General features: G+C 56.2%; 86 protein-coding genes (2 of these 86 cut by a window edge). 54 read left to right on the top strand and 32 right to left on the bottom strand.

Annotated features, from left to right (window positions below; all coding sequences use genetic code 11):
* Window positions 1-670, bottom strand: the 5' portion of a protein-coding gene (locus tag K227x_RS26645; RefSeq protein ID WP_145175187.1) for a LamG domain-containing protein. 92 nt of this gene lie to the left of the window's left edge; the window shows 670 of its 762 coding nt (coding positions 1-670); it begins with the start codon at window positions 668-670; its stop codon lies beyond the left edge, outside the window.
* A gap of 157 nt (window positions 671-827) precedes the next feature.
* Here K227x_RS26645 and K227x_RS26650 point away from each other — a divergent pair, with 157 nt between their 5' ends.
* Window positions 828-1,103, top strand: a complete 276-nt coding sequence (locus K227x_RS26650; RefSeq protein ID WP_145175190.1) for a hypothetical protein — start codon at window positions 828-830, stop codon at window positions 1,101-1,103.
* Window positions 1,104-1,310: 207 nt separating this feature from the next.
* Here K227x_RS26650 and K227x_RS26655 read toward each other — a convergent pair whose 3' ends face one another.
* The 3 genes from K227x_RS26655 to K227x_RS26665 all read right to left on the bottom strand — a co-directional run bounded on the left by K227x_RS26655 (window position 1,311) and on the right by K227x_RS26665 (window position 3,386).
* Window positions 1,311-2,099, bottom strand: coding sequence for an SDR family NAD(P)-dependent oxidoreductase (locus tag K227x_RS26655; RefSeq protein WP_145175193.1), 789 nt, complete (start codon window positions 2,097-2,099; stop codon window positions 1,311-1,313).
* A 377-nt stretch (window positions 2,100-2,476) separates the two neighbouring features.
* On the bottom strand, window positions 2,477-2,656 hold the full coding sequence (locus K227x_RS26660) for a hypothetical protein (RefSeq protein WP_145175196.1): 180 nt from the start codon (window positions 2,654-2,656) through the stop codon (window positions 2,477-2,479).
* Window positions 2,657-2,915: 259 nt separating this feature from the next.
* A complete protein-coding gene (locus tag K227x_RS26665) occupies window positions 2,916-3,386 on the bottom strand; it encodes a PA2169 family four-helix-bundle protein (RefSeq protein WP_145175199.1) in 471 nt (156 codons plus the stop codon).
* A gap of 677 nt (window positions 3,387-4,063) precedes the next feature.
* Between K227x_RS26665 and K227x_RS26670 the strand changes: the two genes are divergently transcribed.
* From K227x_RS26670 to K227x_RS26680, 3 genes are all read left to right on the top strand, one after another.
* Window positions 4,064-6,388, top strand: a complete 2,325-nt coding sequence (locus tag K227x_RS26670) for a hybrid sensor histidine kinase/response regulator (protein ID WP_315854329.1) — start codon at window positions 4,064-4,066, stop codon at window positions 6,386-6,388.
* A gap of 198 nt (window positions 6,389-6,586) precedes the next feature.
* On the top strand, window positions 6,587-8,137 hold the full coding sequence (locus K227x_RS26675; RefSeq protein WP_246146316.1) for a hypothetical protein: 1,551 nt from the start codon (window positions 6,587-6,589) through the stop codon (window positions 8,135-8,137).
* Between the two features lie 134 nt (window positions 8,138-8,271).
* On the top strand, window positions 8,272-9,774 hold the full coding sequence (locus K227x_RS26680; RefSeq protein ID WP_218933562.1) for a sulfatase: 1,503 nt from the start codon (window positions 8,272-8,274) through the stop codon (window positions 9,772-9,774).
* 635 nt (window positions 9,775-10,409) lie between these two features.
* Here K227x_RS26680 and K227x_RS26685 read toward each other — a convergent pair.
* The 9 genes from K227x_RS26685 to K227x_RS26725 all read right to left on the bottom strand — a co-directional run bounded on the left by K227x_RS26685 (window position 10,410) and on the right by K227x_RS26725 (window position 22,863).
* On the bottom strand, window positions 10,410-11,777 hold the full coding sequence (locus K227x_RS26685; protein ID WP_246146317.1) for a sulfatase family protein: 1,368 nt from the start codon (window positions 11,775-11,777) through the stop codon (window positions 10,410-10,412).
* A 97-nt stretch (window positions 11,778-11,874) separates the two neighbouring features.
* Window positions 11,875-12,894: a magnesium/cobalt transporter CorA gene (gene corA, locus K227x_RS26690; protein ID WP_145175201.1), complete on the bottom strand. Its 1,020-nt coding sequence runs from the start codon at window positions 12,892-12,894 to the stop codon at window positions 11,875-11,877.
* 25 nt (window positions 12,895-12,919) lie between these two features.
* Window positions 12,920-13,891 (bottom strand): ThuA domain-containing protein, encoded by a 972-nt coding sequence (locus K227x_RS26695; protein WP_246146318.1) that lies wholly within the window; start codon window positions 13,889-13,891, stop codon window positions 12,920-12,922.
* A gap of 339 nt (window positions 13,892-14,230) precedes the next feature.
* Entirely contained in the window at window positions 14,231-16,114 is a 1,884-nt protein-coding gene (locus K227x_RS26700) for a CRTAC1 family protein (RefSeq protein ID WP_145175204.1), read from the bottom strand.
* Window positions 16,111-18,975, bottom strand: coding sequence for a multiheme c-type cytochrome (locus K227x_RS26705; RefSeq protein ID WP_145175207.1), 2,865 nt, complete (start codon window positions 18,973-18,975; stop codon window positions 16,111-16,113). The genes K227x_RS26700 and K227x_RS26705 overlap by 4 nt, the downstream gene beginning before the upstream one ends.
* Window positions 18,976-19,212: 237 nt before the next feature.
* On the bottom strand, window positions 19,213-19,596 hold the full coding sequence (locus K227x_RS26710) for a hypothetical protein (protein WP_145175210.1): 384 nt from the start codon (window positions 19,594-19,596) through the stop codon (window positions 19,213-19,215).
* 173 nt (window positions 19,597-19,769) lie between these two features.
* Window positions 19,770-21,155 carry a sigma-54-dependent transcriptional regulator gene (locus tag K227x_RS26715; protein ID WP_145175212.1) on the bottom strand — a complete coding sequence of 462 codons (1,386 nt, stop codon included), beginning with the start codon at window positions 21,153-21,155 and terminating at the stop codon, window positions 19,770-19,772.
* A gap of 46 nt (window positions 21,156-21,201) precedes the next feature.
* The gene (locus K227x_RS26720; protein ID WP_145175215.1) at window positions 21,202-22,413 is read right to left on the bottom strand and encodes a two-component system sensor histidine kinase NtrB; all 1,212 of its coding nucleotides are present in this window, start codon (window positions 22,411-22,413) and stop codon (window positions 21,202-21,204) included.
* Window positions 22,414-22,656: 243 nt separating this feature from the next.
* Window positions 22,657-22,863, bottom strand: coding sequence for a hypothetical protein (locus tag K227x_RS26725; RefSeq protein ID WP_145175218.1), 207 nt, complete (start codon window positions 22,861-22,863; stop codon window positions 22,657-22,659).
* Window positions 22,864-23,308: 445 nt separating this feature from the next.
* Here K227x_RS26725 and hxpB point away from each other — a divergent pair, with 445 nt between their 5' ends.
* Window positions 23,309-23,962 carry a hexitol phosphatase HxpB gene (gene hxpB / locus K227x_RS26730; protein ID WP_145175221.1) on the top strand — a complete coding sequence of 218 codons (654 nt, stop codon included), beginning with the start codon at window positions 23,309-23,311 and terminating at the stop codon, window positions 23,960-23,962.
* Window positions 23,963-24,096: 134 nt separating this feature from the next.
* Here the strand turns inward: hxpB and K227x_RS26735 are convergent, their stop codons facing one another.
* On the bottom strand, window positions 24,097-24,438 hold the full coding sequence (locus K227x_RS26735; protein ID WP_145175224.1) for a 2Fe-2S iron-sulfur cluster-binding protein: 342 nt from the start codon (window positions 24,436-24,438) through the stop codon (window positions 24,097-24,099).
* 250 nt (window positions 24,439-24,688) lie between these two features.
* Complete coding sequence (gene gdhA / locus K227x_RS26740; RefSeq protein WP_145175227.1) at window positions 24,689-26,026, bottom strand: NADP-specific glutamate dehydrogenase; 1,338 nt, start codon at window positions 26,024-26,026, stop codon at window positions 24,689-24,691.
* Window positions 26,027-26,353: 327 nt separating this feature from the next.
* On the opposite strand from gdhA, the gene K227x_RS26745 reads away from it, so the two are divergent.
* Window positions 26,354-27,586 (top strand): CynX/NimT family MFS transporter, encoded by a 1,233-nt coding sequence (locus tag K227x_RS26745; protein ID WP_145175229.1) that lies wholly within the window; start codon window positions 26,354-26,356, stop codon window positions 27,584-27,586.
* A gap of 52 nt (window positions 27,587-27,638) precedes the next feature.
* Here K227x_RS26745 and K227x_RS26750 read toward each other — a convergent pair whose 3' ends face one another.
* The gene (locus tag K227x_RS26750; protein WP_145175232.1) at window positions 27,639-28,250 is read right to left on the bottom strand and encodes a DUF3124 domain-containing protein; all 612 of its coding nucleotides are present in this window, start codon (window positions 28,248-28,250) and stop codon (window positions 27,639-27,641) included.
* Between the two features lie 509 nt (window positions 28,251-28,759).
* A complete protein-coding gene (locus K227x_RS26755) occupies window positions 28,760-29,131 on the bottom strand; it encodes a hypothetical protein (RefSeq protein ID WP_145175234.1) in 372 nt (123 codons plus the stop codon).
* Window positions 29,132-29,654: 523 nt separating this feature from the next.
* Between K227x_RS26755 and K227x_RS26760 the strand changes: the two genes are divergently transcribed.
* Window positions 29,655-30,983: an IS1182 family transposase gene (locus K227x_RS26760; protein WP_145169287.1), complete on the top strand. Its 1,329-nt coding sequence runs from the start codon at window positions 29,655-29,657 to the stop codon at window positions 30,981-30,983.
* Between the two features lie 676 nt (window positions 30,984-31,659).
* On the opposite strand, the gene K227x_RS26765 is transcribed toward K227x_RS26760, so the two are convergent.
* Complete coding sequence (locus K227x_RS26765) at window positions 31,660-31,914, bottom strand: helix-turn-helix transcriptional regulator (RefSeq protein WP_145175244.1); 255 nt, start codon at window positions 31,912-31,914, stop codon at window positions 31,660-31,662.
* Between the two features lie 384 nt (window positions 31,915-32,298).
* Between K227x_RS26765 and K227x_RS26770 the strand changes: the two genes are divergently transcribed.
* The 7 genes from K227x_RS26770 to K227x_RS26800 all read left to right on the top strand — a co-directional run bounded on the left by K227x_RS26770 (window position 32,299) and on the right by K227x_RS26800 (window position 43,717).
* Complete coding sequence (locus tag K227x_RS26770) at window positions 32,299-33,885, top strand: proton-conducting transporter transmembrane domain-containing protein (protein ID WP_246146319.1); 1,587 nt, start codon at window positions 32,299-32,301, stop codon at window positions 33,883-33,885.
* 64 nt (window positions 33,886-33,949) lie between these two features.
* Entirely contained in the window at window positions 33,950-36,607 is a 2,658-nt protein-coding gene (locus K227x_RS26775; protein ID WP_145175247.1) for a YbcC family protein, read from the top strand.
* A 146-nt stretch (window positions 36,608-36,753) separates the two neighbouring features.
* The gene (locus tag K227x_RS26780; protein ID WP_145175250.1) at window positions 36,754-37,002 is read left to right on the top strand and encodes a hypothetical protein; all 249 of its coding nucleotides are present in this window, start codon (window positions 36,754-36,756) and stop codon (window positions 37,000-37,002) included.
* Between the two features lie 83 nt (window positions 37,003-37,085).
* A complete protein-coding gene (locus K227x_RS26785) occupies window positions 37,086-39,245 on the top strand; it encodes a peptidase domain-containing ABC transporter (RefSeq protein WP_145175253.1) in 2,160 nt (719 codons plus the stop codon).
* The gene (locus K227x_RS26790) at window positions 39,242-40,591 is read left to right on the top strand and encodes an HlyD family secretion protein (protein ID WP_145175256.1); all 1,350 of its coding nucleotides are present in this window, start codon (window positions 39,242-39,244) and stop codon (window positions 40,589-40,591) included. The genes K227x_RS26785 and K227x_RS26790 overlap by 4 nt, the downstream gene beginning before the upstream one ends.
* Entirely contained in the window at window positions 40,588-42,438 is a 1,851-nt protein-coding gene (locus K227x_RS26795; RefSeq protein ID WP_145175259.1) for a TolC family protein, read from the top strand. The genes K227x_RS26790 and K227x_RS26795 overlap by 4 nt, the downstream gene beginning before the upstream one ends.
* Window positions 42,439-43,033: 595 nt before the next feature.
* Window positions 43,034-43,717 (top strand): PEP-CTERM sorting domain-containing protein, encoded by a 684-nt coding sequence (locus K227x_RS26800; RefSeq protein ID WP_145175262.1) that lies wholly within the window; start codon window positions 43,034-43,036, stop codon window positions 43,715-43,717.
* Between the two features lie 214 nt (window positions 43,718-43,931).
* On the opposite strand, the gene K227x_RS26805 is transcribed toward K227x_RS26800, so the two are convergent.
* On the bottom strand, window positions 43,932-45,875 hold the full coding sequence (locus tag K227x_RS26805) for a serine/threonine-protein kinase (protein ID WP_145175265.1): 1,944 nt from the start codon (window positions 45,873-45,875) through the stop codon (window positions 43,932-43,934).
* Window positions 45,868-46,509: an ECF-type sigma factor gene (locus tag K227x_RS26810; RefSeq protein ID WP_218933564.1), complete on the bottom strand. Its 642-nt coding sequence runs from the start codon at window positions 46,507-46,509 to the stop codon at window positions 45,868-45,870. The genes K227x_RS26805 and K227x_RS26810 overlap by 8 nt, the downstream gene beginning before the upstream one ends.
* 341 nt (window positions 46,510-46,850) lie before the next feature.
* Between K227x_RS26810 and K227x_RS26815 the strand changes: the two genes are divergently transcribed.
* Window positions 46,851-47,630 carry a PEP-CTERM sorting domain-containing protein gene (locus tag K227x_RS26815; protein WP_145175271.1) on the top strand — a complete coding sequence of 260 codons (780 nt, stop codon included), beginning with the start codon at window positions 46,851-46,853 and terminating at the stop codon, window positions 47,628-47,630.
* A 67-nt stretch (window positions 47,631-47,697) separates the two neighbouring features.
* Here the strand turns inward: K227x_RS26815 and K227x_RS26820 are convergent, their stop codons facing one another.
* Together K227x_RS26820 and K227x_RS26825 are read right to left on the bottom strand one after the other, a co-directional pair.
* Window positions 47,698-49,071: a Gfo/Idh/MocA family oxidoreductase gene (locus K227x_RS26820; RefSeq protein ID WP_145175274.1), complete on the bottom strand. Its 1,374-nt coding sequence runs from the start codon at window positions 49,069-49,071 to the stop codon at window positions 47,698-47,700.
* 89 nt (window positions 49,072-49,160) lie between these two features.
* Complete coding sequence (locus tag K227x_RS26825; protein WP_145175277.1) at window positions 49,161-50,306, bottom strand: sialidase family protein; 1,146 nt, start codon at window positions 50,304-50,306, stop codon at window positions 49,161-49,163.
* 666 nt (window positions 50,307-50,972) lie between these two features.
* On the opposite strand from K227x_RS26825, the gene K227x_RS26830 reads away from it, so the two are divergent.
* From K227x_RS26830 to K227x_RS26860, 7 genes are all read left to right on the top strand, one after another.
* A complete protein-coding gene (locus K227x_RS26830; protein WP_145175281.1) occupies window positions 50,973-51,155 on the top strand; it encodes a hypothetical protein in 183 nt (60 codons plus the stop codon).
* Window positions 51,156-51,772: 617 nt separating this feature from the next.
* Complete coding sequence (locus K227x_RS26835; RefSeq protein WP_145175285.1) at window positions 51,773-52,309, top strand: sigma-70 family RNA polymerase sigma factor; 537 nt, start codon at window positions 51,773-51,775, stop codon at window positions 52,307-52,309.
* Window positions 52,302-53,711: a FecR family protein gene (locus K227x_RS26840; protein ID WP_145175289.1), complete on the top strand. Its 1,410-nt coding sequence runs from the start codon at window positions 52,302-52,304 to the stop codon at window positions 53,709-53,711. Before K227x_RS26835 ends, K227x_RS26840 begins: the two co-directional genes overlap by 8 nt.
* Window positions 53,712-53,914: 203 nt before the next feature.
* Window positions 53,915-57,031, top strand: a complete 3,117-nt coding sequence (locus K227x_RS26845) for a DUF6797 domain-containing protein (RefSeq protein ID WP_145175292.1) — start codon at window positions 53,915-53,917, stop codon at window positions 57,029-57,031.
* A gap of 83 nt (window positions 57,032-57,114) precedes the next feature.
* Window positions 57,115-58,935: a sulfatase family protein gene (locus tag K227x_RS26850; protein ID WP_246146320.1), complete on the top strand. Its 1,821-nt coding sequence runs from the start codon at window positions 57,115-57,117 to the stop codon at window positions 58,933-58,935.
* A 93-nt stretch (window positions 58,936-59,028) separates the two neighbouring features.
* Complete coding sequence (locus tag K227x_RS26855) at window positions 59,029-62,871, top strand: sulfatase-like hydrolase/transferase (protein WP_145175295.1); 3,843 nt, start codon at window positions 59,029-59,031, stop codon at window positions 62,869-62,871.
* The gene (locus tag K227x_RS26860; protein WP_145175298.1) at window positions 62,868-64,334 is read left to right on the top strand and encodes a sulfatase; all 1,467 of its coding nucleotides are present in this window, start codon (window positions 62,868-62,870) and stop codon (window positions 64,332-64,334) included. Before K227x_RS26855 ends, K227x_RS26860 begins: the two co-directional genes overlap by 4 nt.
* Window positions 64,335-64,377: 43 nt before the next feature.
* Here K227x_RS26860 and K227x_RS30910 read toward each other — a convergent pair whose 3' ends face one another.
* Window positions 64,378-64,716, bottom strand: coding sequence for a hypothetical protein (locus K227x_RS30910; RefSeq protein WP_218933565.1), 339 nt, complete (start codon window positions 64,714-64,716; stop codon window positions 64,378-64,380).
* A 291-nt stretch (window positions 64,717-65,007) separates the two neighbouring features.
* Here K227x_RS30910 and K227x_RS30915 point away from each other — a divergent pair, with 291 nt between their 5' ends.
* Window positions 65,008-65,310 carry a hypothetical protein gene (locus tag K227x_RS30915; protein WP_218933566.1) on the top strand — a complete coding sequence of 101 codons (303 nt, stop codon included), beginning with the start codon at window positions 65,008-65,010 and terminating at the stop codon, window positions 65,308-65,310.
* Here the strand turns inward: K227x_RS30915 and arsB are convergent, their stop codons facing one another.
* Window positions 65,311-66,537, bottom strand: a complete 1,227-nt coding sequence (gene arsB, locus K227x_RS26870) for an ACR3 family arsenite efflux transporter (RefSeq protein ID WP_145175304.1) — start codon at window positions 66,535-66,537, stop codon at window positions 65,311-65,313.
* A gap of 119 nt (window positions 66,538-66,656) precedes the next feature.
* On the opposite strand from arsB, the gene K227x_RS26875 reads away from it, so the two are divergent.
* From K227x_RS26875 to K227x_RS31295, 9 genes are all read left to right on the top strand, one after another.
* Window positions 66,657-67,259 (top strand): hypothetical protein, encoded by a 603-nt coding sequence (locus K227x_RS26875; protein WP_145175306.1) that lies wholly within the window; start codon window positions 66,657-66,659, stop codon window positions 67,257-67,259.
* A gap of 137 nt (window positions 67,260-67,396) precedes the next feature.
* A complete protein-coding gene (locus K227x_RS26880; protein ID WP_218933567.1) occupies window positions 67,397-68,173 on the top strand; it encodes a PEP-CTERM sorting domain-containing protein in 777 nt (258 codons plus the stop codon).
* A 31-nt stretch (window positions 68,174-68,204) separates the two neighbouring features.
* The gene (locus K227x_RS26885; RefSeq protein WP_145175312.1) at window positions 68,205-68,435 is read left to right on the top strand and encodes an HNH endonuclease; all 231 of its coding nucleotides are present in this window, start codon (window positions 68,205-68,207) and stop codon (window positions 68,433-68,435) included.
* Window positions 68,436-68,585: 150 nt separating this feature from the next.
* Window positions 68,586-68,837: an addiction module protein gene (locus K227x_RS26890; RefSeq protein ID WP_145175315.1), complete on the top strand. Its 252-nt coding sequence runs from the start codon at window positions 68,586-68,588 to the stop codon at window positions 68,835-68,837.
* Window positions 68,812-69,123 carry a type II toxin-antitoxin system RelE/ParE family toxin gene (locus K227x_RS26895; protein ID WP_145175318.1) on the top strand — a complete coding sequence of 104 codons (312 nt, stop codon included), beginning with the start codon at window positions 68,812-68,814 and terminating at the stop codon, window positions 69,121-69,123. The genes K227x_RS26890 and K227x_RS26895 overlap by 26 nt, the downstream gene beginning before the upstream one ends.
* A gap of 1,017 nt (window positions 69,124-70,140) precedes the next feature.
* Window positions 70,141-71,946 carry a DUF2075 domain-containing protein gene (locus tag K227x_RS26905; RefSeq protein WP_246146321.1) on the top strand — a complete coding sequence of 602 codons (1,806 nt, stop codon included), beginning with the start codon at window positions 70,141-70,143 and terminating at the stop codon, window positions 71,944-71,946.
* Between the two features lie 27 nt (window positions 71,947-71,973).
* Window positions 71,974-72,288: a transposase gene (locus K227x_RS26910; RefSeq protein ID WP_145172788.1), complete on the top strand. Its 315-nt coding sequence runs from the start codon at window positions 71,974-71,976 to the stop codon at window positions 72,286-72,288.
* Between the two features lie 35 nt (window positions 72,289-72,323).
* Window positions 72,324-73,265: an IS3 family transposase gene (locus K227x_RS26915; protein WP_261343464.1), complete on the top strand. Its 942-nt coding sequence runs from the start codon at window positions 72,324-72,326 to the stop codon at window positions 73,263-73,265.
* Between the two features lie 107 nt (window positions 73,266-73,372).
* Entirely contained in the window at window positions 73,373-73,744 is a 372-nt protein-coding gene (locus K227x_RS31295; protein WP_145175324.1) for a DNA/RNA helicase domain-containing protein, read from the top strand.
* 11 nt (window positions 73,745-73,755) lie between these two features.
* On the opposite strand, the gene K227x_RS26925 is transcribed toward K227x_RS31295, so the two are convergent.
* Genes K227x_RS26925 through K227x_RS26935 form a run of 3 tightly spaced genes read right to left on the bottom strand, consistent with a single transcriptional unit; the run spans window position 73,756 to window position 74,712 of the window.
* Window positions 73,756-74,043, bottom strand: coding sequence for a hypothetical protein (locus K227x_RS26925; protein ID WP_145175327.1), 288 nt, complete (start codon window positions 74,041-74,043; stop codon window positions 73,756-73,758).
* Between the two features lie 21 nt (window positions 74,044-74,064).
* Window positions 74,065-74,436 (bottom strand): helix-turn-helix domain-containing protein, encoded by a 372-nt coding sequence (locus tag K227x_RS26930; protein WP_145175330.1) that lies wholly within the window; start codon window positions 74,434-74,436, stop codon window positions 74,065-74,067.
* 18 nt (window positions 74,437-74,454) lie between these two features.
* Window positions 74,455-74,712 (bottom strand): type II toxin-antitoxin system RelE/ParE family toxin, encoded by a 258-nt coding sequence (locus tag K227x_RS26935; protein WP_145175333.1) that lies wholly within the window; start codon window positions 74,710-74,712, stop codon window positions 74,455-74,457.
* Window positions 74,713-75,144: 432 nt separating this feature from the next.
* On the opposite strand from K227x_RS26935, the gene K227x_RS26940 reads away from it, so the two are divergent.
* Both K227x_RS26940 and K227x_RS26945 read left to right on the top strand, forming a co-directional pair.
* Window positions 75,145-76,089: a DNA adenine methylase gene (locus K227x_RS26940; RefSeq protein ID WP_246146322.1), complete on the top strand. Its 945-nt coding sequence runs from the start codon at window positions 75,145-75,147 to the stop codon at window positions 76,087-76,089.
* 8 nt (window positions 76,090-76,097) lie between these two features.
* Window positions 76,098-76,880: a GIY-YIG nuclease family protein gene (locus K227x_RS26945; RefSeq protein WP_145175336.1), complete on the top strand. Its 783-nt coding sequence runs from the start codon at window positions 76,098-76,100 to the stop codon at window positions 76,878-76,880.
* Window positions 76,881-77,628: 748 nt separating this feature from the next.
* Here the strand turns inward: K227x_RS26945 and gspG are convergent.
* The 3 genes from gspG to K227x_RS26960 all read right to left on the bottom strand — a co-directional run bounded on the left by gspG (window position 77,629) and on the right by K227x_RS26960 (window position 80,887).
* Window positions 77,629-78,111, bottom strand: coding sequence for a type II secretion system major pseudopilin GspG (gene gspG / locus K227x_RS26950; protein WP_145175339.1), 483 nt, complete (start codon window positions 78,109-78,111; stop codon window positions 77,629-77,631).
* Window positions 78,095-79,102 carry a type II secretion system F family protein gene (locus K227x_RS26955; RefSeq protein ID WP_145175342.1) on the bottom strand — a complete coding sequence of 336 codons (1,008 nt, stop codon included), beginning with the start codon at window positions 79,100-79,102 and terminating at the stop codon, window positions 78,095-78,097. Before K227x_RS26955 ends, gspG begins: the two co-directional genes overlap by 17 nt.
* A 252-nt stretch (window positions 79,103-79,354) precedes the next feature.
* Window positions 79,355-80,887, bottom strand: a complete 1,533-nt coding sequence (locus K227x_RS26960; RefSeq protein WP_145175345.1) for a GspE/PulE family protein — start codon at window positions 80,885-80,887, stop codon at window positions 79,355-79,357.
* Between the two features lie 269 nt (window positions 80,888-81,156).
* Between K227x_RS26960 and K227x_RS26965 the strand changes: the two genes are divergently transcribed.
* The 12 genes from K227x_RS26965 (at window position 81,157) to K227x_RS27020 (ending at window position 100,202) form a co-directional block, all read left to right on the top strand.
* Window positions 81,157-83,127 carry an ArnT family glycosyltransferase gene (locus K227x_RS26965; RefSeq protein ID WP_145175347.1) on the top strand — a complete coding sequence of 657 codons (1,971 nt, stop codon included), beginning with the start codon at window positions 81,157-81,159 and terminating at the stop codon, window positions 83,125-83,127.
* Window positions 83,128-83,480: 353 nt separating this feature from the next.
* A complete protein-coding gene (locus tag K227x_RS26970; RefSeq protein ID WP_145175350.1) occupies window positions 83,481-83,876 on the top strand; it encodes a hypothetical protein in 396 nt (131 codons plus the stop codon).
* A gap of 382 nt (window positions 83,877-84,258) precedes the next feature.
* Window positions 84,259-90,069: an RHS repeat-associated core domain-containing protein gene (locus K227x_RS26975; RefSeq protein WP_218933568.1), complete on the top strand. Its 5,811-nt coding sequence runs from the start codon at window positions 84,259-84,261 to the stop codon at window positions 90,067-90,069.
* A 1,106-nt stretch (window positions 90,070-91,175) separates the two neighbouring features.
* Window positions 91,176-91,943, top strand: a complete 768-nt coding sequence (locus K227x_RS26980; protein ID WP_145175356.1) for a glycosyltransferase — start codon at window positions 91,176-91,178, stop codon at window positions 91,941-91,943.
* Window positions 91,944-91,988: 45 nt separating this feature from the next.
* On the top strand, window positions 91,989-93,524 hold the full coding sequence (locus tag K227x_RS26985; RefSeq protein WP_145175359.1) for a glycosyltransferase family 39 protein: 1,536 nt from the start codon (window positions 91,989-91,991) through the stop codon (window positions 93,522-93,524).
* Window positions 93,488-95,320, top strand: a complete 1,833-nt coding sequence (locus K227x_RS26990; RefSeq protein WP_145175362.1) for an ArnT family glycosyltransferase — start codon at window positions 93,488-93,490, stop codon at window positions 95,318-95,320. The genes K227x_RS26985 and K227x_RS26990 overlap by 37 nt, the downstream gene beginning before the upstream one ends.
* An 86-nt stretch (window positions 95,321-95,406) precedes the next feature.
* Window positions 95,407-95,922 carry a type II secretion system protein gene (locus tag K227x_RS26995; RefSeq protein ID WP_145175365.1) on the top strand — a complete coding sequence of 172 codons (516 nt, stop codon included), beginning with the start codon at window positions 95,407-95,409 and terminating at the stop codon, window positions 95,920-95,922.
* Window positions 95,885-96,316 carry a type II secretion system protein gene (locus K227x_RS27000; RefSeq protein ID WP_145175368.1) on the top strand — a complete coding sequence of 144 codons (432 nt, stop codon included), beginning with the start codon at window positions 95,885-95,887 and terminating at the stop codon, window positions 96,314-96,316. The genes K227x_RS26995 and K227x_RS27000 overlap by 38 nt, the downstream gene beginning before the upstream one ends.
* Window positions 96,317-96,363: 47 nt before the next feature.
* On the top strand, window positions 96,364-96,876 hold the full coding sequence (locus K227x_RS27005; RefSeq protein WP_218933569.1) for a hypothetical protein: 513 nt from the start codon (window positions 96,364-96,366) through the stop codon (window positions 96,874-96,876).
* The gene (locus K227x_RS27010) at window positions 96,873-97,751 is read left to right on the top strand and encodes a hypothetical protein (RefSeq protein WP_145175374.1); all 879 of its coding nucleotides are present in this window, start codon (window positions 96,873-96,875) and stop codon (window positions 97,749-97,751) included. Before K227x_RS27005 ends, K227x_RS27010 begins: the two co-directional genes overlap by 4 nt.
* 523 nt (window positions 97,752-98,274) lie before the next feature.
* Window positions 98,275-99,645, top strand: a complete 1,371-nt coding sequence (locus K227x_RS27015; RefSeq protein ID WP_145175377.1) for a hypothetical protein — start codon at window positions 98,275-98,277, stop codon at window positions 99,643-99,645.
* A gap of 83 nt (window positions 99,646-99,728) precedes the next feature.
* Window positions 99,729-100,202 carry a hypothetical protein gene (locus K227x_RS27020; protein WP_218933570.1) on the top strand — a complete coding sequence of 158 codons (474 nt, stop codon included), beginning with the start codon at window positions 99,729-99,731 and terminating at the stop codon, window positions 100,200-100,202.
* 201 nt (window positions 100,203-100,403) lie between these two features.
* Here the strand turns inward: K227x_RS27020 and K227x_RS30925 are convergent, their stop codons facing one another.
* Entirely contained in the window at window positions 100,404-100,574 is a 171-nt protein-coding gene (locus K227x_RS30925; protein WP_218933571.1) for a hypothetical protein, read from the bottom strand.
* Window positions 100,575-100,619: 45 nt separating this feature from the next.
* Between K227x_RS30925 and K227x_RS27025 the strand changes: the two genes are divergently transcribed.
* The 7 genes from K227x_RS27025 (at window position 100,620) to K227x_RS27055 (ending at window position 112,628) form a co-directional block, all read left to right on the top strand.
* Window positions 100,620-101,228: a tetratricopeptide repeat protein gene (locus K227x_RS27025; RefSeq protein ID WP_218933572.1), complete on the top strand. Its 609-nt coding sequence runs from the start codon at window positions 100,620-100,622 to the stop codon at window positions 101,226-101,228.
* Window positions 101,225-103,612 carry a secretin N-terminal domain-containing protein gene (locus tag K227x_RS27030; RefSeq protein ID WP_145175385.1) on the top strand — a complete coding sequence of 796 codons (2,388 nt, stop codon included), beginning with the start codon at window positions 101,225-101,227 and terminating at the stop codon, window positions 103,610-103,612. Before K227x_RS27025 ends, K227x_RS27030 begins: the two co-directional genes overlap by 4 nt.
* Before the next feature lie 1,003 nt (window positions 103,613-104,615).
* Window positions 104,616-104,891 carry a hypothetical protein gene (locus K227x_RS31300; protein ID WP_246146324.1) on the top strand — a complete coding sequence of 92 codons (276 nt, stop codon included), beginning with the start codon at window positions 104,616-104,618 and terminating at the stop codon, window positions 104,889-104,891.
* Between the two features lie 172 nt (window positions 104,892-105,063).
* Window positions 105,064-105,342: a hypothetical protein gene (locus K227x_RS27040; RefSeq protein ID WP_218933573.1), complete on the top strand. Its 279-nt coding sequence runs from the start codon at window positions 105,064-105,066 to the stop codon at window positions 105,340-105,342.
* Window positions 105,343-105,545: 203 nt separating this feature from the next.
* A complete protein-coding gene (locus K227x_RS27045) occupies window positions 105,546-111,218 on the top strand; it encodes an RHS repeat-associated core domain-containing protein (protein ID WP_218933574.1) in 5,673 nt (1,890 codons plus the stop codon).
* A gap of 41 nt (window positions 111,219-111,259) precedes the next feature.
* Window positions 111,260-111,988 carry a hypothetical protein gene (locus K227x_RS27050; RefSeq protein ID WP_145175393.1) on the top strand — a complete coding sequence of 243 codons (729 nt, stop codon included), beginning with the start codon at window positions 111,260-111,262 and terminating at the stop codon, window positions 111,986-111,988.
* 175 nt (window positions 111,989-112,163) lie between these two features.
* Complete coding sequence (locus K227x_RS27055) at window positions 112,164-112,628, top strand: hypothetical protein (protein WP_145175396.1); 465 nt, start codon at window positions 112,164-112,166, stop codon at window positions 112,626-112,628.
* A gap of 786 nt (window positions 112,629-113,414) precedes the next feature.
* Here the strand turns inward: K227x_RS27055 and K227x_RS27060 are convergent.
* Entirely contained in the window at window positions 113,415-113,819 is a 405-nt protein-coding gene (locus K227x_RS27060; RefSeq protein WP_145175399.1) for a helix-turn-helix domain-containing protein, read from the bottom strand.
* 126 nt (window positions 113,820-113,945) lie between these two features.
* Here K227x_RS27060 and K227x_RS27065 point away from each other — a divergent pair, with 126 nt between their 5' ends.
* A protein-coding gene (locus K227x_RS27065) for a DNA primase (RefSeq protein WP_145175402.1) crosses the window boundary here: on the top strand, window positions 113,946-115,343 show its beginning. Its footprint extends 1,695 nt past the window's final position; 1,398 of the gene's 3,093 nt are visible here — the first part of the coding sequence; the start codon lies at window positions 113,946-113,948; its stop codon lies off the right edge, out of view.

The following is a 115,343-nucleotide window of genomic DNA, read 5'->3' on the forward strand; positions in this document are numbered from 1 at the left end:
TTCCAGGGCTGCGCAGTTCCCCCATTTCTTTGCCGTCGACAAACAGCGTTAGCAAATCGCCTTGCGTGCGGATCGCCACGTCGTACCATTGGCCGAGCCTGGATTCGAAAGGGATCGAAACCTGCGTCGCAGCCATCAGACGTTTTTTTCCAGGGCTCTGGGGCGTGTCCTTGAACTTTTCACGAACCTCCAGGTTCATCGTGCCAGTCTTCGAATCCTGGATCTGGATCGCCTTTCGGGACAGCTTGACGATCACCAGGTGACCGGAGTGGACCGTTTTGCACTTGGGGTCGTTGAAGTCGAACGACAACGTATCCGCCGGTTCGTTCATGCGGTATCGAAAGCTCGCGACGCAATCCTGGAACGCGGGTTCGATGTCATGGAAGATCGTGACCGCATGCCCAGCCCCCGGCGCGGTCACGATTCGGATGGATCCATCGTCCAGAAACGCCTGCTTTTGACCATCCGCCCGCCAAGGACTGTTCGATGTCCAGCCGTTTCCCATGGCGTCTTCATCGGATGAACCATCGTCGCGATTGAAATCGTCCGCAAACAAGAGTTTGCCCTTCGATTTCAGATCACCAACCTGGTCGGCCATCACCGGATTCGCCGCGGACAGGGCAACGCAAGCCAATAGAAACGCCAATCGATAGCAAAGATTTTGACTCACGATGATCCTCGAACTTGTTCCAACGGATACAGAAAGTTGCGTCCCGACGTTTCGGGGCGCACGAATTGCTGCTTCGACTGATTCGTGTCAGTTTGATCGGTGACCCAGTCGTCAAACGACTTTAGTTGCCAGAGCCTTCCAGAGGTAGGAGCAGAAAATGCGGATATTGATTGTGATCGCTGTGTTGTTACTGATTTTCGCTGCGGTCGGGTGGATCCAGTTCAGTTCACCGGACGGGGATCCAACGATCCGCGTCGACGCTGACAAGGTTCGGCAAGATACGTCCACGATCGTCGAAAAATCGAAACAGGCCGCCGACAGCGCTGCGAAAAACATCGACCGAGCGTCCGAGCAAATTGACGCCAGGATCGACCGTGGCCCCAGCGAAGCAGACCAACCCGCCCCCGAAGTCAAAGTGACCGTCCCCGAGTAGCTGACAGGCTTCGCCGCGGGCGACCCACGCAGATCGCACACGCAGGGTGTGCCAAAGGACACATGCGGCTGAAACGGAAACGGCAAGCCGGACCGGCGAAAGACCGATCCATCGCAAATCGCTCGGCAAGGTTTTGATCGGCCTGTTGCCGAACCGGTGCGAACCCGGTGGCCTATCGAGCGGTTGGGAACAGGTGAGCCGGCTAGCTTAAAAGCATGTGTCGACGATTCCACCGTCACAACGCAGAGCAGCCCCCGTGGTAGCCGCCGCTTGCTCGCTGCACACATACGCGACTAACGCAGCGACTTCATCTGTCGTGGCGAACCGCTGGATCAACGATGCTGGCCGCGCTTCTTGAAAGAATGCTTTCTTGGTTTCATCGATCGACTTATCCCCGGCAATATCCTCCACAAACTGCTCGACTCCTTCGCTCCAAGTTGGCCCTGGCAGCACGCTATTGACGGTCACCCCCGTCGCCTTCATCGCTTTGGCCAAGCCGCGTGAGATCGAAAGCTGTGCGGATTTGGTCATTCCATATTGAATCATTTCGACAGGGATGCTGACGCCCGATTCGCTGCTGATGAACACGATCCGTCCCCAGCCTCGCTGTTTCATCGAATTGCAGACGCCCCGTGACAGACGAACGCCGCTCAGCACGTTGATTTCATAGAAACGCATCCAATCCGAATCCGTGATCTGTTCGAACGGTTTGGGTTCGAAGATGCCAGCGTTGTTGATCAGAATTTCAATCTCACCCTGCCGCTTGGCCTCGGCCAACAGATGGTTGCAACCATCGGCGGTTCCCACGTCGGCAGGGATGCCGATCGCACGATCGCCTGCGTCTAAGTGGCTGAGTGCCTTGTCGACCGATTGCTGGCTGCGGCCATTGACGATCACCCGAGCACCTTCGCGAAGGAGTGTTTCTGCAATCGAACGACCGATACCGGACGTGGATCCGGTCACGAGAGCCAGCTTGTTGTCCAGTTTCAAATCCATCGCACAGTGCTCACACAAAAAAGTAGGAACTAGTCATCGGTTGTCGGCGTTACTGCCATGGTACGTCAGTCAGAAACCCGACGCGATTCCCCCAACAGAACACGATCGTGCGATAGCAAATTGGGGCTCCCGAGCGTGCCCCCGGTGAACCTTGCATCAGCAAGAAGTCCGGATCTCTACAGCCGGTCGTTTCACGCATCTTCGCGTGACGGCGTCCCGGCATTCAAGAACAGACAGCGTGGCCGAGTGCCAGATCCTAGGGAGATGGGCGGCGGACATCGCAGTCCGGCTTCGCAGCGAATGGATCGAATGCTATGACAACCACATCGCAGAGATCAACGCCGCGAGGGACTTCCGCGGAAGTGAGATCGCGGTGATTATTCGTCGACGTCGACGGTGATGCTACCGTCGTCAACATCCCGGTCGACCTGCACGCCGCCACCAGGGGTGTCCACATCCAAAATGGTTTCTTTGCGGTCGCAACCGAGCAAGACAAACCCGACGGCCATTGCCATCGTCAGCAAAAACAAATGAGCAACTTCTTGAATCGATTTCATCGTATCGCCTTCCGAATGACTGTTTGTTCCGCCATCGATTTGACCTGACAACAACAGACCCAACCTGGCGACGACGAGTAACAAGTGACCATAATCCGCCCGCTAGCTGCGTCGTCCAATGATCGGGACGCCGCAATCAAGCGGGAAAAAAGAATCGCAAATGCACACAACCGGGCGATCCATCAGAGTCGGGCGGTTAAATGCTGCGTCGAAGTGAACCGAACCGGCCCACTCGCATACGCTTGCCTTCGCTAGAACGTTATTTGTTCTTGTACATGTCACGAAGATCGCGGACCTTGTCGTGTCCAGCCTTCACCTTGACGTACTGGGCAGTCAAAACGTCGTTCATCGCGCTGCCAGCGGTTTCTTTGAGCGCGTCCTCGTAGGCAGCCTTCATGTGATCTTCGCCGCGTTCCGCTTCGATCAGAATCACGTATGGATCGCCACCGTTGAGCTTTCCACGGATGTTGATCCAGATTCGGTGCGTCTTGGCCGCGACGCTGCCGTCGTCTTCCGCTTCTTCGCCATTGAATGAAACGTACTGCTGCAGTTCGCTTGCCATCGCGCTGCGATCGTCGCCCATTGCACGGAACAGGCTAGCGACCTTTGGATCGCTCAGTTCTTCGGCCGATTCGTGGAAACCATTGTAGGAATCAATGTTGGCTCGAATCAGTTTCTGAAGGTTGCTGATCGTCGAGTCGCTCAGACTGGTTTTAGTTTCAAGTGTCATGGGTCTATCCTGAGTTGAAGGAGTGTCGCTGGAATGGCAGCCGCGCCGAATCGAATATGGCGGCTTGCCGGCGATTGGAACTTCTATCGGACAAACGCAAATGGCGGGCCGTAAATAAATCCCAACACCAAATCACGTGAATCGGTTGCTTCCAACGGCTTGAACCCAACAGTGCGACGATTGTGATGAACGCAAAACGTCCGGAGCGCACGCTGATCAGTCATTCGCCCGTGAATCGGGGAACCTTTGCCCCCGCCGATTGATCTGACAATCGCCGCGACAACCACGCGTCGACGGGATCAGCGGACCGATCTAAAACCCTTTCGCGACTCTCTCGGATTGACCGGACACCGCTCACCGAAGTTAAATTGATCAAATAAGCATTGGCAGGGTTCAGGGGATCCACGTGACGATCCATGCCGACTGACGAACCTCGGCGTTTCCTGTCCTTTCCACACCCGTCAACCATAGGATTTCAGCACGACCCGGCAATGAGCTCCTACCCGAGAGCGGCGAGACGCTAGCGGCCCGCCAATGCAATCACCCAGTGGACAAGTTGTCAGACGGTTCGATCGACTAAAGTTGGGGGCAGCTGCAAGCTTGGGACGCCCCCCCGATGCGACAGTGAACTCAGACACAGTGCACTCAGACACAGTGTTCTCCGAACGAGAAATCGAGTGAACGAAACTCCAATGACGGATCAGACGAAGATTCGACGCGGCTTGGTCGAACCGCTCTCGATTGCGCTGGTGATCATCGCATTGGTCATCAGCGGTGTGATCGCGCTGCGGAATTTCAGAGAGTTGCAGGAAAACCGCTTGCTGGTACGACACACCAACCAAGTGTTGGCATCTTTGCGTGAAACGGTTGCTGCGGTGATGGACGCCGAAAGCAGGCAGCGAGGGTTTCTGATCACGGGCGACACCACCTATCTGACACCTTTTGACGAAGCGGTGCGTCAGGCCAACGAATCACTCGACAAGCTAAGGTCGCTGACATCGGACAACCCACGCCAGGCCGTTGAGGTGCCTTTGTTGCGAGCATTGGTTCAAGAACGGATCAATGAACTTCGACACGTATTGAGAGTCCGCGCCGAAGAAGGAAGCCAGGCGGCCGAGGGTGCCATCGCAGCCGACGCAGGAAACAAAACGATGGACCGCATTCGGGCCAAGGCCGATTGGATGCGGGAAATCGAAAGCGAGGTGCTGTTCATTCGCGAGGACTTCGCAGCAAGATCCTATCTCAGCGGTCGCACCAATATCATCACATCGACCGCGATCGGATTGATTCTTGTCGGCAGCGTGCTGTACTTGCTAGAACGCAATCGACGCAAAGCAGAACGGTCCGCTAGCCAGCTTCGCATAATCCGCGAACGACTGGAACTGGCTTTGGATGCCGGTGGGATGGGGTCATGGAATATCGATCCAGAGACCGAGACCCTGATCAGTGACCAGCGATTCCAATCCATTTTCACCGGTCAGATCGGCGAGATCACGTACGAGGAAGCGTTCGACCACATTCATCCCGACGATCGTGCAGCGGTCCAGGCCGCGGTTGCCGCGTCAACCAACGCCGTTCACCCTGCGCCCTATTCGACGGAGTATCGCATCGTGCAGTCCGACGGGACCGTGCGATGGGTGCGAGCCGAGGGGGCAGCTAGTTTTTCCGGCACCGGCAAGCACCGTAAACTCAGCAGCTTTGACGGGACAGTCACCGACATCACCGACCGCAAACGTCAAGAACAACGCTTGCTAGAGAGCGAACAGGCGGCGAATGCTGCGAACCAGTCCAAGAGCGAGTTCTTGGCCAACATGTCGCACGAAATCCGCACGCCGATGGCGGCGATCCTCGGCTATGCCGACGTGCTGCTGGGGCATCTGAAGAACCCCGACAACCGCAACTGCGTGCTGGTCATGAAACGCAATGGCCAACACCTGCTGGAACTGATCAACGACATCTTAGATCTATCGCGGATCGAAGCAGGAAAACTGGACATCGATCTCGAATCGGTCAGCCTGCCACAACTGATCGCCGACGTGCAATCACTGATGCATGTTCGCGCAGAAGAAAAGAAACTCGAATTCCGTGCCGAATTCAATACCAAGGTTCCCGAACAGATTCACACCGACCCGACTCGTTTACGCCAGGTGCTGATCAATCTAATCGGGAACGCGATCAAGTTTACCGACGAGGGCAGCGTGGTGCTGTCGGTCGGGTCGCGTGGCGACCGTGCTTTACAGATTTCGGTACGCGACACGGGCATCGGGATGAGCGATGAACAGCAAGAAAGATTGTTCAAGCCGTTTTCCCAAGGTGATACCTCGGTTACCCGATCCTATGGCGGCAGCGGGCTTGGACTGGCCATCAGCAAACGCTTGGTCGGGATGCTCGGTGGCGCCATCGAAATGGAAAGCAAGATCGATGTCGGTTCCACGTTCACTGTTACTTTGCCGATCGAAGTCGACGCCCAAGTTCAATGGGTTCAACCCGACCTGATCTCGCGTCGCAGCGAAATCGACGACGCCCCCACGAGAAAACGAAAGCTGACCTGTCGCGTACTGGTCGTGGACGATCGCCGTGACGTACGACACATCAGCCAGCATTTCCTAGAAAAAGCCGGTGCAACGGTCAGTACTGCCGAAGACGGACAACAAGGGATGGACAAGGCCATCGAAGCTCGCGGCGCCGAGCAACCGTTTGATCTGATCGTGATGGACATGCAGATGCCAAACGTGGATGGCCTACAAGCGACGGCCCAACTGCGGTCCGAAGGCATCGAATGGCCCATCATCGCGTTGACGGCGGATGCAATGAAAGGAGACCGGGATCGATGCCTTGATGGTGGCTGTGACGACTATCTGTCGAAACCCATCGATCACGAAAAGCTTGTTGACATGGTCGGCCGTTACACCCAAGACATCAGCCCCGAACAATTGCGGGACCAACGCAAACGACGAATGTCCACTTTGCGATCCAACCTGGGTGACACCACGGTCGAATAGCAAAACGGTTCCACGCACGCCGAGTCGGCCCGGGGTACCGGTGGATGGATGATTGAGTGTTTACGCCGGCCAGGATCGGCGATCACGTTCTAGACTTTGCCAGTCGAAAAAGGGATCCGACCGGGTGAACTTGCCATACAATGAATCGACATTGAAGTATCGCGAGCCCACCCACCGACGCCCTCAGGCAACCATCCGATGAATCATCCCCAATCAAACCATCGACGACGATCGTTCCTGAAATCCGCTAGTGCAGCTAGCATCACCCTGTCGCTGGCCGAATTCAGTTTCCTGGGCCGTCTGCCCAGCGTGTCGGCGGCCGAATCTCAGTTGCCCACCACCGCGGTGCAGTTTTCGGAAGACATCGAACCGCTGGTGCGATTGCTGGAAGACACACCGCGTCAGAAGGTGATCGAAACGTTTGCTGAAAAGATTCTTTCGGGCACCAGTTACCGCCAAGTGTTGGCAGCACTCCTATTGGCAGGCGTCCGCAACGTCCAACCTCGCCCCAGCGTTGGATTCAAGTTCCACGCGGTTTTGGTGGTCAATTCGGCACACTTGGCCAGCCAAAGTGCCCCGCCGTCGGACCGCTGGTTGCCAATTTTCTGGGCACTGGATTACTTCAAGTCATCGCAAGCCCGCGATCAACAAGAGGGTGACTGGACGATGTCGGCGGTCGACCAATCCAAACTACCGCCGCCTCATCAAGCCAAACAAGCATTCCGTGAAGCGATGGAGTCTTGGGACGTCGAGGCGGCCGACGTTGCGATCGTTTCGCTGTGCCAATCAGCATCGGCGACCGAAGTCTTTGACTTGCTAGCCCACTACGGCTGTCGCGACTACCGCAGCATCGGACACAAATCGATCTACGTCGCCAACGCCTATCGGACGTTGCAGTGCATCGGGTGGCGTTACGCGGAACCCGTGCTCCGTTCGCTCGCGTACGCAATCTTAAATCACCATGGCGAGCCGAATCCATCGACCAGCGACCTAGGCCCTGACGCGGCTTGGCGGATGACTCAGCAAACACTGCCGCAACTCGACAAGGGCTGGAAGTTTGGCCGAGTTGATTCGGGCGCGACGCTGTCTTTGCTGGACACACTGCGCAGTGCGACACCTAGCGATGCCGTCGAAGCCACCGCCGAAATGCTTTCCAGCGGAATCGCACCGCAGTCGATCATCGATGCGCTATATCTGTCGTCCGGCGAAATGCTAGGCCAGCAACCTGGCATCGTCACGTTGCACTCAGCCACGACCACCAATGCGATGCAGTACGCCTTCCGCACCGCGTACCGAGACAGAACGCGGCAAGAACTGCTGCTGCAAAACGCCGCTTTCATCCCGTACTTTCGGCAGTCCATGCAGGGACGCGAGAAGGTTGCAGCCCAAACCATCAACCTAGGCAGCAGCGAATCATCCGATCAGGCCAGCGGTGACGCGACGGATACGAGCGTCGACAAATTGTTTCAAACGGTATCCGAAAACCGCGGAAAAGCGTCGGCGGCGATGCTCGGCTATCTCGATTCGGGTGCACCACCCGAAGCCTTGATCGATGCCGCACGACGATTAGTGTTTCTGAAGGGCAATGATTCGCACGACTACAAATTCAGCTCTGCAGTGCTGGAAGACTACTACGCGGTTTCCCCTGATTTCCGCAACGCGTTTCTTGCCAGCAGCGCGTACCTGCTGCCTGGCAGTCAAGACAAGAACAACGGACTTGTCGATCGTGTTCGCGAAGCCATCTTGTAGTCGACACCGATGACGCAAAACGGTTCACTGCAAGACCCGAAACCGGATAGCGAGCCATGCTTAGCCATCATCGGCGACGAAGATTTCCCCCTTCGGCGCAAGTCTGCCCCCTCTCTCGCCCCCAAGGCGCACAGATGCAAAAGTCGAATCTTTCCTTGACCATCCTGATCGGCTTGCTTTGCATGACCTCAGGTGGCCGCTTGCCGGGGCAGGAATCGACGGACGCTGATCCGCAGCAAGCCGACAAGATCAGGAATGTGCTGCTGATCGTATCGGATGACCTGCGGGCCAGCACACTGGGTTGTTATGGCGACCAGATCACACGCACGCCCAACCTAGATCGGCTGGCCGCAAACGGAATGGTGTTCGACCGCGTCTATTGCCAAGGAACCTGGTGCGCTCCGTCACGACGATCCTTCATGCGTTCCCGGTATGTCGACGTTAACTGCCCCACGCTTGGCGAAACCCTGATCGACGCCGGCATCCCCAGCGTCCGCGTCGGCAAGATTTTTCACATGCGTGTCCCGGGTGACATCGTCGATGGAACCGATGGCGAGGACATTGCCCAGTGCTGGACCCAGCGATTCAATTCACAAGGCGACGAAGCACACACCGTCGGCGACTATGCCTGTTTGAACCAAAACATCTTCACGACGGCGATGGAAGGCAGGCAGGGCGCCCGCACCGCTCACCGCGCCTTCGTGACCGTCCAGGTCGACGGCGACGCTTCGGACCAACCCGATTCCAAATCCGCGTCCAAGGCAACCCAACTGCTGAATCAGTACAAAGACCAGCCGTTCTTTTTGGCGGTCGGATTGATCCGGCCGCATTACCCGATGGTCGCTCCCCAAGCCATGTTCGGGCACTACCCGCCCGAAGCAATGGAATTGCCCAGCACTTGGAACCAAGACATCGGCGACAGCGGTATTCCACCGGCGGGACTCGCCAGCGGCCGTTCCGCCCAGAATGGCATTGGTCGCTTCCCGATCAACCAAAAACGCATGTGGTCCGGGTATCGAGCCAGCGTTGAATTCATGGATGCCCAAGTCGGCCGCATCCTGGATTCGCTGGACGAACTGGGGCTCAGTGAATCGACGGCGGTGATCTTCACCAGCGACCACGGCTATCACCTAGGCGATCACACGTTTTGGCAGAAAAGCAACTTGCACGAACACGTCGCCAGGGTGCCGCTGATCATTCGACCAGGAACCCCGCCATCCACGTCACAAGCCCAAGCGAGTCGCTCTCCCGAAGCTGCCGGGGGCCGAAGATCGGAATCGCTGGTCGAACTGGTGGACCTGTACCCGACGATTTGCGATTGGCTGTCAGTCGACACACCCGATGATTGCCAAGGCACCAGCCTGTTGCCAATCTTGGCCGATCCATCCAGCAAGATCCGCGAGGCAGCGATCACCGTGGGCGGAAAAAACAAAACACGCAACTTTCTGTACCGAACAAAACGCTGGGCGCTGATGTCGTACCACGATGGAACATCCGAACTTTACGACATGCCACAGGATCCCGAACAGCGGAACAATCTATCCGGTGATCCTCATCACGCGGCTACAAAGAACTCGCTGCAGCAAAGACTCGACGCAGTGATTGCCGAGCGTGGCTTAAGCCTGCCGTCGCGATAGCCAGTCAACGCGAACGCTGCGAGAAACGGAGAAAAGATACACGACGGAGAAAAGGTACACGGACTCTTTTCCCTGTTTCGATTGACGTAGGTGGGCGCACGCGAGGAGCGAGAAAGACGTTTCTAACCACGAATCACACAAATGACACGAATAGGAAACCACGGCCGATCTTGATTATTCGTGTCATTCGTGTGATTCGTGGTTCCCTGTTTACTGCTCTCGACAAAGACCAACCGGCGGAACGTCAATCAACGAACGCAAAATGGTACGGAACGCAAAAAGGTACGCGGACTCTTTTCCCTGTTTCGATTGGCGTAGGTGGGCGCACGCGAGGAGCGAGGAAGACGTTTCTAACCACGAATCACACAAATGACACGAATAGGAAACCGCGACGGGCCTTGCTTATTCGTGTGATTCGTGGTTCCCTGTTTATTGCTCTCGGCAAAGACCGACCGGCGGAACGTCAATCAACGGAAGTTTGCCGCGCATCGCTGCTATCGAAAACCAGCATGCAACAGGCGGTGGATGTGTGCCGGAACTGCAGTAGTGAAACAAACCGCGAGTCCCTGCACTCACGTTGACAGGATGGTCCCGTTGTGTCGTTCGTTGCGATAGCGATTCCCCCGAGCGACCGCTTATCGATCGTTCCAGTCTACGCCGTCGGCCATCACGCTGGCGTTGATCTCCAGCAGCTTCTTTTTCAATCGCTGCAGCCTCTCGGGCATTTGAGTCGCCAGATCATGCTGTTGCCCGGGATCGTTCCGCAGATCGAACAATTGAAAATCACGATAGCCACCTGATCGGATCGTCGGGATCCACGATTCCTGGAACATGTTGTCGGTCGACAATTCGTAGTCCGGTTGTGCGACCAATGAAAAATCGCCATCACGCATCGCCACGACCGGACGCGATTTCTGCAAATGCCAAAACAGTGGTTGGTGCCGAACGAAATCATCGGGCCTTCCCATCAGCAGCGCTGAGATGTCCGATCCATCCAGATGACGATCCTTTGGCGGATCGATGTTCAACAAGCCACAGATCGTGGGCAGAACATCGACCAGGCCAGCAGGTGCATCAGACACTCCCCCTTCGACCACTTTGCCTGGCCAGGAAAAGATCCCAGGAACGCGAATTCCACCTTCCCAATTCAATCCTTTTCGGCCACGCAAATCACCGGTGCGTTCGTCAAGATAGCTTCCATTGTCGGAAGCGTAGATGAACAGAGTGTTGTCGTAATCGCCACTTTCTTTCAACGCTGCCAACAAGCGACCAACGGCTCGATCGGTATTGTCGACCGTGCCCGAGTAGATCGCTTGCTTTTCGCCGACCTTGCCATACTGCGTCACGAGGTCGTCGGGTGCAGCGATCTTTTGGTGCGGTTCATGGAACCAGACATTCATGAAAAATGGCTTGTCAGAAACACGATGTTCCTGCAACCAACCGATCGCTTCGTCGGCAACAATCTGACACGAATAGCCTTCGATTTTCCCCACGGACTGACCATTGCGAATGAAATTGGTCGGGTTGTGATGACTTGGAATCGCGTTGTTGTCAGTGGCGAACCAGTATTCGAACCCATGCTGGTCCGGTGCGGGCTTGTCGTGCAAATCGGTCGGCAACCCAAGATGCCACTTGCCGAAGTGAGCGGTCGAATAGCCTGCCTGACCTAGGCATTCAGCGATCGTGACTTCACGCCGCAGCAGGTGCGACTTCTGAGTGTCATTGTGAATCCAGCTGTAGACGCCCGCACGAATATGGTGCCGACCGGTCAACAACGTTGCTCGCGACGGAGAACAAACCGCGCAGCCGGAATAGAAATTCGTGAAACGCATCCCCTTCGCCGCCAAACCGTCTAGGTTGGGTGTTTGAACGGGTCCGTCATAGCATCCAATGTCCTTGTATCCCAAGTCGTCGGACAACAGCATGACGACGTTCGGCCGATCCGCCGCAGCGACGGCGCATGCCATCAGGAGGACAAACAAAAGGCAAGTGGCATGTCGCATAGGAGATCGATCCGAAGGAGAAAGGTTGCAGACACGAAAACGCGGCATCCCCCAGACGCAGCATCCAGACGCAGCATCCACACGCTGAGGTCCGGAGCTAGAGCCAGCCAAGCTTTCGAAACCACTGATACAGTATCAGGCACGACACCAACATGATGCCTAGCGAGACCGGGTAACCCCACACCCACTGAGTCTCTGGCATGTACTTGAAGTTCATGCCATACAGTCCCGCAATCATCGTCGGCACAGCCAACATCGCCGCCCAAGCCGCCAAACGTTTGGTGTCATCGTTTTGCCCCACGGAGATCAGCGCCAAGTTGCTTTCCAGAGCCGTCTGCGACAACTGCTGCAGACTATCAATCAGGTCCGCAATTCGGACCACGTGGTCATGAACATCTTGGAAATAGGGCCGCGCATCGTCCGAGATCAGTTGCGAATTGGATCGCGCTAAACGCGAAGACACTTCGATCAACGGTGAAATCGCTTGCTTGATGGCTAGCAGGTCACGACGCAGGTGGTAGATCCTAGCCGTGACGCTGCGCATGAGCTTGCCGCTGAAGATCTGGACCTCCAACTCGTCCAACTCTGCTTCCAAGGCGTCGATCACGGGGAAGTACTGGTCCACAATGAAATCCATCACTGCGTGCAGTACAAAGCCTTCGCCTTTGGCCAATAGGTTCGGCGTTGATTCGCACCGCGCCCTGACTCCGACATGGGAATGAGGAGATCCGTGGCGTACGGTGACCACGTAACGAGGCCCAAGAAAGACATGCGTCTCGCCAAATTCGATCCGCTGGTTTTCACGATCCGACAGCTTCACTGTGCGAATGATCACAAAGACACAATCGTCGTAGACTTCCAACTTGGGACGTTGGTGAGCATTGTGGGCATCTTCGACGGCCAAATCATGCAGACCGAAAGCCTGCTGGATATGCAGCAGGACTTTCTCTGTTGGTTCATGAAGGCCGACCCACAGAAAACGATCGGAGTGTTTCCAAGCATCGCCCAAGTCTGCGATCGGTATGTCCGCAACGCGCACGCCATTGCTGTAGGCGGCCGAGTTGATCACCGAACGATGCGGACGATTGCCGGATCCGTCATTGGGCTCGGATGTCATATTGCACTACTGCTGTCGAGGGCATTCACTGGGCAGATTTCTTTTTGTTTTTGGGCTTTGCCTTGGGGCTTCCCTTGGGATCCAAATTCAGGTCTAGCATCGTTGGGTTGACTTGGGAAACAACACCGTCGGCAGGCACGTCCACCTTGGCAACCCACAACAACGCATTCAGGACAACCTTGCGGAAGTCGTCGCCGGCCCAATTGTCGTGGAAGTGACCACCGGTGAACCCAAATCCGCGACCGCCGTCCGCCCGCTCGACAGCCCACATCATGGCTTCGGCACGACCGGCGGACGCTTGGATGTGTGCATAAGGTCCTTGGGGATAAACATAGGGCCCATCACGGACATCGTCCGACGGTGTCGCCAGCAGGATCGGCTGGAACTTGATGCCATCGGTCTGCTTGGGTTCATTGCCGACGATGTCCGAAACAAAACGCATGTTGAAATACCATTCGTCCAGCGCCTTGAACGGCTTGACCCCATTGGTGATCGGGTGGTCGGGGAACACCGCAAAGGTCGGCTCCCAAATTGGATTGCACGAGAAAGCGTTTTCGTAGTGCCCACCGACCCAACGCTGCATTTCGGCGCCAGCTTGGTCAGCGATCACTTCCACGCCATAGTGCATGAACCCCACACCAACACCGTTTGCAGTCCACTGGTCGATCAACTTCAAGCGGCGACCATCTTCCTGCACGATCTCGTGCCTTCCGCCGCCATCCATGTAGAAAACAACTGCGTCGACGTCGTCAAAGATCGACTCATCCTTGGGCCATCCGTTCAAAACCGGTTCGACTTGCAAATCGTCGACCGATTCCAAGCACTTGACCAGCAACTGAACGCCCGCATTGAACTCATGCATCCGTGGCGGGTGCGACGGCTTGCCAGCGACGATGACAAGCTTCTTTGTCTCGGCGCCGCAAGCACCGACGCTCGTGAAAAAGCAGCTCAACAGGAATGCAACGGCGGACGCCGACAATAGAAATGTTTTGTTCAAAGCTTGGTCTCGTGGTGGTAAGGCGGGCCGGATGCGGGGAACCGTCGCGGATGATCCGTGACGTGTCAATCAACGGGTTTCAGCGAGGATGTCCGGGGATGGATTCCGGAAATCCCAAAGTCGCTGCTGCGTGCCCGCCATGGTTCGGGGGCAAGTGAAATACCGGGCCCGGATTATAGCCCGAATTCGTGACAGGAGTCGTCCGGCATCGGATTGCCGAATCACTGGCCCCCAGGGGGGATCCCCCATCGCGGCGGCGACGTAGCACTGCGGCACTCGTCACTGCTGCACTCGTCACTGCGGCTCTCGTCACTGCGGCTCTCGTCACTGCGGCCTTTATCACTGCGGCGATGCTGGCGACCGACGGACCGCGTGCAATTGGTCGACGGCAAGTTCGCCCAATTCTTGCGTTTCGCCATCTGGCCACCGCACGGTGACGCCCTTGACCGATTCGCGTTTGCCCAGCCCGAATGTCAACGGCAGTTCGACCTGCGACAAGTAGCTTCGCGTCGGCATCACTTGCTGCGACACAGCGGCGTCGCCCAGATCAACATCAACCCAGGCTCCGATCGCGTCGCGTGAGCATTTCACACCGTCGCCAACCAATTTGATCCGCAGCCAATGGTGATCGAGTGATTGATCGTTGCGTAGCAGTCGAGGCTTCTGTCCCGCCGTCGTGATCAGAACATCCAGATCGCCGTCGTTGTCGATGTCTGCATAAGATGCCCCGCGCCCCACCATCGGCCGAAACAGGTCCGCACCGACCTGCGACTCATTCGCCTGCACAAACTCGGTTGCACTTTGCGGTCCCGCGTTCCAAAACAGTTGCGGCGGCTGTTCGTAATGCTGACTTGGTTGCACACGGTTGATGTCATCCTCCAAGTGACCGTTGGCACAAAACAAGTCGCTACGACCGTCCAGGTCATAGTCAAAATAGAACAAACCGAACGTCAACACCGATCGCGTGCTTGGCCCCAGCCCCGTCGTGACCGCCTCGTCGTAGAACTGCATCTGCCCCGCCTTGGAAACGTACAGTGCCGTCATCTCGTTGGAAAAGTTCCCGATAGCCACTGCGATCGATCTGCGATCACGGAACGAAGCGACGTCGATGCCCATCGCACCTCTGGCATTTCCGGTGGCGTCAAAGGCGATGCCCGTCAACGTGCCAACGTCATGGAAGTGATTCTTGCCGTCGTTGCTGAGCAAAACATTTTGGACGGTATCGTTCGACACGACGACATCAAGGGCGCCGTTGTTGTCGAAATCACAAAACGTAAGCCCCAACGATTTGGACCGCGGTACGCTGGTGGCATCGTTGCGAATCTGGATCCCGGACTGCTCGGACACGTCGGTGAACGCCCCGTCGCCATCATTGCGATACAGATTGGAAAACGTGCCTTCAAAGTTCTGAGGCCTCCCGTAGGCTCGTCCACCACCGACCAACTGAAAACCTTGCCCCTGGTCATACTCGCGACTCCAACCGACATAGTTGCAGACAAACAAATCAATGTCGCCATCGTTGTCGTAGTCAAACCATCCCGCACTGGTGCTCCAGCTATCGTCCGATCCAGCGACCCCCGACACATCCGTGACATCGACAAATTTCCCGTCACCCGCATTTCGGAACAGACGGTTTTGGCCAACAGCCGACATGAACACATCGACCAGCCCGTCGTTGTCGAAGTCGCCGACCGCCGCACCCATGCCGTACAATTCGACATCCAGCCCGGATCCCTCGGTGACGTCGATGAACTTGCCGTCATCGTTCCGATACAGCGAGGAAGTTTGCCGGCGATCGCTGGCGTTGTCCCACGGCCAGTCGGCCGAACTGACAAGCAGCAAATCTTGATCGCCGTCGTCATCAAAGTCAAAAAACGCGCAGCCACCGCCCATCGTCTCGGGAAGCAGCTTGTCACCGTTTGCACCGTTGTTGTGGACAAATGAAATTCCGGCATCGTCCGTGATGTCGGTGAACCGAACGGTGGGCGGATTGATCTTGGGGGCCTCGCGAATTTCCACCGTGGCTAGCTCGGATTTCCGAACCGGCGGCGTGGACCGGGGCCGTGACATCCAATAGGCCACGCCGCAACCGATCGCGACGATCACGGCGATCCCCAGCAACGACCCGCGCAGAGCACGGCTGATCGCTGCGTCGTCGCGTTCGACTTCTTCGTTGTCGACGGCCGCGGAATCCGCCTCTGTTTTCTTACGCTTATTACTCATCGCTGATTCACCGTTTTCTGTTGAAGTTGTTCTTCACGCTGTAGCGAGTACTTCACGACCGCCTCGGCGGCGTGATCGGCGGCGGGATACTTTTCACGAGCCAGCCGAATCGCTCGACCCTTGGCGTTGTCGTCGGGCTTGTAACGCATGTGCAACGACTGATGCTTGGACGCCAATTCTTGCTCGCCGACCGTTTCGTACAGACGGTGCAGGTTGAAGTGCGCCGTCACATTCTCTGGATCGATCGTCAACGTCTTTTGAAACTGCTGTATCGCCGCGTCAAAATACTCGCGTCCCTGGTCCGCTTGATCTTGCCGAATACGAACCGCCCCCAAGTCGAACAAGTTGCGTCCGCGGGCATTGATGACTTCGATGTCGATGCTGAAGTCGAACCCACGACTGCGAGTTTCTTCGGTACTGTCTTCCAAGACGCTGCGGAAGTTCTGTTCCGCTTCCTCCAGCCGACCTTGTTGCGAATTGATCACACCCGAGAGCCAAGCCCACGTCCAGCGCGGGAATCCCTCGGTTTCACGATACTGGTCGGCTCGGTTGAGCGCTGCGACGGCTTCGTCCACACGGCCCTCGGCGTTTAGCACGCGAGTCAGGTTCAGCGGTCCGTCATAGCGATCCAGCTTCTCCACTTCCTTGAACGCTTCCTCCGCCTGACGCAGTTCCGCCTTCCCTTTCAACAACAACCCGATTCCGTAGTCGTTCCATCGCTGCCAAGTCGGGATGTCCGGAGTCGGGTTCTCTACCGAAACGCTGGATCCCGCGACCGGAAAGATGACGGTGTCCGTCGCCATCGTCGTGATCGGCAGCTCGTTGATGTAGTCCTGGCCGAATTCATGCCCCCGAATCAACTGACCGAGTTTCTCGTTCTGTTTGGCGACGAAATCCATGAATTGCGTGTCGAACTTTCGATACTGCAGCTTCACTTCGACCTTCACCGGATCGGTGACGTCCTCGGGGATCTCCATTTCGTAGTGAACCGTCTGGGCTGCCCCCGGCGGGATCTGATGGTCATACAGCGGCGTAAAGATGTCTTCGGGATTGCGTCGATCAATCCGATTGCCATCCTTGTCCAGCATGAACACGTTGATGAAGTGAGACCAAGGATCCACTTCGTTCCGTTTGCTGGCGTCTCTCGCACCGCTGCGACCGATGACTCGATCGCCACTGGTCACGGTGACTTCCAGCCAAATCTCGTTGGAATCGACAGTTCCCTGCGAGAACAGGTGCCCCAGTTTCAACGTCCGTACGACTGTTTCCAGAAGCACTTTTTGGCCCGGTTTCAGCGCTGGCACGATCGGTCGAAGGGGTGCGGTCAGCGCTCCGTCGATCTCGCCACCGTCGCGGATACCGAACAGATCCACTCGCATGATGTCTTTCAGATATTCCTGATGCGCTTCGATGATGACATCACGATCACGCAGCCACGCCATGCCGGTGTTTGCGGATGGAAACAGGTGGTCGTGGACACTTAGCTGTGGATCGTCGCCAATGATCTTGGCCCCGAAATCATTCGATGCAACCGCCGGCATGTGACACTGGTTGCAATTATCCACCGCCTTGGGTGGATAATAGAAACTGCGTGCACCGTGGCCCGAAACACCGCTGAACAGATACGAGTCGTAGTGGTTCTGGCCTCGCAAGAATTCCTTGTAGTGGTTCAACGTCTTGGGCAGGTGAACCTTGTGGCAGGACGAACAGAACTCGGCTTCTTTGTGAAACGGTTTCAGAAATGTCTTTTTGTGAAAAGAGGGCTTGGCTTTGACAAGCTGGTTATTGACCCACTGCAGCGCCGCGTTTTCGCTGTTCGCGAACGGGTAGTGCAAGGGTTCTTCGATCGTGTAGTCGGCGTTGCCGCGAACGCTGTTGATATTCGTGATCGCGTGACAGACCGTGCAAGTGATCCCCGCGTTGGCCGTTTTGTGACTAAGCATGTCAAAGTTGGGGTCATCAAACGCACCGGAGAAAAACGGGACAGGGTCGTGGCAACCGGCGCACCACCTGGATGCTTGCACCGAACCGTCTCGTTGCAAGGAAAGTTCGCGAGTCTTGCTGACGCTGGCCAAATAGGGTGGGTTATTGAACGAACTGAACCGGTGAACGCTATCGCTCCACTGTGCATGCACGTCGGCATGACACTTGATGCAGTAGTCATCGTTCATCATCGCATCGGCGGGGATGAAGTTGCCCGACGCGGTGCGTGCAAACGATGGCTCGAAATACTTCACGCCTGAATCGGGACCGACGGCGTTCCATTGACGGGGATCTTGAAGCTGCACGATGACCATCGCTGCGATCGACAATCCGGCCAGCCCCGCAAAGCTGCCGCCGATCCGCCACTTGATCCGTGGTCCAACCAACCGGTGCAGCCAATACAGCCAAATGACGACCAATGGACAAGCAACGTGCAGCCAATAGACCGTGCTTCGCGCCAGCGGTTGCCGCAGATCGAAACCGCCCACCCGAACCAGCAAAATGCCGGACACCAGGATCAGCAGACTGGCCACAAACAACGCGTACCCGACACGAACCGCTCGGCGGTTGCGGCGATCCTTGGTGTTCCACATGTGGACGAAACCGAAGACAACCACCGGCAAAATCAACAGCAAACCCATCACCAGGTGCGCCAGAAACATGTACTGGTAGAAGTAGTCTTGATAGGTGGCGCCGTTAAACCATTCTGCGAACGTGATCACAGACAGGTAGCCAGAATTGGCGAACAACAAGGCAACGAGAACAAATATCAGATAAAGAAGCTTGCGAAGACGTGGCCCAACGGCGCGAACGTATTTCTTCTTTGGCTTCGCTGCGGCCGCAACCGGCGCAGCGTCACCCAGTGGAATGGAAGACATGGGGAGGGATTACCTAGCGAATGAATGAAATCGTCTTGAACCGCGTCGCGCAACGGCGATGTGGTTCACTTCAGCCTCGCTGCGGACCTGCGCAGCGTGGGCCGAATTTCAGACATGCGAATGCTCGACGAACCGTTGGTTTACGAGCAGACGCAGCGAGGGTACGGAAAGATAAAATCCATGGTCGCTCGATCCAACCAAGGGACGGCGCACGGAATTTCAACGATACCCAGTTCGCTAGATGCTCGGAGGGCGAAAGATTTCGTCGATGCATGCCTGCGGGGCGGGCCGCGGTTCGTCGCTAGCGACAAACCCCAGCGGAATCAACGATTCGAACTGACCATTTCGCAGCCACGCGGCCTCGATGTGTTGCCGTTCAACACTGGGCAGGGGTGTGGCCGGGATCGGACCAGCCGGTGACTTTCCACAATTGGGTCCGCTGCATGGAACGGCGGGATTGGCCGGCAGCGACGCCAAATCGCTTTCTGCGGAAGCGGAGGGAGAGGGCACCGCAGAGTCACCGGAATGCTGTAACCAATCACCGCAGCTTCCCCATGACGACGGCGCTAAAACGCCGCCCATCAGCGAGAAAAACAGGACGATTGACAAGATTCGAGACATCAGCGAACCACGCGCAGCGGTTGAGGAACTGCCAATACAATAGCCAGAGGGGGGCACCATCGTCAATCATTTGGTCATCGGGAGCCGTGACGCCCGGGCGACGTCACCATGAACGCCAGCCCGCCCCCCCGGATGTGCCGATTGGGGGGGGTGACTGGCGAATGACTGCTCCGCTAGCGAAAGTCAGCCGCGTCGATGTTGTGCCGTTTCAACAACTTGTTCATGCCTTGGCGTGACAGACCGGCTTGGCGGGCGGCGCTGGCGATCACACCTTCGTGCTTTTCCAGCAACCTGGTCAGGTAAGCCCGATCGGCGCTGTCCAAGGCTTCGTCCCGCGATACTTCGGCCATATCGGATACGTCTCCGTTTGCACCGACCGTCGGCTCTCTTAACAACTGTGGTAAGTCATCCGGCCGGATCATGTCGCCTCGCGCCAATGCAATCGCACGCTCGATCACATTTCGCATCTCGCGGATATTGCCGGGCCACGTGTAGCGGCGGAAACAGTCGAGGGTTTCTTCGCTGAATCCGCTGATCGTTGAATCGGAAGGCCGCAAGTTTCGCAGAAACGATTCGGCCAACAGAATCACATCCTCGCCACGCTCGCGAAGCGGTGGCAGGTCGATGTGGATGACGGCCAGACGATAAAACAGATCCTGGCGGAAGGTGCCCTTGTCGACTTCGGCTTGTAGATCGCGATTGGTCGCGCAGACAAAGCGTGTGTCAATCTTGACGGGCTTGTTGTCACCGACCGGCGTGAACGTTTGCTCCTGGATCACACGCAGCAGTTTGGCTTGGGATGCCGCCGGCAGTTCGCCCATTTCGTCGAAGAACGCAGTCCCCCCGTCACAGGCCCTCAACAATCCGGCCTGATCGTTCACCGCGCCGGTGAACGATCCCTTGATATGCCCGAACAGCACGGATTCGAACAGCGACTCGGGAATCGCCGTGCAGTCGATGACTTGGATCGCATGATCGCGACGTGGACTTCGTTGATGGATCGCATTGGCGATCACTTCTTTGCCGGTACCACTTTCCCCGGTGATCAGCACGTTGGTATTGCTAGACGCCACCCGGTCCACGACATCCAACACTTCCAACATGGCCGGACTGTTGCAGATGATTTCCGGAAATTTGGTGTTCGCGGCGATGCTTGGCACGGCTGCCGCATCCCCCGTGGGTGGGCTAGCAGAGTGACGCAGGGCCCGCTGCACGGCGGCCAACAGTTCTTCGAACTTGACGGGCTTTAGCAGATAGTCGGCGATGCCCAATCGAACGCTATCGATCGCTGATGATATGGATGGGACGCCTGTGACCACGATCATGGGGACGTGCGAGTATTTCGTTCGCCCCTCTTTCAACAGTTCGCGTTTCAGGTTGCCGGGCATGTTCAGGTCCGACAAAATCAAATCGAACGAATGTTCGCTCAGCAGGCTAATCGCATCGTCAGCATCCTCCACACACATGCACTCATAACCTTCGTCTCGCAACAGTTCGGCGGTTGTGTTGCGGTACAGCGGTTCATCGTCGGCGATCAAGATGCGTTGTGGTTTGTTCATGAACGCAATCATATCGAAATCGCAACTTGGGGTAAGCTTCCATCGACTAATCGAGTTGCCGCGGAAGCCGGACGACGAACGTGGTGCCGATGTTCGGATCGCTTGTCACATCGATCGTTCCCTTCATCGCTTCGATGATCCCGCTTGAAACCGGCAACCCCAGCCCCATCCCTTGCCCGATCTCTTCGGACTTGGTGCTAAAGAAAGGATCGAAAATTTTGCCGATCACCGATTCGGGAATGCCGCTTCCGTGATCAGTCACTGTGATGCTGAGGGCAGCGGAATTCGTGTGGATGGCGACGGAGACTGTCTGGCCAGGCAACGACGCCTGAATGGCATTTCGAACCAGGTTCAGCAGGACCTGTTTCAGTTCCCCGGATCGCAAGGATACTTCGTCACCGCCAAGGGCTCCCGACGGCTGCAACGAACTGGAATCTGCCTCCAAGTCGACTCTCTTTTTCCGTGCCATCGGACGCGAAAGAGTGATGACCTCGGCAACCAACTTTTTGATTGAAAACCGAGTCACCGTCTGCTGGCTCGGACGATACAGTTGGTACATCTGATGAGTGATGCCGCTGATCCGCTGGATCTCGCAATCAATCAATTCCAGTTTGTCGTAGTGTTTGACGTTGTGGGGAAGGTGACGCTTCAGCAACGTAAAGGCGTTCCGTATGCCAGCCAGGGGATTGTTGATTTCGTGAGCGACGCCGGCCGCCAGTTCACCGAGTGCGGCCAGCTTCTCGACCTTCAGTCGGTGTTTTTCAAGTTTGGCAATTTGCCCGGTGCGTTCCTGGACCAACTGTTCCAGGTGATCGTTCTGCAAACGCAACTGCTCTCTCAATTGTCGCGTTTCCGAAATGTCGCGGACGCTGGCTCGAAACCCAAGCGGATGGCCCGCAGCATCGATCATCGGTTGCCAAGATACGGCACACCAGCAATGGCATCCATCACGATCCATTGCGCGAAATTCGACATTGTTTGCGGTGCTGCCCGCGCGCCCTTCCTTGACACACCGAGCAATTTTGCCCCGATCCTCTGGTGCCACCAAGGGCAACGGATAGTCGCTCATCGCCCGGCATTCCTGGGGCGTGTAACCCGTGAATCGTTCGACCGCGGCGTTGACCCAAAGAACCTGCCCATCGGCGGACAACCAGCTTTCCCAGTCGTAGGTACAGTCAGCGATCAGGCGAAAGAAATGCTCTGGAATCCGCTGGCCACGCTTGGGCGTCGTTTCGCACGCAGGTTTGTTGTTGCTCATTCGATCGGACCAACACCGTGGGATCAGAATCGGATCAACCCTGCCGTCGACCTGCTGCCGGTTCGCAGCTAGCCAACGGCCGCTGATTTGCCGATCCGTACGCTCGCAACGACCAAGCCCGAGGCGAACAGCGGTGGGGGCTGTCGCCCCGAACCGCAAGCTGCCCGATTGCTCGGCTCCAAGCTTGCGCATCCAAAGGTTGACGCGAATCGGTTGATCGCAAATTCGCTGCGTTCCGCCCCGCTAACTGCTAACGTTTGCTGTCCGTCCGTCCTGGCTATGTCGGTTCATCGTTTCCGAATGATCCGACGACTTCGCGGAACCGGTTGCTGCGGATGCGGGCACAGCAGGTGAATTGCTGCGCACCGGAAATTTCGGAACAACGACGGTGTAGTTGAGACCATGGTTGGTTTCGATCTTTACCGCGACGGTCGACATCTCAGCTGCCACGACAATCTCCAAATCAGTGCAAGGAAGTTACGGAAGGCTTCAGTCATGATGCTTATGCAAACGCTGTACCGACCTTGCTGCAGGAGCGTCCCAAGGACTCGCACAAGACCTGCCAATCGGGTCGCCTGAGTCCTGCGTGGATGTGGGGCGACTGCGCAGACCGGCAAATCATGGCGATTTGGGTGGCAGGTGATCGGCAACACCGCCGGTGCTGCCCCCATGCCGATCGTGAGTTTCGCGGCCGGCGTGATGAAAGTTTCGATCCCTGTTTCCGCGACCGACAAGCCAGGTTGTCGCCAGCGTCAGCCCGAGTCGACACTGCGGTGGTGTAAATCGGACGACACCCCTGTGCTCATTCGGTGGGTCAATGGCGATCATTCGCCACTGGACCTACACTCCCAGCACAGAATCGATAAACAACTGGAACGACCGACGGGATTTCGTGATGCTGGAAGCCGCTGTTTTTGACATGGATGGGTTGATGATCGACTCACAGCCGTACTGGCAAACCGCACAGTTGGAAGTGCTTCCAACGCTTGGGGTTGCGATGACGCGGCAGGACACGATCGAGACAACTGGATCGCGAATCGACGAGATTGTGCAGGCGTGCTACGAACGATCCCCGTGGGAATCAGTGACCCAAAAAGAAGTCTGTGACCGGATCGTCAATCGAGTGATTCAGTTGGTTCAGCAGCACAAACCGGCGATGCCGGGATTGCGACATGCGATCGATGTTTGCCAACAACAGGGCCTGAAATTGGCCCTCGCTTCGTCTTCTCCGCTGAGCCTGATTTCGGCAACCATCGATGCGCTGCAACTGCAAGGCGTATTCAGCGCAAAGATGTCAGCAGCCGATCTGCGGTACGCCAAACCGCACCCCGAGGTCTACCTGAATGCTTGCGACGCATTGGGGGTTCGGCCAACAAACGCGATCGCGTTCGAAGATTCGCTGATCGGGCTGCTAGCCGCGAAAGCCGCACAGATGAAAACGATAGTGGTTCCAGAACCGTCGGCGGCCAAAGATCCACGATTCGTCATCGCGGATCGGCAACTCGCGTCCCTGGAAGAATTAACGCAGCCGATGCTAACGTCCATCTGATTGGAATCACTGCGTCATCCGGCCAAGCGTTAGGCCCGCTAGCCGCCGATTGATTTTGACGCACTGGCGACGGCAACCGGCAGTCACCGGTCGTTCGCCCTGCATCGGTACAAAACAATGGATGCGTGATTGGGTCATGCATCACCGAGGACGCGGAACACCATGCCGTCGATCTGCTGGTCCGTCATGATCTGGCATGCCAACCGACTCGATGCCAGTTGGTTGGACAGGTTGCCCAACGTGGTCGCTTCGTCTCGGCCCTTCGGTTCGTCCAGATTGCCAGAGACGATTTCAAGATGGCAGGTCCCGCACCACGCTCGCCCCTTGCAATCGCCAATGTTCTCGTACAGTTCGTTGACGATCAATTCCATCAGATTGTTGTAGGCATGTCGCCGGAACGAAACCACGTGCTTCTCGCCATTGATCAGAATGACCGTGATCGAATAGTCCCCATCGGTCAGCGGTGATTCTGGCATGGACGACGCTTCGTTGATCAGGGGAATCGAAGAGTGGGTGTCGGCATCATGATCGAGCCGGTTAGGCACGTGCACGGGGTCAGTTCGGCACGTGCACGGTCAGTTTGGCGAGTGCACGGGGTCAGTTCGGCGCGTGCACCTGCACGGGGGTCGATCGGCGTCATCGAGAACTTCGTGGGGTCCGATCGTTTGCCCCCGATCGCGTGGACGGGAACACGCATGTGCACGCACCTGACCGACGGCCTACGGATCAGATCAACCCCAACGACTGCATTGCATCCGCGACCCGGATGAACGCTTCGATGTTCGCACCTTGCGCGTAGTTACCGGGAACTCCGAATTCATCGGCGGTTTCCAAGCAACGATCGTGAATGTCTTTCATGATATTGGCAAGTTTCTTCTCGGTATAGTCAAACGACCAAGCATCACGCGATGCGTTTTGCTGCATCTCCAGCGCGCTGGTCGCGACCCCACCCGCGTTGGCTGCTTTGCCCGGGGCGTAGGCGATCTTGGCTTTGACGAATTTCTCGACGCCCTCGGGCGTTGTCGGCATATTGGCTCCCTCGGCAACCGCCATGCATCCGTTTTTCAACAGCGCCTCTGCATCTTTGCCCGTCAGCTCGTTTTGCGTGGCACAGGGCAGGGCCACATCGCATTTGATTTCCCAGAGTTTTCCACCGCCCTGGTAGCGGGCTTGTTTTCGATATCGAACATACGTTTCGATCGGCAAGCGATCGACTTCCTTGACTCGTTTCAGCGTCGGCAGATCGATGCCCTCCTCGTCATAAACCACTCCTTTGGAATCGGAACACGCGACGACCTTGCCGCCCAATTGTGTCACCTTCTCGATCGCGTAGATCGCGACGTTCCCGGATCCCGACACCAGACAGGTCTTGCCCTCTAGCGATTCACCACGTGCTGCCAGCATTTCTTGAACGAAGTAACCCAATCCGTATCCGGTGGCCTCGGCGCGAACCAAGGCGCCGCCATAGCTGAGCCCCTTGCCGGTCAAGACACCCGATTCGTAGCGGTTGCTGATGCGTTTGTATTGCCCGAACAGATATCCAATCTCGCGGCGACCGACGCCCACGTCACCGGCCGGCACATCCGTGTATTCACCCAGGTGCCGCGAAAGTTCGGTCATGAAACTTTGACAGAACCGCATCACTTCATCGTCGCTGCGGCCCTTCGGATCAAAGTCACTGCCGCCTTTGCCGCCGCCGATCGGCATCCCGGTCAACGCATTCTTGAATATCTGTTCAAACCCCAAGAACTTGACAATCGACAAGTTGACCGAAGGATGGAATCGAAGCCCACCCTTGAAGGGGCCCAACGCGCTGTTGAACTGGACGCGGAAACCACGATTGATGTGGACCTCGCCGCGATCATCCTGCCATGGCACGCGAAAGATCACCTGCCGTTCGGGTTCACAAATTCGTTCGATGATTTTCTGCTCAGTGAACTTCGGATACTTGGCCAACACCGTTCCGATGGAACCTAAAACCTCTTTGACCGCCTGGATGAATTCTGGTTCACCGAGGTTACGTTGCTGAATGTTCCATAGTGTCGACGCTAGTTTGTCTTCCATCGTTTGCTTCAGTGCGGGGGCATGGGATTTGGGGGAAACCGAGGACGCTGAGAAGCGGTCCGTTCGTTGCAGGGGGGCCAAACGCATCTGTTGTGCCGCCGTTGATCGACGCCGTTTTCATCGTCAAATCACGAATAACCTGGTCGATTTCCCCAATCCCAAGAGGGGTGGCGCGTCAACTGCAGTTGGCGCATCCGCAACCCCAGTTGCCACCCAAGACGGGGCTGCATGGACAAGCGATGACGTGTCGGTAGGATACGTGACGCAAAAACCGCAATCTCTCATCGACATTGTCCATCTCGTGTGGACGGTTCGGCATCGAAAATCATGGTCACACCGAGTCCCCCCATCACGGCGACCGAATCCTCCTCTGTTCGATCCGTCGATGGCCAGTCGCGCGCAGCGAACCTGCTGCTGATCACAGGCATCCTGCTGGTCGCCGTCAATCTGCGTCCCGCGCTAGCCAGTGTCGGACCGCTGGTGGAAGACATCCGGCAAACGACGGGGTTGTCCAATGCTTGGCTGGGCCTGTTGACGACGTTGCCACTGATCGCATTCGGTGTCATCTCGACCTTGACGCCGCTATTTACGCGGCGTTTCGGGATCGGCGGAACGTTGCTGGGGGCGATGGCACTGTTGGCTTTCGGGACCGCGATGCGTTCGATCCCATGGCTGCCGGCGCTGTACTTCGGGACGCTTCTGTTGGGGATCGCGATCGCGTTTGGGAACGTGTTGCTGCCAAGTCTGACGAAACGAAACTTCGCATCCCGATCGGGTTTCATCACCAGCCTCTATTCGGCTGGGATGGCACTGGGGGCTTCGCTGGCCGCAGGCGTCAGCATCCCGTTGGCCAACGACCTGAATCTCGGTTGGCGAGGAACCCTTGGCGTGTGGGCGATCCCAGCCATGATTGCCTTCGTCGTTTGGCTGCCACAAGCCAGCCGGCTGAAAAAGTCAGAACCGGGGCGCAGCTTTCAGGCGGCGATGAAACACCTTGGCAGATCGAAATTGGCCTGGCAGGTGGCGCTGTTCATGGGACTGCAATCGCTGACGTTCTATGTCGTGTTGGCGTGGTTGCCCGCCATTCTGATCAGCCGAGGATGTGACGCTTCCTATGCCGGTTGGATGCTGTCCCTGTCACAAGCGATGGGCATTGTCGGATCGTTGATTGTCCCAACGCTTGCGGGAAGGACGGCCGATCAACGAGTCTTTGTCTTGCTGATGGCGTTGATCGAATCGATTGGGCTTGCCGGGCTATGGCTGGATCCGCAGGGATGGATCGTGTTGTGGGTTTCGATGATCGGATTCATCTTGGGTGGATCCTTCGGGTTGGCCCTGTTATTCATCGTCCTGCGATCCAAAGACACTCAATCCGCTACCGAACTTTCAGGGATGGCTCAGTCGATTGGCTATCTGGTCGCCGCGACGGGCCCCATGATCTTTGGCGGCCTGTTCGACTTCAGCGGTACCTGGTTCTATTCTTTCGTGCTACTGTTCGTCGTCGGAGTGCTGAAGTTGGCGATGGGGTTGGGGGCTGGTGCGGCCAGGACGCTGGATTGATACGCGCCGACGCAACCGGCACCCCAAGGCGGATGGTTCGGCGGTCGCAGGGTCACTGACCTTTCGGTCCAGCTTGCGAGTTTTCATCCAGTACGGTTGCGGGACGCACAAACGAAATGCCTTGGTCGTTGCTGGTGTCAATCATCACGGTTTCCACCACCGGATGAGTCACCGGCCGTCCGCTTTGCCAGTGGACGATAAAACTTGCGCCGCTGCCGCCGGACTTGTCGCTTTGTTCGATCACGAACTCTGTCGACGCCAACGGCCCTAGCTTCAAAGGGCTTTTCAGCATCGATCGCTTCTCGTTACCGCTTGTGTCGTAATACTTGACCGACGATACGACAATTTCGTTTTCACGATCCGTGTTGCGAATGCTCAACGTTACCGTCAGCAACCGCGGCTTGTTGTCTTGATGGTAAATGTGCGAATAGGCGGGGACGTACAACGTTTGCCCCATCACCGGATGCCACGGCAAAGTATCGATATCCATCCTCGCTTCGTCACGCATACTCGGCTCGTAAAGATTCAGATCCTCTTCCAACGACTTGAACCGAAACTCCATCAAGATCCCCAACACGAGTGCCGGCGCGACCACAAGCAGCAGCACGATCAGCTTCAATTGCCGAGCGAGCTTCTGGGCGCGTTCTTCAGTCATTTCGGTCATGGGTCGCTTTCAAGCTGGGACGTGATTCAAAAACGATCATTCCGCGCACACCGATCCGCGCTGGTTTGACACGGTTTGTCCGACGGGAACCGTCCAGCCTATTGGCAACCGCAACTGCAAGCGATAGGCCTTGCACGGCAAACGTCATTTATCGCCGCCGCATTTCGATTCCGCGTCCGGCACCGCAGGCCACGCAGCATTCCCACGCCCATCGTATTCGGGGGAGAGGAGGGCGGGAAAGCGATCGAGTGAGCCGCGACGCGTGAGCGGCCGGGAATTGCCCAATCGCCTATTGCCCCATCCCAATCGCCCGCGGCCGTCACCGCCAGCGGGTCACGGGTTCCAGAGAACGCCGGCCAGCGAGTGGTCGGATACGACTGCTGGCCGACGTGGAACCGTTTCTCTTGCTGACATCATCGGTCAGTCACGGATCACTGCCTGGCAATCTGCGGACGTCGCGTCCGGTGCCGCGTTTGCAGACGCGGCGAAGTGATTGCCAGATCCGCCAGCTATTCGGTGGCGATCTCTACCGCCGCATCACCGATCTGCCGGAAACCTGCTCGTCCTCGTCGCCGCTGCGAACCACGACGCTTCAATTTGGTTAGCACCATTCGTCGTGCGCGTCGCGCAGCCGAGGCAACCGCTGCCATCACCTTCTGATGCTTCGCGGTCACGTTGATCGGACCAACACCCGGCATCGTCAAGTTCACTCGACACACCTTGTCGACACCGCCTCGCGGACCATTCTCGTCCGTCACCAGCACCGACACCTGCGTGATGTTGGGCGAGAACCTGGCCAAAGTATTTTGCAGGACGCGGCTGATCGAGCCACGAGCGTCCGAACCGAGACGGTCAATCGATGAAGTAACAGAAACCTGCATAGAAGACTCTCCGGAGAAAAAGTAAACTGAGGGGAGAACTCGTTGAGACGGAGCGTTCGCAAGACGAACAATTCATCGGTGAAGATCAATGGAAACCTCACCCATGACTTGCATGAAATGGATGCTGCAAGGGCCATGCCGTCTGTGGCAGCCAACCGCGGAAGGAAAGCCGGTTGCCACGCCGATTTACCTTGTTTTCATGCTTCTTGATCTCTCTGTGCATCATAGAATCACCGTCAACTAGGGACCGCGTCCGTCAACCACCGTTGACGCAATAGCGGACAGTCGAACCCGCCACAAAATCGTTTCACCGCGTGGGCAACGCCCCGTGCGTCCACATCCCAAAACGCGTGGCCCGATGGGCACACGGTTAAACGACAGCGGATAGTCGAACCCGCCACAAATTCGTTTCACCGCGTGGGCAACGCCCCGTGCGTCCACATCCCGAAACGCGTGGCCCGATGAGGCTGTGAATAATTGAGTTTTGGCTTGTTGGATTTCTGCATGGGGCTAAATTATTTGCATGAAAATTCCAACCGATGCTCAGCAGCGTGGTTCCGCTCGCACCCACCGCCCCGAACGCAGCCAAGTTGAGATGCGGTTCTATTCGCTTGACCAGATGGTGGCCCGCGAGCACCGCGTTCGTTTGGTATGGCAGTACTGCGAATCGCTCGACCTCGGACCGCTTTACGAGAAGATTAAATCGAAAGTAGATGGTCGTGGTCGCACCCCGATCGATCCGCGAATCCTCTTCGCCCTGTGGTTCTACGCAACGCTCGAAGGGATCAGTAGCGCCCGCCGTTTGAGCGATTTGACCACCCGCGACTTCCACTACCTGTGGATCTGCGGCGATGTCACGGTTAATCATCACACCCTGAGCGACTTTCGCAGCGGCAACGCCGAGTATCTCGAGAAGTTGCTTAGCGACTCGATCGCCGTGCTGCTGAGCGAAAAACTGATCACGTTGGATACCATCGGGCAGGATGGCATGCGGGTGCGTGCCTCGGCCGGCAGCAGTTCGTTTCGGTCCGAATCGACGCTCCAACAGATGCAAGAGGTTGCCGAAGACTATGTAAAGGAACTCGCCGAGCGATCCGACGAGGAAGCTGCCGCGGCAACTCGGGCCGAACAGGCCGCCCGCAAGCGTGCTGCCGACGAACGACTCGAGCGTATCAAGGCGGCTCAAGAGAACCTCAAAGAACTTGAGCGACGTCGTAAAGAGAAACGATCACGCAAAAGCAAGTCGACCCCACGAGCCTCCACAACGGACCCCGAAGCGGCGCGGATGAAGATGGGAGACGGCGGTTTTCGCCCCGCCTATAACGTCCAATTCGCCAGCGACGGCGACTCTCGAATTGTCGTCGGCGTGAGCGTTGACAATCAGGGCAGCGATCAAGGTGAGATGCTTCCGATGTACGAGTCGATCTGCCGCACCTATGGGGTGACGCCGGCACACTACTTGGTCGACGGCGGGTTCACCAAAGCGAGCGATATCGAAGCGATGGACGCTGCGGGGACGGAGGTTTACGGTCCACTGAAGGACATCAAAAGACAAGTCGCTAACGGCAAGGATCCCCATGCGAGCAAGCCGGGCGATAGCGACGCGATGGCGAGGTATCGAAAGAGGATGGGGACACCCGAGGCGCAGGAGATGTTGAGACGACGTCCATCGATAGCTGAATTTCCCAACGCGGAATGTCGTAATCGCGGTCTTCATCAGTTCCGGGTTCGTGGCCAGAAGAAAGCAATGGCCCAAACGCTTTGGCACGTGCTGGTGAACAACTTCAATCGATTGAACAACCTAGGATTTTTACAAACACTGATGAGGCAATCCTGTACTGCGACGCCTTGAGGTTGGCCTCCGGTCTCCAATCGTTGGACGCATCGCGTCCAACGAAGCTTCAAAGCGATCCACCAAGACAAAAGAACCACCGAAGCTTCAACCTGAAACTTTGACGACGACCGGCAATCCAAAATTTTTGAAAAACCACTTCAAAAACACGGCGTCAAGCCACAACCGGCCAATTATTCACAGTCTCGATGGGCACACGGTTAAACGACAGTGGACAGTCGAACCCACTACAAAATCGTTTAACCGCGTGGGCAACGCCCCGTGCGTCCACAACCCGAAACGCGTGGCCCGATGGGCACACGGTTAAACGACAGCGGATAGTCGAACCCGCCACAAATTCGTTTCACCGCGTGGGCAACGCCCCGTGCGTCCACATCCCCAAACGCGTGGCCCGACGGGCACACGGTTAAACGACAGCGGATAGTCGAACCCGCCACAAATTCGTTTCACCGCGTGGGCAACGCCCCGTGCGTCCACATCCCCAAACGCGTGGCCCGACGGGCACACGGTTAAACGACAGCGGATAGTCGAACCCGCCCCAGAATCGTTTCACCGCGTGGGCAACGCCCCGTGCGTCCACAACCCAAAACGCGGGGCCTGATGGACACACGGTTAATCGACAGCGGACGACAGCGGTCGATGGGGTTCGGACGCTGTTGTTGCGGCTGCCACTTGTTCAGCCGGTGATCAGCTTCAACAGGTCGCCGATATTGCGATGCGCTTCGATGGGGTGCCGCAGCGGTTGGTCTGTCAGGACTTCGTAGTGGTTCTTTCGCCCCACCTTCTCGCGGCGAATGAAGCCTTCCTCCTCTAGATCCTGCACAATCCGCTGCACCGCCCGCTCGGTGATCCCGACCTGGACGGCGACTTCCCGTAGCACCAGATCCGGCTGAGCGTTCAAGACGATCAGGACATGTGCGTGATTGGTCAAGAAAGTCCATCGAGCCGGTGGGCGGCCCTCGGCGGGCGCCGGCGGAGTCGTGCGGGGGAGGGAATCCTGGTTTCGCATTGCCCTTTTTGCTGCCACTGCTGATCTCCCGTCCGAGCCCCGGACCCCTTGAACCAAATGCCGGCCGAAGCGATTTCGATGTCGTCCGGCGAAGCGAACGATTGTAGCACTGAAAAACACGAATTTATTTTCGCGACTCGAATTTCCATAAAAAAAGCCGCAAATGACGGCTTCCTTCACGATTCGGAGCCCTCACGGCGCCCAAATCGTCTCATCCAGAGCCTGCAAAAGGACGAAACTCAATTGACGACACATATGTCGTGCTTTAGATTTCGCGTCTCCTACTTCTCACCTGCGGAGGTTTCGATGATGCTTACTTGGTTGGATTTCCTGCCCGCTGTGATCCCGATGCTGCTTGTTGCAGCGGTCTTGGTGCCCGATTCGGTCGCCAGGCGTGCGGTCGCCCGATTCCGCCACGTCATCACCGTGGCAGTTGCCTGCCAGTTCGCGATCGCGATGTCTCTGCTGGTGCTGAGTGTTCTGGACCGTCCGCTGCCGGGCGGGTCAGACGTCCCATGGATTAAATCGTTCCAACCGTCACCCACGATCCTGATGGACGGGCTTTCGGCAATGATGCTGGCGTTGATCAGCTTCGTTGGCTGGGTCACTTGCCAATACTCGATTCGATACCTCGACGGCGAATCGAACCAAAGTCGTTACTTCCGCTGGGCAGCCTTCACCATTGGATCGGTCAGCCTAATGGTTCTCTCGGGCCATCTGATCATTCTGGTGATGGGATGGATCGCGACCAACTTAGGACTGCATCAACTGTTGGTATTGAATCAGGATCGCGAAGGGGCACGCCGCGCTGCCTGGACAAAGTTTGCATTGAATCGGGTTGGCGACGCCGCCCTGATCACTGCGGTGGTTTTGTTGTACCAACAGTTTGGAACGTTCGGGCTGGTCGAAATTTTCGAATCGGCACGATCGATGGCCAGCGGTTCGATTCCAATCCCGACGGCAATGCATGCGGTGTGCGGATTGTTGGTTGTGACGGCGGTGACCCAATCGGTTCAGTTCCCGTTCCACACCTGGCTACCTGAAACGATGGAATCCCCCACGCCTGTATCGGCTTTGATGCACGCGGGGATCGTGAACGCGGGCGGATACCTAATCATACGATTCGGGCATGTCTTCGCACTATCGCCGGCGGCCCTTTACTCGTTGGTGGCGATTGGGACGATGACAGCATGTTTGGGCGTCGTGGTGATGATGACTCAAACCAGTGTCAAAAAGTCACTGGCGTATTCGACCATCGCTCAGATGGGATTCATGATGCTGCAAATCGGCTTGGGTGCCTACGTCGCGGCAACGCTCCATCTGGTCGCCCACTCGCTTTATAAAGCCAATGCGTTCCTGCGATCCGGCAGCGTGTTGCGAGATCAACAGGCAACACTGGGTTCGCATGATGTTCCACAACCGGTCGCTTGGCCCCAGGTTGCTTTGGCCGCAACGTTGTGTTGCACGATGTTAGCGATCACATGGACGTTGTTCGGAATCTCGGTCTTGGAAAAGCCGGGCGGCTTGGTCCTGGGCGGCATTCTTTGCTTGGCATTGTCACAGTGGGTCAGCGAAGCAATGGGAACCGGGGAACGCAAACTGGTGCTTCTATCCATCGTGATGGCTGGCGTGATGTGCGTGCTATACGCGGCCGGTTTTGCTGCGGTCGGTCACTTGATCGCCGGAGCGGTCCCCACCGTACCGCTTCATCTTGGAAACGCGATCGCGATGGCAGCGGTCGCGATTCCCTTCCTGGGGATCTTTGCCTTGCAGCGTTCAGTGACCTCGGCGAATCCACCTGCATGGCTGAAGCCCGCCTACGTGCACGCATCCAACGGCTTCTACGTCGAACAAATCGTCCGCCGCCTGTCTCGCTCCTTCGCATCCACCTAACCCACGGCGTCCAGTATTCTCCGCGTCCAGTGCCTTCCCCAACCATCCAAGTCCGAGACACACCATGAAATCCATCACCCCAAAGCAAGCTGGTCACCCCCCCTTGTCGGTCTTCATGCCAGCCTCTTATGACGAACCTCATGTCCATCGACAGTTCGAACAATTGTTGGCACAGGTGACCGAAGTGGTCGCCCCGGTATGGCCGCTAAAAGATCTGATCGCCGTCAATCCCTACGCCGGTCTGACCGAACGTCCGTTTTCCGAAGCAGGCGATTACCTGCGAACCTTCTCGCAGTGCGAACTACTGCCATCGATGGCTCACTTCGCAAGCGAGTATCATCGGGGGGCGATCGATCAACGTCACATCGAATCCGCCTTGGGCGAACGAGCCGGTGTCACGGCACAGTCGGTGACCGTCGCCCAAGTGATGGACCTTCTGCAGAGCGATCATCCATCAACTTCCGCCGAAATCGATGCTTTGAATCCACCGGCGAAGCTTCCACGTGTCAGCACGTTGACGGCACACCTCAGCGCGTCCGGCGATATCGATTGGAGCGCCACGGTTTGTGAAGAGATCGGAAAGTTCTGTGCGTCCTATTACCAAGAGGATCATTCCGCCTGGGGCAATCCATGGAAGGATCAACCGCTGTACCAAGCTTGGCGAAGTGCCGCACAAATTGACCGTGGCATCGAACTGCTAGGGTTGGACGGATTCCGCAAATTCGTAAGCGACCTGCCGCATACGGTCGACGCAACCATTCTTCATCTGCTGCAGCGTCTCGATCTTCCCGAATCACTTTGGGAAACCTACTTGCTCGCTCATGCGTTCTCGATTCCCGGATGGAGCGGCTGGACAAAATTCCAAGACATGCAAGACGAATCGATCGAATCGCATGACTTCCGAGGCCTGTTGGCGATCGCACTTGCCTACGATGTGGCGATCAGCGAAACCTTTGACTTTCATATCGATTGGCATTCACTGCTGCGTCACCCAAGCCCGTCACAGACCACTGCAGATCCCGAATCCAGGGCGATTCGAAGCGTGCTACTACTTGCATCGGAGATCGCATTCCGAGATCAGTTGCTAAGCCGACTGAAGCCGTCGACACACACCAGCACCGGTAGGCTTTCCAGCGATTTGGCCGTGGATGGTTTGCCAGCGGGCGAATTGCCGCAGCCAACGCTGCACGCTCACGGGGCAACGAAACTAGCCCAGATCGCTTTCTGTATCGACGTGCGATCGGAACGAGTTCGACGCCACATCGAAGTCGAATCTAATCAGGTCGAAACGCTTGGCTTTGCCGGGTTCTTTGGACTGCCATTCGAATACGTTCCCTTGGGACAAGAATCCGGCAACGTGCATGCCCCCGTCCTGCTGAAGCCAAAGTTTCAGTTAAAGGAAAAACTAGCGGGCTGTGTCGACGAATCGGGACACGATCATTCGCAGGCGGTGGGGAGACGCCAAAGCGTGCGAACATGGCGAAAGCTATGGAAACGTTTCCAATCCTCGGCGGTCGGTTGCTTCTCGTTTGTTGAAACGATGGGACTATTGGATGCGTTGGAACTCGCAGCCCGACTTGGCGGGCGCAGTCTGAAGACGTCGACCCCCGAAACCGATGGCATCGGCGGACACGGACTGCAGTTCAGCTTGTCTCATCTTCAGGACCAGAACGTTACCACGGATCAACAGGCCGATTTCGCCGCAGGCCTGCTGACGGGGATGGGGCTGACCGACAACTTTGCTTCGCTGGTGGCCTTTTGCGGGCACGGCAGCCAAACGGACAACAACCCGTTGGCGGCTGGCTTGGATTGTGGTGCATGCGGCGGACATTCGGGCGCACCGAATGCTCGATTGGCAGCCATGCTGTTGAACGACCGAAGTGTCCGAGCGCGATTGAGCGAACGCGGAATCGAGATCCCGGCCGACACCCATTTCATGGCTGGGTGGCACAACACGACCACGGACCAGATCGAGTGGCTGGACCTGGAATCGGTCCCCGCGTCGCACCAGTCGCGTGTCGCGGACCTGCAATCGATCACAGACGTCGCCGGCGAATTCACTCGACAAGAACGCCAGAGCAGCGTTGGCGAAGCGTCGTCGGACGCTGTCATCGCACGAGCGTCGGATTGGTCGCAAACGCGTCCCGAGTGGGGTTTGGCGGGGAACGCAGCGATGATCATCGGCCCACGCTGCCTGACGAAGAATGCAGATTTGGACGGACGAGTTTTTCTGCACAGCTATGACTGCGATTCGGACCTGAACGGGGATGTTCTGGAAGCGATCATGACCGCACCGATGGTCGTCGCCCATTGGATCAACATGCAGTACTACGCATCGTCGGTCGACAATCGTCACTTCGGCAGTGGAAACAAGACCATCCACAACGTGGTGGGACGATTCGGCGTGTTTTCAGGAAACGGTGGCGACCTGCAATCGGGATTGCCCGAACAGTCGCTCCGCTGTGGGGACCAAGTCCAACACATCCCGCTGCGATTGCAAGCCGTGATCGTCGCGCCGCGTGCGGCGATTGACAAGGTCATCGACAAACATGCCCAGGTCCGGGATCGATTGCAAAACGCGTGGGTGCACCTGATCGCAATCGAGGGCGACCATCGCTATCGATACCAAGAAAACGGAGATTGGGTTCAGTTGCATCAGGACTTGCCAAAATCGATGGATTGGCTTGATCCGCAACCAGAAGTCTGCGGGTCACTGGTTTAACCGGCCCCGACGCGGGCAATGCAGTGAAGCACCTGGCATGCGGAAGTCGCCAAGACGTTTGGTGATCCCACAACCCTAGGAGGAAACGGTTGACGGTTAATCGATTGAGTGAGCCGTAATCGCGTGAGCGGCCGGGAATCCCCCCAATGCCCGCGGCCTCACGGCCAGCGGCTCACCATTGCCGTTGGAAGTTCGACTTAATCAACGAAACTCTTGACGAGTTCCGCTACGAGAAACCGCCCCAAATGTGGGGAATGAACGCTTCACAGCTTTGCGCTGCGGGGCCAGGCTGGCACTTCACCGGCAAGATCCAAGCCATTGTCGCGACGGGATGCACTGCCAAACGGCATTGGCATGACAGGATGCAGTACCGCATGATGCGGCAAAAATCATAGACCCTTCTTTGCGGTTATATGCGAAGATTACTGACCTATTCCATTTTCAACATTCGTTCTTCGATAACTTTAGTCTGACGCGTATGGACCCAACTCATCACACCGACTCGGTCGCCCCTGACGATCAATCGGTTCTTCGGGCACTGACACGGGTCGGGCAAAGCCTGAATGTTCCGATCGATTTGGCGGATGTTCTTTCGAATGATTCGATGCCGACCGGCGAAGATTCATTGTGGGTGCTGCAGACGAGCGCCACCCAGGCGGGCATCGTGCTGGACGAAACGCACCTGGAATCGGGAAAGGAGGCTTTTGGTTTTCTTAGCGAAGGGCACCCGGTCGTGCTTGCCTATGACGACGGTACGCTGCGTGTCTTAGAAAAAGCGAATTGGCGTTCGGTCGAGATGTTCACGACCAGCGAGCAAGTCAATTCGAAAGTGATCAGCCGCCGACAACTTACCAAGCTATTTTCGTCTTCAGACCAACCGCGGATGCTGATCGCCCGCAAACAGTTCGAGTGCGAATCGATCTCTGCCAGTTCGCCGGGGCACTCTGGCGATCACGCACATCCCACCCCGCTGCGACGATTCATCGGATTGTTATCGCTAGACCGGGGCGATGTCGGGATGGTCGTGTTGTTCGCATTGGTCGCAGGCGTGCTGACACTGGCGACACCTTTGGCGGTCGAATCTTTGGTCAATGTGGTTAGCTGGGGGACTCAGTTTCAACCGTTGATCATTTTGGGATTGATGTTGTTGACCTGTCTTAGCATCGCCGGCGTGCTCCGCGTGCTGCAGACCGTGGTGGTGGAAATCATCCAACGTCGCCAGTTCGTGCGGATCGCAAGCGACCTGGCCCACCGGTTCCCGCGTGCCAACCAGGCCCATCTCGAAAGCGAATATCCGCGTGAGCTTGCCAATCGTTTTTTCGACATCATGACGATCCAGAAAGCAACCGCGGTGTTGTTGCTAGACGGGGTTTCGATTGTTCTGACGACCGTCTTGGGGATGATCGTACTGGCGTTCTATCACCCGTTCCTGTTGGGTTTCGACGTCGTCCTGGTGATTTCGATGGTGTCGATCATTTGGGTGTTGGGTCGAGGTGGCATTCGCACATCGATCGAAGAATCGGTGGCCAAGTACCGGGTCGCACACTGGTTGCAAGACGTGATCGCGCAACCATCGATATTCAAGACCAGCGGTGGCGAGGTCTTGGCGATCCAACGAACCGACCGTTTGACCGCGGATTACATCGCCGCCCGCCAGCGGCAATTCCGCGTCGTCATCCGTCAGGTTGGTTTTGCAATGGTGGTCCAAGTGGTGGCTTCGACTGCTTTGTTGGCCCTTGGCGGATGGTTGGTCATTGGTGGTGCATTGACCCTTGGCCAATTGGTCGCCAGCGAATTGATCGTGACGGTTGTCGTGGGCGCATTTGCCAAAGCGGGGAAGTCGCTGGAAAAGTTCTATGACTTGATGGCGGGCATCGACAAAGTTGGGCACCTGATCGATATCCCGGCCGACCAGAAGATCGAGATCGGAGCGGTCGACGAAGGGCCGGCAGCGGTTTCGTGGTCCAACCTGTCCTTTCGCGGAACCGGATGGAGTTCCAAGATTCCCTCGGCCACGATCCGACCTGGCGATCGTGTCGCCATCACCGGCGATGACGTCAGCGGCCGGTCCTATCTGGCCCGCGCCGTCGCTGGTTTGACAGATCCGCGAGAGGGATTGATCCAGATCTGTGGAATCGAAGCCGCTCAGGCAGCCACCTCTGGAATGGGAAAATTGGTGGCCTATGCCGGGATGCGAGACATCTTTCATGGGACCGTTCGTGAAAACATTGACTTGGGACGTCGCGGGATCGGCCAACACCGGGTTCGCCAAGTGGTCGCCCAAGTTGGCTTGACCGCCACGATCGAGCAGTTGGAAAACGGCTTGCAAACGACATTGCAAACCGGTGGCCACCCGCTTTGCGACGAGCAGATTGTCCGCTTGCTGGTGGCACGTGCGTTGGCCGTTCGCCCCAAGTTGCTAGTCATCGACGGTTTGCTGGACGACCTAGATCCATCGACGCGCGATTCGCTGTGGCAACACATTGCGGCGGTGCCCGACGAGTGGACTCTGCTGGTGTTTACCAATCGAAGCGATGTTGCCGATCTCTGCGACCAGACCTTGTTCCTGCGCCAGCAGTCATCGGCCGATACGAATTCATCTGACAATCCAACATCCGACCCGAAAGCCAACTCATGATTTCCGTCTTTCCATCGTCCGATGATTTTGCGTCGATGCAACTGGTCCGCACCGGCAACTGGATCCGCTTTGTCGGTCGGCTAACCCTGCTGGGATTATTCCTATCGATCATTGCGATGTTGTTCTTGCCGTGGCAACAAACCGCCAGCGGTGTGGGAACGGTGGTGGCCGTGGATCCGCAGAACCGCCCGCAACCTGTCCGCAGTCCATCGAAGGGGGTGGTGGAGTACGTCAAACCGGGACTGCGTGAGGGGAGCTACGTCGAAAAGGACGAACTGTTGCTGCGTCTATCACCGTTTTCGGTGGACGGAGTGTCACAGATCGATACGCAAATCATTGCGATTGAATCCAAGGAAGCGGCAGCCTGGTCCGGGCTGGAGGTGGCCAAGCAAGCCGTCATGCTTCAAGAAAGCGGTGGCAAAAGTCTGACCGAATCGCTGAAACAGGATCTGGAGGCTGCCAAACAAAAATGGGAACAATCCAGGAACGAAGTCTCTTCGCTGGAAGCTGAACTGCAGGACAAACGCAACCAATTGCGAATCGCCGAAGACGTTGCCGACAAAGGCTTGGTGTCCCGCGAGGAACTGTTCAGCAAACGACAGTCGGTCGAATCCCAAATCGCAAAAGTCCAGAAAGCACAGAACGCGGTCCACGAGTTATCGGCGGCGCTGATATCCAAAGAAGAAGAGATCGAATCGAAACTTCAAGACATCGCTATCAAGAACCGAAGTGCCGAACAAAAGGTGCTCGAATCGATGCAGAAGATCAACACGATCGAAAAAGAGGTTTTGGACCTACGCAATAAACGCGGCGAACTCGATCGGCTAGAGGTGCGTGCGCCGCGATCCGGCCGAATCCAGGAATGGTATGGCGTCGAAGGCAGCGACACGATCAAGGAAGGCGACCAGTTGTTTGTGATCGTGCCGGACACAGAAGTCCTGGCAGTGGAGATGAAGGTGAGTGGCAATGACATGCCGCTGATCCGAGAAGGGGCCCAGGTGCGGCTGCAGTTCGAAGGCTGGCCGGCCGTCCAATTTGTCGGATGGCCATCGGTCGCCGTCGGCACTTTTGGCGGAAAAGTCAACCGAGTTTTCCCGACCGACGACGGGAGAGGCAACTTTCGGGTGCTGGTGACCCCGGAAAATCATTTTGATCGGGAGAATGGTTGGCCGGATGACCGATACCTACGGCAGGGCGTCCGCGCAAACGGGTGGGTGCTGCTGAATCGTGTTCCTCTGGGCCAAGAGATATGGCGTCAATTGAACGGCTTCCCGCCGGTTGTCTCCCGGCAAGAGCCTTATCAACCCAAGGAAAAGTCCACCAAAGTCAAGTTGCCCAAGGCATGACCTTTCCATCCGACGCGAAACGAAGCCCACGGTTGATACCACCGCGGGGACTGTCGTCCATCGGCCTGCGGTCCCCGACTCTGCTGTTCGCTATTCTGCTGGTCCACATTCTGCTGGTCCACGTTGTCCTGTTTTCCGGTCGCACCCAGGCCGATGATCCATCGTCGGTTTCCGAGGGTGCGGTCGACACGATGACGTTTGCGCAGTTTTTGGCGATCACACAAGATGACCTGATCGATTCGTCGTCGGGCGCAACATCGGACGATCCTAGCGATCCCGATTCGTTGCCGGATCCGACGGGCTCCGCCCCAACCGGGTCGGCCGATCCAAACGCCGATCGTCCGCAAGCAGATTCCGATCGATACTCGGACGATGCGCTGATGCTTGCCGATGTCATCGCCAGTGTTTACAGGTCCTATCCAGAGATTCTACGCGCTCGCCAACAGGCTGGACTGACAAGCGGCGAGATGTTGTCGGCACGCGGCGCCTATGACACCAAGTTCTTGACGTACTCGCTTTCCGAGCCAACCGGGTTCTACGAAAACTACCGCAACGGCCTGAAACTGGCGCGCCAAAATTGGTGGGGTGGATATGTCGAAGCAGGCTATCGCATCGGACGCGGCTACTATCAACCCTGGTACAAAGAACGCCAAACCGATGACGCGGGCGAATTCAAACTGTCGATCGCACAACCGTTGTTGCAAGGCCGCGCCATCGACCCACAACGCGTGGCTGTTTTCCAAGCTGCATTGGCACAGCAATCCGTTGGCCCCGCCATTCAGCAAGCCCTGCTAGGTGTATCTCTAGAAGCGACGACGACCTATTGGCAGTGGGTCGCCTCGGGAGCGGCATTGCAAGCGCAGCGTGAACTGCTGCAACTAGCAGAAGAGCGCGGCCAGCAATACGAGGTCGGGGTGGAAGCAGGCAAGTTCGCCGAAATCGACCTGATTCTGAACCAGCAGTTGATCGCAGAACGATCGACCAAGGTGTTGGAAACCGAGCGTAAGTATCGCGAAACCAACTTCAAAATGGGCTTGTACCTGCGAGACGATTTGGGACGCCCGATCGTGCCTGACGATCAGTGGGTCCCACGACGCTTCCCCGACATTCAAGCTCCGCCGCCCAGCGACTTCCAAACGGACCTGGCCGCCGCATTGACGCGACGACCAGAACCACAAATCTTGCAGTATGAAATCCGTGGCATCCAACTCGATCGGCAACTCGCCAACAACCAAATGTTGCCGCGGTTCGAATTCATCGCCGAAGCATCGCAGGACATGGGCGAACCGGCGACGAAGTCGGATGATAAAGGTGAGTTCGAATTGGTGATCGGATTCACCAGCGAGGTCCCGATCCAACGACGCAAAGCACGCGGCAAAATCCAGTCGACGACGGCAAAGATCGCACAGACCAACGAAAAACTTCGCTTGGTTCGCGACAAGATCGGCGTCGAGCTGCGCACGGCTTACAACTCGCTGATGCTGTCCGGACAGATCGTCGATCAAGCCGAGGTTTCGTTGCGAACGGTCATCGAAACGCTGGATCGTTATCGGTTTGCCTTCGACCGAGGCAAGATCGACCTGATCTACCTGAACCTGCTGGAAACGAAAGCCAACGAGACCGAGATCAAGTTGATCGAAGCTCAACAGAATTGGTTCGCGGCGCTGGCACAGATGCAAATCGCACTGGGGTTGGATCCACTGGAACAGGCCATGACGGTGTCCTCCCTTCCGCCCAGCCAACTGCCCACCTCGCTGAATCTGCAGGACCCCAAAGATCAACCCGCCGAGGCGTTGCTGAAAGACTGGGGACTCCACGACCAAAAAGCACGCCAGCAAGCCGACTGATCCGCCGCCCACCGCGAAGGCATGCCCGGCTGCAGTATCGCTGCGTTCTGCACCGCAGTCCTGCGTGAACGCCCTCTTCGATCAGAGCTACCTTCATGTGATTTTGGTCACTGGACGTCTGCGGCCAAACCGATGGGGCAGCAAGCTTATAGCGTTCGGCGATCGCATCGCTGTCTAGAGATGCCGCGGTTGGCGAAATTCTTTGGCCAAATCCTCGCAAAACCAGCGATCGACTGATCGACGCAGGTCCCGGATTCCTGGTTGTTGGCCAAGCCCATCGGGGCATCCTTCTCAGCGATTTGTGGGCTATGGGTGAATAATTCCCGGTGGCCACTATCAAGCCGAGATCCTGTTCAACTTTGACTACAGCAACAACGTCGGTAACGTTGGATTCCTTGATCCGACCGAAGGCATCGCACGGCAGGCGGCCTTAGACACCGCGGGTCAATTGTTCTCGAACCTGTTTGGAAGCCATTTTTCCAACAGCGGAACGATTTCGTTTGCGGTCACCAGCACGAATGACACGGAATTAACGACGCTTGCGTCTGCGGGTTCGAACTTTGAAAAATCGCCAGGCACTTTTGGAGCCGGTGAAGTGATCCGAAACAAGCTGGTCTCTGGCTCTGACGTCAACGGAGCGAGTTTGGATGGGTATGTGGACGTGAATTGGGGCTACGCCTGGGAACTTGACCCGAATACACCAGCAGTTGCCCCGGGTGCAGGCCAAACGTTCGACTTCTACGCCGCGATGTTCCACGAATTTACACACGCACTGGGCTTCGGCAGCGAGATTTCAGGTACTCCCGCGGCAGACCGGTTTGATGAAGGCAGTACGGAATCGGGAACGCCAGGTAGCTGGTCGAAATGGGATGAGTTCTTAACGGACAAAAGCGGTGCTAAGCTGATCGATCCAAACACCCAGATAGTCGACGCGACCGCATTCGCGAATGCACAGACCGACGGCGGCCTGTTCGCAGGCCCCAACGCCTTTCTGGCTTTCGGATCCCAACCGAACCTGTTTGACGACCCAGACCAAAGCCATCTGGATGAAGCGACATTTTCGATGCCCACGAAGGACATGAACTTCATGATGAAACCCAATCGTGACTACGGCCCGCAAGAAGCCCGAACATGGAGCAGCCTTGAAATCGGCATCCTGACGGATCTTGGCTATTCGCGAGTGAGTGCGGTCCCCGAGCCGAGCACGTTCGCGGTGATCTTGGTCGGCATCCTGGCTGTCGAAACACGTCGTCGACGACGCGTACAAGTGGCAAGCTAGTTCGTAGCCGGTTGCAGCGTGATGCAAGGTGTTCTGTTGACCGCGGTACGTCGGATTGCTCGGCCATCGCGGTGCACACCTGCCCTAACCACGACTTGCAGCTGAAACACAACCATGCTGGTCGGTAGCCGCCGACGGCACGGCAAGACGCTGGATCGCAAAGACTGCTGCACCTCCCCTCAGCACTCCTTTCAACACTAGCGGGGCCGCTTGGCTATTTGGCCCAAGCGGCTTCGATCAAACTCGCTCTCCAGCGAAACGGCGTGCGATCCGTAGTTGCCCGCCCCGCACCCTCGTGAAAGTCGAACAGCGCGACCGTCGATTCCAAACTCGTTAGGTCTTCGATCGTCTGCGCCGGCCGGGGCAACGGTGACTTGGAAAGGCGAATGCGGCGCAGGTCCCCTGCGAAAAACCGCCCATTGCTTTCCCCCGGAAACAGATCCCTGGGAACACCACCAAAACACAGAACCGGATCGCTGGATTGAATCCGATACTCTAGCGGCCGGGTGCTGATCGGTTCCCCGTCTAACCAAAGTTTCAAATCCGTCCCTCGCCGCTGCGCCGCAACAACGCTGGTCTTGCCGAACACGATTTGCTGATTAGAAACCACCAGAGTCGATTCACCGTCACGCAGCGATGCAACGCCCCATTTTTGTCCGTTTGCGGTGAACAAGATCAAGCTTTCGGAACCTGTCCAGGTAACGATATTCGCAGGCACTGCCCCCATGCGTGGTGTCACCACGACTTCGATCATCGCGTCATCGCCGACGGGAACATCAAATTCGGGAACGATTGCGTAACTGCCGCGGCCATTGAAACGGACTGCCGATTCATCCCGATGGCCGGCCGTCCAGGCAGACGGCGACTGCGGTGCAACCCACCACCCCCCCAACCCGATCACCCCACAGGCTGCGACAGCCACGGACAGACGACGTGCAAGTCGTCCGCGGCGACCTGCACTGCGTGATCGATCTGGATCCGATCCGGCAGCGTGGTAACCCGACAGTTCGCTGACGACGTCGGCCATCGAAGCCGGTCGGTTGGCCGGATCTTTGTCCATCATGCGATGAACAAGTCGACTGATTCGGTCGGAGACGCGGGCCGCAGACGAGAGGTCCGATAGAGCAGGCGTTGGCGAATCGGCGTGCTTCAAGATCACATCGATCGGTGAATCGCCCGTGTAGGGAAGACGCCCACTGATCAGAAAGAAAAGCGTACATCCAAGGCTATAGATGTCGCTGGAGACGCCTGCTTGTTGCGGTGACCGAGCCTGTTCCGGCGCAAGAAACTCTGCGGTGCCCATCATGTGATGCGACTGCGTCAGCGGATCGGTTGACGAATCGCGATCCCGTTCCCAATCCAGTCGAGCGATTCCCAGGTCAAGGATTTTGACTTGCCCATCCGATCCGATCACAAGATTGCTAGGCTTTACATCTCGGTGAATCACGCCCGCATCGTGTGCGTATCCCAAACCCTGCGCCGCTTGAATTCCAATCTCGATGACTTCGGATTCAGGCAACGGCCCGCGTGCACGAACCGCGGCCGAAAGGGTTGCCCCTTCGACCCATTCGGTTACCAGGCACCATTCACCGTCGACGTCTCGCGCATCAAAAGCGGTGACGATATTTGGATGCGACAACGATGCCAGCGACTGAACCTCGCGTTTGAATCGTTTTCGTGCCACCGGATCTTGATAGACATGCCGCTGCATCAACTTGATCGCAACCTGACGCCCCATCAGGCTGTGCCGGGCCCGATAGACTTGCCCCATACCGCCGCTGCCGGCCAACTTCTCGATCACATAGTCGCCAATGCGGTGGCCGGGTTCAAACCGGTTCCCGGCAACCTGATCCGCAACGGTCCCATCGATAAGAGTGTCCACCAAAGATTTCGCCAGGGACGGAAATTCATCTTCATAGCCGCCCCGCTGAACCGGCAACCCAAACCTACGTCGGTACTGGATATCAAGTGCGACCAGTTCTTCGACCAACGTCCTAGCCACGTCCGGATCGCTGCGATCGACGGTATTCCAAAACTGCGACAGCGAAGCCGCGCGTGTCTGTTGCCACAGTTGTTCAAACTGGTCGCAGTAACGATTGACGACCATCATCTGTTCAGGCAACAAAGAATCGAATGCCGAAGGTGTTGGGTCAGTCACGATGGAACCGTGCCTCCCAGATCGCTTGGATGGTTTTCAACTTGCGTTGGACCGTGCGCGGCGAACAGCCCAACAATTCTGCAATCTCGCCCGCCGAGTTCCCTTCGATGCTTCGGATGGCAATGATCTGCAAATCATCGTCTTGCGTTTGCCGCAAGCAATCCAGCAGGCTATCGAACGTCTCCGATGCGGCCGCTAGGTTTGCCGGCGACGGTTCGCAGCTGCGCAGTTGCTCGATCGCCGGTTGGGTTCCACCACCGGCCGGGCTGCCGGGTGGATTCCGCTTGATCCGATTCTCGTATCGAATTTGGTCGACGGCTTTGTTCAGAGTGATCGTGACCAGCAGCGGCCATAGATTGACATCGTCTGGATCAATCGAAATGCGACCGGAGCGTACGCCGAGACAAAAACTTTTGAACGCGCTAAGGGCAACGTCTTCTTCGTCTCGACCTGCGGTGGAAGCGCCGACCAAGCGTTGCCGAGCCAATCGCACCATCCGTTGAAAGTACAGATCCCAAAGTTGGGACGTGAACTCGGGATCACCTTTTCGCAGCTTGGCATGCCAATCCGAAAATGCGAGATCGTCGAGGTTCGGATCGTTCGCGAAGGCATCCGCCACGGTCGTATCCGTCAATCCGGGATTCGAAAAAGGTTGCCAACGATCACGCCCAAACAACGCCAATAAGCCACAACAACTCGGTGCCAGGACCGTGGCAGCCCAAAGTGCCCGATCAGTGTTCCCTCGTCCTGCAGCATCACCCAAGTGTAGTTTGATGCGTCCGGCCGATGTAGCAAACGGTTGCCATAGACCGCTATTTGCCGGTGGAAACTGCGATCCAGCGGACCCCAATTGCATTCACACCCGAGGCGAACGACAAAATTCGACATTTTTGTCGCGATCGCGATCCTTTGGCGAGAGACCTTTTGCGACGGCAATTTTGGTCCCTTCTAGCCTAACAACACTGCGTCCCCCACATGAAGCGTCTATTCCAACTCTTGTTGACCGTGCCCGCAATCATGGCCTCGTTGGCGTCCCCCAGCGATGCCGATCTGGTCACCGTCATCAACCCCAGCTTCGAAGACATTCGTGGCGAGAACTTCACCAATGGATTCACCTTTGGTCCGCTCGGCGGTTGGGACCTTTACGATCCCAATGGAATCACCAACGGCGGCGCTGGCAACACCTATTTCGTCGGCACGCTGACACCGGCCGCCAATTCCCCCTTCTTCCCATCCGGCGCGGCCGATGGGCAAAGGGTCGGCATTGCGTTCAACTTCGCCGGCAGCGGTGGGCAGGGCGAATACGGCATGCAGCAAACCTTGGCCGCCACGCTTCAGCCGAACACGGCCTATTCGCTGGACGTTGAAATCGGGAACATCGCTTCGGGCACCTCCTTCGACCTGAGCGGTTTTCCCGGCTACCGCGTCGATCTGTTGGCAGGCGGCGTTGTGGTTGCCCAGGACAACAATTCACTGAACGGCTTGATCGCCGAGGGCGACTTTGAAACAAGCAACATTTCGTTTGCGACAACGGCCTCCCATGCCCAGCTAGGCCAGGCACTTCAAATCAGGCTCGTGAACCTAAACCAGATCGACGCCGCGTTCCCAACCGCAGACCTTGAAGTGGATTTCGACTTCATCCGACTCCGTGCAACCGCAGTGCCCGAACCATCTAGCCTAGCCGCACTGCTGATCGGAATCGGGATGGTCGCAAGGCGTCGATGGCGTCGCGGGGACCGTTGTTCGGCCCCATAGTTCGGCCCCATCGTTCGGACGACTGCTTGAACCGCCGTTGGGAAAACCGCGTGGACGAATCGGCCGGTTAGCCGAGTCCGGGAACGTTCCATCCATCGCGATAGGTTCGCGAGACCAACGCCGTGGCTTCTGGGCTGTTGGTGAATGTTTGGCGATCGCGGTCCCAGTGAAGCCAATCGTTGCCAACTCGGTCCGCCATCGCGCCGACCAAGACTGACTCGGTCAGCGGCCCTCCGTGGCTAAAGTCGCCACATGCCTTGCGACCTTCGACGACGGCATTCACCCAATCATGGTAGTGATCTTGCTTGGCCAATTGGCTTTGGTTCTTGTCGGCGGGAAACTTCGATTCGGGCAACACCACCGGCATCCCGCGGCGATAGTTCTTGAAAATTGTTCCTGTTTCGCCAATCCAACAGGTCCCCGATTCCGGCAACACATCGACTCCCGACGGCAGAGGGATTCGGCTGACGTCCGGTCGCATCTCGCCGTCATGCCACGTCAACTTAACGGTATCGGCAGCGGTGATATCGCTTCCGGGGAACACGAGTTCCACCTTCCTCTGTTTCCCCCACAACGGTCCGGTCGTGGTCGGTGACAACTGACGCACGCGCAGCGGCGCGGTCAATTTCAACGCGTCAAAGCTGATGTCAAAATGGTGGCATCCCATGTCGCCCATCTCGCCGACACCAAACCCATACCAGGCACGCCATGTCTGCGGATGATAGGTGTTGGCGAAATAGGGCCGAGGCGTTTGCACACCCAACCAGAGGTCCCAATTCAAGCTTGCTGGGACCGCGTCACCCGAACCGCTGATGTCGGTATTCTTGGGCCACCAACCTAGTTTCTTGTTCTCCCACAGGATCACTTCCTTGATCTTGCCGATGACGCCACTGCGAATCAGTTCGACCGTGTGCCGACTCTCGATACTCGAACGACCTTGATTGCCTAACTGAGTGACGACACCTGCCGCGGCCGCCTCCTGAGTGATCACACGGCATTCGTGCAAGGTACTGGCCATCGGTTTTTGCAAGTACATATGTTTCTTTGCACGGATGGCGGTGACCGCCGGCGCGGCGTGCATGTGATCGGGCGTGCCGATGGTCACGGCATCAAATTTGTCAGCATGTTCGGCCAACAACTCGCGCCAATCTTGGTGCACAGACGCATCGCGATGCTTCGCCGACGCAGCCGCCAAGTAGTTCGAATCAACATCACACAGCGCAGTAATCTGCACCTTGGGGTGGGACGCGACGCTCTCCATCGTTCGCTGGCCCATGCCGCCGACACCTATACAGGCAACTTGCAATTTCGAATTCAGCGACTCGCTGCGAACGATCGCAGGGCAACCGATGACTGCCACCGAAGCTGCGGTAGCGTTTCGTAAAAGCTGGCGCCGGGATAGTGAACGGCTAGGGGTGTCGGAGGTTGCCAAATTCTTCATGACGTATTCCCAAAGGCGGGATGGAAGGGGAGGGCGGGGAGGGAGTTAGCAGGAGGGCAGGGGAGGGAGAGCGGGATAATGCGGCGGGATCACAGTTTGCTTGGATCCACCACCGCGTGTTTGACGCCTTCCCGGTTATAGGTATAGACGATATTCAGAAGCCCATCTTTGGTTTGGATGATGGCCGGGTAACTATACTCGCCAAAGTGACGCCGACGGTTCACGTCGGTGGGATGGGGGCCCGTTTCATTTTCGAGCGTCAGAACGGGTTTCCATGTTTTGCCGTCCGACGAAATCGCCAAATTCAGAATCCGGCGAGGCTTCAGAACGGGGCCGTTCTTCGGCTGCCCAGCGCCGTCGCTATGGTTGTAGATCAACACCTGACGCCCATCTTTCAGGGTCACCGCATCGGTGCCGGAATTAGGATTGGGCAGCTCGGTGGCGGTCAGCGCGCCCCACGTTTTCCCGCCATCCTTGGACCAGCTTTGGACGATGCATTTTTCTTGGCTGCGACATAGGATCTGCATTCGGTTGTCGGGGTAGGTCAACAGACTTGGTTGAATCGCATGAAAGTTTTCGCCGGTCTGAATCGGCCCGATGACTTCCCACGTCTTGCCCAGATCCTTGGTGACTTCGAAGTGCACCCGCCAATGGGAAGATCCGTCCGGGTAATCGATCTCGGTACTGGATGGGCAAAGGATGGTGCCATCGGCAAGTTGAATGGGCTTATTCTTGACCGGTCCGATCAAGTGCCCGATCGTGTGGGCTTCGCCAAGCTTGGTAGGCCAGGACCAAGTCTTGCCGCCGTCATCCGAAGTCGTCAGCATGCCCCACCACTTCCGCGGGTGCGGACCGACTTTATAGAAGAGCATCAGCGGGCCCTTGGCAGGTTGAAACAGCACCGGGTTCCAAGCCGGATAGCGAAGCGTCGACGACTGAACCCCGTTAACAACCTCGACCGGATCCGTCCACGTGCCGTCTTCCAGACGCGAGACGCGAATGCCCACGTCGGGATCACGCTCTCGAGTGCCCGCGAACCAAGCGGCAACCAACCCAGTAGGTGTCTCGGCGATCGTGGACGCGTGACTTTCTTTCGTGGGCTTGTCCGCAAGGTCAAAGATCTGCTGCGAAGAAACCAGCGCGCCTTGGCCGACCACCGCAACATCGGGAACGTCAGCGGCTCGGATCGAAACAGTGACGACAACCGAAAACAAGAACGCGAGTAGTTTGTTCATGAGCCGCTTGGGATATTGCACAGATGCGAAATCGCGACGAATCGGTCTAGCCGTTTGCGGCTGCCGGTCGGGTTGCTAGGTGGGTCGTGCAGGGCAGGGTGAATTTCATGGATGACTTCCCAACCTAGCCTCGCCAGATACCGAAAACAAGCCAAACCGACGCAGGCTTGCAAAGCGAAAACTCCGACGGCACTCGCTTGCCAAGCGAACACTACCGTCAACTTGCGTTGACACCACCACGCCAAACCCGTGTGCCAGCTTCAAAATCCAAAATCCGAATCCAACCCCATTCCCCCCCCAGCGTCAAGTTCGCATCGACCGAACCGCTGAATCGACGACTCCAACAAGACGCCCCCGCCAAGACATATCGAGCGCCCGTTGAATGGGTGAATCATATCGAAGCCAACAGCACGTCTCGTCGCCGAACGAGGGCAATCAGCCAATCCTGCCCACCTCTGCGCACAGTTGCCCACTACTGCTCACTCGGTCCGCCGGCTCGCCTTGAACGCGACCGGATCACCGCACCGTTTGCGAAACCACTCACGTGGCTCGGAACAGTCCCGAATGGGATTCGTTCGGACAGTTCAGATTTGCCGTTCCAAGGCAGATTTTGGAACGGCATTTGCATCAAGTCCTAGTCCCCACTCTCCAACAGAATACACAATCATGAATACCCAAATAATCAGCGAATTCGGCACACTCGAGGTCGGTGACAGTTTTACCAGCGAAGGTGAAACGTATACCAAAGTTGATCGCACTTTCGCGTCCAGCGGCGATAACAAAAAGTTTCGCTTCTACACCGACGACAAGGTGGTCCCTCAGCAATCGAGCGGAACCAGCGCCAGCTAGTTAGCGAACACGCAGCCGGCCGCATCGCGGCTCAAAACCGGAGCGGCACAGATCCCTTCCCCGGTGCCCAGCAGCCCCACTCGGGCGGCTCGCTCGCTTCATCCGCCGCCGATCCCCGTCGTGCTTGCGGATCATTCTACCGGTCACCAAACCCGGCCCGGCAAAGGGCAGACAGCAGTTCCCTCTCTTTGCCCCACGCTCGACCCACCGATGGTCGCCACCGCTCCCCCGATCGGTGCATTCTCACCGGCACTGAATGTGTCAAACGAAGCATTATCGGCGATGACCGTAGTCTGCTTGCTGATTTCAGTTCCCAATCCTGAATCGCTGCTGCAAGAACCGTTGGTTCAACGAACCGTTCTTTAGCGCAGGTCAACCTTCCCCAGCAGGCTGCCTCTCGGCTCGCAGGCGCTAGCCTTGCTTAGCCCCATTGATCATGCCCGCTCAATCCAGCGACCGCTTTTCAGCAACGGACTAGGATCAGAGCGATCTACGGGGCCGAAGACGCGCGACGCACCCCCCCCCCCTTTTTTTTTGGGGGGGGGTGGGGGGGGAAGAGCCGAAAATTTCTCGAGTTTTCTTCGTAAAACCGATTCGATTGGTGGAGTGTAATTGGCATGGACGAAGAAACTGCGGACCAACATGAGATATTCCTGACGCTGTTCACGGCGAATGAAGCGGCAATTCGTGCCTTCGTGCGCCGACTGGTGCCGACGCGGCAGGACACCGAAGACGTGATGCAGGGGATCGCACTTGTCCTGTGGCGGAAATTTCACGAACTGGACGATCGCAAAAGCTTTCGCAGGTGGGCGTTTGGCGTCGCTCGATATGAATCGCTCGCATGGCTACGTGACAAGTGTCGTGACCGACATGTGCTTTCCGAAGATGTCCTTGACTTGGTGGCCGATGAGTCCACCCGGTGTGAAGCTTGGCTGCAGGCTCAGCGTCATGCGTTGGACGAATGCCTTGAAAAGCTACCGCAACCGCAGCGAGGACTGGTGCTAGCGGCTTATGCGCCGCAAGCCGAGATCCAGCGTGTTGCGAAGCAGAGCGGTCGAACGGTCGGCGCGTTCTATCAATGGTTGCACCGAATCCGTCTGCAACTATTGGAATGCACGCGGCGGACTCTTCAATCGGAGGGCTGTCATGAATAGCTCGCCAGACCAGCAAGCGCTGATTGCCGACTACGCAGCCGGAGTCATTGACGCCGATGACTTCCGCAAGCTTGAACGAACACTTCGCAGCGATGCAGAATTCCGACGTGACTTCATGGAGTACATGAATCTGGATTCAGCGATATCCGACCGTGCCGCTCTTTCGGATGCGGAATTCGATGCGATGAACTGCGATCCGTCGGCGTCCAACGAAACCGTCGCCCCCACTCGGCGACCCAATCGGCGACCCACTTGGCGATACTTTGGCGTCATCGTGGGGATCGCCGCGGTCATGCTTCTGATCGCGGGAACGGCCTGGTTCCTACCAACCACCGAATCCGATATTCCGATGGCGTCGGTCACTGCGGAAGTCACGTCACTCGACGCGGCCAGGTTGGCTGATTTCGATCAGGATGTCCGTGTTGGCGATCGGATCCATCTGAATCGAATCCGGCTGGAAGCGGGAACAATGCAGGTTCGATTGGACAGCGGCGTTGTCCTCGACTTGTTCGCTCCGCTGGACGGAACACTTCAGTCGTCGATGCGGTTGCAGTTGGCACGCGGACGGCTGAATGCGGATGTTGGCGAATCGGGCCAAGGCTTTATGATCCTGACCGACCATGGCCAGATCATCGATCTTGGCACTCGCTTTGGCGTCGATGTTTCTGACGACGAAGCGAGCGTCGCGGTCTTTGATGGCGAAGTGAAAGTCGAATCGGGTGGTTCGGCCAACACAGCCCGTTCGCTACGAGTCTACGAAGGTGAAGGCGTCCGGCTCGGCAAAGGTCGCCGACCGCGTCGACTTTCCGCCGTCTGGTTGTCACAGGGACGATTCGGCTTTTCCGCAAGCAACGCCTCTTCGATTGTGTCAGACATTACCGACAATGCGGTGACCGATGGGTTTCACCGTTTCTACGGAATCATTGCCGGCGGAATGCGTGAAGGAACCATCGCCTACACGACGCATGCTTCCACTCCGCGCCCCGACATCGTTTGGCGAGCCGCCGAAGGCGAAGAGTTTCCTTCCGAGTTGCTCGGCGCGGACGTCGTATGCCCGTTCCATATCGATCGGCAAGAACAGTCGCTGACCATTTCGTTGCAGCTTGCCGGCCCCGCAGACGTTTACGTCATGCATGACCTGCGCAGGAATCCATCTGTTTGGCTAAAGAACGGTTTCCAAGAAACCAGCTTGACGCTTCGCAGCGGACCTTGGCGTCCAGTCAGCCCATTGGCTCAGGGCATCAAGCCAAACCGCGAGGGTGACATCTACGTTCAGTACTCGGTCTGGAAGAAGCGTGTCGATGCCGCTGGCCAAGTGGAACTCGGTCCACCACAAACCGATGGTGACCAAGGAAACAAGGCGATGTACGGCATCGCCGTCAAAGCCATCTCCGATGGCTGATGGACATGCAAGTCCAGTGCGTTGAACGTCGCGGAAAGTCGGCCCCATTCGGCCTGGGCCCCGATTCCATCGAAACTTCGCACCATCCACTTCGACTAGGCTTTCATCGTTTCCAATCGATCGCAGCGACTGGCCGGAAGCCAACCCCACTTTTATCCCGTCCCTATCCCATATCGTCTTTCATCCCTTCATCTGGATCACGAATGTCCCGCCCGCTTTTCTGTTTGACCTGCCTGATTTTTGCGTTGGTGACTTCACCGGCATTCGCACAAACCGCGACCTTGCAGGAAACCTTTGAATCGGTCGACGCAAACCGGATCGCACAAGAAGCTCGGCTGCGTGGCGATCCGCAACGCGGGGCAATCGTCTTCCATGCCTCCGCAGCCGCATGTGCGAAGTGTCATGCGACGGGCCAGGGGCAGTCGCCGCTTGGACCTGACCTGACACGATTGGGAGACAAGATGACCGACGTCGAGCTGATCGAATCGCTGCTTTATCCGTCCAAGTCGATTCGCGAAGGCTACCAAGTCGTGCTTTTGCTGACAGTCGATGGTGAAGTTCGATCAGGGATGATGGTATCGGAAGACGACGACAACATTGTGCTCCGCGACGCCGCAAATCTGCAGGCGACTATCTCGGTCGCGAAAGATGACATCGACGCCCGCAGTCGTTCCAACGTGTCGATGATGCCCGAGGGCTTGGTGGCAACGCTGAAGTCTCCGCGTCAGTTCCTCGATTTGGTCAGCTACCTGATTGCGATTCACGAAGGTGGTCGTGACCGAGCCGACGAATTGAAGCCAACAGCCGAGCAATTGATCCCCAAAGACGACACCATCAACCTGAATCATGCACAGATCATTCGGCGGGCGGAAAATGGAAAGCTGAAACGCGGCAAACAGATTTACGAATCGACGTGCTATCAGTGTCACGGCAAAGATGGAAACACGCCATCCTTGGCGACCGCGCGAGCGTTCGGTACCCAGAAACTGAAATTCGGGGCCGACCCGCACAGCATGTTCAAGACGCTTTCCCATGGCAACGGATTGATGGCTGCCGCTTCGGCTCTGTCGCCGCGAGAACGCTACGAAGTCGTGGCCTACATTCGCCAGCAGTTCATGAAGGACTCCAACCCGGACTACTTTCCGATCACACCGAAATACCTCAGTTCGCTGCCCAAGGGTACGGACATGGGCGATTTCAAGCTTGATCCCGATCGCGATTACGGCCCGGCGCTGGCATCGCAACTAGGCCGCGACGTCAACAGTGCGCTGACGATCAAGTTGGACAACATCTCCATCGCCTACGATTTGCATACGATGGACCAAGCCGCGATTTGGTCGGGCGGCTTTCTGGATGTGGATCAAACTCAACACAAACGCGGCCGAGGTGAAGGGTATCCCGAACCGCGAGGCGAGATGATCGCGGCGTTGGATCTTTGGCAATGGGGACACGATGGATCGCTGGACTATCCGAAAACGGATCTGTTGCCGCGTGGTCCGCTGCCACAGGGTTGGCTGGACTACCACGGCCACTTTCTCTGCGGCGATCAAATCGTATTGAATTACTCCATCGATGGCCGCCAGATTCTTGAAGTGCCATCCGCGATACCGAATCAAACGGCAATCCGACACACGCTGACAATTCAGGGCGGGAAGGGCTTGCTGCTGGCAGTCGGAAAATCGGGCCCTGGTCGCGTCCGTCCCATTTTGCGGGGCGACGTTGATGAAGTGACGCTTTCTTTGGATGACCAGCAACGATGGGTCGTGAAGATTCCCGCAGGTGAAACAACACGCGTGATCGACATCGTTCGATTCGGGGATGCTGCTGCCGACGCAAAGGATCCAGCACTCTCGGCGATCGATCCCGCCGCGATGACCGAAGGTGGCGACCTGCGCTGGCCAGAAGTCTTTGAAACGATCGGCTACCGTGGTTTTCAATCCGGTGCTTACGAAGTCGACACCATTTCGATCCCGCAGTCGACACCCTGGAATACATGGTTCCGCACGTCAGCGATCGATTTCTTTCCCGATGGCCGAATGGCGGTGGCAACGGTCGGCGGTGACGTGTGGATCGTGTCCGGCATCGACGACGACTTGCTGAATGTGCGTTGGAAACGGTTCGCGGGCGGCATGTTCGAACCCTTTGGAATCAAAGTGGTCGACGGGCTGGTTTACGTGAATTGCCGAGACCGACTGACGCGACTGCACGACACCAACCAGGATGGCGAGGCGGACTTCTATGAAAGTTTCAGCGCCGACACCGACGTTTCGACGTTCTTCCATTCGTTCAACTTCGATCTGCAGACGGACGCGGAAGGCAACTTCTACTACGCCAAAAGCGGTCAGTACACGGATTACAAATTGCCAGGGGCGATCGTCAAGGTTTCCGCCGATGGAAAAAGCCGCGAGGTGATCTGCACCGGACTGCGAACGCCCAATGGAATGGGAATTCTGCCCGATGGTCGGCTGACGGTCAGCGACAACCAGGGCACGTGGATGCCAGCGTCGAAGATCAATCTCGTCAAACGGGGTGGCTTTTATGGTTACGTGCAGAACAAAGGTGGCGGTGCATGGGCGCCGGACGGTGGAAAGATCGATCACCGAAAAGTGGTTCCGCCAAAGACCTTCGACCCGCCGCTGATCTGGATGCCGCAGGAGGTCGACAATTCATCGGGCGGCCAAGTCTTCGTGGAAGACCAGCGGTTTGGTCCATTGGCGGGTCGATTGCTGCACACCAGTTTTGGCCAGGGGCATTTGTTCTATCTGATGACGCAGGAAGTGGACGGTTTGGCGCAAGCCGCCCTGGTTCGGTTCCCGCACGACTTTGGTACCGGCATCATGCGAGGACGCGTCAACCCCGTCGATGGACAACTGTATGTGACGGGGCTGAATGGATGGAACGACAACGGACGTGGCGACCTTGCCGATGGCGGCATCTATCGCGTTCGCCACACCGGCAAGCCCATTCGCATGATCACGCACTGCGAAGTACATCCCGGCGAACTTCGACTCCGATTCAACTTCCCACTGAATCACGCTGCATCGACTGGCGCATCTGCGTACGTGGCCGAGCAATGGAACTACAAGTGGACCGAGAATTACGGTTCCGACTTCTATCATCCCGAAACGGGTGAAGTTGGAAAACAAGACCTGCCGATCGAATCGGTTTCCATCAGCGAGGATGGCAAAACGCTGTCATTGTGGACACCCAATTTGCGTCCCGTCGATCAATTGCACTTGCATATGGAAGTGCAGGACTCAAGCGGCAATCCCTTCAACGAAGACGTCTACTGGACAATCCACGGTATCCCGAACGATTGACCCATCGGAATCTTTGCAAAACGCATCCCAACGTAGGATAGGCTTCCAGCGATGTCAGATCACTCACACCAACAGGCTGCCACGTGAACCGATTCATCACCTTCTGCATCCCTCTGGTTTGGCTCTCAGCGACGCTTGCCAACGCGGCAGATTCTCGACCCAACATCATCGTGTTCTACACGGATGATCACGGCCACGCGGATCTGTCGTGCCAAGGAGTTCTTGACGACATCAAGACGCCCAATGTGGATGCATTGGCAAGGATTGGTGTGCTGGCCCGGCATGGCTACAGCACGGCGCCGCAGTGCGTGCCGTCGCGAGCCGGATTGATGATCGGAAAGTTCCAATCGAAGTTCGGCGTCGAAGCCAACGGAAAAACGTTGCAGGGATTCGATCGCGAGTTGACGATTGCCGAACGTCTGCAGGATGCGGGGTACGTGACCGCGCAGTTCGGCAAATGGCACCTTGGCCCAGGGCCCAAGATCACCGAGCACGGATTCAAGCACGTGTTCAACCAAAACTCCGCCGCCCCCTTTGCCGCCAACATCGGTCTTGATGGCAGCGATCGCGAGATGTCGAACTTGCATCCCCAGATGTATCACGTCGATGGATGCAGCCGAGCTGCGGCCTCGCTGATCGAACGATACAAGGACGATCCCTTCTTTCTGTATGTCGCGTACCGTGCCCCCCACGTCCCGTTGGACGCGCCGCCAAAGTACCTGAATCGATTCCCGGGCAAGATGCCCGAGCGACGTCGGCAAGCATTGGCAATGCTGTCCGCAGTGGACGATGGTGTCGGACGGATTACCGAGACGCTGGCCGAAAACAATCTGACCGAAAAGACACTGATCTTCTACATCGGCGACAACGGCGCACCACTGAAGATTCACAAGCGTGATGCTCCCGGTGGAGGTCCTGGTTGGGACGGTTCTTTGAACGACCCGCTCAACGGTGAAAAAGGGATGCTCTCCGAAGGCGGCATGCACGTCCCGTTTGTGATCGCTTGGCCCGGAACGATTCCCGCCGGGCAAGTGTTCGATCACCCGGTCAGCGCTCTGGACGTGGCGGCAACGGCTGCGGATTTAGCGAAAATCGAATCGAAACCGGGGGACTTCGACGGCGTCAACTTGATTCCGTATCTCACCGGGAAAACGAACGAACCACCGCGTGTATTTCTCGCCTGGCGTTGGGTTGCCCAATCGGCCATTCGCGAAGGCGATTGGAAGCTGCTTCGCGGCGGTGACCGCGAGTATTTGTACAACCTAAAGAATGATCTCGAAGAGCAACACGACCTCGCGGGTGATCACCCAGAGATTGCCGATCGTTTACGCGAAAAGCTATCGGGTTGGGCCAGCCAGCTCGATCCGCCCGGCCTGGCCAACGGCGAGATGTCCAAAGCGGCCACTGACTACTTCGATTTCTATCTCGACGGCAAACCGGCGACACCGCTGCCTGAAAAATTCATCCCGAAAACCGATTCGGCAAGTTCCCAATCCGGATCCAAGAAGTCAGCGTCTGCATGGATCGTCCGCAACGGCAAAATGGATGTCACTAGCGAGGGTTTGCAGATCGCCCCGCAAACGCTGGGCACGAAGCAAACACCGTTCATCACTCGAAATGGTTTGCGTTTGGCCGGCCCGGTTTCCGTCAACATGGTTGTCAAAACGGCAACGTCCGGTGCGATCGGCCTCTGCTGGCGAAACTCAGCCGACAAGGGTTTCGTCGCGGCCAAGCGAATCAATGTTGGCGTCGAGAAATCGGGCCAGTGGCAAACGATCCAAACCAGTCTGCCCGGTGATTCGCCAATCATTCACGTCCGCGTCCACCTTCCCGCCGGCACCACGTCGATCAAGTCCATCGAACTGAAACCCGCCCACGGGAAAACCGTGACTCTAACGCAATAGCGGGGGCAGTCGCATTGGAAGCGTCTCTTCGCCTGCCTACCCCTGAAAACCGCTCCCTCGAACCTACGTCTAGCTATCAGGTTGGATCTCTTTATGAATACCCGCTCTCGCACCTGCTTTCCGTGGAAGCTTGCTGCACAATGTCCTGTGCCATCCATCGCCCTCGCCATGGTGCTGCTGTGCGGGTCGACATCCTTGGCCGCGAAGCCGAACTTTGTGATCACCATCGCCGATGATCACGGCGTGCATCATTCGTCGGTGTATGGATCCAGCGAGTTCCAAACGCCCAACCTTCAACAAATGGCGGAAGAGGGGATTCGATTCGACAACGCCTATGTCGCATCGCCAGCCTGTGCGCCCAGTCGCGCGGCACTTTTCACGGGTCGAATGCCCTACAGCAACGGCGTCGTTGGTAACCACGAGATCGATCTCAAACCCGGTGTCGTTTCGCTGTTACCGACACTGTTGGAACAAGGGTACGAAGTCGTCTTCCATGGCAAGGTTGGGCACGCCGGCAGGAAGCACTTCGGCCAATACGTGCCCGACGGTGTCAAGATTCTCGGCGGCGGCGGTTTGCAACAAACGATGACGCTGGATCAGGTGGAAACGTTTCTGCAGCAACGCCCTGAAGACGCTGCACCGCTGGCCCTATTCCTTGGCTGGACAGACACGCACACCGCGTGGCCGCCCAAAGAGGAGGCCAGAATCGCTCCCGAAGACGTCGTCATTCCGCCCAAGATCTTCGACACGCCCGAAGCCAGGGTGGAAATGACACGATACGTCGAAGGAGCCGAAGATATCGACCGCCGCGTCGGCCAAACTCGACAACTGATCGCCCAACACCTGGACGTGGATAACACCCTGGTCGTTTACACCTCGGACCATGGGATGCCGTGGCCGTTCGCGAAATGGTCTCTCTACGAAACCGGAATCCGCACCCCTTTGATTGCGGTTTGGCCCGGCAAGATCCAGCCCAGTTCGTCGACCGATGCGATGGTCAGTTGGATTGATCTGATGCCGACACTGATCGACTTGGCCGGGGGAACATCGCCCCCTGGCATCGACGGACGGTCGTTCGCCAAGGTGTTGTTTGGCGAAACCGACAAACATCGCGACGTGATCTTCGCAACGCACAAAGGCGACAACGAAAAGAACGTCTACCCGATTCGCAGCGTCCGGGTGGGCAAATGGAAATACATCCGCAACCTGCACCCGGAATTCGCCTACACCACCCACACCGACGTGTGGGCCAAGGAATCCCCGCGTGACCCCAAGCACTGGGCGCACGCCGGCCACCACTGGCAATCGTACATCGAGGCAGCAAAGACGGACCCCGAGGCGGCCGCGTTCCTGCATGACTATCACAGCAGTCCTGCCGAAGAGCTTTATCAAATTGAACAGGACCCGTACGAACAGAACAACCTTGCGGGATCGCCTGACCATGCAGCGAAGCTAGCCGAATTGCGAGCGATGGTTACCAAGCGAATGGAAGAAGTCGGCGATGACGAATCGCTCAGCGGACCGCCACAGTTACTGAAAGACTTCGCACTGCCACCCACGGCAGGTGACAAGATATTTGACGAGGTTGACGGAACAGTCATCATCGAAATGGAAAGTACACAGTCGCCGCTGGGCAATTGGAAAAAGCGTACGACGCTGGATCCATTCACCGGCAGCGGCTACCTGGAATTCATGGGCAACAACCCCGGCGTGGGTGCTCCCGATTCACCGCTGAACTACGACTTTCAAATCAACACGCCGGGTGACTATTGGATCTCGATCCGGTCCCACAAACGATTGACGGCCGACGATGGAGTCACCGCACGTAGTGACATGTGCAATGACTGTTACGTTCGTGTCGAGGGAGATTACGTATCCGCGGACCCGACACTGCCGTTGGAATGGCTGCAAAAGGACACGAAGTTCTGGGGGAATGCGGCCGACTTGAACTGGAAAAACTGGTCCAGCAAGGTTGTCGGTGACCACGACATGATCAAAACAGTGCGATACAGGTTTCAGGCGGGCAAGCAATACCGACTGGTTGTATCCGGACGGGCACAGCGTTTCAGTCTGGATCGGATTGTCATCACTCGCATAGGAGATCAGCGATTCAACGAGTCGGGCAACGAATCTCGACTGGTGACGACCTGGCAGCAGGCGGAAGTTCAGGAAGTGGGGCAAGACAAATTTGCCGTGTGGCAACCGTTGTCCATCTCTTTCGATGGTCCCAGGGCATCGGAAACCGACGATTCCCCCAACCCGTTTCTCGACTATCGACTGCAGGTTCAGTTCGTTGGGCCATCGGGACAAACCTATGAGGTACCCGGCTACTTCGACGGCGATGGAAACGGAGGCAAATCGGGGAACCAGTGGACCGTCAAATTCACTCCGGATGAACAAGGCGTATGGAACTACCAAGCCTCGCTAAGAAGCGGACCCGATGTCGCCGTCTCGTTGATGGACGCCCCGGGTCAGGCCGCGAACCTAAAGCATGCTAGCGGAACGTTGACCGTGCAGCCGCGGGATGATTCGGCATCCGGATTTTCAAAGTGGGGCCGATTGGAATACGTCGGTGGTCACTACCTAAAGTTCCGGGACGGCCCGTATTGGATTCGCGGCGGCGTGGACAGTCCAGAGAACTTCCTTGCCTATGCAGGGTTTGACAACACGCCCGCAAGCCACCGTTACGCCGATCATGCTTCGGATTGGCAAGACGGCGATCCAGACTGGAATGGCGGCAGCGGGAAGGCCATCATCGGTGCGATCAACAGCCTTGCCGACCAGCAGGTCAACAGCCTGTACTTTCTGACGATGAACATCGGTGGCGATGGCGGCGACGTGTGGCCGTGGTCGGGAAAGCCAGCACGCAAAGGCAGCCCAACGGACGACAACCGCCACTTCGATCTCAGCAAGCTACGGCAATGGGAAACCGTCTTTGCGCACGCACAGCGAAAAGGGATCCATTTGCACTTTGTATTCAATGAAGCGGAGGAGGCCAACAAGAAAGAGCTCGATGACGGTGAACTTGGTATCGAACGAAAGCTTTACTATCGCGAAATGGTCGCTCGATTCGGTCACCACAATGCGTTGAGCTGGAATCTGTGTGAGGAATACAATCTTGGTTTCGACCTCGGGCCCGAACGAGTTCGTTCGTTTGCCGACTATGTCGGTGCGGTTGATCCCTACGATCATCCCATCACCGTCCACTCCGCGCACGATCCATTGAAGGAGCTCGAGTTCACATTCGGCGACCCACGTTTTTCAATGACATCGATTCAACTGAATCAACGTCGGATCGATACTCTGGTCGAAGATTTCCGAACGGCAACCGCCGCCGCTGGTCGTCCATTGCCGATATCGATGGATGAGTTCACGCTAGACGTTGGACAGGATGCATCATGGAGACCGTTCGATCGTCCCGAGTTGCATCGCCGACAGAAGCTTTGGCCAACCTTGTTATCGGGAGGACAGATCGAATTCATCCTGGAGGACCTGCTGAAGACCGAGTCGTTCAAGACAGCCAATCGTCAAGCACTATGGAACAGTGTGGCGATCGCACGAACCTTCATGGAAGAACACCTGCCATTCTGGGAGATGTCACCGGCCGATGAATTGGTCGAAGGCGAATCGACTCTGAAGGTCGGGCTGGGTGCAGGAAAATCGTTTCCATTGAACGCTCAGGTCTTCTGCAAACCAGGTCACGTCTACGCGATCTACTATCCAACCGCATCGAAGACAGGGCAACTCGACTTGAGCAGCGATGACGGGAAGTTTCAAGCAAGGTGGTACAACCCCAGAACCGGTCAGTTTGAAGGAACCACTGCGATCCTGCACGCGGGAAATTGGATTCCGCTTCCCACTGCACCATCAGCACCAAATCAGGATTGGGTGCTGCTACTAACTATCGAAAACGATAAAAGAAGAAACGAACGATGAAAACGACTTGTCTGATAGCTTTGGCACTCGTCGTAGCGGCGTGGATCCCGCAGCCAACGGCACACGCCGAGAAGCCGAACGTGCTGTTCCTGATCGCCGATGACCTGAATACTGCCCTGAGTGGTTTTGGGCACAAACAGTGCAAAACGCCGAACCTCGACCGGCTCGCTCAGCGCGGTGTGAAGTTCGAGAACATGCACTGTCAGTACCCCGTTTGCGGTGCGTCGCGTGCGTCGATCATGTCCGGCCTGTATCCGTATTCGAATCTGACGCTGGCCAACGACGGCACATTGCGAGGCAGCATGCCCGAGGTGGTGACGCTGTCGCAGACTTTCCGTAGCAACGGCTATTACGCGGGACGAGTCAGCAAGATCTACCACATGCGGATCCCGTTCGAGATCATCGATGGAACCGCGGAAAGCGATGATCCCTTCTCATGGGACGAAGCGATCAACATCCAAGCTCTGGAACAAAACGCTCCCGGCGAACTGACGAACTGGTCCCCCAAAGACAAAGGGTCGCAGACCTTTGCCGGCGTGATCGCATCCGGCGGAGACAGCGACCACGCCGATGGAATGGCAGCAGATCGGGCCATCGAGATGCTTGAACAGATCAAAGACAAACCGTTCTTCCTGGCGGTGGGATTCGTGAGACCGCACGTGCCTCTTGTCGCGCCGAAAAAGTATTTCGACCAATACAACCGAGATGAAATGGAAGCACCGGTTGTGCCGGAAAATGATCTGGACGACGTGCCAGGCGTCATCCGCGGCTACAAAAGCAACAGCACCACGTACGGGGTGACGCCGGAACTGCACAAAGGGCTGCTGCAGGCCTACTACGCCAGCGTTTCTTACATGGACGCACAGGTCGGACGCGTCCTGGATGCACTGGAAGAAAAGGGCTTGGCAGAGAATACGATCGTCGTGTTCACCAGTGATCACGGCTACCTTTTGGGGCATCACCACAAGTTCCAAAAGCAACACCTGTTCGAAGAGGCCACGCGAGTGCCGTTGATCATCAGCGTGCCGTGGCTGAAAGATCAGCACGGGCGCGGCACGACAAAGATCACCGAACTGGTCGACCTCTATCCGACTCTGGCGGACCTGGCCGATTTGCCTGCTCCCGACGCCATCCAGGGAACCAGTTTGAAACCACTGCTACTGGACACCGAATCCCCTTCCTGGATGAAAGAGCTGGCATTCACGATCAGCCGCAGCGGCGGTGAATCCATTCGCACAGCCGACTGGCGTTTCACTCAGTGGGGCTTTGGCGAGAAAGGTTTGGAACTGTACGACCTGAAACAGGACCCGGGCGAATTCACAAACCTGGCAAAGGATCCGCAGTACGCCTCGGTGGTAAACATGCTGCGAGCGCAACTGATCGCAAAACGCGATGCAGCAGGCTTCAAGCAAAATCGGAACGCGATCATCGGCAAGCAAGGCAAGGGCGGATCCAAGGAGTAGACGTACGGGCCGGCAAACCCAAAGTGGTCGTCGGTGAATCGTTTCAGAGCGTCGTTTCGACGAGGCTCCCCGCTGATTGATTTTCCGATATTCGGGTTCGCGTCTTCCATCTTGTTCCTGGCAAATAGCCGAGGATGCCCAGAAGGATACCCACCAATCCGAGAACCATCGGAACGACTGCCCACGCAAAACCGATCCACTCCATCGTTTGCGGCGATGCCCCACTTGCCGCGGAACCCATCGTCACGAAGAAGATGCCCGAAGCAAATCCCAGGAACATTGCACTGCCAAAGAAAAACAGCAGGGTCCAAACGCAAGTGAAGAACACCTTCCTCACGAATGCCAGAACCGAACCTGGCCGCGATGCTGCATCGGCATCCACCGTCTGATTCGGCGTGACGTAGGGGTTGTTTTTCGATTCCATGCTTCTGGCTCCAAAGGCAGTCTGTGATCCAAACGTTAGCCGTCCGCGGACGCGGACGAAACACCGAACCCAACAAAATCCGGCTAAAGCAGGTACTACAAACGCAGCGTATCAAACTCACCCAATTCGCGGCGAACGCCCAGCACAAAACCCGCTGTATCCCCTCCGTTCGTAGTATCGCCTTTAGGCGGAATCAGGCCACAACCACGATCCTGCGGTCACGCAAAACAATAGCCGGATGGAAACCTCGTGACTTCAGTCACCGTGTTTCCTCCAGCGATGAAAGCTTCAATGGTGGGCGGCGACAGCAGTTTGCAGGGCAAGTGTCGCCATGCTGAGTGGGTAGCAGCTTTCGAACTCGGGACACCGTTGGCAGTCGTCCCATTGTTGAATATCGATCTCGGATTCCGTTCGAGCACGCATCATCCCTGCTGGTGGATCGATCCGCACAGAGAAAACTTTCCCGGCTTGTTCCCCGATGCCGACATGCTTGGGGAAGATCTTCCCCAAGCATGGCTTGTGTCGGACAGCACTCATCTCAACCGCTCCTGATCAAACGTGACTGGGAACTTTTTCATTGTCGGCGACGGAGCCTTCAGCAGGAAACCAACTTTTCGTCTGGAGACAAAACTTGACCAAGCCCAACATCAAGGGAACTTCGATCAACACGCCGACGACGGTCGCGAGAGCAGCCCCCGACGACAATCCGTACAACATGGTTGATGTTGCGATCGCCACTTCAAAATGATTCGACGCACCGATCATCGCCGTCGGAGCGGCAGATTCGTAGGTGAATCCCATCGCTTTGCTGATCCCGTACCCGAGAGCAAAGATCACCAAGGTTTGGATCGTTAACGGAATCGCGATCCACAGAATCGTGAGTGGGTTTTCAACAATCGTTTCGCCCTTGAATGAAAACAACAGCACGAGTGTTGCCAAAAGCGCGGTGATCGTGATAGGCGTTAGGTAACGCAAAAACTTGTCACGAAACCAAGCTTCTCCCTTGGTCGCGATCAACCATTTGCGCGAAAGGTAACCGGCCACCAAGGGCAGGGCGACATAAACACCGATCGACAATAGCAACGCTTGCCAGGGGACGGGTAGCTGGCCGACACCGAGCAGAAACCCACCCAAGACTCCGTACAGCACAAGCATTGTCAGCGAGTTGATCGCGACCATCACCAACGTGTGTCCGTCGTTGCCCTTCGCCAGAAACCCCCAAACCAGCACCATCGCCGTGCACGGTGCAATGCCTAACAGAATGCATCCGGCCAAGTAGCTTCGCCAGAGTGGAACCTGCAACATCTTCACGCCTTCGACCAAGACCACCTCGCCCGCACCGTAGGTTGCCCCGACCTCAAGATCGCTGCCCAATGGAGCTTTCACATAGTCAACAGCATCGGGACCGATGAAACCTAGAAAGAGTGTCCCCAGGAAGAAACTTGCGATCGCGTACATCGTGAAGGGCTTGATGGCCCAGTTGATAAACAGTGTCAAACCAACGGGCCGAATCGACTTACCGGCTTTGACCACTTCGCCGAAATCAATCTTGACCATGATCGGGTACATCATGAAGAACAGGCAGATGGCGATCGGGATAGAAATCACCGGAGCATCGTTTACATAAATCGCCATCCCATCGAGCGACCGTGCGATGCCGGGAGCGACCTTGCCCAAAGCAATCCCGGCAACGATGCAAAGCCCTACCCAGACGGTCAGGTAACGCTCAAAGAATCCAATGCCCTTCTCATCCGCTGGACAGGCTGGTGGTTGAGTCACTTTCCAATTCTCCTTCTTGGTGGTGATCGCTTATCGGCGATACACGCTAGGCGTGAGTAAAAAAAATCCGTCACCATCCAGCGACGAGTGTTTTGATTTGGTTGAGTTTGTCGGGGTCGATGCCGTCAGCAGACTTTTGCTCCATCGACTTTTGCTCCATCGACTTCACCCTGGAACACCCTGACTCCTTCCGAATCTTGCGATGCAGGGAAACGGTCGACAGAGCCAGCAGCAGACGATCCGCCAATCAGGGCGCGAGCCTGACCAGTGATCGCCCAGGCAAGCTTCGCAAACAGCTCGGCCTGAGGGGATCAGCCATCGGCTTCACCGGCGTCGAACCGCAGGGTTCCTTGGCGGGCCGTTTCACCACCGGACTCCTATATCGTCCATCCACGATAAACGATATCGGCAGCCTTGCAAACGGCCAATCAGTGAAAATGGCCCACCCCGCAGGAATCGTTCACCAACGCGATTGCTTGGGCGACGACCACGATTCGCTGGCTGCGCGGTTCGATGATCTACAAGCGATAGCGGCGTCGCGGTCGCCAATCGCTATTCCCTCTCGCGTTCCGCCGACGCTGATCTTGATGAGATTACGCAAGCGGCCAAGCAATCCAGATGCCACTCCGGAAGCTTTACACAACACGGTTCAGGTGCTGGCGGATCTCATTTTGCATGAGCTCAATGAACGACATCCCCAAACTCCCCAAACACCCCATTAGTTGACGCCGCCCCCCCCACCCGGTTTAATTACAGGACTGTGCTTGCCGCCAGGACGCAGCGATAGTGCTCCGGTGCGCACGCGATGGGAATTTCTACCCACAGTCTTCTCAAACGCCTGGCAGATTTAACAATGCGAATGTCAAACACGAGCAGCGTTTCCGCGTTGAACCAAGCTTTCATTTCGGTCATTGCAATTGTGATGCAGTTTGCGTTTGCTCCGGCTTCCCAGGGCGCGGTTTCCATCGAGTTCTCTGCACAGACCGATGGAGTGGGGACATCCTATCACTGGGCGTTCTACGACTTTTTTGATCCGGCAGATGGGATCCAGTCAGTCGACGTCAGCAGCCCGACGGGCGGAACCCTCGGAATGCCGTTCGACAATTACGTTGACTTCCGAAATGCGGTCACGGGTCAGTGGACGATTGAAGCCAGCTTTAACAACGGGAATCCTGACGCCGAATTGATGTTTGAAGTGACTGATTTGCCTGACGTCTTTCCGCTTATATCCCCAGTGATCCTTTCCCCCGGTGAAGGCGACACGGTCCAATCCGGTCAATCCTTTTTCCCGACGCTCGATCCAGCGACGGTTGGAACAGGCTTTTTAAGCCGCACGCGATTCAACTCACCCGACCTAACAGCAAGCTTTGAAACAGGCGGAACGTACAACGGTTTCCGTGCGACATTGAACGCAGGTGTCTCGGAGGCGGATTTCCGATTCGCGTATACAAATATCGAACAGGCCAGCGACCTGGCGTCGAATTTCAGTGGCGATGATACACTTTTAGAAGGGATCGACTATCTCTTCGGATCGGGAACTCGCACGGTGAACGTCACCGCTGTACCGGAACCAGGAACGGCATTGGCGATGTTGGCGATCGTGACGGCCGGCTTGATACGCCGCCAGCGTCGCTAGACGTACGAATGGCATCTCCGAATTCAGATCCATGATCTGCCATACCGTCCCGCGATCTGCTGGCGGATCGGATGACGTCGCGAATTTTGCCTGGGCTTGCCCAAGCTGCAACCTTCACAAGTCCGATCAGACAATCGTCACCGCATCTGATTCGCCAGAGCCGGTTGTCACGCCACGCGAGTTGGTGCTGCTGTGGACCTCTCTGGACGAAGCAATGCGGCAAGCGATACTGACGATCGCTCGACGATCCAAATTGTCGTGACGATGTCACGACAATTTGCCGTAGCATTCCGGCCATTACCGCACTAGATCAGCTGAATAGTTGTTTTGTGGTTGAGCTCGATCTTCGACATCTTCGCGTCGGCTGCTAGAATAGTGACTGCCGTATTCATCACTGCATTGGAAGTCTGAAATGTCGGAATCTGCTCAACAACTCATTTCGTCCGCTTTGCAGCTACCCGCATCTGACCGAGCGGAAGTTGTTGATGCGATTCTCGCAAGTCTTCAGCCGGGAATTGATGGCGATTCGGCAGCGGAGATTCAGGACGCGTGGACGCCCGAGATACGAAGCCGAATCGACGACATTGACTCTGGCCGTGTGAAAACGATTCCGTCCGCCGAAGCATGGAAGATGATTGATGGCGAAGCGGAACTTCCAGACTGAATTTCATCCGGAAGCGATCCGAGAAATTCGTGAGTCGATTCAGTGGTACCGCGACCGAAATGAGCAGGCTGCTGACGCGTTCCGTTCTTTGGTGCAGGCTGCTGAGTCTCTCATCGAGCGGTCACCGGAGTCTTGCGCTCCCTATCTTCACGAGACGCTCGGTTATCGGTTTCAAAAGTATCCGTTCGTTCTTGCGTATATTCTGCGAGAAGATCGAATCTACTTTGTAGCGCTCGCCCACACGCGGCGAAAGCCTGGATATTGGCGAGATCGCTTAGAGGATTAGCGACAGCCCGGGGCAGCACGAATGAATCTGAGTCGAACCGACGCTTCCGCAACCTATCGAGGATATCGCAATCAAGCACAGCATGTGCTTGCGCGGTTGCTTACTGATGAGAATTCGGACCGTCAGATATATCGTCCGGAGGGCTCAGAGGACCTGGCCATTTTTAATGCGCAGCAGCGTCTGATTGAGGCAGTCCAAGTAAAGGACTACTCAAGCGATCTCGCGCTCTCGCATTTCAAGCCATCTAGTCCAGTTGGATTCTTTGCTCGTTTCAAAGATAGGCAGTCAGAACATCCAGATTGAACAAGAAAAGGTTCCAGGACTGAATGGCACTTAATCCAATTAGGTCCTATGCCTGCCCAGGTTTGTATTCGCGTCTAGGTTTCTGCATGAGCTTGTATTTCTTCTGCCGCCGCTTGAGCAACCTTGGTTCGTAGCGGTCTGGTCGGTTGCCAACAGCATGCTGCAGGCAGCAGCGGTAGGCCACGTGCCGCGGCGGCGGAGCAGGAACGAAGAATTGGAGAGAGCGACGTTCCGCAAACGATCGTCGAAGCCGCTCGAAGGATGAACAAAGCTCGACGATCGTTTGCGGTACGTCGTGATCGGAGTCTCCATCGCCGTAAAAAATGCTCCAATGCGGAAACGGCTGCACGATGCGGCTCCCAAGCCGCATGACCGGCCTGCACGTACTCTACCTGGGAAACACTCAAGCACTCCGGTAGAGCGTCGCTTTCGTCGGAGCCGGGTCATTGCCGCTCAGAAGCGAAGCGGCGGCGATGGTCCGAGCGACAGAGAATGCGCAAGCGGTCGCTTTTGTTGGAGAGGGTTTGCAACCTGCCGTAATTACCGTTTCGCTATTGCTCCAACAAGAAACGACCGCATGCAATACCTCCCAATCAAATGACCTTGCCCCCCCGATCGCAGCGAGGCCGTTGCGCTTTGCGTATTCTCTCGCAACGGATGCCCCTTCGGTCGCTATCGTATTCCGCTCTAAGCTGCGATCGTTAGAATCTCACCATGAAACGTGAATACTATTCTGACTCAATAGCCAATTTCCTCACCACGGATCGTCACGCGATCCTCGGTGAATTGGTTAGCAACAGTGAATTCGCAGTCGAAAACACTCAGCGTGATGCTTGGCAATTTCAAATCGACTCGTTGAAAAAGTTGCTCGTGGGACAGAGCGGGACGATCTATTTGGAATACTCAATTCCACGAATGGGAAAAAGGGTCGATGTCCTGTTGTTGATCGGCAATGCGATTTTCGTCGTTGAATTCAAGGTCGGAGATACGCAGTATTGGTCGGGAGCGTTGAACCAGGTAACCGACTACGCCTTGGACCTCAAGAACTTCCATGATGCCAGCCACGATCGCTTTGTCGTACCAATCCTGGTTTCAACCAAAGCACCAGCAGTTCCAGTTCTGATTGAATCCACGCCTCGGCGAGACGGGCTGATTTCAACCATCAAGTCAAACGGATCTAACTTTGCGGCAATCATCCAAGATGTTCACACATTCGTTGATTCAGCGGAAACCGGGGAGCGAACGCAGATAGTATCCGCCGAGTGGGAAGACGGGCAGTATCTTCCCACTCCAACGATCATCGAGGCGGCGATGGCGTTGTACAACGGGCATTCGGTAGCAGAAATCTCGAGAAGTGACGCGAGTGGAGCCGAGTTGCATCGGACGACTGACGCGATTTCAACTGTCATTGAAAACGCCAAGTCAGGACACTACAAGGCTATTTGCTTCGTTACAGGCGTTCCCGGTGCCGGAAAGACGCTGATCGGCCTGAACATTGCGACTCGTCATTTAGATGACGAAAGCAACACGTACAGTGTTTTCTTGTCCGGCAATGGACCACTCGTACAGATTTTGCAGGAAGCACTTGCGCGGGATAAGGTCGCACGCGAGAAAGCGACTGGTCGTCGAATCACGAAGTCCGCCGCTCGCAGCGAGGTGAAGACCTTCATACAAAACGTTCATCACTATCGCGACGAGTATTTGAAGGATAGCCGGGCGCCCGCCGATCACGTCGCTTTGTTCGACGAAGCCCAACGTGCGTGGGACTTACAGCAAACCTCGAAGTTCATGAGGCAGAAAAAGAACCAGCCAAACTTCAATCAGTCAGAACCCGAATTTCTGATTTCTTGTATTGAACGCCACAAGGACTGGGGCGTCATTGTCTGTTTGGTTGGCGGCGGGCAAGAGATTAACACGGGCGAAGCCGGAATTGCTGAATGGGCCGAGGCGCTCAATCGTTCGTTCCCCGACTGGCACATTCACATTTCTGATCGCTTGACCGACAGCGAATATGGAGCAGGCGAAGTCCTGTCAAAACTCAAGTCTCGACGGAATGTGCATTACAATTCGGGGCTGCACCTTTCGGTATCTATGCGGTCTTTCCGTGCAGAGAACGTGTCGAGATTGGTCAAGGAAGTGCTGGATTTGGACACGATCAATGCGAACCGGACGTTGGATTCCGTTCGCGAACAATACCCGATCGTTTTGACGCGAGATTTGTCGAAGGCGAAGGAGTGGTTGCGGCAACAAGCTCGTGGATCAGAACGATATGGCATTGTCGTGTCATCACAAGCGAATCGTCTCAGACCGCTTGCGATTGACGTACGGATGCAACCCAACCCGATCCATTGGTTTCTTGCCGACAGCGGGGATGTGCGGTCGTCGTACTACCTGGAAGATGTCGCTACTGAGTTTGACATCCAAGGCCTCGAACTCGATTGGGCCTGCGTCACCTGGGATGCGGACTTTCGGCATGCTGATGTGCTGCCTCTCTTGAAATTGGAAATCTGCCAATGGTGAGCTATTTTCACTTGAGGAGATTTCACAATGACACGAAAACGACGCTCTTTCTCGGCTGCTGAAAAGGCTGCCGCCGTCCGCAAGCACCTTGTCGACAAAGTTCCTGTTTCCCAGATCGCCGACCAGATGCAGGTTCAACCGACGTTGATCCACAACTGGGTCAATGCCGTCATGAGCCAAGCTGAACGGGCTTTTGAAACGCCCCGCTCGACCAAGGCCGGCAAGGTGAAAACCGATCGCACGGTCATCGAACTGCGTGAGAAACTCATCGCTAAGAACGAGGTGATTTCCGAGTTGATGGAGGAGAACATCCGCTCAAAAAAAGACAATGGGGAACTCTGAAAGGTCGATGGGTTCCCCATGACACGCGAGACCAAATCGTCGACTACACCAAGTACTGGCACGAACGAACTGAGATCGGAATCGGTCAGCTCTTGCGATGGATCGAGCTGCCCACCAGCAAGTATCACAACTGGAAGCGACGTTACGGCAAGGTGAATGCCCACAACGGCAAAGTTCCCAGGGAATGGTGGCTGGAAGACTGGGAGAAGCAGGCGATCGTCGATTTTCACGACAAAAACCCGCTCGAAGGTTACCGAAGGCTGACGTTCATGATGCTCGATGAAGACGTGGTGGCGGTCGCTCCGTCGACGGTCTACCGCGTGCTCAAGGCCGCAGGCCGACTGGATCGAAAAAGCAACAAGGCATCGCAAAAAGGAAACGGATTCAAGCATCCGCTGAAAGCCCATGCGCACTGGCATGTCGACATTTCCTACATCAATGCTGGCGGGACGTTCTTCTACTTGATCACGATTCTCGATGGCTACAGCCGGTACATCGTGCATCATGAACTACGCGAGTCGATGACCGAACTGGACGTGGAAATCGTCTGCCAAGCGGCTTTGGAAAAACACCCCGGCGTGAAGCCTCGGATCATCAGCGACAACGGTCCTCAATTCGTCGCCGGTGACTTCAAGTCGTTCGTCCGTCACAGCGGGATGACGCATGTAAAAACCAGTCCGTACTATCCACAGAGCAACGGCAAGCTCGAGCGGTGGCACAAGTCGCTCAAGGTTGAAAGCATTCGTCCGAACTGTCCACGAAATGCCGCCGAAGCGATCAAGCTGATCTCGGAGTATGTCCATCACTACAACGAGGTCAGGCTTCACAGCGCGATCGGCTACGTTACGCCGGCTGACTTCCTGGCCGGATTGGCACCGGAAATTCACTCCGAACGAGACCGTAAACTCGAAGAAGCTCGGATGCGTCGGCGTTCGACGTCGCGCAGTAGTGACAGCGAACTTGCAGTTGCCGGATGATCAGACGAGAATGTCTACGCTTGGTCGGAGGATAGGGCTCTGCAGAGGTGCAACCTGAGCGCCGCATCAAGTGCGTAGACCGAAAGGCAGGCGGTTGTCGCCAGTCGATGACCGCCACCTTTCCCTTTCGGGATACGCCACAAAGCGAAAAACCTTCCACACTGGAGGCGTGGATCACGAGGCGGGAGGACGCCATCAAATTACGTTTCAAGCCATCGGTCGATTTCCAATTCCCGCTGAACCAGCACACTGACGATGGATGGATTTACCGTTCGTTTCGAGGAAACAAATGGCAAAAGATCAACAAAGCAGAACGTCAGTCATACCTGAAGAACGCGTATCGAGTGCTGTTAACGCGGGCAAGGCAGGGAATGGTAATCTGCGTTCCCGATGGCGATGCTAAAGATCCAACACGGGCGCCCGAGTTCTATGACTCGACCTATCAGTACCTGAAGTCGATCGGAATGGATGAGCTTTGATCGCTTGGCGTTCAGATTCTCATATCACCATCTTCTTGGTCACACGCAATCGCTAGGGCCGTTGCATTTCGCAAAAAGAACCATCCGTATTGCTTAGCCATTTTCACGAGTGCGTGGGCAGCGTCCGGTGTCCAGTCGTGAACGTCGATCAGCTTAGCCTCAATCAACTCCCAATTTGGATTTTGAGAGTCTGAAATCAAAGCCGAGTATTCATCAACGAGGTTCGTTAAACGAGAAGGTGCCGAGCCAGGCACGTCGTTCGGGTTGAATTCTTGCCCGCTTGGCTCCATGTTGGTCATCCTTAAATCTTCAATGCTGCTTCAGCAACTAGCAGTGACATTGGCGAGTTCACGAATCCGTCGCGACCACGATTCCAGGTCGTTTGTGATTTCTTCCATGATTCGACACACCGGACCGATCGGTTCGTTGATCCCTTGTTCCCAATCGCGAACCGCCCCCACGGAAACGCCAAGAAATTCAGCGAACACGGCCTGGCTCACTTGCAACGACTCTCTAACTGCTTTGACTTGCTCGCCGCTAAAGGTTGCTGGGCTTAAACTCAACTTCACTTTGCGAACAGTTAAGAACGTCGATAGATCATCGACGCTATCGACCGTTTCGAGTTTCTTGGCGAAGCGTTCGAGACGCTCCACCAGTTCGCTGCCGACTGTCTTTTCAGTTTTCTTGTTCATGTTCAACCTCGGGGTTTTTCACCGTGAGTTTTCCTCCAACCACTGGTCCGTGATCACAAGGTACTTCTTGATTCCAGCCTTTTCGCTCGCGGACAAATTGTCTTTTCGATTCTTCGGGTACGCCATCAACATCAAGACGATGTGGTACGCGGCGAAGTACGCGTAACACACGCGAACGCCGCCGCTCTTCCCCTGGTCGCTGCCTGCGATTGCGAATCGGACCTTTCGCAATCCACCCGTTCCCGCGATGATCGGCGGCCCTTCCGGATCACTCATGATGAGCATTTCAAGCGTCCACAGGCTCGACTCATCGTTGTCACTCGAGCAGATCGACTTCCAATCATCTTGGAACTCGTCGAGGTACACGAAATAGAAAAGTTCGTCGCCATCCACCTACCAAGTGTACGGCCAGGCCGCACAGAAAGCAAGATTAGTTTCGGATCGAACCGTGGATCCCCACAAGCAAGGCATCAGATTTTCTGTGTTCTACGCTTCTGGACGGGCTTTCGCGGTCGGGTTGAGCGGCACTTTGATTCTAATGGCAACGAGGGGATCCCAAACTGGATTTACGAGAACAAGAGACTTCCGCTAGACCTTGGAATAGTAGCGATGTCCGCGAAGACAAAAATGCATCGCAAAATCAGTGAATTGCGTGCGATCGCTGAGTTTAGTCCGGTGTTGAACTACAGCGGCACAGCATGATCGGGCTTGCGCGATTTACAGAAGGCTGCCAAACTTCGTGTTTCAGCCGGAGCATTTTTCCAGCTCGTGACCAAACGTGTCACGGCAGTGCCAGAAACTCGCACTTTCCCTTTTCGGGCAAAGTCACAAGCATGGAACCACCAAGTGAAGCAAACTGAGCGCATTGTCAAACCGCTGAAATGGCACGGGGGAAAGCACTATCTGGCGAAGCAGATAATCGAATTGATGCCGCAGCATCTCCACTACGTTGAACCGTTTTTCGGTGGTGGTTCTGTACTATTCGAGAAATCTGCTGATGGGATTTCCGAAGTAGTCAACGATGTGCATAAAGAGTTGACGAACTTCTGGCGTGTCCTCCAAGACGAGAAGGACTTTGCAAAGTTCACTAGGATCGTCGAAGCAGTGCCGTTCTCACAGGTGGAGTGGGAAGACGCTCACGAAACGGCTCGATCCTCGCTGAAAAGAGCTGTGAATTTCTTTGTTCGGTGTCGTCAATCGCGAGCGGGGAAATTTGACTCTTTCGCCACGCTGAGTCGCAATCGAACCCGCCGAAACATGAATGAGCAGGCGTCCTCGTGGCTGACTGCTGTCGAATCACTACCAGCAGTTGCAAGTCGCCTAAAGCGAGTTGTAATCATGTGCGATGAGGCGACAAAAGTCATTCGTTCTCAAGATGGAAAGAACACTCTGTTCTACCTCGATCCGCCGTACGTGCATGAAAGCCGGGTCACCACTTCAGACTACGACTTTGAAATGTCAACCGACCAACATGTGGAGCTTCTAGACACGATTGAGAGCTGTAGCGGAAGCGTTGTATTGTCTGGGTACCCGAATGATCTCTATGATTGCCGTTTGAAAAACTGGCGAACCGTAGACATTATCATCGACAACAAAGCATCGAGTGCCAAACAGAAGCCGCGGAAGACGGAACGCATCTGGATGAATTACTGAGAGAACCTATGACAACAAGCTTAAAAGATGCGGTAGAGAAATCGTTTTTAACCGTCCATGAGGGACGAAGTACAGACGATGTAGTCATTGAGCCCGTTTTGAACAAGGCGTTTCTTTCAGAATGCCAAAAGCTTGCACCCAATGCCTCAGACTTCGATGCAAACTGGCAACTGCTGAACCTTCGCAAAGCTTCATCGCTAGGAAAAGTAACCACCGATGTGCATCGTTTCTCTCACGGTGACTATCAGCATGCGTCACAAATCGCCGCTCGGCAGCTTGAGGACCGCTTTCAACTGACCGTGGACCGAATCTTATGTGATCCGGCGAAACGTGATGAGTTTGATGCTATCGCGAGCTCAGTAGCCGCAGACGTTCCGGTCTATCAGCTTCGGAAAGCAGCTCTCGGACTGAGGAAAGCTCGAAAGCTTCGACCCGAGCTAATCAAACGGATCGCCGACTGGGGTGTTGAGATACTTTCGTTCGAGGCGAAGCAGCTTACCGAGGACGGGGATTTAATACCGCGCAAGCCTGGAATCTACCTCTTTAGAGACAAAAGTGGCTATCTATACATCGGTGAAGCGAGTTCACTACGTTCTCGAGTTTCCAAACACTTGGATCACTCTGATCGCAAAGCTCTCGCTCGCCATTTCTGGGACACGGGCATTACCGAAGTCGTAGTAGAGCTTCATGCATTTGATGCACATTCCGACGCTCGGAAGACTGGACCGCGAAGAGCATATGAATCGGAGCTCATCGAAAAGCGGAACCCACGCTTCAATATTCGGCCTTGATTTTTCGTGAACAAAAGTGGCACGCACGTCCGAAACAATCTTGGATTGCCGCAGAATTTTTGCCGGGTGCTCCACGAAGCACGACGATGCACCGAGAGGAGCCGAGTGGCAAGCGGAACGATGGAGGTTGATTTCTCTTCAGTCCCGTTGCTGGACGGAGACGATCCTGTCAGTAGCATCCTGCTTGTCCTGACGACTGCGGTGCCGCGATTCCCTGCGTATCACGGCACGCCCCTTCCTTCGATCCCCTCAGAATCTCGGTGGCACGCGAATCGATTGAAGCACAGATGAGTGCACCGGGATCGGTAGCAGCTGTTGCGGCAGGATTGGGCGGCAAATTCGATGGACCCGATTTGCGCCAATCGCTGGCAAGCCGACGGCAGCGGTGTGCGGAGCGAGAAGTTGCCGAGGGGGGGCGGAGAATTTGTGACACCTCGGATTGGTGTCACTTTGGCATCAACGCAGAAAACACGGGAGCCTCCTGTGGGCTGTTTTCCTCGTGTTTTGCCGAGTGGGCGATACAGAACTCGAATCTGTGACCTCTGCCGTGTGAAAGCAGCTATCCAGGCCAGAAACCCCCGCTTTCACGACGAAAATGCGTCTTTCCGTCCTCCATCTGCTCCAATGGACACCGTCATTTCCGTGCGTTTAGGGTACGGAAAAGGGTAGGGACTACCGAGACACTTGGCTCCAGGGAGCCAGGTGCGACACGCGATGCAATAGGCCTGATACCGTGCCAAGGACGTGATCAGCCGCCTCTCGACCGTTGGCCGAGCTCGTTGCTGGTGATGTCCTTGTCAGCTGCGGTTCCTCCCTCGCGATGGTCTGCTCCGTAGCAGGAGACATCGTAGGGTTTCGTCTTTCCTGGGCTGACGTATTCGTACGGATGCCCCCACGGATCGGAAGGGACGAAGGTTAGAATCCCTTCGGCAAATTCGTCGCTGGGCTGTGACAGCACTGGCAGGCCCTCCTGGTTCTTGGGGTAGCGATCGTAGGTGGTGTAGAACGTTTCCAGGGCCTGGCAGATCTTGCTGATCTCCATCTTGGCGACGTTCTGTTTGCTGCGGATCAGGTAACTGCGAACGCTCATCGTTACGACACCCGACAGCAATCCAAGGATCACAATTACAACCATCAATTCGACCAGCGTGAACGCTGCACGACGGCAGCGAATGTGCCTACGCGATTGAGCGTGCGTGACGTTTCGCTGCTTCTTATTCTGCCAATACATTTCCGGCCTCTAGAATGGGGAGCACCGTCGCAAAAAGAATAAAGCCGACGATTACCGATAACACAAGAATCAGCAAGGGTTCAATCAAGGTCGTGATCCGAGTTGCGAGCACCCCCGCCTGACGATCGTAATCCATGCCAATTCGAAGCAGCATCCGATCTAGCTGACCACTTTGCTGCCCGAGCGAGAAAACCTGACCCATCGAGCGCGTGAATATTTTATGGCGATCAGTCGCATCGCGGAGGTCCTGGCCGAACCTCAAATCCCTCTGCATCTCGACGAGCGCGGTTCTTAACAAGCCATTGGTAGTTGATTTCTGAGCAATCTCCAAGGCATCGACCAACTCCACTCCCGAGCGCAATAGGCTGCTGACCACTAGCGACATCCGGCTTAACGCTTGCTTCTGAATCAATGTACCCAAAATCGGGGTCGCGAACGCTAGATCGCCGATCGCTTTTTGCCCACGCGGTGTTCGCCCTAGAAAAACGGCGACAAAACAAGCACTAATGACGCCCCCGACGATCCAAAATCCCCACTGGAGCAGCAAGTCGCTCATCCATTTCAGCACCAGTGTTGGCAGTGGTAACGGCCTGCCGATCTCAGTCAAGTTCTGCAGCAGCATCGGAACCACGACCGTCATCAAGAATATGGTCACACCTACGCTGACCAGCATCACGATCGCAGGATACAACAGTGCCGACAGGACGCGATCCTTCAGTTCGCCACTACGCTCTCGAAACTCAGCGACCTGCTCGCAAACCTCATCCAAATTTCCAGCGTGCTCACCAACACGAATCATGCCAACGGTCATCTCGTCAAAGACCTCCGCCTCGCGGCTCATCGCATCAGCCAGACTGCTTCCACTAGCAACCTGGTCTCGCACGGCGCGCATCGCATCACGAAATCCCCGCTTCGCCTGTGACGACACGGAATCAATCGCGTCCAACAGCGGCACCCCGACCTGCAATAGCGTCGCCAGTTCGCGAATCATCGCCGTCACTTGCGACCGGTAACGCGGTGACGACGACTTCCTCTGCGTGTTGGGAACCAACTTAGCTGCACCACGTTCCTCGACCGATTCGATGCGCAGCCCCAGTTCGCGAAGTTGCTCGCGAGCGTGCCGACCACTACCAGCCGAAATGGTTCCCCGTTTCCGGGATCCGCGTTGATCGATTGCGCGATAAGCATAGGTTCCCACAAAAATCTCCCGCAGCCCGTCGCCTTGCAAACCAGAAACAGTGACTTAAAGGGCTGTCCGCATCGTAACCCGTTCGATCTCTTCGAGGGTCGTTATCCCTGACTGGACTTTCTCAGCCCCACTTTCCCTCAGCAGCTTCATTCCTCGTGCGATAGCCGCCTCCCGAATCTGAGACGCGTGCGCCCGCTGCTGAATCAGATCACGAATCGAATCATCCAGCACAAGCAGCTCGTAGATGCCCTCGCGCCCTCGATACCCGGTCCCGCGACAATTTCTACAGTGCACCGCCAATTCAGCAACGCCTCTGCACTCGGTGCATACACGTCGCACCAACCGCTGTGCCAGCACCGCCAGCAGACTGCTGGAAACCAAATATGGCTCGATGCCAAGGTCAAGCATTCGAGTAACGGCACTTGCCGCATCGTTCGTGTGCAGCGTGCTGAACACAAGGTGTCCCGTTAGCGCCGACTGAACCGCCATCACAGCTGTTTCTTCATCCCGGATCTCGCCCAGCATGATGATGTCGGGGTCCTGCCGGAGTACGCTTCGCAGTCCGCTTGCGAAAGTCATCCCCTTTTTTGTGTTGATTTGCGTCTGACTAATTCCGTCCAGCTGGTATTCGATCGGGTCTTCCAGGGTAACTGCGTTCCGCGTCGAAGTGTCGAGTTGAGTTAGTGCGCCATATAGCGTTGTACTTTTCCCACTGCCCGTAGGACCTGTGACGAGCACGAGTCCGTGCTCGGCATGGATGACGTCGTTGAACCGCCCCAGTGTCGCTGCGTCCATCCCGATTTCGGCCAAAGAATAAAGCCGAGCACTCTTGTCCAGCAGCCGCACCACCACGCGTTCGCCATAGCTGGTTGGCATCGATGCGAGCCGCAGGTCGATAACACGATCACCGACACAAACAGTCGCCCGACCGTCTTGCGGCAGCCTCTTTTCCGCAATATTCATCTGGCCTGCCACCTTCAGCCGGCTAACCACCTCGTCTTGGATGGACTTCGGGATTTCGCGAACTTCAGTCAAAACGCCGTCGATTCGCATCCGCACGACCATGGAGTTTTCGAACGGCTGAAGATGGACATCCGACGCTCGCTGCTGGATCGCATCGAGCAGCAGGCTATTGACTAGCTGGACAACCGGACCCTGCGTGTCCGTTTCAAGCAAGTCGTCGCGACTGGCGGCATTTGAATTATCAAATAGCTCGTCCAAGCTAACCGCATCAGTCGATCGCGACGGGGACTCACTCGCTTTCGCCTCGTATGCGTTGTTGATCAGCTGCCTTAGAAAATCAGCATCAACAGCCTGGCGAAGGAGTGGCTGTCGAAGGATTCGGCCGACGTTGTCGGCGATCAGCGAAACTTGTTCGCCGCTATAGAGAAGACGAACTTGATTCTTTGAATTGACTGCGGCGATTGCTTGATGGCGACGGCAATACTCAATCGGAAATCGCTCCACGAAATCCACCAATGGCTGCCAATCTTGGTTGCTCTCAATTTCGCAGTCCGATGCAGTCAAGGCGACTTGCTGTTTGCCCTCGCTACTGTTTGCACCTGTATGCTTGGCTTGGCTGCTCATTGTGACTGATCTCGCACCACGAAATATATCGAGCCTTATCGCAGGAAATAGAAACGCAATGCGTTCAGCGACAGTTGAACCACTTTAACATTCATGAATCCGAGAATGTGATCCGGTCTGCACATCTTAATCTGGTGCATCGCAGAGATTCTCTCCAGAATTTTGTTGACACCACTGCGGGGCACCGCAATACTTCCCCCCCGCGGCAGATCAAGTGACGTGTCGCACGGCGAACCTAATCTTTTTTCTTTTTCACCCACGGGCACTAAGTGAACAAGTACGCAGTCAATGCGATCGTCAGTGGACTGCTTACGGTTCAGGCGTTACTGCTTGTTCACTCCGCCAAAGTGCATAGCCCAACCTGGGATGAAGTCGGACATTTGGCTGCTGGCATTTCTCATTGGGAACTGGGAAGGTTCGAACTCTACAGCGTTAATCCGCCACTCGTACGCACGATTGCTGCGGCCCCCGTTTATTTCTTTTCCGATCCGCAAATGGATTGGGATTACTACCGCAGTGACCCGTCGCTTCGCAGCGAGGTTTACCTCGGCAGGCGGATGATTGACTTGAAGGGCGAAGACTCCTTCCATGACTTCTTCATTGCTCGGCTTGCAGTAATACCGATCTCGCTAATCGGAGGCTGGCTTTGCTTTCTGTGGGCCAGAGATCTGTTCGGTGAAGTTTCCGGAATGATCGCATTAGCACTTTGGACCTTTTCACCCAATGTACTTGGCTATGGGAGTGTAATCACTCCTGATCTGCCGTCCGTTGTCGCGTTTGCAGGTTCTTGCTACGTTTTCTGGAGATGGAAGCGAGAAGGCGGTTGGACCTGGACGCTTACGCTCGGTTCTGCCATGGCGATTGCGATGCTAACGAAAAGCATCTGGTTGATACTGCCAGGAGTTTTTGCGTTATTGTGGACGACCGCACTCTTGTTCCAACGCAAATCGACAAGCGGAGCGTCGGTCGAGCCGGCAGACGGCTGGAAGGCCTCTATTGGCCAACTTGCGATGGCAACCGGCCTAGCAGTCTTATTGACAAATGGATTCTACGGCTTTGCTGGCAGCTTTCGCTCGCTTGGGTCGTTCGCGTTTGTGAGCACGACATTCTCTGGGCTAGAGGTCCGTGTCGACAAAAATCCCGATTGTGTCGACTGTGACCCGCGAATTATTACACCACCAAAAGGAAACCGATTCGCGCAATCTGCGTTGGGACGACTGCCAGTTCCATTGCCGTCCAACTACCTGCAAGGAATTGATATCCAAACCCGCGACTTCGAGCGCGGTCGATATGACCCAAGCTGGAAAAGCTATCTCCTCGGCGAATGGAAGCAGGGCGGATGGTGGTACTACTACATCGTTGGACTATTCGTAAAAGTTCCGCTTGCCGCTTGGATGATGCTGGCCGCAGGATCGGCAGTCGCGTGCCTATGGAGACCTGATCAAAACTCAAAATTCGGGATTGCCTGCTTGCTGCTTCCTGCACTGATTTTCTTTGTGATTGTCAGCACGAGCACTGGCTTGAACCGCTACGTGCGGTATGCCCTTCCCGTTCTGCCAGCGATCTTTGTGTGGGCTAGCCAGCTTGGGAGACTTATTGAGAAAGGTCGCTCGCTCGCAACACGCCGGTGGGCGACGGTCGTCACATCGGGTCTGGTGTGTTGGTTTGCAGTTACGTCGATTCGAAACGCCCCTGATCACCTTAGCTACTTCAGCCCGGTAGCCGGAGGCCCGTCGCGCGGCCACCTCGTGCTGTGCGACAGCAATATCGACTGGGGGCAGGACTTGATCCAGCTTCGCGATTGGCTTGATGCCAACCCGGACGCAAAGAAGGATTTGCGATTAGCGTACTTCGGATCTTATGACCCGGCGTCCATTGGGATTTCCTACACCGCACCAACTGCGCGTGATGCCAGCTCGTTTGCACGCCATGACTCGAGAGATTTAATTCCGGGCTTCTACGTAATTAGCAAGAACTATGTCATGGGGCATACCATGCCGATGCCAACTGGCTCAGCTCGGATGCACTTTCAGTTCATGAACCCAGCGGAACTGGCAAGATTTGCGGACGCCAGCGTATTCGATGAAATTGGACATTCAATGAACGTGTATTTTATTTCAGGAAGAATTAGCGCTGACGGTGTTGATCGAAATGAATCCAAGCGGGACGCCGCAACCGCCACGGCAAACGCTCATCGGCTTCTGACCCTCCTCACCTATGTTGAGAAGTTAACGAAATGAAAAATATTGCGAAGGGACATGCACAATCGAACCCTGCAAGTTTGGCACTACTGCTGCTACTGCTGGTGCCCATAATTGTAGCTGGAGCGTTTTTTGTCCTGCGTGAGCGAGTGGACACGCCCTATGCGACGAGCGAGACGTCCCCTTCCCTACGAAACTCAACGGTCCAAGTTGGAGGGATCAAACGCCCTCGTAGCGACATAGAAACAGGACAGCGTGCCTTGCAGGCCGGCAAAGACCTAAAGAGCAGCGGTTACGGCACAACTCCTCTGCGCGACCCCGACTTTAGCAGTGGAACCCGCGCCGCCTTTGACGCCCTAAGCAACAAGAATAGTCCTGAGCTTACTAGCCCTATGATTCCAGCCCCACCATTTGACGCCACTGAGTACCGGCGTCGCCCGGATCAGTATTTGGCGATATCTGTTCCCGGACGCGTCTGGCAATCGGCTCAGCCCGCTGAAGGCGTCCCTGTCATCGAGTCGCTGTCGAAGTCGTTGCAGCAAATCCAGCAAGGCGAAGCAGTGCGGCTAGAAGTGAAGGCGGTAGCGAACATGCCGGTGACGTTCACTTCGTTTGACCTTGGTGCTTTTGAAAATGGACTGGCAAGCGTTACCGTTGCGGCTGACGAAGACGGAATAGCGACAGCCACACTGACTGCGACACCGGGGTCGATCGCAAACATCAAAGTCCTTGCAGCCTCGCCAGAGGCATCGGGTCGCACCCGATTCATAGTCAATGTTGTCAAGTAGCATCCCATCTGGGAAATCAAAAATGAACCTTTGCCTTAGCGACAGACTCCCGAACTTGGAGACAGAGCAAATGAAGAACGCACGCCTTGCTTCAGTCGAACCTCGGCTACTTTCAATTGCCTTCGTTCTAACGGCTTCTTTCCTTTTCACGTCGATGGCGATGGGGACAGATGGGGGCAGTACGTCTCCAACTATCAGCGAATCTGAAGCGGACGACATCGCTTCGACTGATGTTCCTTTGATGTGCTGGAACAGTTCATTCGACCTTGATGGGTGCCAAGGCGAGGACGGTGAGCCTGGATCTGGCTGTGGATGCGGGGGAGAAGTGGAAGCACCAAACCAAGATGCGATTCCTGCGATTCCGGGGAATACCAGCAAATCGATGAGCAATGACGCCTACTTCAGCCACGGGCAGTCACGCGTTTTCAACGTGACCTATAACTACTTCCACAATGCAACAGATTATTCGGCTCCAGACGGATATTCGACATCAATAAAGCGATTTCATCGAAGCCGTGATCTTACGGAGGTCAGCAGCTTCGGGCCCGGCGTATTTTCAAGCTGTGACATTCGATTTCAATTCAATTCACTAGGCGGAATTAACACCAGCATTTTCAAAGCGTCGATTTTCGACCCCAGTGCTGCGTCAAGAGTAGAGTTTCGCTATCAACTCAATCTGGCCGAGGATGCTGTCTCGTTGATTCCAAGCGATCGCTCGCGATTCAAAAAAATTGAGATTTTGGATGACCAGCTCGCAGCCATCGAAGCTCCACTGCCTGGATACTACGACATTGATGCGGACGCGTTTGAATTTGCGGGTGCAGAGTTTGCGCGTGCAACGAGCTGGAATGGCGACATCTTTTTGTTTGAGTTGGTAGTCGCCGAAGCGTACCCGGGATTTGACCCCGCCGTTCACCATCCTCAGAATGGGCGACTTATCGAAGCTCACACTCGCGATGGCAATGGCTACACCATCAACTACAAAACATGGACTCAGCCGCAGATCGACGCGGCTCCCGACAGGCTGTGGCAAATCGATACAGTCGTAGACTCCCACGGCCAGACACTTACTTTCGACTACAACGCCCAACAGCAAAGCGGATTGTGGGCTGTGAGTCGCATCACGTTACCAAACAGCGACTACATCGATTACGGATACGCAGGCGGCTTTCTGAGCACAGTGGATTATCCGGACGGCACCCAGACGACCATTTCTTATGCTGCTGGGACTAACGGGCTGGTTGAAATGGATTTTGAGGACGTCGCAGCGGCACCAAAGCATCGTCGAAAGACTGTTTCGCTGACGGGATCGGTTGCGACAGTCAACGGTTCTGTCGTGCCGACGGCCGTGGGGCTCACACGCGTCGTAGTCAATGGCGAAGACGAGGTCACTTACCTCAACGGGGCAGGCGAGAGTAGTATCAAGGGAGTGATATACGAGGGTGGCGGTCGCTTGAAACAGACGGTCCAGAATCTTGACACCTTCGACTTTGCGCCAGAAATCTTTTACCAGGATGGTTGGTCAATTGCAGAAGAAATGGGGGAGATGACGCTTACAGGTCAGGCGGAACCCATTTTTCAGCTCGAGACCGGTATCTCGATGAAAACAGGCAACCCTGAGGCCTCACGTGATTCCCGTGGTGTCTTTCGCGAGTTCGAATACGACAGCAATGGCAGCTTGACTTTCATACATTACTCTGATGGGAGCACGTTTGAGGCTTTTTGCTATGACGGAGGCAACAACTTAATCCGCATGCGTGACCGCAATGGGAATGTGACGCGATACACCTACGATTCCGCCGGAAGGATGCTGACCAAAGCAGAGGGATTGGTTGACGGCGTTTCCAATCCTGGTGACGTTTACAGCAGCGTGTACAACCGTTGCCCGACGGATGACGTGCAAACTGCGGAGTATGCAGTTGAAACGTTCACGTACATCTCGCCAGGAAATGATGGTGAGGGACGTATCGAAAGCAAGACGGACCCTCTTGGGAATGTGACAAACTACGAGTACGACTCACTAGACCGGTTGAAGAAAATCATTCAGCCGACAGCATCGCTCGGCGGATCGCGCCCCGAAACGGCCTACGCATACAAGTCCGATGGGAGACTTGATACCGTCGTGGATCCAGCTGGCCATACGACTCAGTTCTTCTACGACAGCCGAGGACGTGAAATCAGCCGTCTCTACGATGACGGCACATCTGACCGAACAATCTACGGCGTTACAGGCGATTCTACTGGGCTGGTGGTAAAGCGAATCAACCGAGCCAAGGTGGTGTCCACATTCGAGTACGACAAAGCAGATCGGCTCGTAGAGGAAACCAAGGCGGCAGCGGTTATCGATGATTCCGATACTGAAGTTGCGACGTCAGACATTGCGATCGCGCAGACAATGGAATACCTGAACGGCACCGACTCTGTCGTTGCGGTGCGCCAAAGTGGCGACTTAACCGAATACCTGTACGATTCTCGTGGTCGCCGCATTGGCACCTTTGTGAATTCGAGCGACGGCGGCAAACAGGCCACTCAACTAGTGTTCCGCGATAACAAATTGCTCAGCCGCGAAGACTCATCGGGCAGAAAGACATTCCACGCCTACGACGCGACAGACGGACGCTTGATTCGAACGGTTACCGGCCTAACAGCCGAATTCTCGTTGGCAGACTACGCTGCTGTCAATTCACTGGTCCGCGATAGCGGCCCCAACGCCGATTACTTAATTAGCGACCGCGTCTATCGAGCGAATGGCACACTAGAGTGGAGCTACGATGGCCGTAATTCAGCGACCACCACTGAATACGACAGCCGAAATCGCGCAATCGCAGTGATTGCGGATGCCGACTACGATGACCGCAGTACGCTATCAACCCTGCCCACCGCGATGGAATTGCGCACTGAAACCGACTGCGACCTGGCATCGAACGTCACCGAAGTTCGCTCTCCGCGCTATTTTGACTCTGGCGACAGCGAGGGCTACCAGAAAGCCAAAGAGACCTGGACCTACAACGGAAGGGGTCTGACTGCGACTCACACCGAGGCGCCCGGCACCGCTGAAGCGGCGACTGAGTCGTTCGCTTACGACCTGCTGGGGCGCCGCATCGAGCGGACTGACTTTGCCGGGAAGGTTTGGAAAACCCATTACGAGGATTGCTGCGGCCAAGTGATGGCCAGCGAGAACCCCCTGGGCCATGGCTCGATCGTTCGCAAAGACGCTGTTGGGCGGACGATTCACCAGGTATCGATCGAAGACTACACGTCACACGTGGCGTCGCTTGATGATCCGGTCAACGCCAAGACACTTCGTGAGATGACAACAAAGTACGATGGCCGAGGCCGGCCGGTCGCCCGAACGACTTGGCTGGTTGCGAGAGGGACGGTCGATGCGACCGATCCACCGATCGCCGGACTGGGCGGTGTATCGGCAACGGACGGGTTGACCGAACAGTTCCTATACGATGACGACCTGACCGATGACGTTGGCCTGGACAGCAGTGGAGGAATGACGCTTCTGATCGGCAGTGATCCGGTGTCGCTCTCGGCGGCCCTCACCAAGCTCGCCGATACAGAAGCCAATGGTGGTGCGGGCGTTAGCTTCGATGCTGATGCAACCGGTTCGGCCCGCGTGACGATCAATCCGGAAGGGGAGGTGCGATACGCCATCTCCGACGCCGCCGGACGTAGCGTGATGAGCGGGGTGCTGAAAGCGAGCGACTCGTCACTGATCACATGGAACTGTAGTGTCCATGACGCAACCACCACGGTCAGCGGATTCGGCACGGTGCTGGTCTCCAAAAGTGTCAACGCGCTCGGCAAAGTGAGCCAGCGGCACACCGATGCGGCGGGCCGGACGATCCAAAGCCTTGATGCCCTCGGTAAAATCACCAGCTATGAGTTCGATGCAGCAGGAAACCAGCTGAAGGTGCGTGATCCGAACGGTGTTGGCCAGGATTGCACCTACGATGCACTGGGCCGAGACCTGAGCTGCACCGACACCAGCAGCGCCGTGGTCAGCAGCAGCTACGATACGGCGGGCAACAAGATCGCAGCAACGGACACCAAGAGCGAGACGACGACCTACGCGTTCGATGCTCGGGGTCGTCAGGTGATGCAAACCGACCGACTTGGCGGCGAGACCGAGTTCGCCTATTCGGCCACCGGCCAACTGCTCAGCCTGACAGATGCTCAGGATCAGGTGACCAGCTACACCTACGACGATGCTGGCACCAAACTGACCGAGACGTATCCCGACCACGTCCCCAGCAGCACGCCAGGGCAAACCGGCTACGGCATCGTCAGCTTCACGCCGGACGCGACTGGGCGGACGGAGGCCCGCATGGACCAGCAGGGTGATACCTGCACCTACGCCTACGACCTGGCCGGACGGTTGCTTGACAAGGTCTACGCGGCCAACGCTTCCGGGCCGCTTTCTGGCCAGGGGCATACCGACACGTTCACCTACGATGATGCCGGGCGGACCTTGACGGCGGTCAGTGGCCGATACGCGAACACCGTGACCTACACGTACGACGATGCGGGCAGAAAAGCGACCGAAGCCCTCACAATGGGTGGCCAAACCTACACGACCGCGACCGGTTACGACGCGGTTGGCCAAGTGTCCGGCTACACGTATCCCGACGGGACCGCGGTCGCCCGCACCTACAGCGACCGTGGCCAGTTGGCGACGATCGCATATGCAAGCACGACGGTGGATACCCGCACCTACGACGATGGTGGCCGGATGACGGGTTCTGCCTATAATAACGGAGTGAGCGCAACCCGAGCCTACAATACCGATAACACGCTCGCGTCGATTACCCACAGCGGCGCTGCGGTGGGGAACTACACCTACGGCTGGGATTCGAACAAGAACAAGACGTCTGAGGCAATCACTGGCACGCTATCCGGCTACGGGTTCGACGTGGGCTCCAGCGGCTACGATGACGAAGATCGCCTGGTCAACTGGGAGCGGGACGACAGCAGCCTCGACCAATCTTGGAACCTCAGCCTAGTAGGGGACTGGAACAGCTTTACCGAGAACGCCAGTTCTCAGGCACGCACCCACGGCCCAACGCACGAGATGCTGACTGTGGCTGGCCAAGCCGTGACGCATGACACCAAGGGGAACACAACGTCAATCCCGGCAGTGCTGCGTCCTGGCAGCGACCCACTGGCGATGAAGTGGGACTTCGAGAACAAACTGATCGGGGCGGATATCGACAACGACGCCACTGATGACGTGACGTACCAGTGGGATGCGCTCCTTCGGCGCGTCGGGCGTGACGATGGCACAACGGCCAGCATCTATGTGCAGAACGGGCAGCAAACGGTTGCCGATTACACCTCTGGTACGGCGGCTTCGAGCCCGACGTACAACTACGTCTACGCCAGCTATATCGACGAACCGGTGCTGCGTGGTGGCACCGGCGGGCTGCGGTACTACCATCGCAACCAACAATATAGCGTCACCGCTATGACTAACGGCGGCGGAACCGTCAGCGAACGCTACGCTTACGATGCGTACGGCACACCTACGACCACCGACGCCAGTGGCACTTCACTTACGACCAGTACCGAGAACAATCGCTATACCTACACGGGACGCGAGTACGACGAGGCGCTTGGGCTGTATCACTACCGCGCCCGCATGTACGACAGCGAGTCGGGCAGGTTCTGCTCCAGAGATCCGATTGGGCATGAGCTTTTAGATATTGTCAAGGATCGTCGCGTTAAAGAGTTTTTCCAAAACATAGATTGGTCCCTTGTCGACGATGATGTTTTTGAAAATTCAACATTTTTGAAAGTTGCTGAAGTTTACGGTGTGCATCGCGAAAGTCTCTCACTTGGTAATCCAGGGCAAGAGACTCCGTTGCAAAAGCACTCGTATGGTCTCTACGGATATGTTGAATCTAACCCAATAACGTGGGTCGATCCGTCTGGAAACTGGCCGCTTTGCTCTTGCGGATGCGTCCCAGCGGCTCCCGCGCCAGTACCTTTACCGCTACCGATGCCGTGGTGGTTGCCACCGGTAATGCCAGGAATCACTTTTTGCGGTGCTTTTTGTGGAAGCAACGGATTGTGCCCGCCGGCGATATGTTCAGTGATTCCGTGTGCGCGTGAATCAAATTGGATCTGGAGCAAATCAACGAACACCTGGACTCTTCTTGGTACCGGTGGAGGTTGTCAGATATGAATGAGGGTGTTAAGCCGCCAAATGCTTGGGGCTGGTCTTTTGTTTCGCGATGGTGGAGTTGTAGCTTAGGTTTCCTGCTTGCAATTCCTTGTCTATTCGTATTGGGCGCGTTCACAGCATCACTGCTTGACGTTGTGGGCGTGAACGTGACAAACCCGCTTCTTGGCATGCTTGGTGGCTTCATTTTACCAGCAGTGATAATTGGTTGCGTTTCAGCATTTGCCTTCCGGCGAAATCGTCAATCAAGGTTCTTGTCTGGCGTTTTTGCGGGTTCATTCGCGTTGGCATTGGTTAGCCTTTTGAATTCGATCTTTTTGCTGGTAAGTGTCGCTATCACGGGGGCTCCCGGTTTACTCTAAGGACCGGAGAAATCAAATGAGCTAGGTCTCATTGACGAGTGCTCCAGGCGATGCACCGAAGTGAAATGACGCTTGACGAGGCCGCCGCAAGGCGGCCTTTTCTGTTGGCCTCGGGGAACGGCTTCGCCGGGGTCAGGCCTTGTGTTCGGTGTTCAACCGTGGGCAAGAGAAAGGCGCCAGGTACCGAAAAGTCAAAATAGGCAAGTAACTTCCGATTGCATCGGAGCGAGGCGACGATAGGATTTCGTCGCAATCTTCGGCACGATGTCGCCACCCGGCAGACCGCCACTTTCCCGAGCGCAGCGAAGTAAGAGTGGACCGCGCACACTCGAGAATGACCAACGAGCGTAGCGCACGGCGACCTGGATGGTCGCCGCATGAACTAGCCCTGTCGCAGGATGCCGTCATCGTCCCAGTGATGCGCGAGCGAAGCGGGCCGGACGCGGTAGCAGGCAGGCGGAGCCGTGGAATACCATTCAAGTTGTAAGGCGGCGGCGAAGCGTTGACGTTCCGTGGGACAGTGAGGTACGAGCAAACGGACAAACGCGGGAGCGGCCCCCGCAACGATGGCCTCTCGAATCATGCCTCGCGGATCACGCACCTGCAGGCTGAACGATCCTCCAACAGGGAAAATCCCCGAGATGTCAGGGTCCGGCGTGCGAGGGGCGGAAAGTTGGCACGGCAAGCTCTCATTCCAATTGGCTTGTAGGTTCCCATCGGACGCATCGAATCCGCTACGATTGTTGCATGCCACTCAAGACTGTTCTGATCGTGCCTTGCTTCAATGAGGCAAGGCGTCTACCCGGCGAGAAATTCAGGGATTTTGCGCTGCATCATCCTGACTGCTCGTTCCTGTTCGTCAATGATGGCAGCACAGACCAGACCGAGGCGATGCTGGCAACGGTGTGCGATGGAGCTAGCCCCCAATTCGATTACATCAACTGCGGTCAGAATATGGGAAAAGGCGGCGCGGTGCATCACGGCTTTCTTGCCGCGAGCAAACGGTCTCCCAAATACATCGGATACTGGGATAGCGATTTGTCCGCGCCGCTGAACGAGCTCGATCGTATGATTGCGTTGATGGATGCTCAGCCAGCAACAACCTTGGTAATGGGCGCCCGCGAAAGATCAGCAACTGCAAATATCAGGCGGACACGCTTGCGATCGATTATTGGTCAAACGTTCCGGTGGCTTCGCAACCGATTGCTAGATACAGACCTGACGGACACTCAGTGTGGCGCGAAGCTGATGAGAGTTTGCCCACCTATTTGCTGTGCTTTACAAACGCCGTTTTTGACTCGTTGGCTATTCGATATCGAGATCATCATGCGGCTGCAGTCATCGGATCCTGAACCGCCAGAGATTGTGACAATGCCGCTCAATCAATGGGCCGACAGCGGTGGATCTCGTGTCACGTTTTGGGAAATGATTCGGATCGTCTTCGAGCTCGCATCGCTTGTTCGGATTCATCGCGTTAAAATCGTGGCACCCACTGGAACGCTTCGATCAGAATAGCGGTATTCGGGCACTCTTGTTTTGTTTTTTATCGGGCTGTTCGAAATGCGGGAACATAGTCATAGCATTGCTCGCATAGCCGGCCCTGCGATCGTCGTCTTGGTGGGTGCAATCTTGCGATTGGCCTACATTGCTGAACGGCCGATTTGGTTCGATGAAGCATTCACGTGGAAGCTGACCAATGACTTCGGTTGGTCCGAAATGCTAACCCGGGCTGCCGGCGATGTGCACCCGCCATTGTATTACATGCTGTCGCGGGCTTTCCAGGGATTGATTGGCGACTCCTTGTTTTCTCTTCGCTACCCCTCGTTCCTGTTTGGCACCGCGACAATCGGTTCGCTGATATGGCTTTCGAAGAAGACGTCAATGAATCATCCGATTGCCGACCGGATGCCATTAATTCTGTGGCCAGGAATCCTGCTTGCTTTGTTGGCTGTTCACGTGCGTTGGTCACAGGAAGCCAGGATGTACGCATTGATGGTGATGCTGAGCGTTGCATCGACCCATTGCCTGTGGAACTTCATTCGATCCGATGGGGATCGACGAGTGAGCGCGACGGGTTTCATGATCGCTTCGGTTTTGTTGATTTACACGCACAATTTTGGAGGGATTTTCTTTGCGAGCCAGCTTGGATACCTGTTTTACCGACTCCGGCAGGACGCTGGTCAGGAAAGCTGCGTTTCACTGAGGTGGATTGGGTTGTTCGCTGCGATACCAACGCTCGCTTACTTGCCTTGGCTACCGTCATTGCTGCATCAGATCGGCCAGGTCCGCAACGAATACTGGATTCCACCGCTGACGTTTGAACGCGTATCCTTGTTGTTTTCCGAACTGATTTTGTCCGAAGAGTACAACGCGACGACGCCGTTGATTTTTCGCGTGCTGCTGTCATTGCTATTCTTCGCCTCACTAGGGTACGCCATCATCCGCGGATCAGAGTTTGATCGATACTTGGTGGCAATGATCCTCGGGCCATATTTCATCGCGATCGCTATTTCGTTGGTCCTGACGCCGATTCTATGGCCACGTTATTTGCTGGCAAGTTTTGCGCTGTACCCCATTGTTCTGGTCAGCGTTCTTTACCGTCTGGTTGAGGCGAAAGCGGCGAACAGGGTGATGCTGCTGGTTGCGTTGGGGTTGTTGGTCGTGCTTTCCCGCCGCTCGCTCGACTTCCAATGGCGGCGGGGGATGCAGCCAGTCGCTGCTTCGATCATTGAACACAGCAAGCCGAGCCATCCGGTAGTGGTTGCTCGTTCGTACCTGTTGTTTGAAACCGAACATTGGCTCCGAAATCAGACTCCAAAACGCAGGGTGTTTGTGCTGGACAATGGCGAAGCGGTTCGTTTTGACGGCGGACTTCCGCTACTGAGAGACTCGGACGTGATCAGCCCCGAAACGCTTCGCGAGCGTACCGAGCGAGCTTGGCTGATAGACTCGACAGCCTGGAATGCACCGCTACTTGACTCCCCACCGCTCGGTTGGCGTTTCACTCGCCATCCGGCGATTGAAGGCTGGAGCCCCTACTCGGCGTGGGGACGAGTTCGATGCTGGGAAATCGTTCGAGAACACTCGTCGAAGTAGTCAACTTAACGATCCGCCCGTCACCCACCGATCCCAACGAACGAATGATGCTCGAGAGATTTAGAACAAGTCGTCTGCTGTGGTATCGAACGGTTGCGGTCGTTTGCATCGCAGTGCAGAGCATTTTTCTGATCTGGGGTGCGTGGAGGAACTCGCCAACGGCAGACGAGACCGGCCATCTTGTCGCCGGGGTAACCTACTGCAAGTACTGGGATTTTGACCTTTACAACGTCAATCCGCCGCTACCCAAGATCATCGCCGCCTTGCCGGTCGTGTTGATGGAACCCGCATTCGATGGGTCCAGCTGGGAGCGGAGCATCGGGGCTCGCCCAGAAGGAAAGCTGGGGCGTGATTTCGCGAGACTTAACAAAGACCGAATGCGGCAAATCTTCTTCGTCGCGAGAACGGCGATGCTGCCTTTCGCTTGGCTGGGGGCCCTGGGGTGCTACTGGCTTGGCCGTCGCTTCTATGGCGAGGAGGCCGGACTTTTCTCATTGGTGATGTGGTGTTTCTCTCCAACCCTTCTTGGACACGGGTGCCTAGTGACCAGCGATGTCGCCTCGGCATCAGTGCTGATCATATTCATCTGCGTGTGGGACTACTTTCGCGAGCGTCCCTGCCTGGAGACCGCAATGAACTTAGGATTTGCACTGGGTGTCGCCGCACTGTGCAAGTTTAGCTTGATTGTACTGATCCCGGCGATTGTGATCGTGGGGGTCGTCGATGCCTATTCTCGTGCACTGTCCACGCGAAAATCCTGTCTGTATTTCGTGGTCGGCGGGGTAGCACTGTGCCTGCTAAACTTTGGCTATCTTTGCATGGGCTCACTGGAGCCAATCGGCAACTATCAATTTGTGAGTGAGAAGCTTGTAAACGTCCAGAGCCATTTACCACATGGCTTTCTGGTTCCGCTGCCCCACGATCTCGTAGAAGGCGTTGACCTCCAAGCAGCTGACTTTGAACGCGGGTGGCATGCCTATCTGATGGGCGAAACCCGAAAAGGTGGATTCGCGACGTATTATCTCTGGGCAAGTCTATTCAAAGTCCCAACAACGACGCTCGTTTTGCTGGGACTTGCGCTGTTTTGCCGTTGGCCAAATCGTCGGGAACTTCCGCTACTGGTAATTCCGCTATTGTTAATCCTGATCGCCAGCAAGCCACCAACGTTGAACATCGGCATTCGCTACGTGATTCCGCTGCTGCCGCTGGCGTTCGTTCTAATGGGCCGTCTGACTCTTCGCACGCCCCGCGTTAAGTCAGCTGCAGTCGCCCTGATGCTGGCAACCGTTGTCATCGTGTGCCTGCAAGCTCCAAATTGGCTTGGCTTTTTCAGCTTAGCGAGCCGTATGGCAGGAAAACCCGAATTGCTACTAGCAGATTCCAATATCGACTGGGGACAAGATCTGTATGCGCTGAGCGACTGGTGGAAAGAACGAGAGGAAACCGAACCATTGAACCTGGCGTTCTGGGGACCGGTGGATCCAGAACTCGTTGGGATCCGACATCAGTTACCCCCTCAACAACGGGACCGTGCGGTGCCGATCAATCGAAGCCATCCGCAGATGGCTCGGTTAACGGCTGGCACTTACGTGATCAGCGTCAATTTTCTACATGCGTTCTCCCCGGCGGAATGGCAGGACAAAATCGGCTTCGCAGGCGCAGATCGTCCATCTCTAGAGTACTTTAGTCGGTTGGATCCGGTCGAAAAAATTGGGACATCGCTGTTTGTGTACGAACTTGACCAAGTAACTTGTGACCAATTCAATAAAGAGCTGGGCTTGATCGGACGTCGATAGGTTCAAATGGAGTGCAGCTCCCGCCAGTCCCACGCAGGCAACAGACAGCTCGACTCCCAAGTCATTGAACGAAAGAACTAGACGTCATGAGACTGCGGCCGAGATTTGCCAGGGGCTTCACACTGGTCGAACTTTCCATCGTGCTGGTTTTGGTGTCAATCCTGTCAGCAACAGCCGCGATGATGGTCCGATTGCCATTGGCCGAATCGCAGCGTCAGCACGGGATTTCGCAGGTGCGATCGATGGATGCGTTGGCGCGATTGCATGCACGCAGTGGCGACAAAATCGAGCTGGAGTTTGATCGTCAGGATCAGTCAGTTCGTGTGCTTAATCTCACGAAGCAGGAAACGATTTCACAAGTCTTGCTGGATAGTAATTCTCGCATTTTGAGCGTGGCTTTCGGCGACTCGCGTGCCAGTACAAGGTCAACCATAGCCTACGATCGCTTTGGCGTTTCCAAATCGTTTGCGGTCGCCTTGGGGCGACATGGCAGTGATCCGAAGTGGCTGCTGGTGCTGGGAATGACCGGTCAACAGTACATCGACGAATCAAAGGAGGCCGTCGATGCGATCATCCGCCGGGAACGGAATCACTCTGGTTGAGGTCATCGCTGGGCTAGCGTTGATGGGGACCCTGCTGACGACGGTTGTAATCAGCAGTTCACAGCATCTTCGTCAGTTGAAGGCTGCCGAGCGCAAACGCGAGTCTGTCGCGCGGCTGGATGACTTCTTGTCTAGCTGGTCGATCAGCAATTTCAGCCGAGATGGTGTTGGCGACGCGGTCCGGCGTTCGGGTCTCGCTGCGACGGGGGCATATGGGACTTACGGCGTGGATCGCACAGCGGGTCAAACGTCTGCACCATTTCAGGTCGATATACGAAAACATGCGTCGTCCGATTTCAAGTCAGGTGCAATCGTACGCCTTACCGTGTCGGTACCGAATGATGGCAACGCCCGCACTCGCACAGCATGGGCGGAAGTGCTGGTGCCCGAATGAGAATGGCGGGAAACACCTGGACAAGACGGCCTAATACGCGACCAGGGATGACGCTGATCGAATTGATGGTTGCGGCCGCATTGTCAGCATTGCTGCTGGTAGCTTTGATCGGTGTGCTGCGTGGACTGAGTATGCAAATGCGATTGGCAAACCGGATGGATCAACCGGTTTGGCCAAGCCGATTCGTTCAGTTTCTGCGCCGCGACCTGTTGGCAGCCGACGCTGTTTGGGAACGGTCAGGAATCGTCTGGATTCGCACGGACGCACCTGCCTATTCGTCAGCGGGTAACACTCCAAGTGATATCACCGGAATTCGAGATATCGGATACCGCTGTGGCATGCTGCAAAACGGAAGGCGAGTGCTGGAAAGAATTGATTCGGACCGAGTCGATGTTCTGGCATTCGAGCCTTCGCGAATCGTTGTTGAACGGCTCGATTCGCAAGGGAACCCTCAGCCGCTACCTCCTTCGCCAGGCCCGGTACCTGCACAGGTCCGCGTCTGGGTTTGGGAGAACTCTGCTGGTCCACCAAAAGTCCTCAAGGACTTGGTCATACGATGATCCGCTCCAAACGCAAACGCCGCTCACGAGACGGCTATCTGCTGGTCACGGTGATCGTCATGATTGCTGTGGCGTCATTGATGCTATCTCGAATGGCATCGACGAGTATGCGAGTCGCATCAGCAGCCATCGAAGAGGAGAAAGATCTTCGCAACCGCTGGGCCGTGACCAGCTTGCGCCGATTTTCATTAGACAATGCACACAAAATCCTTGGTGGCAAATCAAGGGCAACAGCTGCTTCGGGCGACGGCGCTGTGGCGAAGCCTTTCCTTTGGAAAAACGCTCGGCTTGGAGGGCAGACGTGGCGAGTGATCATTGGTGATGAATCGGCAAAACTGAATCTTGTTCACGCATCAAGGTCACTAGGTAAAGAGGCTGCAACGCGAATCATGGACGAGCTTGCCATGGACGGCGGATTGCTGAAGCCATCCAGTGACACCTTATCGGCGGACCAGTCCGGCGCAACACGCTGGGAGCACTGGCTTTTGGAAACGAGTGGAGCCCCTGCATCATCACCACGCCACATGGCAGTCGCTACACAGAGAATGACTCTTTGGGGCAGTGGGCGAGTGAACGTCCTGAGCAGCGAACGAGAGACCCTGGATGTGCTATGGCATCAATTGTTTGGCCGTGGTCTGCCACCAGCGTTCGACAGCATGCGAACTCAGTCGCTGTATTCCTCAAAAGAGCAGCTAATTCGATCACTGGCACTGCGAGAGTCACAGGCCCGGTTGGCGGAAGAATGGTTGGACATAGAGAGCGACTGTTTTTCAGTCTGGATTTTCTGCGAATCTGACCGTCGAGTTCCGTCATCGCTCTATGTAGACTGGGGGGACAGCCAGGCCGCGCAGGAGCATCGCGGACATGAGTACTAGAAGCACAGCGTTTTACCGACTTGCTCGTTAGGAGTTATCGTAGCGATGCCAGACCAACAAAAACGCTTACTGCTTTGGCTGGCCAGTGGACTGTTTTGCGCTGCAGGTGTCGCCACATTTGCGACGAGCCAATTGACCGAAATCGAACCAGATGACGTCAATCTGGATCTGAGTTCAGTCACTATCCGTCAGCCGAGCGAGCCATCGCCCATCAAGATCCGGCTCGGAGAAAAGAACTTTCGATATGTTTGGGGAAAGCCGCTACGTCGGCAACTTTCTGATCCCATTCCGACCGAACCGCCTCCGGCCCCCATCGCGGCGCCCCCCGCACCTATCGTTCGAGTGCGACTTGATGCTCGGCTGATTGCAACTCTTGTCGATGCCGATCCCGCCTATTCAGCAGCGTGGATCTCCTGCAAAGACAAAATGCAAAAAGTGACCATAGGGGACTCGATCAAGAACCATTCTGGCAGCCCCATTGTCACGGCGATCAAGGACCGGCTTGTCGAAATCGAGTTGACAGGTGAATCTCACCTATTGCACCTCGACGAAAATATCCTGCTTGCGTCTCGGTCGAACAGCGGAAGCTCGGAGGTTAAACATGGCAATTGAAACGATTGAATCGCCAATGGTGATCGCTGACTGCCAACAGGAAACGCTCCGTTCCAAAATGCTTCACAGCGAAAGCGAAGCCGGTGACCAATCATTATCAGAAGGCCCGCTTGCCGGTGCTGTGGTCATCGCGTTGCGAACGTCTGATTGCTTTGGTTTTTCCAAGACTGTATCGGAACGAAAGAGGCTGAAGAATCGAAAACAGATCGTCTATGAACTCGAAGAGTATTTGCCGATTGATGCCGACGATCTGTCAATCGCACGTGTCGAATCGCGTGGCGGACTGTTGATTGTGGCCACCGATTCGGAATCGATCAAACCGCTAGTAGCCCGCCTGGAGGCGACTGGAAAATACGTTGCATCCATCTCACCGATAGCGTTCCTAGCAGTTGCGTCGCTTCGGCGTCAGCTGTCACTTAAGACGGTTGACCACCTTGTCTGGCAATCAAGTGAAGGTCTCGACGTGATGGAACTTCATCAAGGCATTCCGATATCTTGGGAATGGCACGGTGACCATTTTGCTGTCGCCGATGGCAAGCTGAAGGAAATCGTCAGCGGCCAAACAACGGGCCGTATTGCTGTGATAGACGGCGACGACAATCTGGTAGAGACATTCGCGAATGCGGAAAGTTGCGTCTCGATTGAATTGAATCGCGAGCAAGCCGCGGAGGCCGAGTGCGCCCGGATCGCTTTAGGGTCGACAAGTCCTATCGCCGACCTTCGTGATGGGCCGCTCGCGTCTAGCAATCCACACCAACCTATTTCAAGGTCTCTCAAGACTTTCGTAGCGGTTTTGCTGGCATTTCAGATCTGCGTTGTGGGATCACTGTTTCTGCTGCGAAAACGCTACCAGCACCAGTCAGATGAGCACATCATTGCGTTAGAGCAAGCATTCCAGGAAACGTTTCCCGACGAAGCCATTCCGGTTGGCATTGTCGCCCGACTGGAGAGCGAACATCGAAGACTTGCTGGCACTCGGGGAGTAGCAGGCAGAAAATCCCCTGAGCTTCGATCTGCAATTCCGGTTACACACGCGTTCCTAGCTTCCATGCCTGAGCCTGCTGATTCCACCTTTGTCATTGATCGGCTGGAGTTCGCGTCCGCTGGCGTGCTGAACTTGTCCGGGACAGCTAAATCTTACGCCGATTTGGAGTTCTTTGCCGAAAGGCTTCGGATTGGGGGGCTCGCCGTTCCACCGGTCTCCGCAACTGCAACGAGCGGCGGCGTATCCCTTCGCTTCGATTTCATTCCGCACATCCGCAGCCAGCGTGAAGGTCAATGAGAAAGGACTTTCCAACTTTCATCTGGTTGATCATTGTCGAGTCAGCGTTATTCGTTGCGGTTCTTGTATCACTACTACAGCTGATGGACGCTGAGGCAGCGTTCAATGACAGCACTAATAACGAATTGAAATGCAATCGCTTGACATCCGATATCGCTGTATTGAGAGAGATGTCATCGGTTGCGGACGATCGACAATCAGGCACTGAACTGACCAACTCGCAAATTGTTCGCATGGCGGCAGATTGTGGAATGGCCGAGAATCAAGTGACCTCGATCCAACGGATGGATCCGATGAAGATTGAAGAAACCGATTACCAACGAGAGGACATTGCGATCGATTTCCGGTCGGTGACGATGCAGGAACTGATTCAGTTTGGCCTGACTGCTGAACTTGCTCGAGGGGCGTCGAAAGTGACGCAAATCAGGCTAAATCACCAACCCGCATTGCCGAGTGCCGCGAAAGCTAGCCTTGCAGGAACAAAGGCTCGTGAAACATGGAACGCCAACCTGATCTTGACTCAGCTGGTTTTCGCTGCGACAAGAACCACCGAGTAGCGGGGCCAGGAGGATCCTGGCGTCCGTTTGCCCAATCCTGTGGTTTAGCAGCACGTAACGCGGTCTCCTGTGGGAAGATTCACTCAACAAATCCGATGGGCTAGCGTTGCAGCGATCCTTTCCACGCCCCTGGTGGCAGGCTGCCACCGTTGGTTTCGCCCCCGAGCCACGACGGCGGTGTCCTACACGACGCAACCACCGTCAGATGGTGCGTTTGACGAACGGGCCAAGCACCTCAACAGCAAGGGGTTGCGGGCATTCGAGGCCGGACACCTCGTCAAGGCTGAACAGCTCTTTCGAGAAGCTTTGGATGCCGATGTCAGCTTCGGGCCAGCTCACAACAATCTTGGACAGATCTATCTTGCCCGGCATCAACTCTACCTTGCCGCATGGGAGTTTGAGTACGCAGCCAATCTAATGCCCGAACTGGCCGAACCGATCATCAACGAAGGCCTCGCTTACGAAACCGGCGAACACATTGATCGAGCCGCCGAATTCTATCAGGACGCGTACGACCGACATCCGCACCATCCGGTCGCAATAGCCAGCCTGGTGCGAGTTCGAATCAAGCAGGACGCTGATGCAGACGAGATCGGTTTCCTACTGGATGAGCTGATCATGCACGATGGCCGCCAGCCATGGGTCGAGTGGGCGAAGGAACTGCGGGCAACCAAGTATCGAAGCCAATGCGACACTTGCCCGCCTGAAGTTGCGATGGAGGTTGCAAAGGGGACCGCCAACTTCGAGTTTTTGGAAACCCCCAGAAATATGATCGATCTGCGGAATGAACTTATTCCGATGCAGGAATCACCTGGTATTGAGCTAGTGCCGACACCGATCGAAGACCTAGGATCGCCGAATTCAAGCATCTTGATCCCGCCGGTCAATGGAACGCCATCCGACGTAGATTTGTCATCCGATCTTGATCCCAATCGGCCCGTAAGAATTCCGTTCGAGACAACATTCCGAGCCGCTTCAGCGGTAGAAACCGTCTCGTTTGAACTCCCCAGCGAGTGGCAACCGTGATCAGCTTCCCAAACCAGCAAGAACATCGAAATGCGTGGTCAGGAATCCTGTTTCTCACAGCGCTGCTTGTCCTCGTGCTGTCGTTCAGCGATCAAGCGGTGGGCCAAGAAGCTGTCTTGCCGGCGACACGTCCGGCTGCCGAAGCGCCCATGCTTCGATTGTCGACCCAAGGCGAGGTGCCACTGACGGACTTTGTCGACTACGTGTCACAGCGACTCGGTATCCAAATCCTGTACGACAACTCGCTACGTCAAAAAAAAGTCAACCTGATCGCACCCGACCCGATCCCGGTTGGCAGTCTTTCAGAGATCCTTCAGAGCATCTTGATCAACGAGGGACTGGTCGTTACCGACGCCAACCAACAAGGGTTCCGAAGGATCACAACCAACGATCAGATCCCGCGTGTCGCCCGGCCAAGCGAAGGCAATGAAGACTTGTCCGGAGTCGACGCGGCCGTTCCTCTGACACGAGTGTTCGTGCTCACGAAAAGCCTTCCGAGCGCAGCTGCTGAGTTGATCACCCCCTTCCTGACTCCCCAGGGCGCCTCCGCAATCCCGCTAGACCGCAGCAGGTTGCTGATCGTCACCGACGTAGCTCAAAATATTCGTCGCGCAGAACAGCTGATGAAGATTGTTGATGGCGACGAGGCTCAAGTCGAGGTCGAGTTCATTCAGGCAAAATACGTTGCACCCGCCGAATTGATGGAGCAGCTTCGCGAGATTCTGTCGGCTAAACAAAGAGCTATGGGGCGAGGCGAAGAGGACCTGGGCGGAGTAGAAATCTCTGTCGATTCGCGAACAAGCAGCTTGATTTTGATCGGGACCAAGCGGGATCTCGATGTCGCAAAAGCCCTCTTAGAAAGGCTCGACCAAGGACTTAAAACGGACCAGCAGACATTTACGCTACGCTATTTTTCGCCCGCTCGACTTGATGAGATCGTTCGCGAAGTGTTACAGGGGCGCCCCATCAAGCCGCCCTATCAATCGCGAGTGGAAGGCAATCTTCTGATCGTCAATTCGACCGAAGAAGTGCTTCTGCTAGTCGATCGAACCCAGCGTCAGGTCGATACACGCGAAGCGCCCGAAGGCCAAAGCCCAGTTCGATTTTACAAAATCAAGAATGTCCCCGCGCAAGAGCTAGTGGAGACAATTCGGGGAGTGGGCGCCAATGTCACATCCATATCACGACGCAACACGTTGCCCGAGCGGAGACGGACGACAAATGACCTGGCCGTTCCCGGCCCCAATCAGCTTCCACGCTTGGCTCAGCCAATGCAGGGTCTGCCCACACCTCCGGCAATGCGTGATCAACGTGCTGCTGGCTTGAACGACCCGCTTGCGATGGCGCTACCGGAGGACATTGCCGGGATATTCGACGAGGGTGGATTCAATCGCGGCTTTCCCGAGGATTTGATCGACGATTCAAACGGTTCTGAATCGCAGGCGGACAGCCTGATCGGTGAAGCCACCGTAACGGTCGATGTGCACACAAACACGATCATTGTCGTGGCTCCACCGGAGGTTCAGCGTATTTACGCGGACCTGATATCGCGACTCGATCAACGAAGACCTCAGGTCCTCGTTGAGGCCCAGGTGGTGATCATTGATACGTCAGACGACTACTCTCTGGGCGTCGAAATTTCCGGAGGAGATCGAACTGGGGCCAAACGGCTATTCAGTTTTTCGAGCTATGGACTCAGCACGGTTGATCCGACTTCCGGCGCGCTGAGCATCCTGCCAGGAGTCGGATTTAACGGCACGCTCGTCGACCCGAGCACCGCCGATGTCGTGGTGAGAGCACTTACGAATCACCGCCGAGCCCGTGTTCTGTCGACTCCAAGGATCTTGGTCAATGACAATGCTGAAGGGCAGCTCACAAGCGTCCTTGAAGTTCCTTTCACAAGCGTGAATGCATCGCAGACGGTTGCAACGACAAGCTTTGCGGGGTTCGCCGAAGCCGGGACAACGATCACGGTGACACCCACCATCAGCGAAGACAACTACCTGAACCTCGACTACGTCGTCACACTCAACTCGTTTACCGGAACGGGATCTGATGGGGTCCCTCCACCTCGGCAAACCAACGAAGTTCGCAGCCGAGTCACCGTTCCTGACGGCTACACCGTCATCGTCGGAGGGCTGACTTCAAAGAATGAGTCATACGAGATCGACTCAATCCCATTCCTCGAACTGATCCCAATCATCAAGGATCTGGCAAGCCTTCAAACGGATAGCTGGTCACAAACGTCATTGTTTGTGTTTCTGAAGCCAGTGATCCTTCGGGAAGACAAGTTCAAAGACTTGCGTTTTCTAAGTGATGTGAATCTTCGCAAGTCGGGCCAAGCAACGAACTTCCCTGAAAACATACCGCTGACCATTGAGTGATGGTCGATGCCGAGCTTGCAAACTGACCTGCTCGACGCGAACGTCTCGAGCAAACCCTTTCAATCGTGATAATTTCTTCAACAGGCACGAGCAGCAAGGTTCTGTAGTACAGCGTCGTTGATTGCCAGCTGCTTTTGTGCCTAGAACAACATTGGAAGACGTTGACTTGATAAACCGCTGCTAGTCCCACGTCTGGGCAGCGCATTCGGCTGCCGAGCAACCGAATGGCGAAGGGTTTTAGCCAGGCAGCGGTTCAACCATCAGATACTGATCGAGCATTCCCGCGCAATCTTCGTCCGGCGATTTGGCTCTCCACTTAGCGGTACACGCCCAATCAATAACAAAGTTGTCGAGATCTCTCGAAATTTCTTGACCGGGGGAACTAAACCGCTACCATCTCCCGTACCGCCGCAGTTTGGGCGGCTTACTACCCGTTCGGACAACTCGACGGGTAGCCATTGCTTGCCTGTGATGGCGATTGCATTAGCAGCTTGAACTTCGTGGTGCGGGGCGAATGACAGATTTAGGGGCGAAACGATGGTCGCCAGTACTGGTCGCAGTGCTGTTCTTCATACCGTTTGTTGCGGTTAGCGTTTACGTTGGCACGCGTGAGGAAGTGGATTTGCCGAACGCAGATTCGAGTTCGTTCGACGAGATGGCCAATGCTGAAGTCGAAATAGGCGGGGTCAGGCGTCCGCTCTCAGATGTTACTCCGCTACGCAAATTCGCAGTTCCGGATTTAGAGAGGCAGCCTCCTGGCCTTGTGACCCCGATTGCCCGAGATGCGAATAAGGCAACCGAGTCGGTGTTCGAGGCAGCGAGGTCGAAGAAACACCCAGAACGATTGAGCGCGGCATTCATGCCTGAGCCCTTTGATCGTCAAGCATATGAAGAATCGCCAGAAGCATATCTTTCACTCCACGTACCAGGTCGCGTGTGGCAGTCGGCTCAGCCGGGCCCCGACGTTCCGGTGGTCGAGTCGTTCGGCAAACGGAACCACCGGATGCGTCACGGTGAATCTGTTCGCCTTCAGCTAAAGACGCAGGCTGCGATGCCAGCGACGTTCACATCATTTGATAATGGTGTGTTCAGCAATGGGCTGACAAGCATCACAGTGAAGGCCGACAAGGATGGCGTAGCAACCGCGAACTTCCGGGCGTCGTCGGGAACGGCGGGTGAGATCAATATCATCGCCGCGTCGCCGGTCGCGACGGAACGCGTAGTTTACCGAGTCAATGTGGTTTCACCCGCGCCATCGGTGTCCGTCACATCGCCATAGCATTTACCTTTCTAGTTCTCGACACCGTGGTCTCTAACCATGTCCAGAAGAATCGTTTTGTTGATCAGGTTGTTTGGTTTTGCGTTGCTGTTCTGTTCGAGCGGGCTGCTATTGCCGTACGCGGCATCAGGCCAGGGCGGGACCACGAGCCCTGGCTTTTGGGACTATGACCTTGAAACCTACCCCGAGGATTACCCTGACCTCCATTGCCGTCCGAGGGCCTGCTCTTGCGATGATCCTGGAGGAGCCGCCGCGTTTTGCGGTCCCGGTGGAACTGGCAGTGGAGCAGGCGGTGGCCCCGGTACTGGTGCGGGCGGCGGAGCGCCCGGGAGCGGGTGTGGATCGCAGTGTGTTCTTAACAGTTCCTCCGCTGTTCCTGGATGGCCGGGGGGCGGCGGATGGCCTGGCGGCGGTGGCCCGGGCAGCAATGGAGCAGGTGGTGGCGGAGTAGGAAGCAGCGGTCCAGGCGGAGGTGTGGGGGCGTGCATTCCACCGGATTCACCCTGTGGGTGCAAATCGGGCAGCGGCGATGACAGTGGCGGCGCAGATGGCGGCCAAACATCGACTTTCGTTAGCCTGGCCGGTTCGTACGTCGACAACTCGTTTTATAGTTACGTGCATTGGTGCCAAGACATGCCGGCCGGAAGTGATGCGATGTTTCAATGGAAACGGTTTCATCGCTCGCGGGATTTCTTCCGATCCGGCAATCTCGGTCAGGGCGTGCTTAGCTCCTTCGATATGCGACTATTCCTTGAGTACGACGGTGAGTCCGCGTACGACGTCGAAACCCATTCGGATGGAATGGGTGGATACAACGTCAACGATAATTTCAGTAGCTACATCGAAATTCCGGAATCATCCATTAAGCTCGGGCTCGGAACCTATTCTGGAAACGTCTGGTATCCGGAAAACCGAAACCGGGCGGAGAAGCTTGAGATTTTCGACGACCAGATGCAGCCGGTCAGCGCGGTCGTCATCTCATACTCTCCCATGGACTACCCCAGCTTCCCGGGTGCAAAATACGCCAAGCTGACGACCTGGGACGGAGGAACCTTTCTGTTCGAGCTGACGATGGCACACGCCGATTCCAATTGGGACGCGACGGACAATCATCCGACCGATGGGCGATTGATCGAAGCGAAGGATCGCTACGGCATCGGATATGACATCACCTACAAGACTTGGACACCAGCCCAGATCACGGCCTCTCCCTCGCGTCAGTGGCAAATCGATAACGTCACCGACACCAACGGCCGGACGATTTCTTTTACGTACGACACCGTTCAGCACGCCGGTTTGTGGGTCGTTGAAAAGGTCACTCTTCCGAACAGCGATGAGATCGAGTACCGATATTTGAACGGCTTTCTAAATGAGATCGAGTATCCCGACGGAACGATCAGCACGATCACGTTCTCAGACAGTGCCAACGGCATGTTCAAAATGAGTTTCAGCGAAAAGGCGGCTGAGCCCGGCCACCGGAACAAGACCGTTCTGTTTGCCGGTATGGCATCTGTGTACCAGGGCGACGTCATCCCCAGCACCTTCGGTGTAGTTCGAATGGTGAGCAACGGGGAAGATGAACCAACGTATTACAGTTTCACGACTCCCCAAGGGCCCCACGATCCCACGACAAGTACATCTGGGCACCACGCAGGCAGCTGGGTATATGAAGGCGGGGGAAGGTTATTTGCAGAAGTTGAGCTGTCCTCCGCGAACAGCCTCAACTACCTCACCCCGCGACGTCACCTCAAGGATGGTTGGCTTGCGAATCTTGACGAGCTGGGTAACCCGATGACAACACTCTCAGCAAGTCAACTTTTTGCGGGCACTTTCGAAACGCACTTTGAACAGTTTGCGGCCGGAACTCATGCCGACGTTTTCCGGGGTAAGGCAAGGCGAACGATTGATGCACAGGGTCACGAAGTGATCCATGCCTTTTCGTCCGGATCGCGATCAACCGGGCAAGCGGTGGACAATCGACTGCGCAGCGACTACGCCGACAATTCATTCGAAACGTACTGCTACAACAGCCGCAACCAAGTGACCCGCTACCGCGATCGTGCTGGTCACGTCACGCATACGGATTACGATTCTTCGGGCCGCGTGACATCGTACGAGGTCGGGCTGGAAGACTCATCCTCTAACGTTGAAACAAGCGACCCATATACCGGCACCTCGACGTATGACCGCTGTGCGACCGATGATGTTCAGACGACGGAGCATGCGACGTACCAATGGACCTACTACAGTTCGGGAACTAGCGTCGGGCTCGTGGAAACATATACTGACGCACGCGGGAACGTCACTGACTACGAATACGACGCTAAACGTCGCTTATATAAAGTAATCGCCCCTCCCGAAGCTTCTGGTGGCACGCGTGCAGAGCTAGTGTATACGTACGATAGCCAGGGCCGCGTCGAAAAAATCACCAACCCGATCGGCGACGACATTCAATATGTCTACGACGACCGCAACCGAATCATCAGCACGATCTACGATGACGGGACCACTGAACGGGTAATCTATGGCACCGGGAACGATCTTGCCCTGATGCTCAAGACAATCGACCGAAACGGGGTTGTAACCACCTACGACTACGATAGTGCAGACCGCATGGTAACGCGGGTTACTGCGGCGGCCCAAATGACCGGAGGCATAGAGACCGCCACGCCCGACTTAGCGGCTACCGAAACGTTTGCCTACCTCAACGGAACTTTCGATGTCATCGAGCGAAACGCTCGTGGATCCAAGTCTTACACGGTTTACGACTATCGCGGTCGCCCGGTCGAGAAAACAAGGTCGCCTCGCGACGGGAAAACACTCGAAACCGTTCGGGTTTACGTCAACAACCAACTTTTCAAGAGCGAAGATCCCTTTGGGCGAAACACTTATTTCGCCTACGATGCAACCGATGGAAGGTTGATCCGTACAGTCGCCGGCACCGTTCCAGGATTCAGCCTGACGAACGCTTCAGCGGTGATCAGTCTACTCCGTGACACCTCGGCGAACGCGGACTATGTGGTCAGCGATACGATCTATGACTCCGAAGGAAACATCGAGCGTCGGCACGACGGTCGCAACATGGCGACGGCATACGAGCACGACTCGCGCGACCGGCAAGTTGCCTCTGTGGCTGACGCGAACTACACCGACCGCGGAACGCTCTCAAGCCTACCGACCGCACTTTCGCTGCGCACCGAAACCGACTACGACCTTGCATCGAACGTCACCGAAGTTCGCTCTCCGCGCTACTTTGACTCCGGCGATAGCGAGGGCTACCAGAAAGCCAAAGAGACCTGGACCTACAACGGAAGGGGTCTGATTGCGACTCACACCGAGGCGCCCGGCACCGCTGAAGCGGCGACTGAGTCGTTCGCTTACGACCTGCTGGGGCGCCGCATCGAGCGGACTGACTTTGCTGGGAAGGTTTGGAAAACCCATTACGAGGATTGCTGCGGCCAAGTGATGGCCAGCGAGAACCCACTGGGCCATGGCTCGATCGTTCGCAAAGACGCTGTTGGGCGGACGATTCACCAGGTATCGACCGAAGACTACACGTCACACGTGGCGTCGCTTGATAATCCTGTCGATGCCAAGACGCTTCGTGAGATGACGACTAAATATGATGGTCGAGGCCGACCGATCGCCCGAACGACTTGGCTGGTTGCGAGAGGGACGGTCGATGCGACCGATCCGCCGATCGCCGGACTGGGCGGGGTGTCGGCAGCGGACGGACTGACCGAACAGTTCCTGTACGACGACGATCTAACCGATGACGTGGGCCTGGACAGCAGTGGCGGGATGTCGCTTCTGATCGGCAGCGATCCAGTGTCGCTCTCGGCGGCCCTCACCAAGCTCGCCGATACAGAAGCCAATGGTGGTGCGGGTGTTACCTTCGATGCTGATGCGACCGGTTCGGCCCGCGTGACGATCAATCCGGAAGGGGAGGTGCGATACGCCATCTCCGATGCTGCTGGACGTAGCGTGATGAGCGGGGTGCTGAAAGCCAGCGACTCTTCACTGATCACATGGAACTGCAGTGTCCATGACGCAACCACCACGGTCAGCGGCTTCGGCACGGTGCTGGTTTCAAAGAGCGTCAATGCGCTTGGTAAGGTGAACCAGCAGTATACCGATGCGGCGGGGCGGACGATCCAAAGCCTTGATGCCCTCGGCAAAATCACCAGCTATGAGTTCGACGCGGCAGGCAACCAGCTGAAGGTGCGTGATCCGAACGGTGTTGGCCAGGACTGCACCTACGATGCGTTAGGCCGAGACCTGACATGCACCGACACCAGCAGCGCCGTGGTCAGCAGCAGCTACGATACGGCGGGCAACAAGATCGCAGCAACGGACGCCAAGAGCGAGACGACGACCTACGCGTTCGATGCTCGGGGTCGTCAGGTGATGCAAACTGACCGACTCGGCGGCGAGACTGAGTTCGCCTATTCGGCAACCGGCCAGCTGCTTAGCCTGACAGATGCTCAGGATCAAGTGACCAGCTACACCTACAACGACGCTGGCACCAAGCTGACCGAGACGTACCCGGACCACGTCCCCAGCAGTACGCCAGGGCAAACCGGCTACGGCATCGTCAGCTTCACCCCAGATGCGACTGGGCGGACGGAGGTCCGCATGGACCAGCAGGGTGACACCTGCACCTACGCCTACGACTTGGCCGGGCGGTTGCTTGACAAGGTCTACGCGGCCAACGCTTCCGGACCACTTTCTGGCCAGGGGCATACGGACACGTTCACCTACGATGATGCCGGGCGGACCTTGACGGCGGTCAGTGGCCGATACACGAACACCGTGACCTACACCTACGACGATGCGGGCCGCAAGGCGACCGAAGCCCTCACAATGGGTGGCCAGACCTACACGACCGCGACCGATTACGACGCGGTTGGTCAAGTGTCCGGCTACACGTATCCCGATGGGACCGCGGTCGCCCGCACCTACAGCGACCGCGGCCAGTTGGCCACGATCGCATATGCAAGCACGACGGTGGATACCCGCAGCTACGACGATGGTGGCCGGATGACGGGTTCTGCCTATAATAACGGAGTGAGCGCAATCCGAGCCTACAATACCGATAACACGCTAGCGTCGATTACCCATAGCGGCGCTGCGGTGGGGAACTACACCTACGGCTGGGACTCGAACAAGAACAAGACGTCAGAGGCAATCACTGGCACGCTATCCGGCTACGGGTTCGACGTGGGCTCCAGCGGCTACGATGACGAAGATCGCCTGGTCAACTGGGAGCGGGACGACAGCAGCCTTGATCAATCCTGGAACCTCAGCCTAGTAGGGGACTGGAACAGCTTTACGGAGAACGCCAGTTCTCAGGCACGCACCCACGGCCCAACGCACGAGATGCTGACTGTGGCTGGCCAAGCCGTGACACATGACACCAAGGGGAACACAACGTCGATCCCGGCGGTGCTGCGTGCTGGCAGCGACCCACTGGCGATGAAGTGGGACTTCGAGAACAAACTGATCGGGGCGGATATCGACAATGATGCCACTGATGATGTGACGTACCAATGGGATGCGCTGCTTCGGCGCGTCGGGCGTGACGATGGCACAACGGCCAGCATCTATGTGCAGAACGGGCAGCAAACGGTGGCCGACTATACGTCCGGCACGGCGGCAACGAGTCCGACCTATACCTACATCTACGCCAGCTACGTTGATGAACCGGTCGTCCGCGCCGGTGGCAGCGGTCTGCGGTACTACCACCGCAACCAACAGTACAGCATCATCGCCCTGACCAACGCCAGCGGCACCGTGATGGAGCGCTACGCCTACTCGGCCTACGGCACGCCCACGATCATGGATGCGTCGGGAACGGTGCTTGCAGCCAGTGCCGAGAACAACCGCTACCTCTACACGGGCCGCGAGTACGACGAGGTACTCGATCTGTACCACTACCGTGCTCGCATGTATGACTCGGCCAGTGGTAGGTTCTGCTCCAGAGATCCAATTGGGTACGAGGGAAGTCCGTGGAACGTGTACGAGTATGTTGGCGGCCGCTCGACAAACGACGTTGATCCATCTGGGCTCGTCAGACTCGCGAATTGTCAAGCAATCTTTATTCTGTGCGCAAGAGCTGCTCAGGCCGCTCATAAAGCATGCATGAGAACACGGAAAGCATCTATACAATGCGGAATTGAAAAAGCATTGTTCATCGGAATTTGCTCTGCTGCAAAACAAACGTGTTGGGCGGTAAACGCTGGAAGAGTTGGCAGAGGATGCGTGATAATCATGATCGTTCCGCCGGACATGGACCCGGACAATCCCCTCCCTCCTGGCGTGACCTAAACTCTGCTCTAAAACAACTCATGTCCAGTTTGGAGATTTGGATGCCGTTCCCTAGTGACGTTCAACGACGTGTCGCGCACATTGATGTCTTGAGTGAAAATGTGTTTGCAGAATCCATATTATATTGGAATCACGGTTTTGAAGTAGAGCAGCGATGGATGAAAGTGAATGCTGCCTCGCGACCGATGCGAATAGGTTCTGGAGACGCACTCGATCTTGACTGTGATTGCGACGTGGTGATCTCTGCACCAGAAGGCGGAGTAGTTCATGTCAACGGCAATTTAGGATGCGACATTGTCGCTGGTGGACGCCTAGAATTGGTTGTTCGGGGAAACGTGTTAGAAAACTCCACAATTCGCGTCAATGGATTCCTGCACATTTACGTCAGAGGATCACTATACGGTCAAATCGAGGCAACTGATTCTTCAAAGATCTGGATTGACGGAGACGTGTCGGGCCATATCAAAACCGGTGATCCGTCGACAAATCTAAACATTGCTGGCAATTATTTCGGGGGAATAACATCGAAAGACGTTGATGCTGGAATGCTTTTTCTGTGTATCGAAGGCTTTGCATCTGACGAATCGATGTGTTCGCTTGCGACAATAGGCTACAGCGTTTTCACTGCAAGTGTTGGATCTAGTAATGTCGAGCCAGGATTCTATCCAAACGGATCAATCGCATGTCAAACACAGTTTGGCTATAGCTCAAGTCGGTGGTGCGTTCATAGGCAAAACAATCGCGGAACCGATCAAAGAGGACGGAGGTGAATGGCACGGGCGTAAGCGGGAACGTCAATATGTAGTCGGAACAGTATTTTGCTGGCGGAACCGGTAGTGCAAGCAAACCGTTTGGGCATTTCGTGCACCACGAATCGGATGAAATGCACGGCAGAATCCAGTTGAATGAGTGGTGATATCGCTACCCATTCATGGAGACCCTGCCGTGCTCAAAAAGCTTACCCAGTCCGATGCCCAACTGCAAAGCAAGATCCGCTCAGCCTCGCAGCTTGTTGACGAATTTCTCTCTCCCAATCCCCACGTCTTGCGAGTCTGCGATGAACTTGGCTACGAGTTCCGTGATCGAGTTTTTAATCCAATGATCACCGTTTGGATGTTTGTCACGCAGGTCATCTCTGCGGATAAGAGTTGCCAGAAGGCCGTTGCCCGTTTGAATGCTTTCCGCATTGCCAAAGGGCTATCCAAAGTCAGCAGCGAAACCACGTCGTACTGCAAAGCACGATGCCGGCTTCCCGAAGTTCTCTTTGAACGACTGCTTCGCTGGACCGCCTCGTGCTGCGAAGAAGCAACCAGTGATACTTGGCTATTTCGCGATCGCGTCGTCGAGATGGTCGACGGTTGGACGGTCACGATGGCCGGAGAAATCAAATGGGTCAGGTCTCTTTGCTGAGTAATCCACGCGATGCACCGGAGTGAAACGATGTTGGAACAGGCCGCCGCAAGGCGGCCTTTCTCATTGGCGGGCAGGATGCCCGCCGGTTCTTCGGCGGGATGCCGACCACGCGCAACGACCGCGCAAGCTTCGAGCGCACTGGAGCGAAGCGACAGCGACGACAGGAAGTCGTCGCAATCTTCGGCACGATGCCGCCACGCTGGGCGTAGAGCGCACTCGCCGAAGGCACGGCGCCCCGGATGGTCGCCGCATGAACCAGCCCGGTGGCATGGATGCCGCCCGGCGAAGGCGGCATGGAGCGAGGAACGAGCGGGGCGCCTTCGCCGGGTCGTAGCGACCAAACGTAGGGAAGGCGCAGTGACGAGGGACGAGGAACGGAGACCGCACCGGAGTGCCCGAGCGGAGACCGGGCGCCCGAGAGCGAAGCCGACGCGCAGCCATGGATGGCGAAGTGTCGGCGCAGCGAACCGAGGCAGGATGCCGATAAAGACGGGAGGCAGGATGCCGTACACCGCTCAGTGAACACCGTAGCGAACGGGCCGGCCGCTCAAAGGCCGGGCAGGTGAGCGGTGGGCAACCGAACGACATGCAAGGCGGCGGCGGAGCGACGAGCGACAGCGAAGTAAGTGCAGTCCGTTCCGCGAAATGCCCGTAACCCAACCGACAGGCTCCGCGCACCGACCGCGCACCGGCGCTCCGAACGATCCTCCACCGCCAGAAATCGTGGCAGCACGAAAACGTTAACCACCGATGCGGCTCCCAAGCCGCCCGCACCGCGAGCGATCACGACGCCTTTTTCGTTCGTGACAGCGAGTTGATTAACCGAGTGACGGCGCGTCGATCGTGTTCGGGCAACTTACTGAACTGCTGAAACTTCTTCCAAAGCTTCTTGGTCTCCTCGTCCATCTCCTGCGCGTTCTTCTTGACGGCTTCCAATCCAAGAAGTTCATCGGCTGAAACACCGATCGCGGCGGCGAAGTCGGCCAGCAATTCTGACGGAATGCGTCGTTCGCCGTTCTCGTACCGGCTCATCATCGACTGAGTTAAACCTAGCTTCTCACAAAGCTCGTTCTGGCTAATGCCTTGACTCTTGCGCATCGACGCCAATCGTCGTGCAATCCGGCGCGTCTTGTCGGTCGGTTCTCTGCGGTTCTCGTCGGCCACGGTGGTGATCTGCTGAGTGGTCATGAATCGAAAACCTTAAATCTGAATATTGATCAAGTTGACAGCTACCCTGAGTATGCCCTATGGCCATAGTTAAATGACAGTCGGAATGTCCAGAATACTTACCGCCAACTCCCGAGGCACTCTCAGATGGCACGATTCGACGATGAAACGCTTGCGAAAATCAAATCCGAAACCGACATCGTGGCTCTGATCGAGAGCTACGGGACGAAGCTCAAGCCGCGCGGCGCCAGCGGTGAACTGATCGGGCTGTGTCCGATCCATGACGACAAGTCGCCGTCACTGGTCGTCAATCGAAACAAGAACGTGTGGAACTGTCTGGGCGCGTGCGGACGCGGCGGCGACGTGATCGAGTTCGTGATGGCGGCCGAGAAGACCAGCTTCCGCCACGCCGTCGAACTCTTAGACGAAGGGAAAGTCGGCGCGATGGCCGCGCAAGGAACCAAAGCGGCCAACACTCGCCGTCTGTCTTCTCCCATCGCCCAAACCGCCGAAGGGGCAGCGCTGCTCGCGGACGTTGCGGCGTATTATCACGAACGATTGAAGGAATCACCCGACGCGCTCGACTACTTGCGAAAACGTTGCATCGAAAACGCCGAAGCGATCGAGCATTTTAAAATCGGGTTCAGCGATCGGACGTTGGGGCTGCGGCTGCCGACCAATCGCACCAAAGCCGGTAAGGACATGCGGTCACGTCTGGAAGAAGTCGGCGTGTTGAAAGCAAGCGGCCACGAGTTGATGCGCGGCTGCATCACGTTCCCGATCTTCGCCGCCGACGATCACGAGCGCGCGGGAGTCGGTGAAATCTATGGTCGACGGATCGACAACGCAGCCAAGTCCAAACACTTCTACTTGCCTGGACCGCATCAAGGCGTCTTCAACGCCGAGGCGCTCACAGCCAGTGATGAAATCATCTTGTGCGAATCACCGATCGATGCGGTCACGTTCTGGGCTGCCGGATATCGAAACGTGACGGCGTGTTTCGGAACTAATGGTTTTACTGATGATCTTCGCAAAGCATTTCGATCGCACGACATCAAACGCATTCTGATCGCCTTCGACAGCGACGAGGCCGGCAACAACGGCGCCGAGCGGATCGGCAAAGAACTGATCGACGAAGGATATGAAGTCTTTCGCATCCGCTTCCCGCGCGAGATGGATGCCAACAGCTACGCCGCTACGGCGGCCAAGTCCGGTGGCGGTGAAAGCAATCTTCACAACTGGATGGGCTTGGTGATCCGCAACGCCGACTGGATCGGCAAAGGCGCCGCGCCGGTGATGACCACACCGGTTCCCGACTTCTTGGCGGATGCCCGCAAACAGATCGCGGCGAAGCGAGCCGAGGAGGAAGCGGCTAAAGAAAAAACGGTGGCTGTTGACGACGGGCAAAGCAAATCCGAGCCCCAGCCTTCTTCTTTAGCTGCCGATCGCGCGTGCGAACCGGCCAAGCCTGTGGCGGCGGAGCCGCCTGCGGCTTCGCCCGTTCCCGCGATGCAGGAGCCACAAACGCTCGACGCCGAGATCACG

It is taken from the genome of Rubripirellula lacrimiformis (assembly GCF_007741535.1).
In the GTDB taxonomy this organism is placed as follows: Bacteria; Planctomycetota; Planctomycetia; order Pirellulales; family Pirellulaceae; genus Rubripirellula; species Rubripirellula lacrimiformis.

Bases quoted from the DNA above. Each gene is read 5' to 3' on its own strand.
- K227x_RS26775 (WP_145175247.1), top strand. From the start codon at position 33,950: ATGAAATCCATCACCCCAAAGCAAGCTGGTCACCCCCCCTTGTCGGTC.
- K227x_RS26750 (WP_145175232.1), bottom strand. From the start codon at position 28,250: ATGACCGAAATGACTGAAGAACGCGCCCAGAAGCTCGCTCGGCAATTG.
- hxpB (WP_145175221.1), top strand. From the start codon at position 23,309: ATGCTGGAAGCCGCTGTTTTTGACATGGATGGGTTGATGATCGACTCA.
- K227x_RS27010 (WP_145175374.1), top strand. From the start codon at position 96,873: ATGATCCGCTCCAAACGCAAACGCCGCTCACGAGACGGCTATCTGCTG.
- K227x_RS26755 (WP_145175234.1), bottom strand. From the start codon at position 29,131: ATGCAGGTTTCTGTTACTTCATCGATTGACCGTCTCGGTTCGGACGCT.
- K227x_RS30925 (WP_218933571.1), bottom strand. From the start codon at position 100,574: ATGCCGGGCAAGATAGATCTGTCCAAGATTGTTGTGAGCTGGCCCGAA.
- K227x_RS27020 (WP_218933570.1), top strand. From the start codon at position 99,729: ATGGACGCTGAGGCAGCGTTCAATGACAGCACTAATAACGAATTGAAA.
- K227x_RS26885 (WP_145175312.1), top strand. From the start codon at position 68,205: ATGATCTGCCATACCGTCCCGCGATCTGCTGGCGGATCGGATGACGTC.
- K227x_RS26710 (WP_145175210.1), bottom strand. From the start codon at position 19,596: ATGTCTCGAATCTTGTCAATCGTCCTGTTTTTCTCGCTGATGGGCGGC.
- K227x_RS26655 (WP_145175193.1), bottom strand. From the start codon at position 2,099: ATGGATTTGAAACTGGACAACAAGCTGGCTCTCGTGACCGGATCCACG.
- K227x_RS26910 (WP_145172788.1), top strand. From the start codon at position 71,974: ATGACACGAAAACGACGCTCTTTCTCGGCTGCTGAAAAGGCTGCCGCC.
- K227x_RS26705 (WP_145175207.1), bottom strand. From the start codon at position 18,975: ATGTCTTCCATTCCACTGGGTGACGCTGCGCCGGTTGCGGCCGCAGCG.
- K227x_RS26890 (WP_145175315.1), top strand. From the start codon at position 68,586: ATGTCGGAATCTGCTCAACAACTCATTTCGTCCGCTTTGCAGCTACCC.
- K227x_RS26990 (WP_145175362.1), top strand. From the start codon at position 93,488: ATGCTGGGAAATCGTTCGAGAACACTCGTCGAAGTAGTCAACTTAACG.
- K227x_RS26860 (WP_145175298.1), top strand. From the start codon at position 62,868: ATGAAAACGACTTGTCTGATAGCTTTGGCACTCGTCGTAGCGGCGTGG.
- K227x_RS26715 (WP_145175212.1), bottom strand. From the start codon at position 21,155: ATGAACAAACCACAACGCATCTTGATCGCCGACGATGAACCGCTGTAC.
- K227x_RS26790 (WP_145175256.1), top strand. From the start codon at position 39,242: ATGATTTCCGTCTTTCCATCGTCCGATGATTTTGCGTCGATGCAACTG.
- K227x_RS26780 (WP_145175250.1), top strand. From the start codon at position 36,754: ATGCCCGCGGCCTCACGGCCAGCGGCTCACCATTGCCGTTGGAAGTTC.
- K227x_RS26660 (WP_145175196.1), bottom strand. From the start codon at position 2,656: ATGAAATCGATTCAAGAAGTTGCTCATTTGTTTTTGCTGACGATGGCA.
- K227x_RS27045 (WP_218933574.1), top strand. From the start codon at position 105,546: ATGTTTCAATGGAAACGGTTTCATCGCTCGCGGGATTTCTTCCGATCC.
- K227x_RS26835 (WP_145175285.1), top strand. From the start codon at position 51,773: ATGGACGAAGAAACTGCGGACCAACATGAGATATTCCTGACGCTGTTC.
- K227x_RS26745 (WP_145175229.1), top strand. From the start codon at position 26,354: ATGGTCACACCGAGTCCCCCCATCACGGCGACCGAATCCTCCTCTGTT.
- K227x_RS26975 (WP_218933568.1), top strand. From the start codon at position 84,259: ATGAGCAATGACGCCTACTTCAGCCACGGGCAGTCACGCGTTTTCAAC.
- K227x_RS26855 (WP_145175295.1), top strand. From the start codon at position 59,029: ATGAATACCCGCTCTCGCACCTGCTTTCCGTGGAAGCTTGCTGCACAA.
- K227x_RS26735 (WP_145175224.1), bottom strand. From the start codon at position 24,438: ATGCCAGAATCACCGCTGACCGATGGGGACTATTCGATCACGGTCATT.
- K227x_RS26985 (WP_145175359.1), top strand. From the start codon at position 91,989: ATGCGGGAACATAGTCATAGCATTGCTCGCATAGCCGGCCCTGCGATC.
- corA (WP_145175201.1), bottom strand. From the start codon at position 12,894: ATGACATCCGAGCCCAATGACGGATCCGGCAATCGTCCGCATCGTTCG.
- gdhA (WP_145175227.1), bottom strand. From the start codon at position 26,026: ATGGAAGACAAACTAGCGTCGACACTATGGAACATTCAGCAACGTAAC.
- K227x_RS26675 (WP_246146316.1), top strand. From the start codon at position 6,587: ATGAATCATCCCCAATCAAACCATCGACGACGATCGTTCCTGAAATCC.
- K227x_RS26995 (WP_145175365.1), top strand. From the start codon at position 95,407: ATGAGACTGCGGCCGAGATTTGCCAGGGGCTTCACACTGGTCGAACTT.
- K227x_RS26770 (WP_246146319.1), top strand. From the start codon at position 32,299: ATGATGCTTACTTGGTTGGATTTCCTGCCCGCTGTGATCCCGATGCTG.
- K227x_RS27025 (WP_218933572.1), top strand. From the start codon at position 100,620: ATGCCCGAACTGGCCGAACCGATCATCAACGAAGGCCTCGCTTACGAA.
- K227x_RS26840 (WP_145175289.1), top strand. From the start codon at position 52,302: ATGAATAGCTCGCCAGACCAGCAAGCGCTGATTGCCGACTACGCAGCC.
- K227x_RS26945 (WP_145175336.1), top strand. From the start codon at position 76,098: ATGACAACAAGCTTAAAAGATGCGGTAGAGAAATCGTTTTTAACCGTC.
- K227x_RS26895 (WP_145175318.1), top strand. From the start codon at position 68,812: ATGGCGAAGCGGAACTTCCAGACTGAATTTCATCCGGAAGCGATCCGA.
- K227x_RS26875 (WP_145175306.1), top strand. From the start codon at position 66,657: ATGCCGTCAGCAGACTTTTGCTCCATCGACTTTTGCTCCATCGACTTC.
- K227x_RS27000 (WP_145175368.1), top strand. From the start codon at position 95,885: ATGCGATCATCCGCCGGGAACGGAATCACTCTGGTTGAGGTCATCGCT.
- K227x_RS26905 (WP_246146321.1), top strand. From the start codon at position 70,141: ATGAAACGTGAATACTATTCTGACTCAATAGCCAATTTCCTCACCACG.
- K227x_RS26980 (WP_145175356.1), top strand. From the start codon at position 91,176: ATGCCACTCAAGACTGTTCTGATCGTGCCTTGCTTCAATGAGGCAAGG.
- K227x_RS26880 (WP_218933567.1), top strand. From the start codon at position 67,397: ATGTCAAACACGAGCAGCGTTTCCGCGTTGAACCAAGCTTTCATTTCG.
- K227x_RS31300 (WP_246146324.1), top strand. From the start codon at position 104,616: ATGCGTCACGGTGAATCTGTTCGCCTTCAGCTAAAGACGCAGGCTGCG.
- K227x_RS26935 (WP_145175333.1), bottom strand. From the start codon at position 74,712: ATGAGTGATCCGGAAGGGCCGCCGATCATCGCGGGAACGGGTGGATTG.
- K227x_RS26925 (WP_145175327.1), bottom strand. From the start codon at position 74,043: ATGACCAACATGGAGCCAAGCGGGCAAGAATTCAACCCGAACGACGTG.
- gspG (WP_145175339.1), bottom strand. From the start codon at position 78,111: ATGTATTGGCAGAATAAGAAGCAGCGAAACGTCACGCACGCTCAATCG.
- K227x_RS26700 (WP_145175204.1), bottom strand. From the start codon at position 16,114: ATGAGTAATAAGCGTAAGAAAACAGAGGCGGATTCCGCGGCCGTCGAC.
- K227x_RS26665 (WP_145175199.1), bottom strand. From the start codon at position 3,386: ATGACACTTGAAACTAAAACCAGTCTGAGCGACTCGACGATCAGCAAC.
- K227x_RS26795 (WP_145175259.1), top strand. From the start codon at position 40,588: ATGACCTTTCCATCCGACGCGAAACGAAGCCCACGGTTGATACCACCG.
- K227x_RS27005 (WP_218933569.1), top strand. From the start codon at position 96,364: ATGACGCTGATCGAATTGATGGTTGCGGCCGCATTGTCAGCATTGCTG.
- K227x_RS26970 (WP_145175350.1), top strand. From the start codon at position 83,481: ATGATTCCAGCCCCACCATTTGACGCCACTGAGTACCGGCGTCGCCCG.
- K227x_RS27050 (WP_145175393.1), top strand. From the start codon at position 111,260: ATGCCGTTCCCTAGTGACGTTCAACGACGTGTCGCGCACATTGATGTC.
- K227x_RS26830 (WP_145175281.1), top strand. From the start codon at position 50,973: ATGAATACCCAAATAATCAGCGAATTCGGCACACTCGAGGTCGGTGAC.
- K227x_RS26825 (WP_145175277.1), bottom strand. From the start codon at position 50,306: ATGAACAAACTACTCGCGTTCTTGTTTTCGGTTGTCGTCACTGTTTCG.
- K227x_RS27060 (WP_145175399.1), bottom strand. From the start codon at position 113,819: ATGACCACTCAGCAGATCACCACCGTGGCCGACGAGAACCGCAGAGAA.
- K227x_RS26760 (WP_145169287.1), top strand. From the start codon at position 29,655: ATGAAAATTCCAACCGATGCTCAGCAGCGTGGTTCCGCTCGCACCCAC.
- K227x_RS26930 (WP_145175330.1), bottom strand. From the start codon at position 74,436: ATGAACAAGAAAACTGAAAAGACAGTCGGCAGCGAACTGGTGGAGCGT.
- K227x_RS26680 (WP_218933562.1), top strand. From the start codon at position 8,272: ATGCAAAAGTCGAATCTTTCCTTGACCATCCTGATCGGCTTGCTTTGC.
- K227x_RS26955 (WP_145175342.1), bottom strand. From the start codon at position 79,102: ATGATTCGCGAACTGGCGACGCTATTGCAGGTCGGGGTGCCGCTGTTG.
- K227x_RS31295 (WP_145175324.1), top strand. From the start codon at position 73,373: ATGACCGCCACCTTTCCCTTTCGGGATACGCCACAAAGCGAAAAACCT.
- K227x_RS26720 (WP_145175215.1), bottom strand. From the start codon at position 22,413: ATGAGCAACAACAAACCTGCGTGCGAAACGACGCCCAAGCGTGGCCAG.
- K227x_RS26650 (WP_145175190.1), top strand. From the start codon at position 828: ATGCGGATATTGATTGTGATCGCTGTGTTGTTACTGATTTTCGCTGCG.
- K227x_RS26845 (WP_145175292.1), top strand. From the start codon at position 53,915: ATGTCCCGCCCGCTTTTCTGTTTGACCTGCCTGATTTTTGCGTTGGTG.
- K227x_RS26960 (WP_145175345.1), bottom strand. From the start codon at position 80,887: ATGAGCAGCCAAGCCAAGCATACAGGTGCAAACAGTAGCGAGGGCAAA.
- K227x_RS26820 (WP_145175274.1), bottom strand. From the start codon at position 49,071: ATGAAGAATTTGGCAACCTCCGACACCCCTAGCCGTTCACTATCCCGG.
- K227x_RS26685 (WP_246146317.1), bottom strand. From the start codon at position 11,777: ATGCGACATGCCACTTGCCTTTTGTTTGTCCTCCTGATGGCATGCGCC.
- K227x_RS26785 (WP_145175253.1), top strand. From the start codon at position 37,086: ATGGACCCAACTCATCACACCGACTCGGTCGCCCCTGACGATCAATCG.
- K227x_RS26815 (WP_145175271.1), top strand. From the start codon at position 46,851: ATGAAGCGTCTATTCCAACTCTTGTTGACCGTGCCCGCAATCATGGCC.